Origin of the sequence: Pseudosulfitobacter pseudonitzschiae (genome assembly GCF_002222635.1) — a bacterium.
Lineage (GTDB): Bacteria > Pseudomonadota > Alphaproteobacteria > Rhodobacterales > Rhodobacteraceae > Pseudosulfitobacter > Pseudosulfitobacter pseudonitzschiae_A.
In genome coordinates this window covers 113,644-209,222 of sequence record NZ_CP022419.1, presented here as the reverse complement: position 1 = coordinate 209,222, position 95,579 = coordinate 113,644, and the positions used below count along the sequence as shown (strand labels likewise).

The following is a 95,579-nucleotide window of genomic DNA, read 5'->3' as shown; positions in this document are numbered from 1 at the left end:
CGCCGCAATAGAATGGAGCGCGGGCCGGACCAGAAAAGCACTCTCAACAGAATTCGGCTCAATCTAAAATCCGTGCGCACCTGTGCAACTCTGGCATCTGGAAGGCCAATTCCGAATCTGCTTTCCCCACTGATCACGCTTTTCTGCGCCGACCACTCCGATTGTGAGAAGGCATCTACACGGACCGAGCGATTGCTTCCGGACCCAACGGCTCCTCATCCGAGCCGGTTTCACCCCAAACGCGAACAGGTCTCTGATGATTCCGCTACCGCAAGAGATTGGATCAGACTCTTCAGTCAAGGATACTGGCACATCAGCGCTTAGGCGCTGACCAGGCTCTTGGCTGCGCCCGAAGCCGCAAAATCAGCGTCTCCGCCCATTCGGGATACGATCCTTTGCGCTACCTAAAGGAACTCACAATTAGAAAGATGATCCATCAACGGAGCAATTTGGACCATCACCTCTTCACTCTCGCGGACCACCGGCATGCGAAGCAGCCCCCCTGCCCTATTCCGATACGACCATCTAAATCATACGAGTTACTTACCCCAGCTTCGCGAGCCGGGGACAACAGCAACCCAAATCAACGATAAATTCGTCCGCGGAAAAGTGGAGAAACCAGCCAAATACGCTCAAAGTTTACAGCTGTAAACTGATCCACTACGCTGCACCATATAGCGGATGACGGCACATTAGACACTAAATAGGCAAAAAAGCATTGACTTAAGGCTGTGAATCGCAGCTTTTATCCCCAAGTGGCGCGAAAAAAGCCATATTGAGCAATTTGGGGCAACCACATGATTCCCGTGACACCAATCGTTACCAACCGACCGTCGGAGCTGGCAACCGATATTTCAGAGCGCCTCACCACGGCGATCCGCGAACATTTGTTGTCGGCCTTCGCGCCCGACAACACGAAATCCCTACGCCTATTCAGCGCGCCTGAGGCCGCCGAACTCTTGGGTGTATCGGGTCAATTCATGCGCAAAGTACACGGTGAAGGCACCCTGCCCGAGCCTCAAGAGATCCGCGCTGGACGTCGCTACTATACCGCACGCGACATCTGGAATGCCCGCCAGATCCTCGAACAAACCTCTCGCAAAAAGGGTCGTTATCTTCCCGGCCGGAGGGATGGAGATAAGCTACAAGTCTGGCAGTTGATGAACTTCAAGGGCGGCTCGAGTAAGAGTACCACGACAATCCATTTGGCCCATTTTCTCGCACTGCAAGGCTATAAGGTCTTGGCTGTTGATCTAGACCCCCAAGGCTCACTGACATCCATGTGCGGAATCAGCCCAGAGATCGAATTTGACGGACTAACTGTCTATGATGCCATTAGGTACGACGATCCCGTGCCCTTTGCCGACACAATCGTCGAAACCTATTTTCCAGGGCTGTCTCTCGCCCCTTCCCGCCTGCTCCTGTCAGAGTTTGAAACGGAATCAGCAGTAAACTCGAGCCCTGATCAGCCGTTTTTCACACGAATAAGAAGTGCGCTCGCTCAAGTCGAAGACCAGTATGATGTCGTCTTAATGGACAGCCCGCCTCAGCTTGGCTTCCTGACGATTTCCGGCATGGCGGCAGCGACCTCTTTGATTGTACCCCTCACGCCATCCATGCTCGACGTCTCCTCAACCGCACAGTTCTTGGAACTGGCGGGTGCTTATATGGGCGTCATCGAAGAAGCAGGCGCGGAATTGCAATACGATCACTTTAAGTTCCTGATCACACGCGATGAGCCGACAGACGTCCCATCACAACAGCTCACGTCCTTTATGCGCGCGCTCTTTCAAGATCGCGTCATGGGCGCGACCGCCCTCAAAAGCACTGCGATCAGCGACGCTACCATGCTCAAACAATCGATCTACGAGGTCGTGAAATCAGAAATGACGCGCGCAACCTATGATCGCGCGAAAAACTCAATGGATGCTGTCGGCAAAGAGGTTGAAGCAATGATCCACCAATCATGGGGGCGTAACTAATGGCCCGTAAATCCCTTCAAGGTCTCTCCGGCATCGCCAAGACGATTGCAGATTCTGGTCCACGCACCTCTGAGCGCAAACCAAATACCAGCGCTCCGGCACTTGGTGCTCTCCAAGGCTCTCTATCCGCCATCCGCGAGATTGATCCAAAGCTGATTGATGAATGGGGTCCGAAAGACCGTCTTGACGGGTTTACAGCTGTAAACTCGGATGAAGAGGGGGACGGGTTCGAAGCCCTCAAGACCAGCATCGAAGAGGGAGGCCAACAGGTGCCCATCCTTGTGCGCCGCTCGAGTAGCGACGGACGATATGAGATCATTTATGGCCGCCGCCGCCTCAAGGCTTGTCGTGAATTGGGACTGAAGGTTCGCGCCAATGTCGAAGACCTTGATGACGCTTCAGCCTTACTTGCCAAGGGCCTCGAGAATGCTGCACGCCGCAATCTGTCGTTTTATGAAAAAGCGCGCTTCGCAGCCGTTATTCAGGTTGCGGGGCATAACACCAAGACGGTGCGGCAAGTCTTGAGCCTTTCAGCCCCTGGGCTATCCCACCTCACCAAAGTCACCGAGAATGTTCCAGACGATGTCGGCGACGCCATTGGCGCTGCCCAAAAGTCAGGCCGTCCGAAGTGGACGGCGCTTGCAGACGCCTTCATCGCGAAGAAGGTTACCGCAAGCGCCGCATTTTCAATTCTCTCGAAACTGGATTCTGATCTCTCATCAGATGATCGCCTGGAGCGGCTCTTGGCAGAGATCGCCCGACGCGGTGCACGCCCAAAAGAGGGCAGGGCGGTCACGCCCGCACCAGGCGTTACGATCAAATCTAGCAATTCTTCCGTCACCCTTGCCGTTAAAAAGACTGGCAAGGATGCCGCCTTCGGGGCATGGCTCGACCGCCATCTCGAAGACATCATCACCAAATCCTATAAGGAGTTTACAGCTGTAAACTCGCAGGATGACACCCGAGGCCAAAGCAGAAAGGAGGACGGCGAATAGAAAACCCCCGAAGCCGGAGCTTCGAGGGCTGCAGCGCGTAAGCGCCGTTAGACTAGACACCTAAACGGTAGCAGTCCCCGAATCATCGAACAAGAAAAAACGCTTCCGAGCGCATGGGAATTTTTTGTCTGCCGACAAAATCATGAAAACAATGACAGGACTGGCTCCAAATGGAGCCCACTCGCCAGTATATTCAGCGGGGCAGCGAGATATTGCCCCGTCAAAGTGGACACTCTTGCAGGTCATAGAAGACATTCGAGAGCCCTTGGGGCTCAAGGGGACATCGATTTCCCTCCTGCGTGCCATGATCTCCTTCATCAAGGGCGATCATATTTCTGCCGCACAAGATGACGGGCATATCTGCTTTGCATCCAACGTTGCCTTGGCAAGGCGGACACATGTTAGTGTTCAAACCGTAGAACGGCACATCACCAAACTCGTCTCTCTTGGCCTCCTGTCGCGCCGCTCCAGCGCCAACGGTAAAAGATGGGCTCGACGGGACACAAGTGGCCGTATAGTGCTCGCCACAGGACTTTCTTTGATGCCGCTATCAGCGCGATATTCTGAATTTGTTCAAATAAATCAAACGCATAAAGAACGCGATGCTAATCTATCAATCTTACGAGACAAGTGTGCAATCGCGCTGGCAAGCCTCAAGAGGTATCTCCCGGCCCGCCCAGATCTTGAAGCCTTCTTCAACACTGCTCGAAACCTCCTGCGCAGGCGTTCGCCCGAAGAAGCTCTAACGGCCTTGTTGAAGAATATTACCACTCACATTGAAGAAGTTACTCCTGATCAGACAGACAATTTGAGGGACACAGCCCCAAAAAATGAGGGGCACAAAGAACCTCATTTGAATCAGTCAGTTAAAGAAGAAGATTCATTTAGGATTGAAGTTGGTCCAGACGAAATGGAACGCGCCTACCCTAGACTCTGCGCTGAACTGAGAACAGCACGTAGCCAAACAGATTGTGAACGTCGAATGAGCGATATCGCAAACCATCTCGACTTAGGTAACCTTTGGTTCGACATTAAAAAACTTGGTCCAGCAAAAACATTTATGACCCTAGGTTACTTATTAGAGCGCATAGAAAGCATTAAGAAACCTCGTGGCTATGCATTCCACTTACTGCAAGGACTTACCAATGGGACTTTGGCCTGGGACACATTGCTCCAGCCCATGAGAAGAAAAAAGAGTCTGTAGGGGCCGTTAGACACTGTTTTGGTTAGTAGTGCTGCCGAAAAGTGAAAGTTTCCTTCTTGTTTTAGGACCGTCTGATGGACCCTTGTGGGGTGTTCCTGACGGGTCTGGACCGGATTCCGGTCTGTCTGTCCTGACAAGGAACCTCGCATGCAAACAGAAGTATTGCGCATCCTGCGCGCAGAGGCACGGTCGTGGTGGCGACATCGAGAGCTAAGAAGAACTGGTGACCTTGATGCGGCGCATCGGCTGGAACGCCAAACAATCAGCCGCGATATTGGCTGCCTGCGGGCGGCGATCAACAACCCCAATGCCTATGTCAGCTGCGGCGGGGGAGGGACCATCCTTCACCTCGGCCTGACAACAGTCTCGCTTTACGCCCCCGTTGAACGCTTCCCACTCGCCGACTTGGCTGTCCGGCTTGGAACGCCTCTGATCGACTGCCGCACCGTTCGCGACATCATCGCCTTCGCAAACCTGCCAAAAGTCACAATGGATGGCACGGTTGATCCAGAACCTTGGAAGTCCTCCAGCCGGATACCGCTTCTAACATATCTGGATCTTGTCGAACGCCTTGGCGCTCGTATCGTCAATGACCCGCGCATCAATCACGCGACCTAACCTAACTCCCCCAATCAAGTTCAACATCGAAAGGAGGCCAGCCATGGCCCGTTCCCGCACGTCTAAATTCGACGCATCAGAAGCCATCACCAATGAACTCATCCGCATCATAGAACGCGGGGTTCTTCCTTGGCGCAAACCTTGGACCGCTGGCGGCAGTGCGCGTCCGTTGCGCCACAACTCTGAACCCTATCAGGGCGTTAACAACTTCCTGCTCACCATGCGCACGTTGATGGCCGGATATACCTCTCCGTTCTGGATGACTGTGCCGCAGGCGAATACTCTCGGAGCAAAGATCCGGAAAGGCGAACGATCGTCTGTCGTTGTTTATTATGGCCAGAGTCGAACGCAGTCGGACGATGAGCAAGACACCAATGATGGCGATACCGAAGAAGCCCGCGTCTTTCGTTTCCAGAAGTCATATCGCGTGTTCAACGCAGACCAGATTGAAGGCTTGCCGGACGCTTTTTACCCGGATGCCTGTTCGGTCCCCGATCATGCGCCATCTGCGCCATCTGCGCCAATCCCGCATATGCAGGCGTTCTTTGATGCCATCGATATTACGACGGTCTTTGGTGGAACCGAGGCACGCTACAATCCGCCGGTCGACAAGGTGTTCATGCCAAGCATCGAGCGCTTCAAGGACCCGCTGAACTTTTACGGGGTTTGGGCGCACGAGCTTGCTCATGCCACCAAGGCGCCGCATCGCTTGAACCGAGACTACGGTCTCAGCCGATTTGGTAACACAGCCTATTCCCGCGAAGAGATCGTGGCCGAGTTGACGTCCTGCTTTCTGGGGCAGGAGCTTGGGTTCACTGCGCATACGCTAGAGCTGAACGCGTCGTACTTGTATCACTGGCTGCGTGTGCTGCGCTCGGACAAGACCGCTATCTTCAAACATGCGGCCGATGCCCAGAAGGCCTGCGATTATCTGATCGCGAGGTCGGAAGCGGGCAGGGTAGGGGCCACCGATCAGGCCGCTTGAGAAGTTTGGCTCGGTCGCAGGCGGCGGTTCTCAAAGAGTGAAAGCAAGCTTTTGGTTTTGTGTTTTCAATTTCCTCGAAAGGACAGACCCATGACCACATCCCAAGCCTCGACAACAGATCGCCCCGACATCACTGTGATTGCCGCGCACAACGATGCCTTCCGCAAATTCGCGTGTCTTGGAACGCCTCCAAACATCGCCATTCCCGGTCGTATGCATGTCACGCGCTCGTTGATGGAAGCGGAAGACGGGTTCATGGACGAAGCAGTGAAGGCGATCGGTGAGTTTGAGGTCTTTGAGCCCGAGAATGATCCTGACGGATGCCACGACTTCGGGGCCGTGGATATTCGGGGGCAAAAGGTCTTTTGGAAAATCGATCTTTATGAAGCGGATAGCGATTTCCGGTATGGTGCTGAGACTCCTGACAACCCTGCAACCACCATGCGCGTGCTCACCATTATGATGGCATCCGACTGGTAGGGCAGGGGGCCCAACCTCACAAACGATGCACAATCTGAAGGCCCGCTGACCCCTCCAAAGGGAAAGATGCCGTAATGGGGCTTTCGGCGAATCGGACAGGTTTCGCTTGTTTGTCAGTATGATCTGAAGTGCCGTTGCCCTTGATGCGCCTGCAGCGCGTCTACGAGGTCGTATGTTTCCATGCGCCTCAATTCCTAAGAATAGAAGGGCAACGACATGAATGTATTTATCGGATTGGATGTATCTCTGGCAAGCACGGCGATTTGTGTGCTGGGGCCACAGGGGAGAATTGTTGAAGAATTACAGGCGGAGAGCGAGCCTGAGGCATTGGTACGTGCAATAGCGTCATTGTCATATTCGATCGATGCGATCGGGCTCGAAGCCGGACCTTTGTCCCAATGGCTGAGCAAGGGAATGGAAGAAGCTGGCTTTGACGTGGTCATGATGGAAACACGATTAGTGAAGGCAGCCTTGAAAGCCATGCCGATCAAGACCGACAGGCGCGATGCCCAGGGCATTGCGCGCTTGCTTCAAATGGGATGGTACAGGCCCGTGCACCGCAAATCTGTGTCCTCCCAGGAAATCCGCGCGTTGCTGACGGCGCGCAAGTCAGTTCAGCAGGCCATCATCAACCTTGAGCTTTCGATGCGGGGTGTTCTGCGAAACTTCGGTCTGAAGCTCGGGCATGTCACCCGGATCAGGTACGAGGCCCGGGTGAGGGAACTGGTTGAGCAAAATGAAATCCTGTCCGCGTCGACTGAGGCTCTTCTGCGCGCGCGTTCCCAGTTGCGCGCCGAGTTGGCTGACTTGGATGCCAAAATCGCGGGTCTGACAAAACACGACGATGTTTGCCGTTTGATGATGACGATGCCGGGTGTCGGTCCGATCGTCGCCCTGACAGTCAAATCCGCGATCGATGATCCGACCCGCTTTGCGCGGTCGAAGGATGTCGGACCGTGGGCGGGACTTACGCCGAGGCGCACGCAATCCGGAGAGATGGACATCGTTGGACAAATCACGCGAGCTGGTGATCGCGGGCTCCGAACCGCGTTGTATCAGGCAGCGATGATCCTGATGCACCGTGGTGCCCCGAACTGGCTGCAATCTTGGGCACTTAAAGTAGCGCACAGGCGTGGAGCGAAGAGGGCCATGATTGCACTTGCTCGACGCATTGGCGTCGTCTTGCACCGCATGTGGATAGACGGCACGCCGTTCCGCTACACGCAGAACTCCGGCGCGACTGCATGAGCGGGAAGCTTCAAGGACAATTCAGAGCGGAGGGTTGAGCTGCGCCTCATGACAGGTACGTCGAGGTCCCTTGCCGGGACGAGGTTCCTGGAGATGCCGAAGGCCCGCAAGTTATCAGCAGATGCTGAATACGCGGGAAAGATGGGCACCCAGGACCAGATTTGGACCAGGCATAGAGTGGCAGCTATGAGGCTGACTACGGACGGAAGAACGAAGCCCGGGTAGGGGATGTCCCTCAGTCCTGATGTGCGGTTGCAGTGAAAAAGGAAAAGTAAGCTTTTGAATTTGTGTCTTAAACTTGGTGAGGAATGAGAACTTCGCCGGGATTTTTGACTTGCCCGAAACCCTTGACAGAGGCCCGCCCCATTACGGAAGCGGGCCTTTTTTCATGTGATCCTCAAACCAGGGGATTGGTCAGGCCGTTCCGAATGTTGGAGCGGCGCAACATTTCAAAAGGACATCACATGACACATGCTCTCAAATCCATCTCGGTCGCCATTGGTGATCTCACGTCGCATCCTGCCAACGTGCGCAGCAACTCGCCTGAAACTTACGAGACAGAGGCTATCGCTCACCTCACGGCCAGCATCGGCGTCCTGGGCATCATACAGCCGCTGCTTGTGCAAAAGATCGATGGCAAGTTCGGCGTGTTGGCAGGAGGTCGACGTCACGCCGCCTTGAACGAACTGGTCGCTGACAAGACCGCCAAGGGCTTCACCAACAAAACCAAGATCGAATGTCGCTTGGTGCCGGACAACTGCGATGTGACCACGGCCCTATCGTTGGCCGAGAACATCACCCAAGCCCCGATGAACGCCATCGACGAGTTTGAGGCATTTGCGCGTATGATGGAAGTCGATGGGCAGTCACCTGAGACGATTGCCAAGACGTTCGGCACCACAGTCGCCGCTGTCAAAGGTCGCCTACGCTATGGCCTCATACATCCCGACATCCGCGCGGCAGCCCGCGCCAAGGACATCACGCTCGATACCATGAAGGCTTTTGCGGATCATCCCAGCCAGGCCGTGCAGCTTGAGGTGTACGAGGCTCTAACAAGCGATGACAGCTATGTGCAGGCCTATACAGTGCGTCAGGCGCTCAAAACCCGCGGTGTGCAGGTGAGCGACGATATCGGGGCTTTCGTGCGCGAGGACTATGAGGCGCGGGGTGGTCCCATCGCTGCCGATCTCCTCGAGGAGCATTCGGTATTGGAAGATACAGCACTGGTCGAGGCCATCATGGTCGAAAAACTCACCGCCGCCGCCGAAGAGGCACGGGTCCAAATGGGGTTTGCGTGGGCCGAGGCGTTGGTGCGCTACGACTATGGAGCGATGGCAGACTATGGCCGCGTCTATCCCGGTCCGGTCGAGCCTGACGCCGCTGGTCAAAAGCGCGTGGATGAGATCACCGAGGAGCTCGAGAAACTCCAACTCGACATGGAGGACGAGACCCTCGAAACGCATGCCTACAACGCCATCTACGACCGCGTGGATGCGCTCGAAGAAGAGGCGCGGGATCTGCAGGAGGCCTATAGTGCCGAAGACCTTGCGCGTGCTGGCGTCATCGCATCCTGGTCGAACGGCAAGATTACCCTGCATGTCGGTTTGGTGCGGCCAGAGGACAAGCCTGAGGCGACATCACAGGCAGCAAGCGCTGCTGGCCCATCCACCGACGTAGACGGACAGGGCGCAGATGCAATCGTCTACCCAGCATCGCTGACCCAAGACCTCAAGACAGAGCGGGCAATGGCCCTCGGAGCGGCGATGACGCTGCATCCGGAAGCCACGCTTGATCTGACATTGTTTAAGCTGGTCACGGACGTGCTTGGCGGCATGAGCGTAACCCACGCTGTCAAGGTCGAGGCCCGCAAAGAATACCGCAGCCACGCCAAGATGGACGAGATCGATAGCACATCACTGGAACAGGTGGCCGAGGCGCATGACGCACTCGATCTGTCCTGGGCGGATGAGGCGAAGTCTCCGGCAGATCAGTTTGCATCGTTCCGTGCCCTTGAGGCGGGCGAGAAGGCCAAACTGGTCGCCTATGCCACGGCCAGCACCACGCAAACCTGTTTTGCCCGCAGCGCTCAGGGCGACAGCCTAATGCATGACTTCGAGATCGAGGTGATGCCTGACATTCGCGCGCATTGGACGCCAAACGCGGCGCTGTTCAACCGGTTCAAAAAGGCATGGCTGCTTAAAATCCTTGGTGAAGAGCTCGGCCTTGCGCAGGAGGCGGTGACGCTTGCCTCCATGAGCAAGAAGGAGATCGTCGCCTTTTGCGACAAGCTCTTTGCCGAGCCCTTTGCGACCCTCACGGAGGCGCAGCTCCGGGCGGTTGCGGCCTGGTGCCCGCCGATGATGCAAACGACCGGTGGCGTCAGCTCGGCTGTCGATGCGGAAGAAAGCGCCGCTCAAACCGAGACGGTTCAAGCGAAAGCCGCCTGATCCAATGAGGTGACCCGTGCTTGGAAACAATCAGACGCGGGTCATCCGACTCCCCAACAACTCCCAGAAACATGCGGCTCAGACCGCCGTTTATGAAAGACATCCCCATGGCTATTCTCAAATTCTCCGCGTCCGCTGTTGCGGCGCAAATCACGCATGCGCGTTCCTGTTCAACCTTCCTGCCGAATTGGAACGGGCCGGTCGACAAGCCCGCCCTGATCCTCATCGTTGGGAACGGCGTGCACCTTCGCTCCAACGGTATCGATGGTTCTACCACCCGTATTGTCACCACCGAACAGTCTGATCCCAGCTTTGCCTTTGCGAACGGCGTTGATCCGTTTCGGGACAGGGATTGGATGGCACAGCGTCAAATTGCGTTCCGCGATCTGACCGGGCAGTTCTACACAGACATCCTTGACGATGTGCAGACACTAATCGATCGCGGGCAGGGGGCCATTCGACTGGCCACCGATGGGCATTCTATCCGTGTCTTCGTCCGTCGCGCCTCAGACTTCCTGATTGGTGGCACCTATGAGGTTCCGTCAGGCTTGGGTGGCACATTCCGAGTGGTCCTCAAGGACGCCTGCGACACCTTTGCCATCGTTCAGAATTACGGCAACTGCGAGGACTTCGATGCGATGCAGCCCTACCGCGTGCCTCTCGATGCTCTCATTGAGCTCGAAGACCGTAGGGCGGCATAGTGGGCTGGTTGTTTTACACCGACCGGCGGGTTCAGACCTACGCCGATGAGAAAGCAGAGATCACGCGTCTCTGCACCTTCGAGACAGATACGCGCCGCACGACACTGGTCAAAGCCAGTAAGGTTGGCTCGACGTGGTATGCGGCAGCAAAAGTTGAGAGCCTTTATGCGGCGCCTTTGGAGGATCGAACATATGTGATCGACAAAGATGGGTCGTTCACCTTTGGTGCAGTGTTCCTGACGCGCATTGACGACGGGTGTTGGGGCTACAAGGACATGGAGGAAAGCGCTGGCCCCTGTGAATCCCGCGCGCCGCTGAGCATTCTCAATCTGTTGTCCGAGTTGAAAGACCCCGACAGCTATGCCCACGCCTGGCGGCAACGGTGTCGGGACTGGGCTGCGATCCCTGATTACGCTGAGGGCGACAAGATCAAGCTGGTCGCCCCTGTGACACTCAGCGATGGTAGTACCTGCCAGATCGTTACAGCAACTCATTACAGACGTGGAAGTCAGAAACGGCGGTGCTACCGCATCGAGGAAACCGGCAGCCTTGTGCGGCTCTCAAAGGCGTCACTGGCGGGATCGAAGCTCATCAGTCGCGAAATAGCTGAGAGCAGTGCAGTGTTGGCAGAGTTTTTTGCGGGGCAGGGGGCTTAGAGTGAAACTCTCTACCGCCTTGATTTCGTATCTCATTTGAGATACAATAACAACCAAAGGAGATTCATATGCCCGCTCAAACATCCATGATCCATGTCCGTGTTGACGATCAGCTAAAAGCGCAGGCCTCGGATGCGCTCTCGGGTGTCGGCCTGACGCTCTCGGATGCCGTACGCATCCTCTTGACGCGCGTGGCCGCAGAGGGCGGATTGCCAGCGGGACTGACCGCGGATCCAGACGCTTATGACGCATGGTTCCGTTCCAAAGTGCAGGAAGCATTGGACGACCCAAAGCCGACAACACCGCATGCTCAGGTAATGCAAGACGCTCAGGCACTGATTGATAAGAAGCGCCGTGCCTGATCTCGAATGGAAGGCCACGGCCATCGCTGATCTGCTGGCGATTATCGACTACATCTCTGACGACAATCCAGATGCGGCCCAAGCTCTCAAGGACGAAATCGAGGCCAAGACGTCACGATTGCCAGAGCACCCCCAGATGTACCGCGTGGGACGTGTTGACGGCACCCGTGAAATGGTCGTGCGTCCAAATTACATCGTGATTTATGCTGACGACCCAAGTGCCATAATGATCTTGCGGGTGCTGCACGCAGCTCAGCAGTGGCCGTAGGTAGGCCTGTTTCAAAGCCACTCAGATAAGTGAAAGCCCTCTCGGCACTCACAAAGTGCAAAGGGGGCTTTTTGTCCTGTGAACCTCAACCCGGATCACAAAGGACAGACATCATGGCCCATCCCAACCAAAAGCACTCAAATCAAATCCCATCTAACGCTCAGCTTAAATCAGCCCTGTCGCTGATCGCCGTCGAGATCGCGCGCGATGCTCTGCGCAGCTCCGCTCTCTCAAAGATCATGCGCGACACCTTTGGCTGCAGCGATGCCAGCGGTGCATGGAGCTGGCGCATGGCCTACGACATGATGCAGGCTGCTGCAGTGCAAGTGATTTGCACGGACGCGGGCGCATCAGACCCTCTTGGGGCCGCAAAGAACTTTGCAATGCGGCTCTTGACCGAAACCCGCCGTTCCGAGCAACAGATCCGCCTGCAACAGTTCTCGACCCCGCTGCCTTACGCTGCCCTCGCCGTACGCGCGGCGGCGATCCGGACAGGTGAGACTGTGCTGGAACCCTCCGCGGGAACCGGTTCGCTGGCGGGGCTCATGAAGCGGGCAGGGGCTAAGCTCATGCTCAACGAAGTTGATCCGTTTCGCAAGCGGTTGCTCGATGTGGTGTTCAACGCGCAGGCGACGGGACATGACGCCGAACATATCGATGATCTGCTGACGTCAACAACCGCCCCCAGCGTTATCGTGATGAACCCGCCGTTTGCATCCTCGGTCGATCGCTCCCGCGACAAGCACATTGCGGCCAAACATCTTATCGGGGCCGCGAAACGGTTGGCACCCGGTGGACGTCTTGTTGCGATCATGCCGATGGGCTTCACCCCCGAGCGCGACGCAGCACATTGGGCCCGCGCGATGAGTCTTTTAGCTCCGCGGTTGGCCCTGACCATCCCCGGCCATGTCTATCGCAAGCTTGGCACCAGCGTGGATACGCAATTGATGGTCTTTGATAAGGTCGATAATGACGTCGAGTTGATCCGCACCTCCGTTGATGATCTGGATGCAGCGGTCAACATCGTGGACGGGGTCGCCAGGGCGCGCCCGATTGTAGCGCCGGTGACGGCCGCACGCTCATTGCATGTCGGGCGCCCTCTGACGCGATCTGCGCCTGACAAGGCGCGCAAGCCTATCGCATCAAACGCCAAAACACCTAAACACGCAGCAACACCGCTATCGTTCACCACGTTTGTGACACCGCGCGAAAACACCCCCATTTCCGAGATCTACGCCCGCTACCGCCCGCAGCGGATCGACATTGCGGGTGCACAGGAACACCCAACGCCGCTGGTTGAAAGCATTGCCATGGCCTCGGTCGCGCCGCCTTTGCCGTCCTTGCACGCCGCCGAGGGGCTGCGCTTGCCGAACCGCCTGATCGCAGAGGGTCATCTCTCAGAGGCCCAGCTGGAAACCATCATCATGGCCAACGATGCCCATGCGCGGGACTTGCCCGGCAAGTTCACTATCGATGAGGATCAGACCAAGATGCTGCGCAGTGATGAGGATGCGGAGGCACGTGCCTACCGCTTGGGATATTTCCTTGGAGACGGCACTGGCTGCGGCAAGGGCCGCGAGTGCGCTGGCCTTATTCTGGTCAATTGGCTCTCTGGGCGGCGCAAGGCCGTTTGGGTGTCAAAATCCGCAACGCTGATTGAGGACGCCGTGCGCGACTGGACCGATCTCGGCGGTTCGCCCGCAGATATCCAGCCACTCTCGAAATGGAAGCCCGACCAGCCTGTCACCATGGGCGACGGCATCTTGTTCGTGACTTACGCAACGCTGCGCTCCGCCGGCAAATGCGGTACGACACGCCTGAACCAGCTGCTCGATTGGATGGGAGACGACTTCGATGGTGTGCTCGCTTTTGACGAGGCCCACGCGATGCAAAATGCGGCTGGATCGGAGCAGGGCAGGGGGGCAAAGCCGTCCCAACAGGGTCTTGCGGGTCTGCGTTTGCAATTGGCCACTCCGCGCGCTCGCGTCTTCTATGTCTCCGCGACGGGGGCCACATCGGTCCAAAACCTCGCCTATGCCTCCCGGCTCGGGCTTTGGGGCCAGGGGCCAGAATATCCGTTCCCGAGCCGCGAGAGCTTTGTCTCAGCGATGGAAGCGGGTGGTGTTGCGGCTATGGAAGTTGTCGCACGCGATCTCAAAACACTCGGGTTTTATACGGCGCGGGCGCTGAGCTTTGACGGGGTTGAATACGATGTGCTGGAACACGCACTGACGCCTGCCCAAACGGAGATCTATGATGCCTATGCGGGCGCCTTCCGCACCATCCACCATAACTTGGAGGCCGCACTGACCGCGACAGGCGTCAATGATGCCTCGGGAGAGACAAATGCGTCTGCTGCAAAAGCCTCCGCCAAGTCGCGGTTCGAGAGCACAAAGCAGCGCTTCTTCAATCATCTGCTGATGGGCATGAAAGCCCCGTCGATCGTCAGCGCCATTCAGCAGGACCTATCCGATGGCTTTGCCTGCGTTATCCAGGTGGTCTCAACGGGCGAAAGCCTTTTGAAGCGCCGATTGGAGGTGATGGACCCCGATGATGAACTGGTCGGGGGGGCATTGACGGCGCGCGACTACGTGCTCGGCTATCTCGAACAGGCCTTTCCGATCCACACCCAGAAGCTGGTCGAGATTGACGGCAATGTCGTCGCAGAACCGCTGCGGGATGAAACAGGGTCCTTGGTCGTCTCTCGCGAAGCCTTAGCATTGCGGGACGAGGCGATGATGGATTTGATGGCGCTGGCCCCGATCCCCGCGGCATTGGATCAAATCCTCTGGGCGTTCGGGGATGAGGCCGTGGCAGAAGTCACAGGCCGGTCCATCCGCCCGCTCAAATCCAGCGACGGCGCGCTCTTCATCGAAAAGCGCAGCTCCAGCAGCAATTCATCCGAGACGCAGGCGTTTATGGATGGGGAGAAAAACATCCTGATCTTCTCGGATGCGGGTGGCACCGGGCGATCCTATCATGCGGCGCAAACGGCCAAAAACCAGAAGCGGCGTCGCCATTATCTGCTGGAGCCCGGCTGGCGCGCGGATGCAGCCATTCAAGGTCTTGGGCGCACGCATCGCTCGGCGCAGGTCAGCGCGCCGTTCTTCCGTGTCTGCACCTCGGACGTTCATGGCGAAAAACGCTTCACCTCAACAATCAGCAAACGGCTTGACCAACTTGGGGCGCTCACCAAAGGCCAACGTGAGACAGGCTCGCAAGGCATGTTCCGCGAAGAGGACAATCTTGAAAGCCCTATCGCGCGATCCGCGCTGCGCGGATATTACGCCGATCTTGCCGCGGGGCGAGCTGAGGCGATGGGTTATGAGACCTTTACCGATTGGACGGCTTTGAGGCTAATCGACAAGGATGGCGTGCTGCTGGAAGAACTGCCGCCCATCCAGCGGTTCCTCAACCGGGTGCTGGCGTTACCGATCCATATGCAGAACGCACTCTTTGCTGAGTTTATGCAGCGCATCGCGGACCAAACTGAACGTGCAAGGGACGCAGGTACGCTCGATCTCGGGGTGGAAACGCTGCGGGGCGAGACAATCAAACAGGTTTCGGCGGAAGATCTCTGGACCTGCCCGCAATCTGGCGCGGTGACACGTATCATCGGATTGGAGGTGACAGATCCTGTTCACATTGCGCGCGCCGATGATACACTCGGCAACAACTTTGACAAAGTCCCGATGGTCAATCGGGCCTCTGGGCGGGTAGGGCTCATCTCAAAACGCCCGATGCAGATGTATGATGAAGACATCGTCACTCTCATGCGCAAGGTCGTCAGACCATCTGGCAAATCCTACCTGGAGGAGGGCAAGCTCAAAACCTCGGCCTGGGAGGCGGTTGATCAATCAGAGTTCATCCGGCTCTGGGACGATGAGGCCGACAGCTTGCCCAAAACCACCAGGACAAAACTCTACCTGCTCACGGGTCTCCTGCTGCCGATCTGGAAGACCATCCCCACAAGCAACGAGCGTATCTATCGGGTCACGCCCGAGGGCTGTGCGAGCATGATCGGACGCACACTTAGTGAAGAGGGGGCCGCAGCCCTTCGGGCGCGGTTCATGACGGGGACTCCTGAAACACCGGGGGAGATGCTGACAGCTGTTCTTGGCACGACAGCACCAGTCGATCTGGGGCGCGGCTTGACGCTCACGCGCCGCCGCGTTGCTGGCGATGTGCGCCTGGAGATCAATGGGGCGGATAAGGGCACGATTGAGTGTCTCAAAGCTCTCGGATGTTTCACGGAAATCATCGCTTTCCAGCTGCGGGTTTTTGTCCCGCACGGTGAAGGGGTCGATACGGAAACGATCTTGACCCGCATCGTTGGCGATGAGCATGCGCGTATCCGCGACGCAGCCTGACCCAAAGTGTTGACTGTAATCACAATTCTTCAAACGCACCAAAGCAAGCACCGGCCCAAAGAGGCGGGTGCGCGGCAGGCATTACTCAATCTAGATGGAAAGACACATGAACATCGCAGAAATCAAAACAGCTGCGGACGCAGGGAAGTCCGTTCACTGGTCAAACGAGGGATATGTGGTCCGCAAGGATACACTGGGCCAGTATCTCATCGTCTTTGAGCACAACGGCAGTGCCATTGGTCTGACCGACCAAAGCGGTTGCCGGCTGAATGGTCAGGAAGAGGAGTTCTTCCTTTCCGATCGTGATGTCTGAAACATCCCAACAGACCATTGGGCAAAGAATGGGTCGCGCTGGTGTTGTGGCGACGTGCGTCCATTTAGGGCTCTGCACCGTCTGAGGGGCCGGGAGAAAGTTGAAAGCAGGCTTTCTGTTTTGTGACTCCATGAGGGGTCGAAAAGCAATCTCGGATGGTCTGGCAAGATGTCGGGCCCCGATAACCCAAGAAGGATAAGACCCATGTTCGCAGGAACCCTTACCAAAACCGCCGACACCGCAGCCGCAGTCTTCACCGGCACAATCCACAACACCAAGTTCGACATCGCGATCCAGCTGGAGACGCGCCCGAAGATGTCCGAGCGCAGCCCGGACTTCGACGTTACCGCCGTCAACAAATCTGGTCGCAAGGTGCGTATCGGCACGGCTTGGAACGAGACAGGCCATACCAGTGGTAATCCCTACATTTCGATGCAGATCGATGTTGGACTTGGCCCGTTCCGCGTTAATGCGGTGCAAACGCAGGAAGCCCGCAAAGCCAAGAGTGAAGACTTCGAGATCATCCCGTTGGTCTCAAACGGCACGATGAAATCCGGCTCAATCTCCGGCGAACTGACGGCAATGGATGCTGACAACGCATTTGCGGGTTACATCGCCAACATGATGTTCGATCTGGATTTCATGCTGATTGAGAATGACTACAAGACGGAAGAGACGCACCCAGATTACCGCATCGAAGTGAGCTCGCCAAAAGGCAAAGCGATCCGCGTCGGTTCTGCTTGGATGGCGAAAAGCACCCGGACCGGCAACGATTATCTGTCGCTGCTGATCAACACGCCTGATGGTGATCTGCGCGTCAATGCCGTGCAGAACGAAGAGCAACGGGGTGGCCAGACGTTCTCGATCATTCCGTTTGTGCAGAGCGGGGATGAGCAGCCGGACGCAAGCAGTGGATTGTCACTGGTTGCCTGATCAGATCGTGACCATCGACAGACAGTGCAGGGGAGCTGCGGCAACGCGGTTCCCCTTTTTTGTGTGAGTGTGCTTGAAAGACACCCGTGCCTAACCCGGTGCTTTGATTGGCACCCACAACACCATCGCTTGTGATCTCCGGACTTGTCGAAGAACCCCATTATGCTACAAGGATATACTATCGTAGCGTGGTTTTTGAGAGGGCGGATGGCTAGAAAACCGAAAATGGACCGGGTTTGGTTCGAAAACTTTGACCTCGAAGCGGAAATCACTGCGCTGATCACGCGCATTGAGACATGTACCAAGTTTGAGCTACCAGACAAAAAGCGGGATATGGTGTTTTCTTATGCGGCGTCGAAGTTGGGTCAAACGAAAGAGGCCTACGCCGACGCGAAAAATAAGGGCAAACCGGTTTCCACGTCCCGTCGCGACTTCTTAGAAACGATTCAGGATACGATCTTCTTGGCGATTCCGGCAGAGAATGTCGCGTTGATGCCGTTGAGCGAATATGTCCTGAACGATCCATCCTATTATCAGGACGCGATGTGTCGCGCGGCATCCCTCACCGAGGACGAGCTCTTTATGGCCCTCTCTCCCATACTCAAAGATATGACGGTGCAGGATGCCCGCGACTTTGTATCGAAGCTTTGGCATGACGGGATCGACGGCAATGCCAGAAAGTATGCGGAAGCACTGAAGCGTCCGGAGCGTGAGCGCGTTCCATTGCGGCTGGGTCGAATTGTCTAAGCTGCCGACGTTGTCTGGCCAACAGCGGACATTCATTAAATCTGCGGCAAATGACTGCTCGGAGCCCTCTTTACCGATTTTCTGCATTGCCGCGAATGTCCGCAATCGGAAAACTGAAAGTAGCAGTTGCAATTTCCGACTTCGAGTGAACCTAGGTTAAAGGTTATGAAATGTGCCGAATGAACCGAACACCTGAGGAGCGGCTTAAATCTTGATAAGGGAAACAAGGAAATCGTGCCCCGAAATTCCAGCCCAAAGCGGAGCAATAGACTAAATTCTGAGAGCGTTTCTCGATCGGTAGGTAGAGCGGTCAATTAGGTTAACAGAAATACCTTGAATGACTGACACGCTGCCAGAGCAAGGTTTTCAATTGGAATTCATGGAATAGCTACAAAGCTTGAACTGACGAGGTCTGCGATGCGGCCTTTGCATGTATTTGCAAAGGCCGCCTTTCGAAGTATTTAGAAGAAGCCCAACTTATTGGGGCTATAACTCACCAACAAGTTCTTGGTTTGCTGGTAGTGGTCCAGCATCATCTTGTGGTTTTCACGGCCAATGCCCGATTGCTTATAGCCGCCAAACGCTGCGTGGGCTGGATAGGCGTGATAGTTGTTCACCCACACGCGGCCAGCCTCGATGGCACGCCCAAAGCGGTAGCAGGTGTTCATGTCACGCGACCAAACGCCAGCGCCGAGGCCATACATCGTGTCGTTCGCGATTTCCAAAGCTTCGGCTTCATCCTTGAACGTCGTTACCGACACGACGGGCCCAAAAATTTCCTCTTGGAAAACCCGCATCTTGTTGTGACCCTTGAGGATCGTCGGTTGGATGTAGTTCCCGCCTGACAGTTCACCGTTGAACCGCGCTGAACCACCACCAGCCAGCACTTCGGCGCCTTCTTCGCGACCGATCGTGAAATAGCCCATGATCTTGTCGTGTTGGGCCTTGCTGACTTGTGCACCGACCATGGTCTCGGGGTCGCGAGGGTCGCCGTGCTTGATCGCAGCGACGCGTTTGATGCAGCGCGCGATGAACTCTTCGTAGATGTCCTCTTGGATCAGCGCACGTGAAGGGCAGGTGCAGACTTCGCCTTGGTTGAAGGCGAACAGAACGAAGCCTTCGACGGCCTTGTCCAAGAACGCATCATCCTTTGCCATCACGTCAGAAAAGAAGATGTTTGGCGACTTGCCACCCAGTTCAAGCGTGACGGGGATCAGGTTCTTGGTCGCCGCTTCCATGATTTTGCGTCCCGTGACGGTGGACCCAGTGAAGGCGATTTTTGCAATGCGCGAGGAACTGGCAAGTGCTGCGCCGACTTCTCCGCCAAAGCCGTTGACGATATTTAATGTGCCGGCTGGCAACAAATCGTTGATTAGTTCTGCAAAGACCATGATCGCGGCAGGCGTTTGTTCGGCTGGTTTCATTACGACGCAGTTGCCCGCAGCCAAAGCAGGGGCCAGTTTCCATGCCGCCATCAGCAAAGAAAAGTTCCAAGGAATGATCTGGCCGACAACGCCCAAGGGCTCGTGGTAGTGATAGGCGACGGTGTCGTTGTCGATCTCGCTCATGTTGCCTTCTTGCGCGCGCAAAACACCTGCAAAATAGCGGAAGTGGTCGGCGCAAAGTGGCACGTCTGCGTTCATCGTTTCGCGGATCGGCTTGCCGTTGTCCCATGTTTCGGCAGTGGCCAAGAGTTCTAGGTTCTCTTCGATCCGGTCCGCAATTTTAAGCAAAATATTCGCGCGATGCGTGGCAGATGTTTTGCCCCAAGCGTCTTTGGCAGCGTGGGCTGCATCAAGTGCGAGCTCAATATCCGCCGCGTCAGAGCGGGCGCATTCGTTGATCAAGCCACCGGTAATGGGCGTCACGTTTTCGAAGTATTTGCCATTGACGGGTGGCACAAACGCGCCGCCGATATAGTTGTCGTAGCGCAGCTTAAACGGCGACACATATGTGCCTGCCTCGGTGTGGGTCATATCGTTCATTTGAAATCCTCCATTGTTATCCGGCTTCTCCTCCCGGATTACAAAGAGTGTGACTTGCGTCGTGCGCCACGTCTTGTGGCAGGAAGGTGTCGCGGGATTAAAGGTGTCTCACCAATGAGACAGTTTCCCCTAACTATCTTCAAGTCCAAGCCGCTTCATCCGCCGATAAAGCGTCGCACGACCGATCCCAAGCTGGCGCGCGGCCTGCGATACGTTGTTTCCGGCCCGTGCCAACGCACGAATCACAGCGGCCTTTTCGGCCTTCTCAAATCCTGTAGGGCCATCTTCACGTCCCAGTATGTCTGTTGCAGGGCGCGCGACTAAATCACCCGTCCGTTGCAGCCCAAAGACACGGCGGGCCTCGCGGGTGGCCCCTATCACCAAATCACTTTCGTCAATGGCAAGTAGCGTTGAGGCCTCAGCGTCGTCGCTCTCGGCCACAATGATCCGCGCGGATGAAAAGGCGGCCCTGAAATTCGCGGCTTCAATCGCGCGTGCGGTTTGGGCCACTTGGGCCGCGATCAGGCGATTGAAGGCCTCCGTTTGATCTGCACGCGCGGATGATAAATCAAGCGCCGCCACAAGTTGACCGTTGCTGCCGTAGATCGGCGCGTCGATGCAACTCATGCCTGTGTTGCGCGTATAGAAATGCTCGTCTTGATGAATGATTACATGACGTTGCTCGGTCAGACAGGTCCCAATGCCGTTCGTGCCTTCTTTCTCTTCACTCCAGTCGGCACCGGTTGTGAGGCCCCAACCTTCAAATGCCATAGCGTCAGCATCAGAGAGACGTTGATCTAGGATGATGCCATCTGTATCGGTCAGGAAAACCGCGCAACCCGATTGCCCGACCAGAGAGAAAAGCGCGTCCAAACGCGGGCTCGCGACGGTCATGAATTTTTCGAGCGTCTCCATCCTGAATTGCAGACTTTTTTGCTCTATTCGGTCAGGTGCCCGATGCTCATCAGGGTCCAGTCCATGCTTAATGACAGAACGGTGCCAACTCGCAGCAACCCGCGACTTTGCCGCAGCCGATGTCGACTGCGTTGCCTCCATCACAATATCAGCATGCGATGCCTTTGGTGTCATTTTGCTCTCCCTACAGCATCATTAAGACGCGCTGGTCTCGGTTTGTCGACTACTGTCCTAACCTTCACTGCCAGTGGGGCTCATTGCGCCAAGAAATTTTGACGCCCTCCTTTTTCAAATTCTTGGGCTGTTCTGTCGTTGGGATGAAGTCCTGCCGATTGAAATGGTTCCCCGAAGTGGGGACTTTAAATGGACCAAAAGGGAAAGTGACTTTCGACTCGGAGGCCCAGTTCCCACCCGAGGTGCTTTCTCTAAATATGCCCCCATTAAATGCGGCCATTGATCTTCGCGGAGTTAAAGTCAGCTTCGTCCGCGCTGTTGACCTTTAGCGATAGAATTTCAAAGTCCGCTCCGACGTGCTCGCCAATCAACTGAACCCCTGACGCAATACCTAACGGCCTCACCTGCTCGGCTTCGCGTGTCACAGGTGAGAACGGCCCTGCGGTCCGTCGCGCATGCGGCCATGCGGCCTTACCGCGATGTCGCACTGTGGGTCCCGGTTTGCCCGTCTCGCGAGCACGGCGGGTCTCGGCCACGCCTGCGGTCTTCGCTCTGGTCTGTTTTGCCGAGGCAAAACGATCCCGCCGCTGCACCCGCCTGCGTGTCCCACTCCCACCGCTTGCCTGCTCGCGTCGGGCAAACCTTGCGTCAAAACACACACACATGAGTATGGAAGCATATCCTCCGGATGGCCCCCAAATCAGCCCGCCTCAAGGATCGCAAAACTTTTCGGCGAGAGTTGGCTGTGTGGGGGGGTCAGTCGCGCGCGTGAGGGTGCGCTTGTTGTGAGCAGCGGCGCTTGGAAAACTTTTGCGCCCAGCAAGCTGGCGGCTACGCCGTCCCTGACCCGAACAGATTCGGTGAACCAGAAATCGGCCATGCCCCCACACTCACGTGGTGGTCATCAAACTCAAACATTGGAGATGAACCCATGGCCTACGATCAAGCGACAACATACGAGACAATCGAACTCTTCGGCCTGACGGAGAAAGATGCACACCTGCCAATCCCGCAGGACGATATCCTGAAAGACAGCATCATCCGCGAAGCCTTCGAGACCCTGCTCGGGCAATTGCGGAATACCGGACTTGAAGGAGAGATCGAACCTCTCGCGCACGGGTTGGCGACAATCCTGCAGCGCCGCAAGGTTGCCCTCGGTAAGGAAGTCGACCGCACAGCCGATAAGATCGGCGCATTGGCAAAATGCCACGATGGATCAGAGATCGCAGAGACCGCACTGGAAGAGGCGCAAGCGCGCTTCGTGCAATTGCGCGAGATCGTGGATGCCATCGAGACGATGGGGGAGGCCGCTGCAGAGTGCTACGAGGTAGAGACAGGAAATGCCTTCATCCCGGCAGCGGGATCGCGCGCCAGCGTTCGGGCGCAAGAGACGGGAGCCGTCTTCGAGGCCAAGCAGCTTCTGGAGCAGCATGATCGGGAAACTGCCGCCAAGTCGAAAGTCGAAGGTGTGCCGCTGATCGTCTCTGGTGCAACCGATTGGACAGATATCGATGTCATCTTCCAGACACTCGATAAGGTGCGCGACCGCATTAAGCAAAACCGCAATCAAGATATCTTCCTCTGCCACAAAGGCGGCAAGCATGGGGCGGAAATGATCGCGGCCCGGTGGGCACGTGCGCGGGGTATCAATCAAGCGCGCTTTGATCCGCGCTGGTCCGCACACGGACGCGCGGCACCCTTCAAGTGCAACGATGAGATGCTGGACGATAAGTTCGCCGCTACGGGAGTTGTCCTCTTTGGAGGCAACGGGGTCGCACTGAACCTCGGCCAGAAAGCCGAAGCGAAGGGTCTGACGGTGATGCGAGTCGCGGATCCAGCGAAGGAGAAGGCAGAAGCATAAGTCAGAGAGGGTCACCTTCGGGTGGCCCTTCCTTCGTTCTCAAAAGCATGGGTCCAAGTTCAGATTCACGTTGATGGTCTGCAGCAAGGGTTCATTTAGGTCATGACGGTGGATGTGCGATTTTCCCGTTTTGCGATTAGCTTGACCTTATCTCAATGTAATCCCTGTCTATTGTGTCCGCGCCACAAATGACTTTTGTTGGACAGCATATCATGCGCGCAGGTTTTTCAGTCGATGCCCTTTTCTCCAGACCGCACCAAAGAGATTCAATCGCGCATTGATGCGCGTTTGCAGTCTGGGCAGGCGAACGATTGGGAGGTGTCGTTTCTCACGAACATGGCCGCGCGGTTTCAGCAGTACGGAACCGAAACACGTCTGAGTAAGGCCCAATATGCCAGCCTGCATAAAGCCCTGAAGTTGGAACGTGAGCCATCATCGCGGACCTCATCTCAGGCCAACGAACGCCCTCCGCGTCCGGCTCCGAAGCGCAGCACCAAATCTTACCAACCAAAAACCCGACCGATGTCTGTAACCCGTGCAATCACTGCACCGCGGCGGGCGGTCCGTAGGGCTCAGCGACAAATCATGGTGCCGCTCGTTATTGCGGTGGCGTTCTTCGCGCTGATTGGATCTTTGTCCGATACAACATCATCGCGATCCACATCCTACAGCCCACTAGCGACGTCCGCACCGCAAACGACGAGCGGAACTTACGTCTATGTGACGGGGACACGGGTCAATCAACGGGACGGGCCGTCCACGTCTGATCGGGTCATGGGCGTTCTGGTTGAAGGCACACAGGTTCAACTGCTTCGTGACCAAGGACAATGGGCGCAAATTAGGTCTGACTTGGGAACCGGCTGGATGTCCTCCAGCTTCTTGTCTCTCAATGGGCCGGCCGTGGCGCAACCTACAGCACAGGATCGGACCCTCCGTTCAAGCGATGTGCGGATCATCGACGGTGATACCGTCGATATTCGCGGGCTGCCGGCGAACGTACGCCTTGTCGGATTCAATGCTCCTGAGACGTGGCGGCCTTCCTGCGCTGCAGAGCGTCAGGTCGGGGAACGCGCAACGGCGCGTTTGAGCCAACTGGTGCGGAATGCGGTATCGATAGAATTTGAACGCGTGGCATGTTCGTGCAGGCCCGGAACCGAAGGTACTGACCGTTGTAACTTTGGACGCCTATGTGGATCGCTGTTCGTAGACGGTCAGGATGTTGGACGCACTCTAGTTGGGGAAGGACTGGCCGTGCCATACCGGTGCGGCCGGACCAGCTGTCCTCCGCGTCCTCAAGCTTGGTGCGGATAACATCACAACCATCTCAACACCGAGAAATTGATCTTCGCCCGAGGCTGAACAACCGCCCTGCCTTTCGATGCGCGCGACAGACCAAACCTCAACACGTTGCATCAGAGCGCACCCGACTTTCACCTCCATCGAGATCAACGAGAACCGTGGCGACTGCGATGTGGGGGCAAACATTTTGGTCTCTTCTTTTTGCTCATTGATGTGGATCGCATGGGGTCGGACCGGCCGTTCCCTACGCTGCGCTCCGGCAAGCACAAATACGGCTTCCACGCCTGTGGCGCGGACCCTCCGCATTTGCGCTTGCGACCGGTCCTGATGCCCCGTGCTTTTTGATCCTCATCGCAAAAAGGAGAGACTAAAATGACCAACCACTACGTCGCAACAGTTCCCGTCAAATACACCGATGGCGAAGGCCAGGAGCGCACCCGCTTCCAACGCGTCGGCGCCATGTTTCGCAACACCCGCAACGGGGATGGCTCGGAGTTCTTCAGCCTCAAGCTCGACTTCCCCGTCGGCGTCCAAGAGCTGGTGATGTTCCCACCAAGCTCAAAGGAACCCCAAGAGTAAATCCTCCCCGAGGATGGGTCGCCGTTAGGCGGCCCTATCTCTGTTCCAGAGATCGCTGTGCGGTCCGTTGAGACCTCTGCCATAGGCCGCGGTCACGGTTCCGGGTGACAGGACTGCAATGCAGTCCTGATGGTTCCTGTTGTATTTGACCCTGCGCGGTGACAGAGCCGCCAGCCAGCCTCAAGGGGGCCATCCCCAAAAACCGATCGGCGATGCCTTCAGGTTTTTGCGGCAGAGAATTGGCACGCCAATTCTGGCCTCCCTTGACCCTGTCTGTCAGCCCCGTCGCTGGGGGTTTGTCCCGCCCCTTCGTTTCCGTCCGAACATTACATGTTCAGACAGACATCAGGCGCGGACACTGTTGAGAGCGGCCCATGTTAGAGCCTGTGGCTGGTGTTGGTTGGCGCCCTCTCGGGCGCGGCCTCGCACCTGCGGTGCTCGGCGTTAAACGGAATACAAGGCTGCCTGCGCCCTTAATCACCGTAAGTATATTATTGACAGATTAGTATAGTTTCGTATGGTAGGTGCAGCCTTGTATGAAGGTGGCAGGAAATAGGGGGTCTTTCTTCCGCATGTCCCGAACAAAACGCCTGACAGAGATCGAGAAGATGCAGATCGTCCGCGAGGCCGCGGAGGGTGTGTCGACGTCCGAGCTGGCTGAGCGTTTCGAGGTCACATCGCGGGCCGTGCGCTACGTCCTGAAAGCTGATGCCGAGCGCCAGGCCGATGCCGCGATCCCGGTCTCGGCGGTCAGTGTGAAGGTCACGGCTGCGGAGCTGGCGGCGCTCGACGAGGTGTTGGCGAAGGCGGGGATCGAGAGCCGGGCCGAGGGGTTGCGGCGGCTCATTCAGGCGGCGGGTGGCGTGTTTGTCCCGGACGCGCAGATGGCGGCTGAGATGGCGCGCTATCGCGCCTCGCTGCACGAGGTCGGCAATGGGGTCGCGCAGATCGCCAAGCAGATGACGCAGGCCAACCGGCGGGGGCAGGGGGCAGGGGGCGGCACGAGTGCCGAGTTCACCGAATTGCGCCTTGCGCAGATGCGCGGGCTGGCGCGGTTCATCCTGGACTCCGCTGACGAGATCGATCTGCTTCTGCGCCGCCGTCGGGACGCAATGCAGCTGCAGGCCACGGCCGCGCTGAGGGAGTTTGCGCATGCAGCTGAATGATGCCGTCCATGCCGTCACGGGCGAGGTCTTTCGGGATGGCTGGAGCCGCGTCCGGGGCTCAATGCAGGGGCTGCACGTGGCCAAGCAGACCCAGCTTGTGCGCGCGGCAGCAGGGCATCGGCCAGCAGTCTTCAAGGCGATCCGGGGCGGGGGAACGCATACCAAATCGCAGCTCGCAAACCAGCTCGATTACCTCACGACCAAGTCCACCCATATCGTGGACAGTAGCGGGTTCCTGGATGGCAAGGCGAAGCTCGAGGCGGGCGACATCAAGGACCTCACCGAGCGCTTTGCCAAGCGGTGGGATGCGGGCTTCAAGCCCAAGCTGGGCCAGACGACCCATATGCTCATGTCGTTCCCCATCGGCACGCGCGGGGAGGATGTGCGCGACATCGCGACGGATGTGGCCGAGCGGTTCTTCCAGACCGACGCGGGGCATTTCGACTACATCATCGCGGTGCATGAGGACCGCGATCACCCCCATGCGCATCTGGTGCTGAACCGCCGCTCGCAAGAAGGCGAGTTCTTCTTCCTCGGCCGCAATCACCGCTTCAACTATGATGATTTTCGCCTCGCCATGGTCGAGGAGGCCGAGAAGTATGGCGTGCGGCTGGAAGCCACGCGCCGGGTGGATCGCGGGGTTGTGCATTACCCAGCCCCTACCCGCGAGGTCTACGCCGCGAAAGAAGAGGGTCGCGCGCCCCGCGAGCGCGAACGCGTGGGGCAGGACCTGACCCGGACGCTGGCGGAGATCGCCAACACCAGAACCGTCTACCATTCGCTTGCCGCGGAGGCCTCCCGGGAGGCCCGCGAGGATATTGCCGCGGCACTCTTCCGCGCGGGCGAGGTGCTGGCGCGCGGCGGGCAGGTGGACCGAACAGGAGATGTGTATATGGCCGAGGATCAGAGTTTCGAGGATCTCAGAAGCCTCTATGCGGAGAAGCTGGCGCGGGTGCAGGGCATGATCGCCGAGAAGTCCGACACGGAACGTCCCGTGCTGGAAAAACGTCTCATCGAGATCCAGACGCAGGTCCAGCACATGCAGCCTCTCGGTTTGCGATCATCCACGCTTTCAGAGACCCCCTCGGAGGGCGGGATCTATTCCGAAGCCAATATTGACGCCAGCCAGCGCGAGCGACTGGCCGAGCCCGACCTGAGATCGCGCATTGACGCGGCACTACGGGGCACCGGGATCAGCACATCGGAAGTGGTGGCCCGGATCGAGACGGGCGCCTCAAATGCAGCGCTCGAGCATCAATGGATTGCCAATGATCTCGCCAAGGTGGCCGAGGCGCGGGATCTGAACCTTGAACGCCGCGCTGATCTGGAACAGGCGCGCGACGTTCTCAACGATGTGCATGTCGCGCTTGGCACGCTGCTGGAACGGGAGAACGTGCTGCGCCGGGATGGTGTCATGGAAGCGGAAGCGGTCAGCGAGCGGTTCCATTATCATGAGGGCGCGGTGCGGGCGATGGAAGGAACAATCCGTCAGGAGATGCGCGCCGACGGCCTGACCGCGCAGCAGGTGGAGGACCGGGATTGGGAAGTGGTCTCACGGGCGGAGCGCCGGATCGAGACGGAGCAGCGCGCGTATCTCGAGGCACACCCGGATCTGCTCGCACGCCCTGGCGATGTGATTGACCGGTCTGAGCCTTACAGGGAGACCATCACCGATGCGGCCCGCGCCAGCGAGATCACCCGCGAGGTCGACCGGATCATGGAGGGACGCGACGTCCGCACGCCCGTTGCAGATGCTGTCACGGATGAATTCAGGGAGCGCTATCCGGACATGCCGTCCCACCTCGCCCGCGGGCTCGGCGCGACCTATGCGGCTGTCGTCGAGATCCGGGACACGGAGGCCATCAATCAGGTCCGCCGCGAAACCGAGATGCGCGACGGGCTTGGGGTTGGCACGCGCGACGACATCCTCGCAACCCGCGATGGAACGCCGATGCGGTCTGACCGTGCCGACCGCCTTGCAGACGAGATTGCGCGTGTCGTGGACCATGAGCGGGCCGGGGAATTGTCCGCGCCCTTCGAGACCGAGGCGGAGCGGGACGCCTTCCGCGACGAGATCGCGCGGGTGCTTGATAACCGTCAACTTGAGCGGCTCACATCCGGCGATGCCGATGCGCTGGAAAAGGTTCTCGAGGACCGTCTCGACCGGCTCTATGTCGCCAAGGTTTACCTGCAATCGGATGCACCGACGGCCAACACGGAGGCCTTGCGCCAGGTGGTCGATGATCTTGCCGACACCGAATATGAAAAACACCGCGCGACAGACGTGGATGGCGAGACCGAGCGGGGTCAGGTCCATTGAGCGCCTCCATGGGAAAAGCGCGGATCGCAACCGGCGTCTTGCTGGTGACGCTGGTGACCGGGGCCATGGGCTATACCATCGCCTCGGCGGTGCTGACCTACCAGGATCTCGGCTTCGGGGCCGAGATCGATTTTGCCTATATCGCGCAGAACTATCTGGCGATCCTCGATCGCCGCCCGGAGGACGCGCAACTTATTCACCTGATCATCGGCAGCTTCGCCGCCGCCGGCCTGATGCTAAGCCTCGCCCTCTCGGGGTCCGCCCTGACACGGTTTGGCCAGACCCATTGGCAGACCCCGCGCGAGATGAAGGCCAATGGCTTCTTCGGGGCGCCCGGGACCGGGTTCATCCTCGGCAAGCTGGGGCCGCCGGGCTCCCGCGCCAATTACATCTGCTCCAAGGTTTTCCCCCATGCGCTGATCGTGGCGCCCACGGGCCGCGGCAAGACCACGGGCTTCGTCATTCCGAACCTGCTGACCTGGCAAGGCTCCGCCGTGACGCTCGATGTGAAGGGCGAGTGTTTCGAGGCCACGGCCCGGCACCGCGCCGCCCAAGGTGACAAGGTCTATCGTTTTGCCCCCACCGATTGGGAGGGCAAGCGCACGCATCGCTACAACCCGCTCTTGCGCCTCTATCAACTGAAAGATCCCGCGCGCCAGCAGATGGAATTGCAGCTTCTCGCGACGCTCTTCCTGCAGAGCGACAACGACCGGGTGCAGGGCCTCCTCAAGGGCGGGATCGATCTCTTCGTGGCGGCAGGCCTGCTGGCCTTCCAGCGCAAGCGCCCCACCTTGGGCGAGATCTATCGCATCGCGGCCTCGGGCGGGAACAAGCAGAAGGAATACTTCGCGCGCGGCCACGAGGTCGACAACAGGGCCGCCAAGCTTATCTTCACCCGGCTGGCGTCCACCAACAATGACACGCTGACCTCTTATGTTTCGCTCCTGATGACCTCGGGGCTCGACCAATGGCAGAACCCGGCCATCGATGAGGCGACGTCCGTGTCGGACTTTGATTTCCGCACGATCCGCAAGAAACCCTTTTCGGTGTATCTCGTGGTCCAGCCGCTGATGGTGAAGCCGCTCGCGCCGCTGATCCGGCTGTTTTTCTCCGACCTGCTCTCGGCCATGCAGGAAAAGGATCCCGGGCCGGATGAACCCTGGCCAGTGATGATCATGCTCGACGAGTTCAATCGCCTCGGCAAGATGCCCATCGTGGTCGAGAGCATCGAGACCCTGCGTACCTATCGCGGCCATTTGGCCGTGGTCACCCAAACCATCCCCGCCCTCGATGAAATCTACGGCGAGAACACCCGCCGCGCCCTGCAGGGCAACGCGGGCGTGAAACTCTATCTCACGCCTTCGGATGAAAAAACCGTCGAAGAGCTGAGCAAGGCGGTTGGCAAGACCACGAAGACCGTCATCACGCGATCCCAGTCCATCGGCAAGAACCCCTTTGAAGGGCGCAGCCAGTCGACCCGGACCGAAGAAAGCTCCTTGCTCCCTGAAGACGAGGCGCGCCGCCTGCCGCTCGACGAGATCGTCATGGTGATCGATGCGCAGATGCCGGTCCGTGCAAAGCGGATTCAGTATTTTGACGACCGGCTGTTCAAAGCGATCCACGCGGCGCAGACGGGTGAATTGCCGTTTCCAGAGCCGGGGGGAGGGGGATCGCAAGGCACGCTGCCGCTGAGTGTGCGCGCCATGCCGATGACGCCGCCGTCGGATGGGCCAGGGGGAACAGAAGCCGATGTGGAGAGGGCGAGCCAGGCTGGCGATGGTCAACCGTCAGGCCAAGCCGACGCCGCTCCAAAGAAGACCGCGCCTGTCGTTCAAGCCGTCATCGCCGAGGAACAGCGCCAGATGGAGATGGATTTTGGCAGCGGCGTCGTGGATTCTGAAGCTGCGAGCGTAGCTGATGAGGCGCAGATGCGCTCTGCAGTCGATGGCTTGGACGAAATGGAAGCGATGCTGCGAGAGGAGGATGGTGAAAGGCTGGTTGCGCGATAGGGTGGCGGACATCGCCTGTTTGTCGGGGAGGACGGGAAGCTGACATTCGCCGCGCCCTAGACGAACGGCGGCTCAGCGGGACGAAGGGTGAATTCGCTGCAGCTGCTCCAATGTCCGCTTCTCGAAAAATGGCGCAGCCAAAACCAAGTTCGGTAAGATTTATGAGACTTCGGTCCGGCATTAACGGCAAGAGGCGCATTGGAACAAACCAGCACGCTTACACAGACAATTTTTGGCACTTAGTTCAAAAAAGAAGTCACAAAGGGCCTCTAGTATTCTAGAACGTCATGCCGCCTGTTCGGTGTGTCTTGTCCGGTCACAAGCGCACTCAGATAGACGGGTAAAATGCCTGTAGGCGGCATCTGGCACACTTGGTTGATGGCGTAAGATTGAGTTGACAGCCAATCTTATGGGTTTGATTTGTACAAAATTTGGTGCATGCAAGCGACATGGAATTCCTAGACTTTAGCCATAACGCTGCACTTGTCATCGCATCGATCGTAGTTGCCTTTATCGCGGGCTTCACGGGTTTGACGTTGTCCAAGGATCTTTCCAAGCAAAGCGTTTTGCGCCGCAAAGCGTCAATAGCAATGTCAGCTGTCGCTTTGGGCGGTGGTATCTGGTCGATGCATTTCGTGGCAATGCTTGGCATTCAGATGCCCATCCTATTTTACTATGATGCCGCGATAACGCTCGCGTCCGCATTGCTGGCTATCCTTATTGTGGGGACGGCTTTGCTGTTACTGCACTTTCGCGAACGGACACCTTTCACCTTGTCTGCGGCAGGCGCGTTGGTTGGATTTGGAATTCTGGCGATGCATTATGTGGGCATGGCCGGTCTGCAATTGTGCCGCGCGGTCTATACACCTTCGGGTATCCTTGTGGCCGTCGTGTCTGCAGTCGTGCTTTGTATTGCCGCGTTTTGGATTGCTTATGGCCAACGAACCAATCGCAGCATTTTACTTGGAACGTTGTGCTTTGGGGCCGCTGTCAGCGCTGTTCATTTTGCTGCCATGGCTGGGACCAATTTTGTCGCTGTTCCGACTTTGAATGAATTCGGCCCAGTCATGAGTAACGAAACGCTCGCGATGGGCGTTATCTTATCAAGCTTTGTCATCTTTGGCGCATTCCTCTGGATGGGAGTGACGTTCCTTGACCCGGTCACGCCCCAAGCGGCGGAACCTTCTGTGGTTTCGGCGAGTCCCTCCAAGGTACCCACTATGTCAGCACCTGTACAAATAGCTTTACGCATTCCTTGCGAACGCAATGGGGTTACGCAATTGATTGATCCCGCTCAGGTCGCGTTTGTGCGCGCCGAAGGCCATTACACCAACGTCTACACCCTGAAAGAACAGCACTTCTGCGCTTGGCCAATCACCGAGGCGTTTAAGCGGCTGGATAGGGTTGGGTTTATCAAAACCCACCGGAGCTATTTGGTGAACCCAAAGCTGGTCGAGCATTTCGAGCGGCTGAAAGACAACGGTGTGTGCCGCTTTGGCGACGCCAAGCTGCCCTCTGTTCCGGTAAGCCGCTCGAATCTAAAGCTCGTCCACGACGCATTGGGTCTTTAGACTGTCGCAGTTCGTGCAGTCTGAGGCGCATTTCGTGCAAAATCGCGATCACTTCGTTGATAAACGCAAGCGCCTGCATACCGCTGCGTACAGTCTGTCCTTCTGAACTTAATTGCGGAAACGGGAGGCGAAGCAATGATACCAGCGGCGTTCGAGTACTACAGGCCGACAGACATGGCAGGCGTAATCGCCCTGCTTCAAGAACATGGAGATGATGCGCGGGTGATCGCGGGTGGGCACAGCCTGATCCCGATGATGAAGCTGCGGATGGCCGAGGTGCCGCATCTGATCGATTTGCAAGCAATTCAGGGGCTGAACGGGATCGCAATTACAGGCGGCACCATCAAGATCGGCGCGATGGTTACACAGCACGAGATCATCAATTCTGCAGAGATGGAAAAGGCCGCCCCCATCATGAAAGAGGCGGCCCTGCAAATTGCAGACCCACAGGTCCGTTACATGGGCACAGTGGGTGGCAACGTCGCAAACGGGGATCCTGGCAACGACATGCCTGGCCTGATGCAATGCCTGAACGCACAGTTTCACCTCGTTGGCCCTGACGGGGACCGAGTGGTCGATGCGCGCGATTTCTACGAAGCCGCGTATATGACCGAACGCGAAGACGAAGAGGTCCTGACAGCTGTGAGCTTTGCAGTCCCCGTCGGTGGCTTCGCCTATGAAAAGCAAAAGCGCAAGATTGGCGATTATGCGACGGCTGCTGCTGCCGCGCAAATCTCCAAAGAGGGTGGCAAAGTTGCTGCGGCCTCAATCGCGATGACCAACCTCAGCGATACGCCGGTCTGGTCAAAAGGCGCAGGCGCGGCACTCGTTGGCACAGCGTGCGATGAAGCGGCCGTGAAAGCTGCCGTGACCGCCATGCTGGTCGACATCGATCCAACAGAAGACAACCGCGGCCCCGTTGCATTCAAACGCCACGCTGCTGGCATCGTCCTTGGCCGCGCCATCGCGCGCGCTTGGTCACGGGCGTAGAGGAGAAATAAACATGTCAAACAAGATGCACGTCAAACTTAACGTCAACGGCGAAGACCACGAATTCCTCGCTGAGCCACGCGAACTGCTGATCTACGCACTGCGGGAAAAGCTCAACATCACGGGTCCACACGTGGGCTGTGAAACGTCCCATTGTGGGGCCTGCACGGTCACGATGAACGGCAAGTCGGTGAAATCCTGTACAGTTTTTGTGGCTCAAGCCAATGGCGCAGAGGTCACCACCATCGAAGGACTCGGCAACCCAGACGCGCTGCACGTCCTGCAAGAGAACTTCAAAGAGCACCACGGGCTTCAGTGCGGTTTCTGCACACCAGGCATGATCACACGTGCGGCCAAGTTGCTCGAGGAAAATCCCAACCCGACCGAGGAAGATGTGCGCTTCGGCATTGCTGGCAACATCTGCCGCTGCACCGGCTATCAGAACATCGTGAAATCAATTCTCTCAGCGGCGTCTGAGATGAATGCAGCCAAGGAGGCGGCACAATGAAGGATGAAATCACACGCGACGAACGGGTCGCTAACCTTAAAGGCATGGGTTGCTCGCGCAAGCGGGTCGAAGATGCACGTTTTACCCAAGGCAAGGGCAACTACGTCGATGACATCAAACTGCCCGGCATGTTGCACGGCGATTTCGTACGGTCGCCCTATGCGCACGCTCGGGTCAAATCGATCAACATCGACGCCGCAATGGCGCTGCCTGGTGTTGTCGCGGTTCTGACGGCCAAAGACCTTGAACCGTTGAACCTGCACTGGATGCCTACGCTCGCGGGTGACAAGCAAATGGTGTTAGCCGACGGTAAGGTTTTGTTCCAAGGCCAAGAGGTCGCCTTCGTCGTGGCCAACGACCGCTACATCGCGGCCGACGCGGTTGAGCTAGTCGAGGTAGATTACGAAGAACTCGAAGTCATCGTCGATCCATTTAAATCGCTGCAATCGGATGTTGTCCTGCGCGAAGATCTGGTGGCCGAAGATGGATCAATTCCAAACGGTGCGCACGGCCCACGCAAGCACCCCAATCACATCTTCACATGGGAAGCTGGCGAAGAAGAGGCCACCAATCAAGTGATCGACAACGCCGAAGTCGTTGCCACTGAAGAAATGTATTATCACCGCACCCACCCGTGCCCGCTTGAGACCTGCGGTTCTGTTGCGTCGATGGATAAGGTGAACGGCAAACTGACCCTTTGGGGCACTTTCCAAGCCCCGCATGTGGTGCGTACGGTTGCGTCCCTGCTGTCAGGTATTGAAGAGCACAACATCCGTGTCGTTTCCCCCGATATCGGTGGTGGGTTTGGCAACAAAGTTGGCGTCTACCCCGGCTATGTCTGCTCAATCGTCGCATCCATCGTCACGGGCGTTCCTGTGAAATGGGTCGAGGACCGGATGGAAAACCTGATGTCCACTGCCTTCGCCCGCGATTACTGGATGAAGGGCAAGATCAGCGCCACCAAAGAGGGCAAGATCACTGGCCTGCATTGCCACGTCACAGCCGATCACGGCGCGTTTGATGCTTGTGCCGACCCGACCAAGTTCCCAGCGGGTTTCATGAACATCTGTACGGGATCCTATGATATCCCCGTCGCCTATCTTGGCGTTGACGGTGTCTACACCAACAAGGCCCCGGGCGGCGTTTCATACCGCTGTTCATTCCGCGTCACTGAGGCTGTGTATTTCATTGAGCGCATGATCGAAGTCCTCGCGATTGAACTCAACATGGACCCCGCAGAGTTGCGCTCGATCAACTTCATCAAGAAAGAGCAGTTCCCATATACCGCTGCCCTTGGTTGGGAATACGACTCCGGCGATTATCAAACCGCGTGGGACAAAGCGTTGTTGGCCGTGGACTACAAAGGTCTGCGTGCTGAACAAGCAGAACGGGTCGAGGCTTTCAAACGCGGCGAAACGCGCAAGGTCATGGGCATCGGTCTGTCGTTCTTCACCGAGATCGTCGGCGCGGGACCTGTCAAGAACTGCGACATCCTTGGGATGGGCATGTTTGACAGCTGCGAAATCCGCATCCACCCAACAGGATCGGCCGTCGCGCGGCTTGGGACGATCAGCCAAGGCCAAGGCCACGCCACGACCTTCGCGCAAATCCTCGCGACCGAGATTGGCCTGTCCGCTGAAAGCATCACGATTGAGGAAGGCGACACCGATACAGCGCCTTACGGTCTGGGCACCTATGGCTCTCGTTCCACTCCAGTTGCGGGTGCAGCAGCAGCAATGGCAGGTCGCAAAATCCGTGCCAAGGCGCAGATGATTGCGGCCTATCTGCTAGAAGTTCACGACAACGACGTGGAGTTCGACGTGGACCGGTTCGTCGTCAAAGGATCGCCTGAGCAGTTCAAGACAATGAAGGAAATCGCTTACGCTGCCTACAATCAGGCCATCCCAGGGCTTGAGCCAGGTCTTGAGGCGGTCAGCTACTATGATCCGCCAAACATGACCTACCCGTTTGGGGCCTATGTCTGTGTCATGGACATCGACGTCGATACTGGCGTGCCTGAAATCCGCCGTTTCTATGCGCTGGATGATTGTGGCACACGGATCAACCCGATGGTCATCGAAGGGCAAATCCATGGTGGCCTGACCGAAGCACTTGCCGTCGCCTTGGGGCAAGAGATTGCCTATGACGACATGGGCAACGTCAAAACGGCCACGTTGATGGACTTCTTTCTGCCAACAGCATGGGAAGTGCCAAATTACGAGACCGACTTCACTGTCACCCCAAGCCCGCACCACCCGATTGGGGCCAAGGGTGTGGGCGAAAGCCCACATGTCGGTGGCGTGCCTTGCTTCTCAAATGCTGTGCAAGATGCGTTCAGACCATTTGGCAACCGTCATACCAATATGCCCCATGATCATTGGCGCATTTGGCAGACAGCCAACAATCTTGGCATGCACGACTAAGGTATTGATGCGGGCTGCCTTGCGCGGCCCGCATCGTCTGGGAGGACACCGATGACTTGGACAACGTTACAAACGGCTATGGCCGATCAGGGGTATATCGCCTCGGGTGATCTTTCGATGGCGCTGCATTTGTCATTGTCGCTGGGCCGTCCATTGCTGCTCGAAGGGGCCGCCGGTGTAGGTAAGACCGAAGTCGCGCGTGTTTTGGCGGCTGTTCAAGATACGCAACTGATCCGTTTGCAGTGCTATGAAGGACTGGACGCCGCGCAGGCAATTTACGAATGGAATTATCAACGCCAACTACTGGCAATCCGCGCAGCTTCTGAAGATGGCGAGACGGGTAAAACCGTTGAAGCACGGATATTCTCAGACGAGTTTCTGCTTGAACGCCCGTTGCTCAAGGCGATCCGCCAAGACAAAGCACCGGTTCTGCTAATCGACGAAATTGACCGCGCCGATGAGGAGTTCGAGGCATACCTGCTCGAAATTCTGTCAGAATTTCAGGTGACCATTCCCGAAATGGGCACAATCACCGCAACGACGCGGCCGATGGTTATCCTGACCGCCAACGGCACGCGCGATCTAAGCGATGCATTGCGCCGTCGTTGCCTGTATGCCCACGTGCCCTATCCCGATCACGACACCGAGCTTGCGATCCTGATCACGCGCTATCCTGACATCACCGATCGTCTGTGCGCGCAAATCGTTGGGTTCGTTCAGGCATTGCGCAAACAGGAACTGGAAAAGAAACCGGGCATTGCCGAGATGCTTGATTTTACCGCTGCTCTGATGGGTCTTGGCGTGGCCGATCTGACGACCGATCCGGCGATTTTGCAGGCGACGCTGACGACCCTGTTAAAAACGCAAATGGACCACGATGCGATCCCAACAGAAATCGCACAACTTTTGGCAGGCAAAGCCGCATGAGCCTTGTGACCAAATTTGCCGCCCGCGATCCCGGCCCTGCCGCCCGAATGGCCGGATTTGTTGCGCATCTACGTGACAACGGCTTGCGGCTTGGCGTGGGTGAAACGGGCGCGGCACTGGATGCCTTGACCCATATCAACGCGGCAAACCCCCACGATGCACGCCGCGCACTGAAATCTGTGTTTACCGGCTGCGCCGAAGAAGCGGCGCAGTTCGACGGTTTGTTCAACAGCTTTTGGATGAATGGCGGGCGGGTCAAAACCCGTGTGACCGCAACAGCGACCCCAAGTCAAAGTGAAAACGTACAGTCCAGTCGCGAAACCAGCGAAGACGCAAGCAGCGGAACTGGCGACATCGGCGGCCCTGACGGTGGCGATGGCGAAGCCGAAAGCGACGGGGAGGGCAAATTGATTGCAACGGATGTCACCAACCTGTTCAAGAAAGACCTGCGCGACCTTGTCCGCCCCGAGGATATTGCCGAGGCTGAAAAGATCGCCTTGCGTCTTGGGGCAGTGCTGCGGGATCGCCGTTCACGTCGTCGAAAAGCCGCGCGCAAAGGGGATCAAATCCACTTTCGCAAAGTCATGCGGCAAAGCCTTGCGACGGGTGGCGAACCCTTCGCGCTGCCCAAACGCCAGCGGCCTGACCGCACGCTGCGGATCACGGCGATCTGTGATGTGTCGGGATCGATGACCGTCTATTCACGTATTTTCCTTGCGTTCCTTGCAGGCTTAATGCGCGCCGATTCTCGTGCCGATGCATATCTGTTTCACACCCGCCTTGTGCGAATTACCGAAGCCCTTCGCGACAAGGATGCACTGCGCGCGCTGGCCCGATTGTCTTTGCTGGCCGAAGGTTTCGCAGGTGGATCAAAGATCGCGAAGAGCCTTGATACGTTTGCAAACACCTATGGCCGTCGCTTCGTTGATAACCGAACCGTCGTGATGATCCTGTCGGACGGTTATGACACCGCATCACCAGACGGGATTTCCGACGCGCTCGCTCGCTTGAAAAAACGCGGCTGCAAGATCATCTGGCTTAACCCGCTCAAAGGTTGGGACGGTTATGAACCGACTGCCAAAGCGATGGCAGGGGCATTGCCGCATCTGGATCTCTTTCGCGCAGCCAATACTCTGGGCGACTTGGCAGCGCTCGAGACCGAAATGGCGCGGCTATGACACCCAAACAGATCATGGACCACGGATTGAACGAGGGCGAAGACTGTTTCGCCATCGCCACGATTGTGCGCACCGCAGGAACCACCTCAGCCAAACCCGGCGCCAAGGCGTTGTTGCGCGAAGATGGAAAGATCCTTCAAGGATGGCTTGGCGGCGGCTGCGTGCGTGGTGCGATCAAAGAGGCGACCTTGCGGGCCTATGCGACAGGACAGCCCCAATTCATCTCGGTCGCCCCGCAAGAGGAGCTGACGGAAAAGGGCGTGGTTGCAGGCGATGACGTTGATGGCGTCCGTTTTGCACGCAACGGATGCCCCTCCAAAGGCACCATCGACATCTTTATCGAACCTCACCTCCCCACGCCTGATTTGCTGGTCTTTGGAGAATCTCCAGTGGCTGAAAAGCTGACAGAGCTCGCACCGCAGTTTGGTTGGGCCGTCAAAACTGTCAGCGTGGACGCCCCTTTGGCCGCACGCACACCCAATCGCGCACGGTATCTTGTGATTGCGACGCAAGGCCAAGGTGATCTGGCTGCGTTGAAGACAGGGTTGGCTGGTATTGTTGAGTACGTCGCCTTCGTTGGCAGCTCCAAAAAGTTTGCGAGCCTGTCCGAAAAGCTGATCGCGGCAGGTACCGATCCCGCACAAATCGCCACTGTCCGTGCGCCCGCCGGGCTGAACATTGGCGCTGTCACACCTGCCGAGATCGCGCTGTCGATTCTTGCGGAACTGACACAGGTCAAACGTGATCTTTTGGCGAGTGTCGCCCAGAATGGATAGTTTTGGCGCGATCATTTTGGCCGCAGGTCTGTCGCGACGCATGGAAGATCGCAACAAATTACTGTTGCCGATCCACGGCAAACCGATGATCCGGCACGTCGTTGAAACCTACATTGCGGCCTTGGACGGTCGGGTGTGCGTGGTGACAGGATTTGAATCCGATAGGATCGAGGCTGCCCTTGACGGCTTACCGATCCAGTTTATTCACAACGCAGATTTCGACGCGGGGCAACCGTTTTCAGTCCGCGCGGGGCTTCTTAAGGCACGCGGCTCGCAGCAATATCTGATCGGGCTTGGCGACCAACCACACCTTACAACAGACGACCTTCGTGCATTAATTACAGCGCATTTGGCGGGGGACGTTCAGAAAATCTCAATCCCTTTCAAAGACACCGCACGCGGCAATCCTATCGTTGTGCCCGCGGCCATGCGCGCCCGATTGCTTGCAGATCAGGCCAACCCTGGCTGTGGGAAATTCACGCGGGCACATCCTGAACTGACCCAGCATGTCCCAATGACACAAGCCGGATTCTTCAATGACATCGACACCCCCGCCGCGTTTGGGGCCTTCGAACAAATGATGCCGCAAAAGGATCTGACATGAAAAAGTTACGCACCTATCTTCGGGCCTGCCGTCAAAAATGGGCCCTCATTCCTGCGCAGGCCGAAATGCTTGCGTCCATCAAATCCCCTTGCTGTTAGGAAAAACAATCCATGGAACTTAAAGACGAAATCATCATCAATGCGCCCATGGCGCGCGTTTACGCAGCATTGAACGACCCCGAAATCTTGCGTGAATGCATCCCAGGGTGTGAAGAGCTGATCCAACATTCGGACACTGAACTTGAAGCAAAGATCGTGCTCAAAGTCGGGCCGGTGAAGGCGCGCTTTAGCGGAGACGTTCAACTCGACAAAAGTGGTGCACCAGACGCGTTTTCGCTCACGGGACAGGGCAGCGGCGGCGCTGCGGGTCATGCCAAAGGCGGCGCGGATGTCACGCTGGTTGCAGACGGAGACTCCACGATCTTGTCCTATGATGCCAAGGCGCAGATCGGCGGCAAGCTGGCACAACTCGGCAGCCGGCTTATTCAAAGCACTTCGAAGAAGCTCGCGGCCAAGTTCTTCAAGAAATTTGCCGAAGTGCTGGATGAAGAAACGGTTGGTTAATCCCATCGCATATCAAGACCATGCGGTCGACGTTTTGGCGCAGGTCGCGACCTTTGTGCGAACAGGGCAGCGTTTTGTGTTGATTACGTCGGTGGATATCAAGGGCGGCAGCGCACGTGATCTGGGATCACTGGCTGTCGTCAATGATATCGGCGAGATGACGGGCTATATGTCCAACGGCTGCATTGATCAGGATATCTTGCTTCAGGCGTTGGAATGTTTGCAGTCAGGATCAGCCCGCTTGTTGCGTTACGGAGATGGGTCACCCTTCCATGATTTGGCTTTGCCTTGCGGTGGGGCATTGTCGGTGTGGATCGACCCTGCACCCGACAAAGCAGCGCTTGTGGCAGCCTACACTGCTTTGTTGGCACGCGAGCCCGTATCCCTGACGTTCCATCCCAAAGCAACTGAGGCGGCTCTCCTCCCGATCACGATTGCCTATCAGCCCAAGGTGGCCCTGACCCTTGCTGGGCGGGGCGCTGTTTTTCGAGCTACCGCCAAAGTTGCTCATGTCATCGGATTTGATGTGACTGGCTTTTCCCCCGACATCCATGACCTCGCTGCAATCACGGCTTACTGTAAAGACGCCCCAACTCATGTGACGTCTCAGCGAAACATCACCACACTAGATTTGGACAAGACCAGTGGTTTCTTAACTCTGTTTCACGATCACGATTGGGAACCTGCGTTCCTTGTCGCGGCGCTGGCTACCACGGCCGGATTTGTCGGGGCGTTAGGCAGCCAGAGAACCCACACCGCCCGGCTTGCCCAGTTAGCTGACATGGGTGTCTCGGATCGGGACCTGCAGCGCATTAGGGGCCCAATTGGCCTTGTCCCTTCGCTGCGAAATGCCGACCTGATTGCAATCTCTGCGCTGGCCGAAATCGCGCAGGCCTTTGCGTATGACCAACAATTGGTTGTTGACGTTCAGCAGGCCTATCAAACTGCGCAACTTTCCTTTTAGACAGCTGCTCCAAATTTGTTTTCGGTCTCCCAGTTTTCATTTGAAGAAGGAGAGCTGGTAATTAGCTCGCTCCTTTGGGTGGGTTCAGCATTTTCTTTAACCGTTTCTCAATACCAGACATTCGCTGCACCACAAAAAAGAGGTAAAATGGGCTCGTTTTCCTCTTTCGCTGCATCACGCACGAACGGCTGGTTTCACTAATATATGGTCCTGCCCCTACCAGAGAACCCCATATCAGCAACATATTGAGGTAAACGCGTCATCGGAAAGTGTTGTCTAAGCTGCGCTTACTTCGCAGTTCCATGTTGAAACCATTTAGGCGTAGCGCCGCAAACGTAAGACACGGCTACAACCAAAAACAGGGTCGTCGTAATTACGCCCAGCCACGGCGACCAACCCGCAATCCATATGGGAAATGCCACTGTTGGAAGCCCGATGATAAAGCCACCCAGGCGATCTGCTACTCTACTATTGTTCATTCTCAGTCACCTCTTTTAAGGCAAATTTTGCAAGGCGCTCACGTTCCATTTGCTCGCCCCACTGCTTCATTTCGTCTGCATCAGAAAACCCATGCGACATGGCCCATAGGTCGGCCTGCTCCTTAATTACAATTTCCGCGTCTGGGTCGGGCATGCTCATCGTCTCCCCAATCTGCCAAGCCTCGCAAGCTGAGCCAGCATTTGCGATCCAGTTCCGGTCGATGGACTGCTTCCTGTGGGTGTCACATTTGCCATCCCCGGCCGTTGTGGCATTTGTTGTACTCCAAACATCTGACGCGCTCTGAGTGCGGCGTATTCTGCCCCGCTGGCACCTCCAACGAGATAGCGATTGTAAGCCTGTTGATTGCCCATGGCCGCACGGGCAAATCCATAGCTTCCACTCAGGCCACCCGACAGCGCAGGCATCATGATATTCCCCGATATCGCCCGCACGATGAATGGCGTTGCGACGATAAATCCTTTGGCCATGAGAACCATCATAAAAAACGGGATGAGCGCGCCGATGTTCGTCGCTCCTTCAGGATCACCAAGTTCCCCGATCAATGCGGAGGCAACACCTGTGATCGTTGCAAATACACCTGCCACGACAATGGGATAAATGGCAAAAGAGATCAGCGCGGAGAGCCACCGAGCAAAGTAGTCTTTGGTGACGTCAAACAGCGTCAGGAACATCATCACCGGCGCGATGCCAATAAGCAGGGCGATCATCAGACGCGAAGCCACCAAAATGAACGCCGCAAGCCCACCTAAAATCGACAGCATCAGGACCCCGACGATATCGAGCATCGCGCCCGCCATCCAGTTGAGCTCCGACCCCGCCGCATTCAGATACTCCCCGAGCTCGGCAATGAGCCTGTCAAACTCTTCGGCGAAGGTGCCGGAGGGGCCGGGCACGCCGCCACCAACCGAAGCAACAAGCGCGCCAGCGATGCTATCGATGCCAGCTAGTATGGCTGATGACAGTGCATTAAACTGCACCCAATTGGTCGCAAATATTCCAATCAACCCGATCTTCACCGCAAGCCAGAACGCCGTTCGTCCGTCCATCGCTTTGTATTGGTAGATCATGTTCAGGAAGACGAAGATCACGACGACCGTTGTTCCAAGGACGAGCAGCGTACCCACTGTAGCGGCAACAGATCCGAATTGCGTTTCGGCGGCGGTGTCGAGATAGCCTTGGGAGGTTTCAACGAAGTAGGTGACGACGCTCATTTCAGGATGTCCCTACCAATTGCCTGCGGCTTCGCAGATCGTTTTGGCTTGAGGCCGAAGTTCATTTGCGCGGCGGTTGTAGATGTCCGAGGCTTGCAGCATTTCTGAACGGTTCGCTCCGGCATGGTTTTCTCGGAAGGTGCCTTCGGCTGAATCCCAAGTTGGGAAGCGCGCGGCGCAGTCGCAGGATCCCGTCTCAACGACCCGCTCCATGCTCTGTGCTCGATAGATGTCTTGGACCAAGACACGCTGGTAGGCGTCTCGCAGCGCGATGTTCTCCATCCAATTGGGTTCGTTTGGGCGCTCAGAGCAGACATCCGGAATGCTCTCGAGGCTGGGGATTAGATTACGCTCCGCCACCAAGGGCGGTGCAGTCAGCCCCAAAACAATCGTGAGCCAAGTGAGACGGATAGTACGATGCATCATCGGGTACCACCAACATCTGCGCCTTCGAAGGATTCACGTTTCAGGAAAGCTGTGTGCCCGATATTGGCAAACTCGGACGAGCTGATTGAGACAACCTCCCACCCGATCTGGCCCTTCGCATTCAACGCGGCCTGCATTTCAATCAGACTATTTTTGCGATCCATCGGGAACGACAGGATCTCGTATTCATAGGTTTTCATCCGGTTGCTCCAATCTGCTCCATGCCAGGGAGGTAAAATTCGGTGATGCCGCGCGCACCGTTGTGACGCCCGGTTTGGATAATCACGTCGATGGAATTCTCGATGTATCGAACCATGTCCGCATAGGTCATCGGGATTTCTGTTTTGAGGGCGGCGATCGCCAATCGCTGCACCGCCAGTTGCGGGGTTTCGGCATGTAGCGTGGTCATTGATCCGCCGTGACCCGTGTTGATGGCTTCCAGGAAGGTCATGGCCTCTTTACCGCGGACCTCGCCAAGAATGATCCGGTCCGGCCGCATGCGCAGCGTCGCGGTGAGGAGAACGTCTGCGGTTTGGAACGCTGCATCACGGTTTGCGATCAGCGTCACCACGTTTGGTTGAGCGGGCAGAAGCTCGGCAGCCTCCTCGATCGTGATGATCCGCTCCTCAGCGCCGACATACGAAAGTATCTTGCGGGCTGCCACGGTCTTGCCTGTCGAGGTACCACCCGAGACGATCATGTTGAGCCTATTCTCAACGCAAAAGGCCAGCGCATCGTCGATCACGCCGGCTTCCACGACTGCGCGCAATTCTTGGGTTTTCTCTTGCCGCACCTCTTCAAGCTTGCGTTCCTTGCCAAACAGAAACGACAGCTCAATTTTTTCGAGGGAAAGGCTTGAGAAGAACCGCAAGCTGATCGACATGGCCGACATGACGGCGGGCGGCGTGATGACCTGTGCGCGGATCGGGCGATCTTTGTAGGCAATCGAGACCGATACGATGGGCCTGTCCTTACTCATGGTGGTGTTTGCACTGGAGGCAATCTGATTGCCCAGATCTTTGACCTCCGTTTCTGACAGCCGCTGGTCCAGCAACCGCATAAAATGATCGCCCTGAAATTCTCCCCAGCAGGTGCCGTCCGGATTGATACAAATCTCGATGACATCGTTGCGGGATGCGGCGTCCAGCTTATCAAGCGAGGTCTGGAGATAGCTCAGTGACATGGATCAAAAGATCTCTAGATCACGGTCAACCATGACGGTGACACGTGCGCCTTGATCGACATAGATAACGGGGCCGATAGAGAGGTAGTCGCCAATGACGCTGTCTGTGGCATCGGCCAGGTCATCGCCAACATCCTCGAGCACATCTGCGGCGGCTTCATCTTCAACAGAGGCCGCAGCAGCACTCGGGGCTGCAGAGATGAGAGAAATCAGTGCTGCGGAGCCGAAACGTTCATCAAAGCGGGTGTCGACAAAACCCGTAACACCCGAACGGCCCAGCTCATCACCACCAAAGGAACTGATCCGGATGGTTTGATTGTCTGGCAGGATAATCCGGTCCCAGGCGATGGTGACGCGCTGCTGTGCAATATCTAGCCCCGAGCGATAGCGCCCGATCAGCCGCGACCCGCGTGGGATAAGAAGGCGCGATCCGTCAAAGCTGAAGACATCTTCGGAGACGACCGCGCGGGTTTGGCCGGGCAGGGAGCTGTCGAGAGCCGTTTCCATCACGGCTTGGATCATAGTCCCTTGAATGATGGTGTTGGAAGGATTGGCGATGACTTCGGCTTGTGTGACGGTGGTCGGCAACGCGCCGTTCAACACAAAGTCTGTCACTTCGCCGAATGTGCGCTCGGTAAGCGGTGTTTCGTTCGCTCCTGACGTGCCGCCAAATGCAATTGTAGGGGAGGTAACGCGACGATCCTGAAACGCACGTTCTTCTGCCGCGCGGCGCTCCAGATCAGCCATGCGACGTGCCTCCTCTTCGCGGCGCAACCGTTCTGCCTCGCGCGCAAGGAGGTCTTCTTCAGACGGTCCAATAGGAACCGGCGCAGGCACTGGCCGATTGGCCTCAAGTCGGGCCAACTCCAAGTCCATACGGATTTGTTCCAATTCGCGATCACGCGCCGCCAGTTCGTCCTGAAACAGCTGTTGGGCTGCCTGCGATGCGGTTTGCAAGGTCGCGATCTGAGCTGTTAGCCCATCAATGGCGTCTGCGGCGGCCGTATCTTCTTCTACCACCGGTTCCGGCGCATTGCGCAATTCCTCGATCTGGGCCTGAAGGGCAGCCAGTTGACCAAGAAGTTCTGCGTTGGGCTCAGAAGGTGCGGCGGGGGCTACGACAATTTGCGTTTCCGGGGCAGGGGGCGGCGGAATGGCTTCGATCGCACCAAAGCCGTCACCCTCATTTTGAAACACATCAGGTGTGGCTGTTGGCAACGCCGTTTCTTCGTCTGATCCGGAGATCATGTAGAGGACGGCGCCACCTGCACCAACGAGTGCGACGACGATGACGGCCAGAAGGGGCGAGCGTCTGGCTTTAGGTGAATCCCCGCGATTTCCGCCCTGTTCTAGTGCGGCGAGGCGTTTCTCGAGCTCTGCGTCCCCTGTATCGCTCATGATGACGCCCCTGCGGGTGGGGTTGCTTGAATGCAAACCACCTCATCCCCGAGGCGCAACACCCACTGCGTGTTCAGGCCTGAGACGCGGATCACACCGTCCTCGACGGCTTGCGTGTTTACCGTGCGCTCACGGCTACTGGAGTATCGGAAGATGGCTGGCACAGGCGCATTTCGGGGAAACGCGAAATACGTAAACGTCCCGTCATCCCAGACGCGTGTCGGAGTGAACTGGACCTGCGTGCTAGCTCCATAATTATAGTTGGGGGCTTGCTGGGCAATTGTGCGGGCCGATCTCGCGTCATCATCAGGATAGCGAAACTGGACCACATAGAAGGTGGGGCTTTGGACCTCTTGGACGTTGAAGTAGTAGCTGCGCCGGTTGGTATAGACCGTCACATTGGTATGGACGCCGCGCGCAACTGGCTTGATCGCAAAGGCCTGACCGCCCGGCACACCATCGATTTCAAAACCCTCGGTGTCGCCTGCAATGACCGAGCGAATGCTCTCGCCCTCACCGAATTCGACTGTTGTCACATGTGTGAGGGACACACTGAGACGGTAGACCTGCGCTTCTTGATATGTCGCCAACCGAACGCGACTGTCATTGGGTCCGCCACGCGGAATGGCTTCAGCGATGGCCAAACCCGGCATCACGGCAAGCACGAGAATACTGAACAACTTTGTAAGCAAACTAGTTCTCCAATCTGTCGGAGCGGATGGAATATTCCAAGACGGTGAAGCCGAAGGGGTTGGACCAAACCTGATCGATGGAGCGGCTGGTCTCGGGGCGGAACTCGAAGAGCAGGGTTGCTGTGAAGAGACCGGTCTGGACGCCATTGATTGAGTTCAGGCGCTTGCGCAGGCGGACTGTGGCGCGATTGGTGCCGATCCGGTTGATGCTTAAGACTTCGACATCCAAGCGGCCGCTCGTGCCATAGAGCGTGGGCGGATAGTCTGCATTCGCACTGTTCCAGATTTGGCGCAAAGATGCTTCGGCCGCGCCATCAGAGCGGCGCAGTACACTTCGGACCCGAACATCATTGTCGAGTTGGTTGTAGACTTCGCGATCGCTAATGTAGCGGAAGACTTCCGCCTCGATAATGGCTTGGTTTTCTGTGACGGTCGTTGCCCCGACAGAAGCCTCCGGCAGGGCAAAGCCGGTCGCGGGATCATAAGGCACCACGACAGGCGGCGGATCAATATCGAGGATCGAGACAGCCGCAGCACTCAGACACCCCAGAATGCCAAAGATCAGCCCGATCAAGCCAAGCCGCTGCCAAAGACGTTCACGACGCAGCGCACCGTAAACCAGTTCTTCTTCAATAATGTCTTGTTCACTCGCCATGCATCACGCCTCGGTCTTGGCGTTTCGAAATAAACTGAATCGGTTCTTCGCTGCCTCTCGCTTCGCTCGAACGCGAAAACCGATATTTGATATTGCTGGTCAATTTCGAAACGCCTTAATCAGCACTGAGATCGGGCAAGGTGAAATCCATGAACCGCTGCTCTTCGGCAATGGTGGCGGCATCGATCACACCACCGGTGCCGTCGCCGACGGTTTGAATGGCTTCAAGCTGCCACATGGCAACAAGCGCAATCGCAAGTTCTGCCGTCACGCGCGTATTGAGATCGACGCTTTCTTTTAACTCATCCATGTCGTCGATAAGGCCAACGAGCCGGTCCACGCGCTCAAGCGATTGACCTGCATCGCCATAGCTATTTTGGGCGGCTGCCGAGACCAGCGCGCCAGTTGTGGCTTGGGTCGCAATCCGATTGGCACTTGCGTTCCCGCTGCTGGCCATTTCCGATAGTGTATCGTCATCAAACCCAAGATCGGCCAGAACGCGGTCCATCTGGGTTTCGATCTCGCCTGCGCCCGACCCGGACAAACCAGAAAAGTCCCCGTTCTTGATAGCCTCGATGGTCGCGATGATATCGCCGAACTCTTGGTCGAGGAGGCCGTTAAGCTCGTCCTCCATTTGAGTGCGGATTATTTCCGGCAGTTCGGCAAGACGGGTCAGGGCCTCATAGGTGCGTTGCAGCTCTGCGAGTTGGTCCGTGAGTGTGGCAAGCTGTTCGCGCAGCTGCGTCAGCTGCTCGTTTTGCAGGATCTCGTCTTCGATCATCTGCCGAAGCTGTTGGATATTTTGGGCGATATTCTGGGTGTCGACCACAGGAACGCCTTGCGCGAAGACCGAGGTAGGCGACGCCGCGTGGAACCCCATGGCAAGCGTGCCAACCAAAGCAGTCTTCAAAAGCCATTTGGATCTAAGCATTAGTCCAACTCCTCGATTGTAAAGTTCATAAAGTTGCCTTCGGCCATGCGGGCGGAGGCTTGGGCCAATTCAACCGCGCTCAAGGCCCGTGTTCTTGCCGCTTGCAGGCGAATGCGGGCAGCGACGAGGCGCACGAGTTCAGCGCGGGCGTAGGTGTTAAGCGCCATGCTTTCCGACACGTCCTCTGTCTCGGAAATGCGCTCCACGATGTCACGGATCCGCAAGGCGGCCTGTCTGATGGCGGCAGGGGAATTGTTTCCGTAGAAAGCAGCGCCATGCCCTGTGATCGAGAGGTTGGCATTGGCCAGTAGCGCTGGATCGATTGTTCCCAAGGCTTCGATACCGCCGATCCGGCTGAGATAGAGATTGTAGCGTTCGGGGATGACTGTGACGTAGTGTTGTGTTTCGCGGAACGGAGGCACTCCGCTATATTCAAACACGCGGCCCGGCCCTGCATTGTAGGCGGCAAGCGCGTTGATGATGTTGCCGTCAAAGGTGTTGAGTTGCGTGGCCAAGTACCGCGCGCCGCCATGCACCTGTAAATAGGGGCTGTCATAGTAGGCAGGATTGATGCCGAGGTCGCTCGCGGTGCCCGGCATGATTTGGGTCAGGCCAAATGCGCCAACGGGAGAACGCGCACCGATGGTAAAACGACTTTCCTGCCAAATCAGGGCTTGAAGAAGGGCGCGCCATTGGACCGAAGAGAGTCCGGCACGCCCTACGCCCGCAAAGCCGCTGGTCTCTTGAGCGACGCGGATAATGAGTTGTTCGATATTCTGGGCCGCATCGCCAAACATCTGCGTGCCACCGGGATTAGGATCAATCCCGCCTGAGCCATAAACGGCTTCCACCGAGCGCGCAGGATCACCACTGCCAGATTCCAAACCGGACACGATTGCGGGCAGGCCTTGGCCTCCAAAGCTTGATTGGGCATCGAGAATACGCGCCAGCGTCTCCAATTGCTCACGTTCAATCTCGGCAATGAGTTCGCGCACGGACAGCTTGTCGGCTTGGGTTGCGAGATCGACTTCGCGGTCACCGGTTTCCACGATGTCGCGTGCGGTCAGACCGTTATCGACCGTTGGCACACCTTGAGCGAAGGCGAGACCGGGCAGCAAAGACACGCAGAGGATATGAGCGAGCTTAGACAGCAATGTCACCCTCCGACCCGTTCATAGGGGTAAAGATGCAATCTGGTGCGACCGGAGCGACCGGCTCGGCCGGGGCGACAGCAGCGCGGAATGTGAAACAATTCGCCTGTGGTTTTTGGTACTGGGCACAGGAGGCGAGCATGCCGAGTGCGGCGAAAAGGATCAAAATGCGTGTCATGTCAGTCTCCAGAAGTCAGAACGGTCTCGGTAGTCAGCTCCCACAAGCGCCTCGCCCTTTTCCATGCCGCCGAGGATGGTGAGGTTACGACCTAATGCGCTAAGATCGGCATCGACCACGATAGATCCTTGGTCGTCGCGAATAAGGGCCAACCGCGAATTGCTGCCGGTGTTCAAAAGCACATCGAGCTCTTTGTCGAAGAGGTTCAGCATCTGGTAGTCAGACGCATGGGCGCGGATGTTGGGCAGCAGGATTTGTGTCGGGACCGCTTCGACAATGGTCTTACCGGTACGTGTGCGTTCCAGCTGGCTCGCATATTGCGTCATCATCACGGCAACGGTGTTTTGCTTGCGCGCCGTCACAAGCCAGTTCGAAAGCCGTTCTGCGAAATAGGCGTTGTCGAGGGCTTTCCAGGCTTCATCAATCACGATGATCGTGGGACGACGATCTTCGATTTCACGTTCAACGCGGCGGAACAGATAGCTCAAGACGGCCATCCGTTCTTTCTCGGACTCAGAATCCAGAATACCCGTTAGATCAAACCCGACGACGTCACCTTCGAGAGAAAAGGTGTCTTCCAAAGACTGACCGAAGATCCAGCCGTAGCGGCCATCGCTGGTCCACTCGAGCAGTCGCTGGTGCAAATCGCCGCCATCATCGGTGGAAACAAAGAGCGAGGCGAAGTCCTTCCAATTACGCAACGCTGGATCCGTGGCATTGGCGTTTTGACGCACGACCTCTTGGATACGGTTGGTTTGAACGGGCGTCAGTGGCTTGTCTGCGCGGTAGAGCAGGGTGCCCAGCCAGTCTGACAGCCAAGCCGTGCCGCGATTGTCAACTTCCGTCCAAAGCGGATTGAGGCCGGTGGCTTGTCCAGCCTTCAAAGCCGCATAGCTGCCCCCGTTGGCGCGGACCGCCATCTCCATACCAAGTCGGTAATCAAAGACGAAGATTCGCGCGCCTGCTCGACGGGCTTGGGTCATGAGAAATGCGGAAAGGACGGATTTACCAGATCCGGGCCGTCCCATGATTAAGGTATGTCCGCTGGTCGGCTCTTTGTCTGGGCTGCCTTGCTCGTGATAAGAAAACCGATAAGCACTTTGCTCAGGCGTGGGGAGCATGGTGATCACCTTGCCCCAAGGCACGTCACCCGCTTCTTTGCCGAGCTGTGTGCGATGAAACGCTGCGAAATCTGCAAAGTTTCGGTTCGTGATGGCACTCGCGCGCACGCGCTTGGGCTGATTGCCGGGGTGCTGGCTCAGATAATGCGCTTTTGCTGCGACCCGCTCGCCGATCATCTTCACACCTTCAGCAGCGGCGGCATTGACGATCTCGGCGCTCACCGTCTGCAGCTCATCAAGCGTGTCGCAAAAGATCGTCACAACCATGTGGTGTTCACCAAAACTTTGGCGTTTGGCTTCAAGATCATCGGCGGCGATATCGAGGGCTTCCATGAGCGAGAGAGCAGCATCCTGTGACGCCTGCATCTGTCGTTTCTGGCGCTTGATCCGTCCGGCCATGAGGTTGGAATTGATCGGTGTGAACGAATGAGTGACGATCATGTCGACTGGTAGATTGAGCATGTCGAACATCGTGCAAGACGTGGCCTCGGAGTATTCACCGATGGTGAAACTTTTGCCGTAGCGGTGGCCTACGACGCCTTCTGAAAGCTCAAAGTGATCCTCAAGGAATGTCACGCGGGTGTTGGCCACGTTGAACGACAGGAAGCCGTAGATGCTCGCCGGAAACAGCGGCAGTTCTTGGCCCGTATTGAGCGCCCCGAGGAACCCAACCAGCTCGCCTGATTTCGCCGACAGCACGCGCGGTTTGAGATCAGCCAGCCCTGTCGCAAAGACATTCACGGCCTCGTTCAGCCGTCGAAGGCGTTTTTGAGTTTCTTGTTTGAAGCGCTCAGGTGCGCTGCGATTGAGAAATGGAAGAAAACTCTTGGACGGCGGACGGTGCATGACTGTGAGAGTCAGTGTCTTGTCGCGCAGCCCGCTGGTCGCCAGTTTCTCGCGCCACTGGCGATCCACTTCGCCTGCAAAGCTCTCGTCGCGCACTGGTTCAAGCTCCGGCGCGATCGCTTTTGAGACCTTATGTACATAATAGCTGAAATCTGGACCCAGCTGCGCGACGATACGGGCAAACAGGGACGTGACCTTGTCGAGGTAGGCATCATCAGTTGTGTAGCTGTTTACCCCATCCAAGCGGATGCATTGGAACAGTTCGTTCACCCGCGTGCGCACCGTTTGGTCACCGACCAAGCTGACATAGGGCAGCATATGCGCAAGCCGCGTCTCGCGGGCATACCAATCCGGCGTCAAAGTGCGGGGATCGAGGACCTCGTCACGGGGCATAGCTATCCCCGCCATGCACCTGTTTGTTTCGCGTCGGTGGGGTTTCTTGCAACGCCGTCATCATCACGTCGATAAAGCGCGGGTCCCAATCGGCAGCTTTCCACAGCACGGGGTAGAGCACGGCAGCCACGGCTAGGATCACGATGTGCTGGATCCACACAAAGAGCAGCACCGAGCCAAAAAGCCAGACCATCGCATACATGATGGGCAGGCCCAGAAGCTTGGGCGGGCGCACGAGGCCGAGAAAGAGGGGCGAACGCTCAGCCACCTGCAAAGACCGCAGCAACGATTGTGGGCGCGGCGGCGACGCCTGCGATGCCAACCAACACCCAAAGCGCTTGGCGCAGATCGATGATGTTGAAAAACCAGCTCAGGAAGACGCCAAGAACGGCGAGCGTGGCGATGACGACGCCGAGCGGACCCGTCAGCGCATCGACGATGCCCTGTAGCAGACTTTGAATTGGGGAGAGGTCGATGCTTTGCGCAAGGGCAGGCTCTGCCATGAGCACAAAGGCTGCCAAGACGGCGACGAAGAAAGATGGGCTGAATCTCATGGATTTGTTCCTTCCAGACGTGCGGCTACCGCCATGACGCGGGCCACATGATTTTGGGTTTCTCGGTAAGGGGGAATGCCGCCATATTGGCGCACGGCATCGGGGCCGGCGTTGTAGGCGGCCAAGGCGAGCAATGGATCGCCAAATTTCGACAGCATCATCGCGAGGTAACGAGCTGACCCATCAAGGTTCTGCAAGGGGTCGCGAGGATCGATACCGAGGTCGCGAGCTGTCGCTGGCATAAGTTGACCAAGGCCAATGGCACCTGCACTGGAAACGGCACTTTGCCGATAGGCGCTCTCGATTTCGATGTTGGCGCGGAAGAGGACGATCCAGTCCGAGACCGAAAGTCCCGCGCGGCGCAAGCCGGTATGGCTGCCGTAGCGTAGCGCCGTGGCCTCAATCGCCGAAAGAACGTCCGCACGGGGCAGGGGAGTACGCGGCGCGATGGCGGCAATGCGTATTTCTTCGGTTGCTGCGACAACATCAGGTTCGTCAAGTATAGTGAGCGCATCGGCCGCCGAGCTTCGGCCTACGCCGTCGTTGTAGTTCCGAGCAAAGCTGTTTTGGGATTGCGTGGCGGTCAGCGATCCGTCGCTCTCCATGACCAGAACCATTTGGGCTGCCGCAGGTGGTGCAAGCAGCCAAATGAAAAGAAGGCTAGTCGCTGCTGCCTTTGACCGGCGCAATGAGCTTATGCGCGGTCCGCTGGCCCTCTTCGAGCGGGACATCGGCATGTGAGAAGCCGATCCCAACAAGGAACGACACGACGCCAGTGATGGTTTTGAATTCGCGGATTTTGATGTCGTTATGCGTTGTGCGGGTCCGGGCCGTAACCAATAGCTTTTCCACGCCGTCGGCTGAGACGGCACGCAGGATCCAGACCCCGTAATAGCTCGGGCCTTTCTTGTGCGCAGATTCCTGGCACAAGATTTCGGCGCTATAGCCGCTTTCCACGAGTTCGCGGAATCTCGCCTCCGTAACCACATTTGGTGCTTCGACTTCCCAGTTCATGGCCCGGCTCACGCTTTCTCTAAAGACGCAACGCTAGGCATTCCTACTTGAAGCCCAGAGATACGATAGTATATAAATGTCCGCAAGATATATTTATGCGTTGCGGCTGTACTGTGGTCGCGCACCCATTAGGCATGCAGAGTGGATTCTTTCAAGGTTACATGGTCGTTTTGGCGCAGTCGTATGCAGCGAAATCGCTGTGTGCTCGTTATCGTTTATCTCATGTTTCTGGCTGGTGGTGCGTTATCAGAAACCTGCCTTGCGCCCCCACGGCCCTTCGTCCCGAACGACCCGCAAGCTGCTCAAGAATATGCTGATCTAATCCGGAACGACTTTGAGGCTTACATTCAGGACATTCAGAGCTATTTCCGCTGCCTTGACGACGAACGGGCGCGCGCGTTTCAGGAAGCGCGGGAGGTCAGCGAAGAATATGGGCGGTTCTTGGGGTTGGTTGAACGTTAGCCTTGCCCGCCCGGCGGTGGAAATGGCGCGCAATCAAATTCTAGGCTTAAGAAGTTCTTGCGCCTCAATACCCAATGCCTCCGCAATCGCTTCGACCATATCGATCGACGCGGCATGCTTTGCGTTCTCGATCTTGCCAATATAGCCGCGATCAATGTCCGCGCGATGCGCAAGGGTTTCTTGGCTGAACCCTCTGGATCGGCGCGCCTCCTGAATATTTAGACCAAGTTGTACCCGTAGCTTCATGCCTAAGGCAGAGCCCGGATGTAGAGTATTTAACCACGCAATATATTCTACATTCGTATGGTAGACTATTGTCTTCGGCTGATAATTTCCCGAATTGGGGTCCAGCGCCATTATAGGAGAGTATAAAGTGGAAATTGCACGTGAGGGTTGGGCATGAATTTTGACAACATCATTTTATCAAACGAAGGCCGAGGTACCTCTCAGAATTCATGATCAAAAGTATTCAAGCTGAGGCGGTCTCTAGCCCACGAATTTCTCGCGCCGCCGCTCCAAGATAGCCCCTCAACCCCACAAAACCAAGTTGTTTTCTGGCGTCCCGACATCCGGCCAGCAAGTCCAAAGTGAATTAGATAGTGACCCATTTTAACGAAGAAGCATCACCCATTGCTCGGCTGATTGGACCCGATGGCAAGCACACGGTTGGTTGGGTCTATGTTTGGGAGACTTCGGAGTTGTCGATCTTATGGATTAACGAGCCAGATACGGCGGCGTTCATTGACCCCAAAATACGCTCAGAAATGTTAACTAGGGCCAAAGAGGCAACACCTGACGATGTGATTGCTTTTCTCAGGCGGCTTCGAAAACCGTCAAGCAAGAGCGGTTGTTAGTGGGCTAGCTGCTTGAAGGAGACCCAAATTCCCATAAGCGCGCACATGTTAGGTTTGCTGGCGGAGGTCCTCGTAAACAAGCGTGGGTAACCGAGAGAACATTCTCATTTAGAAGGCCAACTGACAGCAGACAGGATTTGACCTGAGAAATTGCCAAGACTGATCCAGAAACCGTTGACCTATCTGGGCCACAACTGCCTGCTCAAACTCATGGGTGACAGAGCCGAACTGGCTTACCGCTGGGCCCGCACGGCGATCTCAATCGGTTCGAGCGATCTAGTTTGCAGATGCTTTAACGGGGACTTTCAACTTGTCTCAAAGGCCAGCAGATCGCGACATTCACCAGATGAATTTAGCCCATCCCAGGCTTGGCCGTGTAGATAGCAAGAAAAGCGCTTGTTGCACTTTTGGCCCTTCCGGAAATCACGGATTTAGAAATGCGTTTTTGAACACCAAATAACCGGTCATTTAAGATACTGGTAAAGGATAGTTGAATAAACTGATCTGCAGCGAAATCGGGATTCGGGATCATCAAATCTCCGCTCTGGCACCGTTCCATCAGGTAACCCGCAAGGATGAGCCTTACCCGCTCTGGTCCGGCTTTGAAGAAGAGTTCCCCGATCTCAGGAAACCTGCCAGCCTCGGCAACGCAAATTCGGTAAAGCCGAATATAGGCATTCGAGAAAACAAGACTGATCAGAGCGTCACTAAACGACTGCAACGTTTCCTCCGTCGGGCCCTGTGCCCGCAACAATGTCTCAAGCTCTTCGGCGAGCATGTCGCATTCCCTCGATACGACTTCGGTGAATAGGGCTGTCTTGGAGGGAAAATGCGCATACATCGTTGCTTTCGAGACGCCTGCCGCATCAGCGATCTGATCCACGCGTGCGCCCGCTAATCCATGTTCGAAAAAAACCGAGCGCGCTCCACGGATGACATCGCTGAGCTTTTCTTCGCGCAACACGTCTCTCCTTAGAACGATCCCGGTGATTTCAGCTTAAGTTGCCAACCGCTCCACGGCAAGCTGCGCACAAATCTTGTGCATGACAAATTTTAAGCGGTTGATGCTTCGCCATACATCTCTTTTGCGTGCCGGGGCGGGCGAATTCGGAAAAGGAGCGCATAGAGCACCGGCACCAGGACGAGGGTCAGGATCGAGGCAAATGCTAATCCGCCCATGATTGTGACGGCCATCGAAGCGAAAAAGGCGTCAGGTAAGAGCGGCAACATGCCGAAGATTGTGGTTCCCGCAGCCAAAACCACTGGCCGCAGCCTGCTGACCGAGCCATCCATTACAGCCTTGTAGTTCTCCACACCGTTGGCGCGCTGAGCGTCAATCTCTTCGACCAGAACAATCGCGTTTTTCATCAACATGCCCGACAAAGACAGAAAGCCAAGCAGCGCTGTGAACGTAAAGGGAAGCCCGGTGAACAGAAGCCCCAGGACCATGCCGGTGACCGACATCGGAACGACAAGCCATAGGATCAGTGGCTGGCGCAATTTGTTAAACATCAGGATTGAAATTGTCAGCATCACGAGGAACCCCAGTGGCAACTGTTTACCGAGTGACGCTTGCGCATCGGACGCGCTTTCAAACTCGCCGCCCCATTCCATAACGTAACCGGGCGGGAGCGAGATGGCTTCGATCATGTCGCGGACGCTTCGGAATGCTTCATCTGCGGTCAAGTCACCCCGCGCACCGCCGAGGGCGGATATCGTCCGCTCTCGGTCACGGCGAAGGATCAGGGCTTCGGAAAGCCGTGTTTCGAATCGTTCGACGAGGCCGGACATCGGCACATATTTTCCGCCGCCCTGCGACCAGACTTCAAGATCGCGAAGCCTTTCGACCCCATCGCGCTCGTTTTCGGGGAGTCTCAAAATCAGCGGGACTTCGGTGTCGCCTTCCCGCAAGGTTCCCACCCTCAGCCCCGAGGTGCCATATTCAATGGTATCAGCTATGGCTTGCCGACTAGCACCTGCGAGACGCATTCGCGCCTCATCAACGACCGGAATGATCGTAAGTTCGCGCTGGCGCCAATCGGTGCGCGGATCGGTGATGGTTCCCGCCTCCCGGAAAATCAACATTGCCTCATCCGCCAGCGCACGAAGAATGATCGGGTTCGGCCCCGAGAACCGCACGGCGACGGCCGCTCCCGATGGCGGACCAAAGACGAGTTCCTCGACCCGCACCAGCGCGTTCGGGAACTGCGACGGCAGAGATTGTCTCAGGCTCTGGGTCAAAGCCGGGATCGCTGCCGCGTCCCCAACCCGGACGATGAGTTGGCCGTATCCCGAATTTGCCTGTTCGGGAGTGTAGGTCAGCATAAAGCGGCTTGCACCGCGACCGACAAGAGATGCAACATCGTTGACACCTTGGGTTTCGCGCAGCACCGACTCCAGTCTTTTCATGTCCTCATCCGTGGTGCGGATGTCGGTCCCCTGCGGCAATTGATACTGGACATAGAACAGTGGTGTGGTCGAGGCCGGGAAAAAAGCCTGCTTGACCTGTCCAAACGCCATCAGCGACGCCACGGTTATACCAACGACCACTAGGGCAACGAGCCAGCGAGACCGAAGTGCGCCCCAGAGAACGCCGCGATAAACCGCATAAAAAGCACCCTTGTAAGGATCTTCCGCGACAGTCTTGGGCGCGCGCAACAAAAGGGCACCGAGATAGGGTGTAATTGTTACGGCGAAAATCCAACTCAGCAGCAAGGAGATGCCGATTACTGCGAAGAGCGAGAAAAGGAACTCGCCGGTTGCGTCCGGCGATAGCCCGATACCGGAAAAGGCCATAATTCCGATTACCGTTGCGCCCAGAAGCGGAATCGAGGTTGCGGATTCCGTTTCGGACGCAGCTGTTTCAGCGGACTTGCCCCGAGCCATGCCGATCACCATGCCTTCGGTGATTACGATTGCGTTATCGACCAGCATCCCCATCGCGATGATCAGGGCACCAAGGCTGATGCGCTCCATCGGAATGCCGAAAACCGACATGAAAAAAATGGTCGCAAGCACTGTCAGGGTGAGAGTCGCGCCCACAACGATCCCCGCGCGCCAGCCCATCGTGAGCATCAGGGCGCCAACAACGATAGCGACTGACTGCCCAAGACCAACCAGAAAGTTCGAAACGGCCGCGTCCACGACCTTGTGTTGTTCATAAATCGGAGCAACTTCTACCCCCTTTGGAAGCTGAGCAATCAAGACGCTCATCCGTTCCTCGACGCCGCTTCCAACTTCCACCACGTTACGGTCTGTCAGGGCGGAGATACCTAACGTAAAGGCGCGTTCACCGTTGTGACGAATAACTTGACCTGGCTGTTCGGTCTCACTTCGTGTGACACGGGCGATGTCGGCAACGGAGATCTGGCCGACCTCGCCGGGTGCCCCAAGCCGGAGCGCCTCGATGCCGGCGACCGTAGCGTAGCCCTGCGGTACCGAAACGCCTAAGCGTGCGGGCCCTTCGGTGATCTCCCCGTTCGCGAATACCCTGTTCTCGTCCGAAATGGCGGCCAGAATCTGGTTTGGTTGTAGCCCGAGGCTGGAAAGGCGGGAGGATGGGATCGCGACCGTTATCTCCTCCTCAATCAACCCTTGAATCTCGACCTTTGCGACCCCGTCGACAGAAACCAAACCGCGCCGCAGAAAACGTGCAATCTCGCGCTGCTCCGACGGGGAATAACCATTGGTGGTCACCGCGTAGAACATTCCGTAGACGTCACCGAAATCATCGTTGATGACTGGTTCGCGCGCACCTTCGGGGAGTTCGCCGCGTATGTCGCGCAACCGGCGCCGCATCTCGTCCCAGACCTGCGGCATCTCGTCAGGTCCAAAGGTATCTTCAATTTCAACAGTAACCTGAGACATGCCCGGCATCGATTTAGACTCGATCCGGTCAAGCTGCTTCATCTGCTGCAACGCCCCCTCAACAACTTCGGAAACCTGCTCCTCGACCTCCTCCGCGGTCGCACCAGGATATGGGATGACGACCAGTGCGGTCTTCAGGGTAAAGCTCGGGTCTTCAAGGCGGCCAACGGTACTAAGCCCCCACAATCCGCCCAAGACGCAAAATATGATGGCCAGCCAGATGGTGACAGGGCGACTGATTGAGCCTGCAGCGAGAGTCATGGCCATGTCGGGATCCTAATGCACGTCTGGACGGATATTCATGCCGTCGGTCAGTTTCCACCAGCCACCTGAGACAACGCGCTGGCCAGCGGCGAGCCCTTCCAGCACCACGATTGCGTTCTCGCGTGGAAGTCCGAGACGCACAGTGCGCGGTCGGACGGTTCCATTTGATTCATCGAATATCCAGACTCTTGGCTCGGGTGCACTCGTCGTATCAATGGCAGAAACCGGTATAACCACGCTGCCTGTGCCTCCCGACCCTTCGAGACGTGCGACGACGTTTGCAGTCATGCCCGGCAACAGGCGGAAATCGAGTTCACCTGCAATTGCGAATTCCACCACATAGGTTTGGGCGACCGGATCCGCTTCAGTCACGAACTCTCGCAGGATCAGCTCGGCCTCGTATCTCGGTGCCGCAGGGAATGTCGCGGTGATGCTGAAATCCTCCGCGCGGGTCCGCGCCAACGCGGCAATTTCCTCGGGCAGCGATATGTAGACGCGCATTTCGCTGACATCCTGTAGCCGAACGATCGGTGCCGCTGGTGTGGTATTGGAGTAGGCTTCCGAAAAGATTCGGCCGACAAGAGCGTCAAACGGTGCTTCGATCCTTGTCTGTGCCAGTCGACGCTCTGCCTCGCGCAAGGCCACTTCAGACTGGGCAAGCTGTGCCTTCGCTGTGTCGAGCCGTGCCTCTGACCCTGCGCCGCGATTGGCGAGTTCCGCAGACCGCTTAAATTCGCTCGTGGCCAGATCGAAAGATGCCTGAGCGCGTGCTAAGGCCAATTCGAAGTCGGTTATGTCAAGACGGGCGATCAGCTCGCCCTTTTTCAGACCCTCCCCAGCCGAAACGGGTAATTCCAGAATTTGCCCTGAGATTTGAAATGCCAGATCGACCACCCGCAGCGGTTCCAACCGCCCGACGAATACGCGTTGCACATCATTGGTCGCAGACACCGCCACCGTCAGGGGAACGGTGATCGTTTTGGACACGGCCGTGTTGGTCGTTGACTGATCCTGCGCTATCGACGCTGTTCCGACGCATCCCAAAAACGCTGCAAGCAGGCCCAAAGAACGGCCAAAACGTATTAAGGCCTTACCGCAAGTCATTGATCATACTCTCGAGCCGGCCTTTTATCGCGTCGCGTGTCTTGGTATCATAGGGGGGCATACACAATAGTTGTTGAAACCGCAGGCCGTCCAGTGCGGCGAGTATGACGTGTGCCCCGATCGGATCCGTGGATTGAGACGTAGCCTTCTGGTGGTCACTCTCAATCATGTTGCGGAGCGGATCTAGAAGTTCGGGGTTTTCCGCAGCCGTCGCAAGTATAGCCATGGAAAGGTTTTCCTTCAGATTGTTTGACGCAGCGAGCGAATGCAGATGCCCCCGCAGGGTTGCGTTCGGTTTGGCCTGATCGATCTCGCTCATGCTCACGAGATGTTCCTCTATCAAGTCTTGTAGAAGCGCCGATAGCAGAGCCTGCTTCGAAGGGAAGTTGTAAAGCACGCCCCCCTTGCTCATGCCGATCTCGCGTGCGACGGAATCGATTGTCAGTTTTCCAGCCCCATGCCGCGCCGTCACTTCGCGTGCAGCGGCAAGGATGTCAGCAGATGCGTTGCGGGACCGTTTCATCATTTCTTCCTGACCAAATGGTCGGTTTATATACCAGTTGGTCGGTTACTCTGTGAGCGTAAAGGTGTCAAGTTACAGAGCCGTGAATGTTTTCACTTTTCACTTTTGCCAAACAAGTCAAGAGGAGTGCCTCGCGTGGATGATCGGCGCGTCATCAGCGGTATCATTCATGTAATCCGGCGCGGCCTGATGTGGCGTGATGCGCCTGAGCGATACGGGCCGCACAAGACGCTCTAAAACCGGTTCATCCGCTGCGGCGTGATCGGCATGTTCGACTGTATCTTCGCGACGCTGGCGGTTGAGAGCACCGCAACAGGCCCCGTCATGATCGACGCCACCCATCTCAAAGCCCACCGCTCCGCCGCCAGCCTGATCAAAAAGGGGCTGTTCCCAGACGTATCGGACGCACCAAGGGCGGCTTGAATTCCAAGTTGCATTCGGTTTGTGACGGCGACGGCAAGCCATTGATATTGTTTCTGACTGAGGGTCAGATCAGCGACTATGAAAGCGCGGACGCTGTGCTGCCCCACCTCCCGCCAGACACCGACGTGCTGATCGCGGACAGAGAATATGATATGATAGTGACTGGTTCCGCGAGGCCCTGACCGATCTCGACATCACACCGTGCATTCCTGGGCGCAAGAACCGTAAGGTGCCGGTCACCTACGACACAAAACTCTACAAGCAGCGCAATCTGGTCGAACGCATGTTCGGCAGGCTCAAGGATTGGCGAAGGGTCGCAACCCGATACGACCGCTGTGCGCATACATTCATGAGCGCGATCTGCATCGCCCCAACCGTCATATTCTGGTTATGAGATGCTGTAACGGGGCCTGCGCCACGCACTGCCCGGAACGATTGCAGTCATTTGGCTGGAAGCTAGACCATTGTCGGAGTGGCTAAATCGCGCCCTTCTGGGGGCGCGTAAGGCAAGGGTTGCACTGGCGAGATGCATTGGTGTTGTTCTTCATCGCATGTGGCGGGACGGCACCGAGTTCAATCACGCATCCCCACCAATCGTTGGAGGCATTTAGACAGTATTAGAACGCTTGGAAGCGAACCACTGAAGGCTGCTTGACTGCGGCCCTTCGAGGTCCCCACCGGGACGTGGTTCCGAAGATGCCGTGGTCAGGACTGTCGCCGAACTTCTGTTCGAGCACGCTTATGAGATGGGCACTTCGGGCTACCACACTGGACCAGCATCATGTTGGCAGCCATCGCGCTGATCACGGACCGAAGCATGCACCCGGAGAAGATCTTGGACGGAAGGGTCGCAAATTGACTGCTATTCGAGAACCCGCTCCCAACCTCGTCAAAAAGGAACGACGACGGACAATGTCAATGTCGTCAAGTTCCGCTCGTCATATTGCCATTGACAAAGACGACCCCATTACCGAAGCCCTGAGCCTAAAGCCTAGTGGAGGACTAAGTGTTTTCACCATTCACGCAAGCAAGTAGATGACTGTAAACTGTTATAACTCCACGAGAAAGGCGGTGATTATCCGACCATTCAACGGTCCTATTTGGTCAAGGTTTTCCCGATCCTACCTGCGCGAGCCCGTCGAAATCTACAAAGACAAGTGTGATTGGTCCGTAAACGCAGGCACCGGCTTTGGCTTCATGTGACTTGCATCTCGCGGCGTTCTTTCGGATCTAGGTGAGTGTAGCGGTTGCCAATCATTTGCTCCCTCGAATAATCAATTTTTAACGCAGAGATGTTAATTTCGATGTTGCCTCACCATCCTGCATTCAACGGGCCAGATAATGGGATCGCGGCACTTCAGTACATCAATATACTGCCATACTCTTCACGTAACTTGTTCTTCAGCACTTTTCCCGTGGCGTTGCGCGGGAGTTCTTCCACGAAGATCAACTTGTCGGGAATTTGCCATTTTGCAATCTTTTCTTCGAAAAAAGCTATGATATTCGCCTCGGTAATTTCGGCATCGGGAGCCTTAACAACCAGAAGAACCGGGCGTTCGTCCCATTTCTCATGCTTGGCGGCAATAGCCGCAGCGTCGGCCACGGCCGGATGCCCGATGGCAATTCCTTCCAATTCGACGGTCGAGATCCATTCTCCACCTGATTTTATAATATCCTTGGAGCGGTCGCGGATTGTCATGAAACCCTCGGCGTTGATTGACGCCACATCGCCCGTGTCGAACCAACCGTCGGCAGTCAGCGCCGAGTCGTTGACCGAGCGGAAATAGTTGTCCACGATCCAATGGCCCCGGATCATCAGGTTGCCTTTTGCGACTCCATTTTCTGCCAGACGATTGCCATCGTCACTGATGATTTTTATCTCAACCCCATAAGGGGGTCTACCCTGACTTTCACGCACCTTCGCCTGATTTTCGATTGACAAGTTGATATGGCATTCTAGCAACGCGTTTGCAGTGCCCAAAGGTGAAGTTTCTGTCATACCCCAAGCATGCACAACTTCGGTGCCATAGTTATCGCGAAATTCTGCGATCATCGAGGGGGGGCAGGCAGAACCGCCAACAATCGTACGCTTCAGGCTTTCGGCGCTGGAGCTTTTCTTTGCCAATGCATTGAGCAAACCCTGCCAGATGGTTGGCACGCCGAGCGCTACGGTTACTGCCTCATCATCAATCAATGCTGCAAGGCTGTCACCATCCAGACCGGGTCCAGGGAGAACTATTTTTGCACCAACCATCGCCGCAGCGTATGGCACACCCCAGGCATTAACATGGAACATCGGTACAACCGGCATAAGCGTGTCGCGCGCCGAAAAATTCAGCGTATCCGGCAAGGCTGCGGCAAGCGTATGCAGGACAGTCGAACGATGCGAATAGAGGACGCCCTTGGGATTGCCTGTGGTGCCCGAAGTATAGCACAGGCTGGATGCGTCGTTTTCATCGACATCCGGCCATGGGTGGTCCGGATCCCCTTGCGCAATCAGATCATCGTAAAATACTAAGCCAGGCACCTGTGCGGCGGCCTCTTCATCATGCGCGCCTAGCAAAACAAAGAATTCCACCGTAGGCAGGTGCCCTCGCAGTTTGGCTATGATCGGTAGAAAAGTCTTGTCAAAGAGCACGACCTTGTCCTCTGCGTGGTTGATCACATAGATTAACTGTTCGGCGAACAGACGCGGGTTGATCGTGTGACACACCATACCGCCGCCGGAAATTCCGAAATAGCATTCCAGATGCCGCGCGTTGTTCCATGCGATTGTGGCGCAGCGGTCGCCATATTGGATGCCCAATTTGGATAGAGCGGACGACAGTTGGCGCGCGCGCTTAGCAACGCTTGACCAAGTATGGCGGGTCTTGGTCATATTCGTTTCAACTGAGATAATTTCAGTATTGCCGTGGTAACGAGCACCATGATCAATCAGTGAACAGATCGTAAGGGGAATTTGCATCATTTGGCCGATCATTGGCTCTTTCCTTTCGCGCATGTTGCGCTGTTTTTGGTGTTGTTTGAAATTGCCGTGTCACCGGTCGCGGAGCGGGTTTCATTCAGCTTGAATGCTTGGCAGCAATTGCCGGAGCAGTTCTTGCAAGGTGAGGATTGTGTTTTTGTGTGTTGGGTTAGGTCAGCCATCTGCACTTACCTTCCCTAAGATTATGTCCGCCGCATTTTCCGCGATCATCATGGTCGGGGCATTTGTGTTGCCTGCAACCAGACGCGGCATAATGGAAGCGTCAATCACTCGCAGGCCCTCGATACCGCGCACTTTCAACGCGGGGTCAACCACCGACTGGGGGTCTGATCCCATCCGGCAGGTGCCCACTGGATGATAAATTGTCTCGGCCCGCTTGCGGATGTCGGCAGCGATCTGCTCATCGCTTTGCACAGCAGAACCGGGAACAACCTCATGCTTACAGTGCGCGGCCATCGCTGGCGCATCGAAAATCCGCCGCCCAATCTTGACCCCTGCGATCATGGTTTGCATGTCTTCGGGATCCTCCAGATACTTGGGATCGATGAGCGGGTCATCCAGTGGATCCGGGCTTTTCAACCCGATCCGGCCACGGCTTTTGGGAAGCAGGTCGCAGATATGCAGGGTGTAACCATACCCAAAGGCGATTTTGCGGCCATGATCCTTGAGAAAGGTGGGCAAGAAGTGGAATTGCAGGTTGGGACGTGCTTGTTCGGGGGTGCTTTTCACAAAGCCTCCAGACTCAGCAACATTGCTGGTCAGAAAGCCCTTGTTGTGAAAGATATATGAGTAGATTCCGCCTATGCCGCGTGGCAGAAAAGAGAGCGCAACGCCAATAGGTTTCCGCGAATTTGCGGCACTCATAATTGTGATGTCCAGGTGATCTTGCAGGTTCTTACCGACTTCCGGCAGATCATGAACAAGCGGAATACCATGCTCTTTCAATTCGTCAGCCGCGCCGATACCCGAGAGCATCAGCAGTTGCGGAGAATTCACGGCGCCGCCGGACAACAGTACCTCACCGTTATCGTTCAGGCGAAGCTGAGTGTATTCCATGCCCCGTTTATACGACACGCCAGTCGCGCGGCGGCCGTCCATTACCACGCGTGTGACCCGCGCATCCGTAATGACGTCCAGGTTGGAACGCTCCAGCGCGCCCTCGAGGAATGCCTTGGCCGAACTCCAGCGCCGGCCGTTTTTTTGCGTGACCTGATAGAGGCCGACACCCTCCTGTAAGGTGCCGTTGAAATCATCATTGTGAGGGATCTGCAATTCGCGACCAGCTTTGACAAATGAGCGGCTAAGAGGGTTAACGGTCTGCAACTCGCTCACGGACAACGCGCCGCCAGAGCCATGATGCTCATTGTTGCCAAAGCGATGATTGTCCTCCATTTTCTTGAAAAGCTGTGAGACTCGCTCCCAGCCCCAGACAGAAGAACTTGCAGCTGTTTCCCAACCATCGTAGTCTGTTTTATGGCCTCGGATATAGACCATTGCGTTGATCGAGGATGATCCGCCCAATGTCTTGCCGCGCGGCCAGAACAGGCTACGGTTTTCCAGCTGATGTTGTGGTTCGGTATCGAACGCCCAGTTCAGTTTTTTGTTGTTGGCCAGCAGCGCGATGCCAACCGGCATATGGATCAGCGGGCTTTTGTCACGCGGTCCGGCCTCCAACAAAGCGACACGCTTGGCGGGGTCGGCAGACAGCCGGTTTGCCAAAACGCAGCCGGCAGATCCGGCACCAACGATGATGTAGTCATACATAGTGGATATCTTTCTGTTCTTCGTTCCAAGGTGCGCTGCTAATCAGCCCAGCACTTTGACGACAATGTTGATGAGCCGCTTCACAAAGCCCGTGTAAGGCGGAAACAGCATGTGTGTGATCGAGTGCTTGTCATGCAAAATTGACTTTTCATGCGAGAACGCTCTAAAGCCGTAAACACCGTGAGCAGCACCGATGCCCGAATTATTCACGCCACCGAATGGCAAGTTGGGATGCAGGAAATGCACAACGGTCAGATTAACCCCCACCGCTCCGGAGCTGGTGCGAGCAATGACCTCGTCAACGAGGGTTTTGCCTTTGTCGAAAATATAAAGCGCCAAAGGCTTGGGATTCGCGTTGATCTGTTGGATCACCTTGTCGATGTCTTCATATTCGATGATTGGCAGGATCGGCCCAAACAGTTCTTCCCGGCTGATCTCCATATCGGCGGTTACATTTGAAATCAGCGTTGGCGCGACATAGTTCTGTGCCGCGTCGACCTGTCCACCTAGTGTGATTTTCCCACCCTTCGATTTGGCATCCTCGATCAGACCGCTGACACGATTGAAATGGCGATCATTTACGATGCGACAATAGTCAGGGGTCAGTTTTTGGGCCTCGGGGGTCTCCCCAAAAACCCGCCCTATTTCCTTCTTCACGGCGTCATTGAACTTTAGCGCAATGTCACGGTGTACAAATACGTGGTCAGGCGCGATGCATGTCTGACCGTTGTTGGCAAACTTTCCCCAAACGATATTGCGGGCTGCCTTTTTTACATTCGCAGTTGGACCGACGATCGTGGGAGACTTCCCGCCCAGTTCCAGCGTGACTGAGGCCAGCGATTTGGCCGCAGCGGTCATCACGATTTTACCGACCTGCGGGCTGCCCGTGAAAAAGATGTGATCGAAAGGAAGGTCCAGAAGCTGTGTCGCAACGGCCACGTCACCTTCGAATACAGCGACCAGATCAGGCGAAAACGTTTCAGCCACGAGGTCAGCAACCAGCGCAGACGTATGCGGTGTCTCCTCGGATGGCTTGATGATGGCGCTGTTGCCAGCGGCGAGCGCCGAAACAAGTGGCCCGAGAGCCAGCTGAAACGGGTAGTTCCACGGAGCAATGATCAGGCAGACTCCTTTTGCTTCCGGTTGGATCCGGGCCGTTGTGCCCAGAACACCCAACGTGGGCATCGCGCGTTTGACCTTCATCCAGCTCTTCAAGTGGCGCTTGGTATGTGAAATTTCCTGCAGTATCGGAAAAATTTCAGTCAGCTTGACCTCGGCCGCCGGTTTCTTGAAATCTGCAAAACAAGCGGCGATGATCTCATCCTCGCGGCGCAAAATTGCAGCTTTTAGCCGGTCCAACTGCGCAATCCGGGCTTTGCGGTCAAAGGTGCCTCTGCGGATCAGACCGGCTTCACATTGCGCTTTGAAGACGTCTTCGATTCTTGAGACGAACGGCAGCGCGTTGGCAGTTTCGTTTTCAGCGTAGATATTCATTGTGTTTCTCCCTGTCCGCTGCTTTCAAAGGCGGATATTCATATTCTCGCATCGGTCATTTTTCTTGGTACAGCACATAGTCTTCTTTGGTTGCCCCACAATCCGGGCAGCACCAATCGTCAGGGATGTCGTCAAAACGTGTTCCCGGCGCAAAGCCCTCGTAATCGTCGCCAAGAGCCTCATCATAAATATGGCCGCAAGTGATGCAGATCCATTTCACGAAAGGTTTGGCACCTTCCGCCGCAGCCTTGGAGGGTGGCTGCGGGGCCGCAGCCTCCACAACCTTAGTCGCGGTCACGGGGCGTTCGGGGGTGGGGGCCGTTGGTGCCGGTGCCGACGCAGCGACAGACACAGCAGAGCCGTCAATCAGTTCAAAGTCTTCCTTGTCGCGAACGGCGCAATCCGGACAGGACCACTCTTCAGGGATTTGCGCCCAGGGCGTCCCTGCCGGAAACCCTTCATGAGGATCTCCGGTAACTTCATCATATGAATATTTGCAGTCGGGGCACATGTATTTTGCCATGTCCAATTTCCTCCCTTGGTCGTTCATTTAGCTTGCTTTGAAAGAGGCGAGCGGGTTCAGGCGGCCAAACAAGAATTTTTGGCAACATCAGAATGCTCTGCTGACAAAGCAACGATCATCTTTATTTTTGGAGACTGTTTTGTGATCGGTCCTGTCAGGGCGCGCCTTTCGGCGGCCCTGACAGGACCGATCAGCAGGTTATTCCGCGGCGGTGGCTGCGGAAATTCCGGGCGATACGCCGATCGACCCAAATTTCTGCTCGTAGTGCTCCTGCTTGCCGTCGTCGATCTGGACTTTGCTCAGATCGCCGTGCGCCCAGTTGACCACTTTGGGGTCCATGACAGCGCGGAACCAACCCGGAACCATCGCCATGAAGAACATGCCAGGGTAGCCTGTGGGCAGCGCTGGCAAATCCTTGAAATCACGCAGCGACTGGTAGGACCGCGTTGGGTGCGCATGGTGGTCGGAGTGGCGCTGGAGGTGGAACAGGATCAGGTTCGACATGATGTGGTTTGAATTCCACGAATGGTGGGGTTTTTGGTGCTCGTAGCGACCGTTGTCCAGTTTTTCACGCAGCAACCCGTAGTGCTCGATATAGTTGGCGCTGGTCAGCTGCCACCAGCCGAATGCCATCTGTATGGGCAGGAATATCAGCATCAGGGGGCCAAAGAAGGCGAGCAGCCCAACATAGAGAGCAAAGGTTATCAGCATAGGCTGCAAAATCTCGTTTTCAAGGCTCCAGGGGCTTTTGCCACGACGCGACAGGCGCTCTTCTTCGAGTTCCCACGCACGGCGGAAGGCACCGGGAATTTCACGGGTTGAAAACTTGTAAATGCTTTCGCCCATCCGCGACGTTGCCGGGTCTTTTGGGGTCGCGACATCGCGATGATGGCCTTTGTTGTGCTCGATAAAGAAATGGCCGTAGCCGACAACCGCAAGCACCAACTTGGCCATCCAGCGATCAAAGGTTTCTTTCTTGTGGCCCAACTCGTGGCCAGTGTTCAAAGCAAGACCGTTCACAATTCCCAGCGACAATGCCAGAGTGACGATTTCAAGCAATGACATGCTTTGCGTACTGACCCACCAAGCTGACGCCAAAAGGGCAGCATAGTGCATAGGCACGGTGAGGTAGGTCAGGACGCGGTAGTACCGGTCTTTTTCCAGAGCCTCGACGGCTTCTTCGGGTGGGTTGTTGAAGTCCTCTCCGAACATGGCATCCAATAGCGGAACCAGCGCGTACCAGACGAAGAGAACAAGACCGTACCAAATGCTCCATCCCGTTTGCGCCACCAGGTAGAGGCCGATGATTGGGGTCGCTGGCCATATTACAGAAAGCATCCATAGATAACGTTTCTTATCGACGTACTCCGCAATGGAGTCGGGTTCTTTTGAGACAGTGGTCATGCGCATTTCCTCCCTGAAACTGCAGTCTCCGCTCCGATTTCTGGTGATTTTGCCACGTAGTGCGACGAATTTTCCAACGAGCGGCGATGTGTCTCGCTAAAATGCTGGTTGTTTTGCCCACCGCAACTACACTAAAGTGTAGTTTGGCTTTCTGCTTTTCCTATTTAGGGTGAATAATATGGAGAGCGCACAGGCTTATGTCCTTGCCTCAGGGAGAAAATGTTTAGCAAGAACACCGATATTTCGGCCTCAACAAGAGAGGCAGGGCGCGCTCGTGTATTGGCGCGGGTCAATGCCATTTCCGGGGACTGTATTGCGCGCGCGCATCTCACCTTTGAGGCGCAGTCTGAATTGCGCACATTGATATACCGTGGTCCACAAGGCTATGGAAAATCAGTATTATTAGCGCAAAACTGCCTTCACTTTGCCAATGATGGCAACCGCTTTGCATACGTGTCTTTGGCGGCGGGCTATGATAGCGAGGCGGATTTGGTCGCGGCGATTTGCGGCCAAATTTATCCGCCTACGCAAGTTGGGGCCCCCGCGGTGCCAAAAGATTTTCGGCAGTTGGCCACGGCGATGTGGCAGATTGATTCGCTGCTTATGTCGCCAGTTCTGATTTGTGTCGATGATTTGGATCAAGGTGGGGACTTTGTCAGTCGCCTTGAGGTGTTCGTAACCGAATCGCCCCGTAACCTTCACTTCGCTTTTGCTGCGGTATCGCGGCGTGGTTTTGCTCAGCTCACGCTTCAAACCGGCGTGTTGGAGATATTGCTCGATGACCTTTCTTTTAGCGAGAAAGAGGTCGAGGCGTTTTCGAACACGGGCAAGTCATATTCTGCTGACGAAATGATGCATGAGACAAGGGGCTGGCCGGCACTTTGCAAGATCATGACCGGCACAGAGTTTCCGGATGACAAGGCAAGTAGATGGCCTGAGACAAAGCGCTTCTTTCTGGAAGAGATTGTGCCATCCCTGACAGAAAAGCATCTCAGGTTTCTTGAAAGAGCAGCCACGATCGCTCCGATTTCGAGCGAAAGCTTCAACTATGTTTTCAAGACAGATGATGCCGCTGCGCTGATGGGTGACATCGCCTTCGATCATAACTTGTTGCTTAGAAGCAAGATCCACGCAGATATCTTTTTGCTTCATCCCGCCTTGCGAGACTACTTTCAGGAGCGTTTTTTAGCCCGTACCCCAGAGCGGGGATCCTATTTCCTGAAACGAGCGGCCTTTTGGCATTGGCGACGCCGTGAATTTCAGCAGGCGATCAATTTGGCGTTGCGTGCGGGGGATCATCGCTGGGCTCTTGGGTTAAGCGAAGATATTATGCTTGATCTAGCTCTGCGTCAGGGTGAGATTGAAGCGCTACGATCCTTGCTGATACAAGTCCCGAAACGGGCTATGCAGAGCAACCCCGCCATCACGCTGGCCTATGCATGGACACTCTATTTCAGTCAGGAGGCGTCGGAAGCGGAAAAGCTGCTAAACGCTATGCCCGAAACTCGCATGAATGAAACATCGCGAATTGACTGGGGTTGGCGGCAGTTGGTTCGAGCTATCGGCTACGCGACACACGATGATCTACAGCTCAGTGAAACGCTTTGTACTAATTGGATTTCCGAATTTGGCAACGTAAACGTTGTAGGGAAAGGAGCGGCCTTAACTTGCTTGACTTTTATCATGTCCAGCCAAAGCCGGTTTTCAGAATTGAGCAAGTTTCTGGTGCTCGCAAATCCAGCCAATACTGCGGGTCGTCAGAGATTTGCATTCGGTTGGTTACATGCCGCTGAAATCCAAGCGGCCTTAAATCGCGGCGATATGTATGGTGCACAGCGCTTGATCGAGGCGGCGCGGATCGATCCGAACGTGCAGGTGGAGCGCACGCCGTTCTCGGCCAAAATGCTTATCTCTTTTGAAGCCGAGGCATCATGTGAGCTGGGAATGTTGGAGTTTTCTGATGATTTAGTAGAAAGCTATCTGGAATTTGCAGGTAAGTATGGAGTCACAGATATTCTTTACCGCGTTTGCCGCGTGGCTGCGGCTTGGCGGCGGAGAACGAACGATCTGCGCGGTGCGCTGGCCTTGCTTGAGAGGGTCCGTGCACTTGCCCAGGAGAAAAAACTGTATCGTTTGGAGACACTCATCCAGATGGAGATTGCCGAACTGTATATAGCCGAGGGAATACAGGGATTCGATAAGGCGATGCCGAAAGAAAGTGATCCGGTGTTCTCTGGACTCCATGCCCGGCCATTGCGCGCTCAATTGTCGATTTTGCGGGCCTTAGCTGCCTTGCGAAATGGTCAATACAGTCTGGCCGTAAAGAATGCGAATGAAGCAGGTCGTACTGCGCGCGCAATTGACGCCGGGCGCTTGGAAGTGCGCGCATTGATGTGCGCCGCAGGTGCACATGCGGCATCAGAGTCAGTGCCGATCGCTCGAAAGGTTGCGACCGAGGCGTATGAGATGGTTTTGCTGCTGGGGTGTTTCCAGACGGCTGGAGATACCCGCGATCTGTTGGCGGGGCTGACGATCACCAGCGATGTTGCATTTACCGATCTGGAATTTGTTGTTCCGGCACAGAAAGTTGAAACAAGCGATCAGCTTGTGGGAGTTCGGAGCTTATTACCAAAAAGCACAAGGCGGGAGGGGACGACGCTTTCGTCAAAACAAATCAGAGTTTTGCGCTACGTGCGCGAAGGTCTGTCCAACAAGCAGATTGCCGACCGGCTTTTAGTGCGTGAAGACACCGTGAAATGGCACATGAGAAAAATATTCGCCGATCTCAATGTGCGCAGTCGCGTACAGGCGGTCACCGAAGCACAGGCGCGTAACCTGATATGACCCAACGCGGAAAGAACTGAAATGCAGGATAACTTGGATAAGATCGTGATAGTAGGGGCCGGAACCGCTGGTGTGAATGCGGCATCAGCGCTGCGTCAGCAGGGCTTTGAGGGGCAGGTCGTGATATTGGGGGCTGAATCCGTTGCCCCCTACCAAAGGCCGCCCCTGTCGAAGGCTTTTCTTGCAAAAGATAAGCCGCCCGCAGCGACGCTATTGAAGCCTGGGGCGTTTTTTCCAACGAACGGTATCACCTTGGAAATGGGTCAAGGAGTGGTAGCGATAGATCGGACTGCCAAGGCCGTCCTGACAAAAGCGGGCGTTCATTATCCCTATGACGAACTTATTCTTGCGACCGGGTCCAGCGCACGGCGCCTGCGCTGTCCCGGTGCAGGTCTGAGCAATGTTTGCTATCTGCGTAATTTGTCTGACGCCACGCGCCTGCACAAATCGCTACGTAGCGCAAAATCGGTGGCTATCCTTGGCGGCGGCGTGATCGGGCTGGAAGTTGCCTCCGCTGCGGTTGCACTAGACAAGCAGGTCACGGTAATCGAATCCGCTGGACGTGTGATGGCGCGGGTCGCCACACCTTCGGCCACCAATGTTATCACAAGGCAGCTTAAGGCCGCTGGCATCCGGTTTGCTCTGAACGCCAGATTGGCCCGGATAGATGGCGTTGACGGGCAGGCGCGGACCTGCATTCTGGAAAGCGGTGAAGCAGTGGCGGCAGATCTGGTCGTCGTCGGCATCGGAGCCTTGCCGAACCAAGGTTTGGCCGTCCACGCTGGGTTGCTTTGCGACAATGGAATCATAGTCGATGAGGCCATGCGCAGTTCGGATCCCGACATCTACGCAATCGGCGACTGTGCCGCAGCCGAAAACTCCTATTATGGCGGTCGGATACGCATTGAGACAATCCACAATGCTATGGTTCAGGCTCAGATCGCAGCAAGCAGCATCTGTGGCGTTCGCATTCCCGACGCTGCGCCACCACGGTTCTGGTCCGATCTATTGGGGATGAAGCTTCAGGGGTTGGGCGGGCTCACGCGTTACGACAAGCTGGTTGCGTTCAATGGGAAAAACGGGGTTGAGACGGAAGTGCATGCCTTTGCGGGGGACCGGCTTGTCGCGACCGAAACAATCAACTTGTCCAAACGGCAAAGTGAACTTTCTAAACTTATCCACCCTGCCGAATAGCTTGCAGTGGTGATTGTCGGCGGAACGACGGCATTCAATCAGATGCTCTAACTACGGTGAAACTAAAGCAGAAGAAATGGAAGATACATGACAGACGTTGTAATTCTTGATGGCGCACGCACCGCCATTGGTACTTTCGGGGGTAGCCTTGCAGGAACCTCGCCAATCGAACTGGGAACAATTGTAGCCAAAGCGGCGCTAGAACGTTCAGGTTTAAAGGCTGATCAAATCGGCCAGGTGGTGTTTGGTCACGTCATTAATACCGAGCCACGGGATATGTACTTGTCGCGCGTGGTCGCAATGCAGGCTGGTGTGCCGGCAAGCGCCCCCGCAATGAATGTCAACAGGTTGTGCGGATCCGGCGCTCAGGCGATTGTTTCGGCCGCGCAGTCGTTGATGTTGGGCGACGCCGATTTCGCCCTTGCAGGCGGCGCTGAATGTATGAGCCGCTCCCCCCATATCATTCCGCAGGCGCGGTGGGGACAGAAAATGGGTGATATCACCGCGGTGGACATGATGTTAGGCGCGCTGACGTGCCCTTTTGGATCCGGGCATATGGGTGTTACGGCCGAAAACGTGGCGACTGAGCTGCAAATTACACGGGCTGACCAAGACGCCTTTGCGCTGACCAGCCAAGCCCGCGCGGCAAGAGCGATTGGTGATGGTAGCTTTAAGCGAGAAATCACGGCAGTTGAATTGAAAACCCGCAAAGGCACTGCTGTGTTTGACACAGATGAACACCCTAAGGCGACGACTGCGGAGGCGCTGGCCGGGCTGAAGCCCGTGTTCCGCAAGGGCGGCAGCGTGACAGCAGGAAATGCCAGCGGGATTAACGATGGTGCTGCCGCGATGGTTCTAGCACGGGCTGACGCAGCAAAAAAAGCTGGTCTGCAGCCGCGGGCGCGCATTTTGGGTTACTCGATTGCCGGAGTGGACCCCGAAGTTATGGGGATCGGCCCAATTCCGGCCGTACAGGCGCTATGCGCACGCACCGGGCTGAACATCGCTGATTTCGACGTGATAGAATCAAACGAGGCGTTCGCTGCGCAGGCCCTGGCTGTGAATAAAGTGCTTGGTTTGAATCCGGAAAAGGTAAATCCGAACGGCGGAGCAATCGCGCTTGGCCATCCGATTAGCGCCACTGGAGCGATCCTGACTCTGAAAGCCCTCAATGCCCTTGACAGTTTTGGTGGAACGAAGGCTCTGATCACAATGTGTATTGGGGGCGGTCAGGGGATCGCGATTGCAATAGAAAAACTGGGGGATTGAAGTCCTATAGTCTGCCCTGAAATCGCAAGAGTTATGAATTGTTGGGCACCAGTACATAAATGCTGGTGCGCACATCGGTGCTGGCGGAAGGAAAATGGTAGGGTAAAAGGGTTCGGTGGTCCTGAAATGCTTCTGTCTGTGGAGCGCGAAAGATCTTATTTGAGTATTGGGCGGGACCCTTTCGTAGTTTTATTGCGCCTAAATCTTTGGCTCCTCTGTTTTGATTGTTTTCGCGACTACGGGGCAGCGGGAACAGCCTGCGACCGTCAGAACTGCGTCTATCGGCGGGCACCCGGCGCGTGACTTGTGATCCGCATCCGGTTTGCGGCTGACCCGGTCTAGAGTTGAGCGAAACTCCTCCCACGGCCCCAACGCGTCAATTTCGACCAGCGGGTCTTTATTCACGTGCCGCTTTGCATAACAGTCAGAAAGATCAGCAGGTCCCGTCTGTGCCATCAATGCATCTCCCACTGCCTGGTCACTGTCCCATCATATCGGAGCGCCAAGGCCGGGGCAATTTTTGGAGGTGCCCTTTTGAGGGTCCGTTGGGGTCAGACCAACAGAAAGTGGAATAGGCCCTTTGCGACTGGCTTTCCCTCATCTTCCAGCCAGGCAATGGTTTCGACGCTTGCCATTCGCCGACCTTTACGCGAGACCGTGGCGCGTGTGTTCAACGTTCCCGGCAGCCCGGGTCGAAGATAGTCAACGGTCAGATTGATCGGTTTTGGTGGGGGTGATTCTAGATCGTCCAACACGGTCAATGAGGCAATTATTTCCATAAAACTGGCAATTATCCCGCCATGATATGTATCAAGTACGGGGTTGCCTATGTGTCGCTGTTCGAATGGCATACGTGCCACAAAATGCGTGTCGTTGGCTTCAGTTACTGAAAAACCCAAGTGACGGAAGAACGGCACACGATCACATCGCGCCTGTATGTCGCTGAGCTTCATCCGCCTGGGCCTCCTGTATTCATTTTATCCAACAAACTGCCCTTTCCGCGTGTCAGGGCAAAGGTCGCCGATCCTCGGGCGACCTCTTCGCAATCAGCGGTGTCAAACCAAATTTTTCCGGTTCCGAATGCGATGTGTCGGGTCTGCCGGTAGCAATCGGCAAACACAATGACGTCGGCACGCGAACTTGCCGGGCGCAGATAATCGACACGCAGATCGAGGGTTGCCATTGTCTGGACGTCGTCGATCGCCAGAAAGTTGGCTAGCCCAAAGGCGCTGTCGAGCAGGGCCGTCAGGACACCGCCGTGCAACATTGTGCCTTCTTCATCCAAACAGAAATCTGGGTTGAATGGCATCCGTATTTCAACGCCTTGCCGGTCGGCGCGTTCGATCTTTAAGTCCATCTCGGCGATCAGGCCCTTGGCCCTCGAATTCCAGACGCTTGCGATCATCGCAAACCGTTCTGCATCTTTGGTATCACTCATTGCAGCATGCCCTATTTCCCCGAATATGTCGGCTGACGCTTTTCCAGGAAAGCCGACAGTGCTTCGTGATGGTCACCGGTTTGGTGCATGAGTGCCTGATAGGCGGCAGCGGTGTTCAGAAAATCAGGCAGATCCATGCGCTCGGCATTACGCAACAACCTTTTGGCGGTGCGCACCGTGCGCGGCGGCTTGGCGGCAATGACGGCGGCTTTTGCGCGCGCCCTGGCCATCAGATCGTTGTGGGGCACAACCTCTAGCACCATATCAAGGTCCAGCGCTTCGGCCGCGTCTATCATCCGCGCCGAAAACGTCAGTTCGGCTGCCATCTGATAGCCCAGCCGACGGATCAGAAACCAACTGCCCGCATCGCCGGGGATAATCCCCAGGTTGAGGAAGACTTCACCGAACTTTGCCTTCTCCGAGGCGATCCGCATGTCGCACATCATGGTCAGGTCACACCCGGCACCGACCGCCGCGCCGTTCACAGCAGCGATTGTCGGAACATCCAGATTATAAAGCGCGATCGGGATACGCTGAATTCCATTGATATAGCTCTCCGCGACGTCAAGAGGCGGTAGACCAAATTGATCGGTTTTGTTGTGCATGGCCTTAATGTCGCCACCGGCGCAAAAGGCGGACCCCGCCCCGGTCAGGACCATCACGCTGACATCCGGGTTGCGCTGCACCTGATCAAAGACGTCCAGCATAGCCTCGATCATGTTATTGCCGGTGATCGGGTTGCGCCGGTCGGGGTCGTTCAGGGTGACCGTTGCAATACGGTCTTTAATGTCTAGCAGGACGATCGGATCGGTCATCTGCGTTCCTTTTCAGTGTGGGGTGGGGCAGTTATTCTTTGCCGTCGCCGCGTTTTCTTTGTTCAAACAGTTCAGGGTTGATCATATCGCGGGCGTCGTGGCCCAGGTGAAGCGTTTCACCGCCATCGACGTAAACATCCTCGCCAGTGATGAAGCCACCCAACCTGGAGGCAAGATAGATGATCATGCCCGATATATCTTCGGCTGTGCCCATCCTGTTCAGGACCGAGCGGTTCAGCATTTGCCACTGCTCGGACGTAATCGGATAGCGGCCAAGGGCGTCGGTCTTGATTGTGCCGGGAGCGACACAGTTCAGCCGGATGCCATATTCGCCCCATTCGGCTGCCAGCGTTTTCATCATGCCGGTGACACCGGCACGCGCCGCAACGGTGTGGGTAAATCCGGTTAGTGCCGTGCGTGCGGAAATCGCTGTGACGAACACCACCGACCCGCCGCGTTCAAACATGAAATGATCGGCCGCCGCACGCGTCATCTGCCACGAACCGATGAGGTTGTTGCGGATCACCGCCTCGAACCCTTTGTTGGTAATGTCACGTGCTGCGGCGATATATTGGCCGCCCGCATTGTTGACCAGGACGTCCAGCTGTCCGTAGTGGTCCTTGATCTTCAGCATGGCGGCTTCGATGGTGTCCTCGTCGCGGGTGTCGCCGGGCACGACAAAGGCGTCGCCGCCACGCGCGCGGATCATTTCGGCGGTTTCTTCCAATGGTTCCGACCGGCGTGCGAACAGGGCCAATCGCGCCCCGCAACCGGCCATTTCCAGCGCGGTTGCCCGCCCCATGCCAGAGCCCGATCCGGTGACAAGCGCCACCTGACCGGCCATCAGGTCGGGCGCATAACGTGGGTGTGTCTGTGAAATCATGTTGCTAGCCCGTCAGTTTTTCAGAAGTTCGCCAGAGATGATCAGCTTGCGCACTTCCTGCGTGCCTGCACCGACCTCGAGAACGCGGCCAGTGCGGTAGAGCCGGTTCACCTCGGTGTCGCGCATATAGCCCGCGCCACCGTGAATTTGCACCGCCCTGTCCAGCACAAACGATGTCGCCGCAGCGGCTTTAAAAACCGCAGCGGCGGTCAATTTGTGAATCTCGCCGCGCCCACCTGCGCCCTCTTCGAGACCCTCGCACATTGCCGCAGTACGAAAGGACAGCGTCCGGGCGACCTCTATTTCTGTGTACATGTCGGCCAACATCCCCTGAACCATCTGGAAACTGGCGATTGGCTTTCCAAATTGCTGCCGCGTCTTGGCATAGTCGATGGATATCTCCAGAGCGCGACGGGCGATACCCATTGCGTTGAAACAGACGATTGCGCGCTCTAGATCAAGCCCGCTCATGGTGATGGCAACGCCTGTATCGGGCAGGCCCACCATATTTTCCACGGGGACACGGCACTCATCAAAAACCAACTCGCCGGTAGGCGAGCCGCGAAAGCCCATTTTGTTCAGCTTTTGAGCGACTTTGAAGCCGGGTGTCCCCGCTTCAACGATGAACGCAGAAATCCCCTTGGCACCTTTTTCTGGCGAGGTTTTGGCGTAAACAAGAACGATGTCTGCGATCGGACCGTTGGTGATATAGATTTTGGTGCCGTTCAGGACGTAGTCGCCGCCATCCTTGCGGGCGGTGGTGCGCATCGAGCCTAGGGCGTCCGACCCGGCACCCGGTTCGGTCAGCCCCAATGCACCAATCAGTTTGCCTTCACATAGCCCCGGCAAGAATTTGCGCCGCAGTTCATCATTGGCGTTACGATAAATGTTGTTGACGCACAGATTGTCATGCGCGACCTGGCTAAGGCCGATCGCGGCGTTTGCACGAGACAGCTCTTCGGTGATGACACAAGCCGATGTAAAATCGAGCCCGGCACCGCCGTATTCGGGCGAAACATTTAAGCCAAGATACCCCATCTCCCCCAGCTTCGGGAAAACCGATGCGGGCAGGTCGTCAGTGTCATCCATTTCTGCGTTCAGGTGGTGGAATTCAGACTGGAAAAATCGGTAGGCCTGATCAGCAAGGGCCTGTTGGTCGGTGGTGACAAAGTGGCTGGGTGCGTTGTCGCGCAGATGCGTGGTCATGTTCTTGCTCCTATCCGCGCAAAAGTTCTTCGGCGATGATGATCTTACGCACCTCGCTCGTGCCGGCACCGATCTCCAACAGCTTGTTGGCGCGGTACAGGCGGTTGATCTCAGTGTCTTGCATATAGCCGGACCCACCATGGATGTGGCAGGCTGCTGTGACAGACCGGTTGAAGGCTTCGGCGGCATAAAGGCAGGCAGCGGCAGTCAGCTTGTGAATTTCACCGCGCCCGCCCGCGCCTCTTGGCAAGCCAACACAGGCGGCCAGCGCGCGATAGCTCATGGCGCGCGCGCTTTCGACATCGACATAAATTTCGGCCAGTTTGGACTGCATCATCTGGAACTGTGAAATTGGCTTGCCGAACTGCTCACGCAGCTGCGAGTATTCCAGTGCCAGTTCCAATGCCCGTTCGGCCATACCCACGCACATTGACGCAACCATGGCGCGCTCTAGGTCCAGCCCACTCATTACCACTGAAACGCCAGTGTTTTCCGCCCCGATCATATTACCGGCGGGCACGCGGCAATCCTGGAAAACAAGCTCGCCAGTGGGAGAGCCACGAAAGCCCATTTTGTCGAGTTTCTGCGCCACCGTGAAGCCGGGTGTAGCCGTTTCGACAATAAAGGCGGAAATGCCCTTGGCACCTTTGGATTTGTCGGTCTTGGCATAAACGAGGACGATATCTGCGATCGGTCCATTGGTGATATAGATTTTGGTGCCGTTCAGCACATAGTCGTCGCCGTCGCGCACCGCAGTCGTCGCCATAGACCCCAGTGCGTCCGACCCGGCACCCGGCTCTGTCAGCCCAAGCGCTCCGACCAGTGTGCCGTTGCACAGGCCGGGAACGTATTGTTCGATCTGGCCTTGCGACCCGTTGCGCAGAAGGTTGTTCAGACACAGATTGTCATGCGCCCCGTGTGACAGACCCACGGCCGGGTTCCATTTCGACAAGATTTCCGACACCAGGGCCTGAGTGAACTCATCCTGGCCGCTGCCGCCGAGTTCAACCGGTGCCGTAATCCCCAGCAGGCCCAGCTCTCCCATTTTTGAAAATAAATCTTCTGGCCACCATTCCTCGGCATCCATCTTTTCCTGTAACGGATGCAGGATTTCACGCGCCACACGATCGACATGGTCGATGATGGCGCGCTGTTCGTCGTTCAGGGCGTAATTGGCTTTGATCGCGGCGATATCTTCAATCGACGGTCCAGTGTGAGCGTTCATTTTCGTCCTTCCGGAATGGACCCGTTGTCTGGCCATCAAGGAAAATCAAACATATGTTAGAAAAAAGATCAAGGGCCGACGTTACGCCAAGCCGCAACGTCGGCAGAGTATCTTTGCCAATGTTGAAGCTTTCATGAACGATCTACGTTTCCGGTCGGGTTAGCTCTTGCAATTCGATTGCCCCTGGATCGGCGCGTAATGACGATTCCAGAACGTGCCGCTGGATTTTACCGCTGGTTGACCTTGGAAAATCCTCAAAGGCAATAAAGTGAATTTCGCGGGGTAACTTGTAGGTCGCGAGCGAGGCGCGGCAGGCGGCCATTAGCGTGTCCTGGGTTGCAGTGTCGCCAGAGCGTGAGACAAAAGCCACCGGCGCTTCGCCCCAGCGATCGTCAGGCACCCGGACTACGGCTGCGTCGGTGACGTTGGGATCGGCCATCAGCACGCGTTCGATCTCGGCGGGGTAGACGTTCTCGCCGCCGGTCTTGATGAGATATTTCGCCCGGTCAGCGAAACCCAGTGTTCCGTCTGCATTGCGTCGGAACACGTCGCCCAAGTGGAACCAACCATCGCGAAACGCCTCGGTATTGGTGGCGTCGGCATTCCAATAGCCGGAAAACAACGTCGGCCCGCGCATCAACAGCTCTCCGGGGGTGCCGACAGGCACGTCCTGGTCGGTTTCGTCCACCAGACGTATTTCACAAAATGCGCTAATTTGCTTGGACAGGGTTTGAGGCGTTACGCCAATCGGGATTGTAGAGCGCGTGGCGGGTGGCAACCCGGTTTCGGTAGAGCCAAAACTGTTCAGATAAGGCGCATTCAATAACGTGGTAATCTCGGAGATCTGATGCGGCGGAACTAGATCTGCCATGGCACCGCAGACTCGAATACCTATGGGTGTAATTCCTTTTTCTTTAAAATGGGCGATGAATGATTCGATCATGCCGGGGATCAGAACCAGCCAGCCAATGCGATGCGTTTCAATGGACCTGCATATAGCATCCGGATCATAGCCGTCGATCATAAATACGGTGCCACCGCGCAAAAGCGTGGACAGAGCGTGATCGGTCGAGGCCATATGAAACATTGGCGCCCAAGCGACAAATGCGTCCGTTGGGGCAAGGCCTAGTTCGGCGGCAAAGACTGACGCGCGGGCAATCATCGCTCGATGGCTTAGGACTGCCCCCTTGGGCAGGCCAGTGGTGCCGCTGGTATACAGAATGACCAGCCCGTTTTCGGGGTCTTGTGGGACCGGGGTGAAATGGGGGGCCTGCGTCAGGGCGTCCTCGTATTCGCGGCCCAAGGTCAGTGTCGGGATATTCGGGGTCTGGTCGAGCAATTCTTGCAGATCGAGTTCGGTAATAATCAGGCGCGGGGAAACCAGAGTTACGCAATGGCGCAATTCCGCGGCCAGAAGCCGCCAGTTCAGGCAAGCGACGATCAAGCCCGTGGCGGCGGCGGCCAGTTGGACCTCGACATATTCGCGTCGGTTGCGTGACAATACTGCGATTCGCTCTCCGGTGTTCAGGCCGAGTCCCGCTAAGTGCCCGGCCAGCTGGTCGACACGACAAAGCAAAGCGGCATAAGTCGTCCGTTCGTCAGAGTCCTCGATTGCGATGGCATCTGGTAAAGCTGACCCACGATTGCGGAAAAGCTGGTAAACATCCGTCCGTGATGCGCTTTGAGGTGCATGCCCGAGGGATGACGCTACGGTGCCGCTGCTCAACCGGTTCAGAGGGTCCTTGCACATAGCTTTTCTCCACCTATTGCAATTATTCTAACATGTGTTAGATAAATTCCAATACCGTTTCCGTCCTATACGTACGAGAAACTGATTTTGATCAGGGGAGGCTTCAATGTCCACCAAGGCTTATGTAACCGGGGTCGGAATGGTCCCCTTTCAGAAACCCGGCGCGTCGGAAAGCTATGACGTGATGGCGGCAAAGGCCACCCGCAGCGCGCTGCAGGATGCCGGATTGTCCTACGACCTGATCCAGCAGGCCTATGTCGGCTATGTTTATGGTGACAGCACCTGTGGTCAGCGGGCCTTGTATCAAGTGGGCATGACCGGCATTCCCATTCTGAACGTCAACAACAACTGCTCCACAGGGTCATCAGCGCTTTTTCTGGCGCGTCAGGCCGTTGAAAGTGGGGCGGTCGAGTGCGTCCTGGCCTTAGGATTTGAGCAGATGAAGCCTGGCGCGATCGGGTCGGTGTTCGAGGATCGGGTAAGCCCATTCCAATCGTTTGACGACGAAACCGACGATCTGGTTGGCAGTCCTGAGATCCCGCTGGCGCTGCGGTATTTCGGCGGTGCCGGCAAGGCGCATATGGACGAGTTTGGCACCACCCTGGAAACATTCGCCAAGATCCGCGCCAAGTCTAGTCGGCACGCCTCAAAAAACCCGGTCGCCCTGTTTCGCACTGAGGTAACCGCCGAAGAGGTTCTGGCCGCCAAAGTGGTTTGGCCCGGTGTCATGACTCGGTTGATGGCTTGCCCGCCGACCTGCGGCGCGGCGGCGGCAATTATCTGTTCAAAGGCGTTTGCCGACAAACACGGGCTGGATTCCTCTGTCCGGATTGCGGCACAGGCGATGACCACCGACGGGCCGGAAACCTTCAATGCCCACGATATGCGCGAGGTTGTTGGCGCCAGCATGGCTAAAAAGGCCGCCAATCAGGTCTATGAGGCCGCAGGCATCGGCCCCGATGACATCAACGTCGTCGAGCTGCACGACTGTTTTGCCCATAATGAGTTGATCACCTACGAGGCGCTTGGCCTTTGCGGTCGTGGCGAGGCCGGAAAGTTCGTTGATGATGGCGACAATACCTATGGCGGCAAATATGTAACCAATCCGTCGGGCGGACTTTTGTCTAAAGGGCACCCGTTGGGGGCCACGGGTCTCGCGCAATGCACCGAGCTGGTGCAGCAATTGCGCGGCACGGCCGATGCCCGGCAGGTTTCGGGGGCGCGGCTGGCGCTTCAACATAATCTGGGCCTAGGGGGCGCTTGTGTTGTGACGCTGTACGAGGCGGTATGAGGGCGGCGCATTTGCACGGACGCTGTGGTTGGGGAGGACAGACATGACAGCTAGGCTTGACGGGCGCGTCGCGCTGGTATCCGGATCTGGACGCGGCATTGGCCGCGAGATCGCTTTGAAATTGGCCTCCGAAGGTGCGCGGATCGTGGTCAACGATCTGGATGCGGATCCGGCGGCGCAAACCGCTGAAATGATCCGTGACATGGGCGGTGAGGCCGCGATCTGCGCCGGGTCGGTGACCGAAGATGGCTTTGCCCAACGGTTCGTTGATACCGGCGTTAATGCCTTCGGCGGGCTGGACATAATCGTTAACAACGCGGGCTATACTTGGGACAGCGTAGTCCAGAAAATGACGGATGAGCAATGGCATGCCATCATAGATGTTCATCTGACAGCACCCTTTCAGATTCTTAGAGCCGCCGCGCCAGTGTTCCGCGACAAGGCCCGCGCCGAAGCTGAAGCGGGGCAGGAAGTGTTTCGCAAGGTTGTGAATATTTCGTCCATCGCCGGAACCGGCGGCAATGCGGGGCAGATCAACTATTCTGCTGCCAAGGCCGGCATCATCGGACTGACCAGAACGATGGCAAAAGAGTGGGGCCGATACAAGGTCAACGTCAATGCCGTGGCCTTTGGCCCGATCCGCACGCGCCTGACCGAAGGCAGCGCCAAGGGGGACAGCACGATCAAGGTTGAAGGCAAGGACATCCGCGTCGGTGTCAGCCCCGATCTGTTAAGCCAGATGGAAACGTCTATTCCACTGGGCCGTGTCGGCACACCCGAGGAAGCCGCAGGGGCTGTCTATCTGTTTTGTGCGCCGGAATCGAACTTCATTTCCGGGCAATATGTGATCTGCGGCGGGGGTTTTGTAATCTAAATAGCCGCCGCTGTTGAATGACCAAGGAGAGTGTGTGCGTGTCACAAGGACCGTTGAAAAACATTAGTATCATCGAACTTGGTCATGTGATCGCCGGACCGCTGGCGGCGACTTTGTTGGCCGATTTCGGTGCCGAGGTGATCAAGGTTGAAAACCCGCGCGGCGGTGACATGATGCGCGATCTCGGCCCCAAGGCGCAGGATGACGGGCTGGGTGTGTGGTGGAAAACACTGGCGCGCAACAAACGCATTTTGGCGCTTAACTGGAAGACCCCTGAAGGACGCGCAATTCTGCGCCGCATGGTCGAAGTCAGTGATGTTTTAGTTGAGAATTTCCGGCCCGGCGTGCTGGAACGCGCTGATATCGGACCCGACGTGTTGCACAGATGGAACCCGGATCTGATCATCCTGCGTATTTCGGGCTATGGGCAGGAAGGCCCGATGAAAAAGACGCCGGCCTTTGGTCGCGCAGCCGAAGCCATGAGCGGATTGGCACATCTGACGGGATACCCCAACGGGCCGCCGATGCATCCAGGGTTTCCGGCGGCGGATTCGACCACCGGGCTGATGGGCGCACTGGGTGTCATGCTGGCGCTGCACGCGCGTGGCAATGGAACCGCAAAAGGGCAGGTCATCGACCTCGCGGTGTTCGAGGGGCTGTTGCGGCTGATCGACTATCACGTGCCGGCGCTGACAGGCGCGGCCGTGTCGCCGCTGCGCAACGGTCTTCGCCAACCGATGGACTTTGCCCCCGGCGGTATGTTCCGCACCAGCGACGGTGTCTGGGTCACGGTATCCGCAGGCGGGGCAGAAACCGCTCGGCGTCTGTTGCGCACGGCGGCCGGGGATGCATTTGCCGACGATCCGCGCTTTGCCACAATGGCCGGGATCAGCGCCAATATGGCCGAGGTTTTTGACGCGCTTCAGAAGTTCATTGGGGCGCGTGATTTTGACACTGTGCAGGCCGAGTTTACAAAAAACGACGCGGTTGCTGCGAGGGTTTTGAGCGTCGAGGATATTGTGAACCATCCGCAGATCGCCCATCGCGGCGACATCGTGGATGTAGCGGGAGAACAGACACGGGTGGTCGGCGCGGTGCCGCACCTGTCAGACACGCCGGGAAGCGTACGCTGGCTTGGCCGGGCCGAGGCCGCCGACAGCCACGCAGTGTTGCGCGATCTGGGTTTGAACGAACAAGAAATCGCGGCGCTGGCCTCGTCAGGGGTGGTGGGCATGCCGCAAGAATCCGAGGAAAAAGAATGACTTATCGGTATACTGAGGCGCAGCAGGAAATCCGCGACACCGTTTTGCGTATCTGTGCCGATTTCGATGATGAATACTGGCTGGAAAAAGACCGCAATGGGGGCTTCCCCCACGACTTACACAAGGCTTTGGCGGATGGCGGCTGGCTGGGTATCGCAATGCCGGAAGAGGTCGGCGGTGCCGGACTGGGCATAACCGAGGCGGCAATCATGATGCAGGCCATCGCGGAATCGGGCGGTGGTGCCAGCGGTGCGTCGGCCATCCACATGAACATTTTCGGGCTCAATCCAGTGGTAAAATTCGGCACCCCGGAGCAAAAACAGCGGATGCTGGTGCCGCTTCTGAAGGGGCGCGAAAAGGCCTGTTTTGCGGTAACCGAACCGACGACGGGGCTGGATACAACAAAGCTCAAGACACGGGCAATCCGACAGGGCGACCGTTATGTGGTGCATGGCCAGAAGGTCTGGATTTCAACCGCGCAGGTGGCTCACAAGATGCTGTTGTTGGCCCGCACCACGCCGCTGGAAGAGGTGACAAAGCCCACCGAGGGGTTGACCCTGTTTTACACGACGCTGGACCGGACCTTTGTGGACGTGCGCGAGATCGAAAAAATGGGCCGCAAAGCGGTAGATTCCAATGAGGTGTTCATCGACGGGCTGCCTGTTCCAGCCGAGGATATGATCGGCAAAGAAGGCCAAGGGTTCCGCCAGATCCTACACGGTCTGAATCCCGAACGCATACTGGTGGCGGCGGAATGCGTCGGCATTGCGCGAAACGCGATCAAACGGGCGTCGGAATATGCAAAGGAACGCTATGTCTTCGGCCGTCCGATCGGGCAGAATCAGGGCATCCAGCATCCGCTTGCCAAAGCCTGGGCCAGGGTCGAATCCGCTAATCTGATGGTGATGCATGCCGCGGCTCTGTATGATGCGGGCGAGCCATGTGGTGTCGAGGCGAATGCTGCAAAGCTGCTGGCAGCGGAAGCCGCAGTGGAGGCGACGCAGACTGCGCAGATGACGTTTGGCGGTTTTGGATACGCCAAGGAATATCATGTTGAGCGGCTGGTCCGCGAGGCGTTGTTGTTCCACATCGTACCGGTGACGCCGCATATGCTGATGTCGTTCATTGCCGAAAAGGCGCTTGGGCTGCCAAAATCCTACTGAAAGGGGCCACTATGAAAGATGTATTGCGCACCACCGGCTTCTATTTCGATGAAGTCGAGATTGGTGCCCGCTTCGAAACCCGCAGCCGGACAGTGACCGAGGCTGACCTTGTTGGGTTCTGTAACCTGATGTGGATGACGGAATCATTGTTCACCGATACTGAGCATGCCCGCGACGGCGCTGCGGCGCATGGGCGGGTGGTGCCTGGTGTGATGGTTTACGCAATGGCCGAGGGGCTGCTGACGCACACGATGGAGGGCACGGGTCTGGCGTTTCTTCATGCTGATTTCAGTGTGAAGGGGCCTACTTTTGTCGGTGATACAATCCACGTTGAAGTCGAAATTATCGAGGCCCGTCTAACATCTAGGCCGGGACGTGGTCTGGTGCGCAGCCGAAACCGGGTGCTCAAGGCGGATGGCAGCGAATGTATTGTCTACGAGCCGCTTCGCATGCTGCGTCAGCTAAACGCAACTCAGTAAAATACACCTAATTTGAGAGATCACATAAATCTTGCCAAGAAATCTAACGCGTGTTAGGTTTTGCGAAAGGCTGGCGAAATTGCTGGCAGGGGGAGGAAAAATGACTGACTCGCAAGAGCCGGTTTTTGGGTTCACACGAACCGAACTACGGGAGAGGGATACTGTCTACGCGCCGGGCCTCTTTGACGGTCGGACAGTCGTTGTAACTGGTGCGGGCGGCGGACTTGGCTTGGCTATTGCGTCATTGTTTGCGCGCTTGGGTGCGACTTTGGCGATCTGCGGGCGTAACCCTGACAAGCTAGAAAGCGCTGCGGAATTTCTGCGCTCGTTTGGCGGCGATGTGCTGACACGGGAAATGACGATCCGTGATCCTGAACAGGCCGCAGCCTTTGTGGAAGTAGTTCATGAAAGGTTCGGTCGGCTTGATGTTCTGGTCAACAACGCAGGCGGACAGTTTCCGCAGCCGGCCTTGGACTTTTCCATAAAGGGCTGGAACGCGGTGATAGACACCAATCTGAACGGCACATGGTGGATGATGCAGGCGGCTGCGAAAAAATGGGTCGAGACCGGGACCAACGGCAATATTGTCAGCATCGTCGCTGATGTCTGGCGCGGAATGCCTGGCATCGCGCATACCGCCGCGGCACGCGCCGGGGTGATATTCCTGTCCAAATCCGTTGCGGTCGAATGGGCGCCGCATGGCATCCGTGTCAACTGTGTGGCTCCGGGGTGCTGCGAAAGCACCGGGTTTGGCAATTATCCGCCCGAGGGGGCTGCGACGTTCAAGGAATTCAACCCCATGCGCCGGGCGGGCGACGAATGGGATGTTGCCGAAGGAGTTGTTTATATGGCGGCACCGTCGGGCAAATTTATAACCGGAGAGGTTCTAAACATAGATGGCGGTCAGCAGATGTGGGGTGATCCCTGGCCGACGGGACGTCCTGATTACTTCAAGATAGACTGAGAGAGAGAACGGCGGGATGGTGAGTTTTGATTTGCTGGGAGGCGCGCACGGATGAATGGACCTGTAACATCAGGCAGCGGCCAGGTGCCGGTTTTGGAATGCATCGGCGTAGAGCGGCGGTTTGGCGGGCTTGTCGCAGTATCGGGCGTGGATCTGAGGCTTGAGAAAGGCGAAATCTTCGGTCTTGTCGGTCCCAACGGCAGTGGAAAGACGACGCTGACCAACGCGATCACCGGCTTTTACCCGCCACAAAAGGGGAAGATCCTGTTGGGCGGTAGGGATATTACTGGAACCGCGCCGCACAAGGTTGCGGGCATGGGAGTTGCGCGGACATTCCAGAACCTTGCGCTGTTCAACGGAATGAGCGTGCTCGACAATATTTTATTGGGGCGTCACATCCATATGAACCCTGGCGTGATCCGCACGGCGCTATACTGGTGGTTGGCGCGGCCCCAGGAAATTGCCAACCGAGAAGTCGTGGAAGAGGTAATCGACTTTCTTCAACTGGAAAGCATCCGGCACGAGTTGGTCGACGGAATCCCGATCGGGTTGAAGAAACGTGTGGAGTTGGCCCGTGCTTTGGTGGCCGAACCGCATCTTCTGATACTGGATGAACCGATGGCCGGGATGAACCAAGAAGAAAAAGAATACATGGCGCGGTTCATTCTGGATGCTCGCGCCGAGCGCGGCGTCAGTGTCCTGCTGATCGAGCATCATATGGACGTTATCATCGGGATCTGTGACCGAATGTTGGCGCTGAATTATGGCGAAATGATTGCCAGCGGCATCCCAAGAGAAGTCATTAAAAATCCGCGCGTTATCGAGGCCTATATCGGAGGCGCACATGGCGAATAATCCTTCATCCACCGTTCTAAAGGCCGTGCCAAACGCCGGGGACGATACGATTGCGCGCCTTCTGATGCGCAATGCAAGAGAGTATGGCAATGATATTGCGATGCGCGAGAAAGACCGTGGTATCTGGCGGGAAGTGACCTGGTCTGCCTATGCTGAGGAGGTGCTGCGCTGCGCCGCCGGCTTCATGGCCCTGGGCGTGAAGCCCGGTGACGCGGTCATTATTCTGGGTGACAACCGCGTGAGACTTTATGCTGGAATGACCGCGATGTCGATGCTGCGCGCCTATGCCATGCCGGCCTATCCCGGCGCGACGCTTGACGAGTTGAAGCATTTCTTTGGGGAAGCCCACGTTGTAGCCGCTTTGGTCGAAGATCAAGAACAGGTCGACAAGATCCTTGAGCTGCGCGACGCTGGAACGTCGGTGGCATCTATCGTTTACGATGAGGCGCGCGGGTTGAATCTCTATGATGCGCCTGGCCTGCAGTCGTGGGAAAGCCTGGTGGAAGCGGGTGCCAAGAGGCTGTCTGCCGATCCGGATTTGCGTCGGCACCTGATTGAGGAGTCCAAGCCAGAAGATCCGGCGGTGTTCATGCATTCCTCGGGTACGACGGGCAAGCCTAAGGGGATCGTGCTGAGCCAAAAAAATGTGTTGTCGGGTGCGCGCAATGCCCATGCCGGAGGTGCTTTTGAATATGGCGAAGAAATTTTGGCCTATCTGCCAATGGCATGGGTTGGTGACTTTGCTCTGACGGTGGCGTCGGCGATCGCGTTCCGCTTTACCGTCAGCGTGCCGGAGCGTCAGGAAACCGTGCAGCGTGACCTGCGCGAGATTGCACCCAGCCTGTATCTCGCCGCACCGCGCAGTTGGGATCACATGTTGACTGCCATTCAGGTGGGCATGGAGAATTCAACGCCTCTAAAGAAATGGCTCTATCATTTCTTTATGGATCGGGCTGTCGAGGCCGAACGGCGCAAGCTGAACGGTCTCAGTGGCGGACCCTTTGAGCGGCTGGGTCGGCTCGTCGGCGAGAAACTTATTTTTGGCCCGATCAAGGACCAGTTCGGCTTGATCCACCTTAAACGCGCCTTCACCGGTGGTGAAGCTATCGGCGAAGATACTTTCATTTTTTACCGGGCCCTTGGTATCAAATTGCGCCAGCTTTACGGCCAGACCGAAAACAGCGCGTTCAACGCTATCCAGGCCCCTGGCGAGGTGAAGTTGCATACCGTCGGCAAGCCCTTGCCGGGCGTCGAAGTGAAGATTGCCGACGATGGCGAAATCCTCATGAAAGCGGACAGCGTGTTCAAAGGGTACTTCAAAAATGAGGCGGCCTCGGCCGAGGCATTGCAGGATGGATGGTTGCACAGCGGCGACGCCGGTTATCTGGAAGACGACGGCCATCTCGTTGTTCTGGGGCGCGTATCCGAGGTAGTCTTTACTAAAAGCGGCGAACGATATGTTCCCAACTATATCGAAAACCGTCTCAAGTTCAGCCCCTACATCAAAGATGCCGCCGTGGTTGGCGCGGGACGGGACGAATTGACGGCAATGATCTGTATCGATGCTGAGGCGGTCGGGCATTGGGCCGAAGTCAACGGTGTGCCCTACGTATCCTATGCGGATCTTTCCCAAAGACCTGAGGTGGCTGAACTGGTGAAAGAGGCATTTGTTAGGGTGAACAAGGCGGTGACCGAAGGCCTGCAATTGCATCGCTATGTATCATTGCACAAAGAATTTGATCCGGATGACGGCGAGATTACCCGAACCCGTAAACTGCGGCGCAAAGTTGTAGAAGAACGCTACGGTCAGGTGATCGAGGCGCTTTATAACGGTTCAGCCGATATTCACGTCAAAGCGGTCGTAACGTACGAAACAGGCGAAACGGGGGCTGTCGAACGCACCCTGTTGATCAGGGAGATATAAAATGGATTTAGTATTTCTGGCAGAGCTGACAGTGAATGGCGCGCTGACAGGCCTGCTTTACTCGCTTTTTGCAATTGGGCTTGTCCTGATTTACAAATCGTCGTCGGTGCCAAACTTGGCTCAGGGGGCCCTAACCATGTTGGGCGCCTATGTGGTGCTGGCATTTTCGCACAATATGGGGTTGCCGCTTTGGGTGGCTATTCCTTTAGCGGCGGTGATCATGTTCTTTGTAGGCATCGGCATCGAAAAAGTTGCGCTGCGCAGATTGGCGGGGCGCCCGGTCATAATGATCCTGATGATGACAATGGGGATCGACATCTTTCTGCGCGGCACCACCCTGGCGATTTGGGGCGGGTCTTCGCGTTCGGTTGATTTGGGGGTCAGCTATGAACCGCTCTTTGTGGGGGACATGCTTCTTAGCCGTATCCACATTGTCGGTGCCAGTGTTGCGCTCGCCCTGTTTGTTGCCTTTTTTCTGTTCTTCCGCAGTCGGCTTGGTATTCGTTTGCGGGCCATTTCTGACGATTATATGGCATCCTGGTCTGTGGGTATTTCGGTTGAACGGGGTGTTGGCCTGTCCTGGGGACTGGCGTCGATCGTGGCGGTGGCAACCGGTGTGATTTGGGGCGAAATCCAGGGCGTCGATCAGTCGTTGTCGATCCTGCTGCTCAAGGGGCTGACAGTGGCCGTTTTGGGCGGGCTGGACAGTATCATCGGCGCGATTGTCGCCGGTATCATTCTGGGCATTCTGGAAAGTGTCGGTTCATTTTATCTAGATGAAATTGTCGGAGGTGGCAGCCGGGATCTGATTGTCGCTGCCGTGTTGATCCTGACGGTGATGATCCGCCCGCATGGCCTGTTTGGCCGTCATGACATCGAAAGGGTCTAAATTATGTTTTACGGTCTCTCAGGTGTTCGCCACAATAGTTACGTTTCTGATAGCAAGCTCTTCCCGGTTCCGGCTGATCGCAACGCCGTTGTGTTCTTCTTGCTGCTCGGGCTCGCAGCACCCTATCTGGTCAGTTCGCTTTATCTGAACAGTTACATTCTGCCTTGGCTGATCTGGACGGCGGCCGTATTGGGACTGAACCTTGTAACGGGTTGGGCCGGACAACTGCATCTGGGATATGCGGCCGTTATGGCCGTTGGTGCCTATTCGGCTGTTCACGCGGCGAAATTCGGAATTCCATGGGAGTTTGCCTTGCTTATAGGCGGTCTAGCCTCTTCGGTAATCGGAAGTCTGTTTGCTTTTGCGGCGCTGCGGACCAAGGGGCTTTACCTGGCCCTCACAACCCTTGCGATGCAGTTCGTGATGGACTGGGTACTGACCCATTCGCCAACGATCGCAGGGGGATCGCACGCGTCCTTGCAATCGCCCACCTTTGCGTTGTTGGGGCAGGACATTACCTCGGATGCAGGTCTGTATTACGTTGCATTCGGCTGGTGCGTTCTGGTCACGATCTTCATGCTCAACCTGCGACGCACCGGATTGGGCCGGGCCTTGGTTGCCGTGCGGGAAAAGGATTTTGCCGCAGCTATTCTGGGTGTGAACAGTTTTTACTATAAACTTGTCGCGTTTGCCGCATCGTCATTTATCGCAGGTGTCAGCGGCGCGATCCTAGTGTCGACGTTCTACTTTCTTGCGGCCCCAGAACAGTTTGCCGTGAACGTATCCATTCAGGTTCTGGCGATGGTGATTGTGGGCGGGCTCGGCAGCATTCTTGGAAGCTATCTGGGAGCCGCACTCATCCTGCTCATGCCCGGGGTCGTGAACCAGTTGTTCTCATTGGGAGCTAATCTTTTGGGGTTGGATTTAGGCATCGAAACGCTAGCGCACATTCCGAACGCGGCCTACGGCGCACTGATTGTCATCTTCCTGATGGTCGAGCCCTTGGGGCTTGGAAAACTCTACGCCAATGTCAGGGATTACCTGATGGTTTGGCCCTTTGACCAGCTTAAGAAATAGGGGGCGACATGGCACAGCCTAAAACCACAGCGACCGACCAGATACTGTCTCTGAACAGCATTGAAGTTTTGTACGATTCAGTTCTGCTCGCGATTAAAGGGGTCTCGATCGAGGTTCCCCGTGGAGGAATGGTTGCCCTTTTGGGTTCCAACGGAGCAGGCAAAAGCACCACCCTGAAAGCAATCAGTGGATTGCTAAAGGCCGAACGGGGCAAGGTCAGCCGGGGGGAAATTTGCTTTGACGGTAAACTTATCGGCAACATCCTGCCGCAAGACCGCGTTGCGATGGGTATCTGCCACGTCATTGAAGGCCGCCGGGTATTCGAGCATATGACACCGGATGAAAACCTTGAGGCGGCAGCGCCGATGTCGATGTCGCGCCAAAAGGTGAATTCGGAAAAAGCCCGCATATACGAATATTTTCCGCGCCTTGCGGAACGCAAAGCATCACAGTCGGGGTATCTGTCAGGCGGCGAACAACAAATGTTGGCCATCGGGCGTGCGCTAATGACCCAACCGCGCCTGTTGATGTTGGACGAACCCAGCCTCGGGCTTGCTCCGTTTCTGGTGGCCGAAATTTTTGGAATTATCCAGCGTATCAACAAGGAAGATGGCCTGTCGGTTTTACTGGTAGAGCAAAACGCGCTGGCCGCGCTGGAGATCGTTTCGCACGGCTATCTGATCGAAAATGGCCGCGTCGTGATGCACGATTCGGCAGAGGCGCTGAAGGCAAACTCCGACATTCAGGAGTTTTATCTCGGTGGAGGTGAAGGCAAGAATTTTCACGACATCAAGCACTACAGCAGACGGAAGCGCTGGCTGAGCTAGCGTTTGCGTTTGAATATTCACAGAGGAGGAACCAACCAATGAAAACCAAAACTTATGTAAAACGATTGGCTGCGGCAGCCGTGATGGGGCTGACAAGCCTGTCGGCCGCGAATGCAGCCGAGGACACGATCAAGTTCGGTATGTGTTATGATCTGAGCAAGACCTACACATTTGTGACGCCGCAAATCACTCAGGCGGCGCAAGATCTGGCCACCCTGACCAATATGAAGGGCGGCATCGGTGGTCATGAAATTGAAATCATCGTTCAAGATCACGGCAACGAACCGCAGCGTGGTATTGAATGCTACGAAAAGCTCAAGCGTGAAGGCGTGTTTGTGTTCGACATGCTGTCGACGCCGGTTTCCATCGCTGTGCTGCCGCGGATTATGAAAGACAAGAATATTCTGATCCAATCTCTTGTCGGCCGGGGGGACGCCGCTGACGGATCGGTGTTCAGCCAGATCTTCCCGGTTGGTCCCACCTATTGGGGACAAGCCGCCAACGATATTGCCTATATCAAAGAGCAAAGCGGTGGTGACATGAAAGGTGTCAAGGTCGGTTTCGCCTATCTGGACTATCCCTTTGGTCAGGAACCGATCGAAATCCTGAAAACACTGGCCGAAAAAGAAGGCTTTGAGCTTTTGCTTTATCCGGTGCCGCTGCCCGGCAGTGATCAGGCGAGCGTCTGGACCAAAGTGCGTCGCGACAAGCCCGACTATGTGGTTGCCTGGCTTCTCGCAGGTGGGCACGTCGTTGCTGCCAAGGAGATGAAACGCAACGGCTTTCCGATCAGCAATTATATCTCGGTCAACTGGCTGAATGAGGTGGACATCGCCAACATCGGCGCCGAGGCCGCAATCGGGCTCAAGCGGGGGACCAATGTGGCCGGCGGGCAGGATCTTCCGATCATCCAGGAAATCCTTGCCGACGTTTACGGCGAGGGCAAAGGTGCCGGGCCGGTCGAAAAGATCAACGACGTGTATTACAATACCGGTCTGGCGATCTATTCCGCGGCGTTCGAGGCAGCGCGTCTTGCCATGGAGCAAAGTGGCTTCCCTGTTACACCCGATTCCATGAAGGCAGGCTATGAAAGCATCGTGGATTTTGATGCCAACGGTCTGTTCGCCCCCATTACGGTGACGGCGGATGATCACGGCGGCGGCGGTAAGACCCGTATCGAGATGTGGGATGGCAAAACCTGGGTCCCTCAGCAGGACTGGACCGCAGCCTATACCGACGTAATCTGGGACGTGGTCAAAGAAAGCTCAAGCAAGTTCACGGTTGAGTAAGAAAACGTGGCTGGGGGTTCGCCCCCAGCCTTCCACCGGGTTTGAACCAACACGAACCAGCTTTGCTCAAACCCGTATCTCAAGGACATTCCATGACAGATAACCCAATTGAACTCACCGTTGAAAACGGTGTGGCAACAGTTTTTATTAACCGACCAGAGCGAAAGAATGCCTTGTCAGTAGCGGCAGCGAACGGGTTAACGGATGCCTGGGAACAGATCGAGGCTGACGATAGTATCCGCGTCGTCATCCTGACCTCCGCCGATTGTGGTGTGTTCAGCGCCGGGCTCGATCTCAAGGAAGCTGCCGAGATTGCCCGCGACGAAGGTATCGATATCCTGTCCAAAATGCGCGATCCGTTCCATGACCGGATGCGGGCCTGTTCCAAGCCGATTATTTCAGCGATGACCGGATCGCTGATGGCCGGTGGCATGATGCTGACCCTGATGAGCGACCTGCGGGTCGGACTGAAAGGAACGAAGGTTGGCATAACCGAGGTCAAGATTGGCCGAGGATCGCCATGGGCCGCCCCAGGTCTGTCGATGCTACCGCAACCGGTCCTGATGGAGCTTGTCCTAACCGGGGATCTACTGCCGATCGAACGGCTGCACGACTATGGTTTTACTAATTACCTGGAAGAAACACCTGATGCCGTACGGACCCGTGCCCGCGAACTGGCGGACCGCATCGCTTCGGGCGCGCCGTTGTCGGTGATCGCCGCCAAAGCAAGTGTGCGCGCAACGATGGATCTGGGCTGTGCTGCTGGATTAGAAGAGGGCAAGCGGTTGCATGAAGTTGTCTACACCAGCCAGGATGCCATCGAAGGCCCGCGGGCTTTTGCTGAAAAACGCCCCCCGGTTTGGCAGGGTAGATAGGGAACCAGGAGCTTGATATGTCTGACCTTATGCGATTTGACGTCGACAACGGGGTGGGGGTCTTGCGATTCACGCAGCCCGCGCGCCGGAACCCTTATAGCCTGGCATTTGTTGACCAGTTTATTGCGGCTCTTGATGTGGCG

At 56.6% G+C, this 95,579-nt stretch carries 85 protein-coding genes and 3 pseudogenes (1 of these 88 running past the window's edge); 52 read left to right on the top strand and 36 right to left on the bottom strand.

The window, feature by feature from the left end:
* Positions 1 to 797 precede the first annotated feature (797 nt).
* From repA to SULPSESMR1_RS23120, 16 genes are all read left to right on the top strand, one after another.
* Positions 798 to 1,982 (top strand): plasmid partitioning protein RepA, encoded by a 1,185-nt coding sequence (gene repA / locus SULPSESMR1_RS23195; RefSeq protein ID WP_089423428.1) that lies wholly within the window; start codon positions 798 to 800, stop codon positions 1,980 to 1,982.
* Positions 1,982 to 2,977: a plasmid partitioning protein RepB gene (gene repB, locus SULPSESMR1_RS23190; protein WP_089423427.1), complete on the top strand. Its 996-nt coding sequence runs from the start codon at positions 1,982 to 1,984 to the stop codon at positions 2,975 to 2,977. The genes repA and repB overlap by 1 nt, the downstream gene beginning before the upstream one ends.
* 124 nt (positions 2,978 to 3,101) lie before the next feature.
* Positions 3,102 to 4,181: a helix-turn-helix domain-containing protein gene (locus SULPSESMR1_RS23185; protein ID WP_240311210.1), complete on the top strand. Its 1,080-nt coding sequence runs from the start codon at positions 3,102 to 3,104 to the stop codon at positions 4,179 to 4,181.
* A 147-nt stretch (positions 4,182 to 4,328) separates the two neighbouring features.
* Positions 4,329 to 4,799, top strand: coding sequence for a hypothetical protein (locus SULPSESMR1_RS23180; RefSeq protein ID WP_089423426.1), 471 nt, complete (start codon positions 4,329 to 4,331; stop codon positions 4,797 to 4,799).
* 43 nt (positions 4,800 to 4,842) lie between these two features.
* On the top strand, positions 4,843 to 5,784 hold the full coding sequence (locus SULPSESMR1_RS23175) for an ArdC family protein (RefSeq protein WP_089423425.1): 942 nt from the start codon (positions 4,843 to 4,845) through the stop codon (positions 5,782 to 5,784).
* A gap of 90 nt (positions 5,785 to 5,874) precedes the next feature.
* A complete protein-coding gene (locus SULPSESMR1_RS23170) occupies positions 5,875 to 6,264 on the top strand; it encodes a DUF3768 domain-containing protein (protein ID WP_089423424.1) in 390 nt (129 codons plus the stop codon).
* A gap of 216 nt (positions 6,265 to 6,480) precedes the next feature.
* Complete coding sequence (locus SULPSESMR1_RS23165) at positions 6,481 to 7,512, top strand: IS110 family transposase (RefSeq protein WP_047997789.1); 1,032 nt, start codon at positions 6,481 to 6,483, stop codon at positions 7,510 to 7,512.
* 464 nt (positions 7,513 to 7,976) lie between these two features.
* Entirely contained in the window at positions 7,977 to 9,959 is a 1,983-nt protein-coding gene (locus SULPSESMR1_RS23160) for a ParB/RepB/Spo0J family partition protein (protein WP_089423423.1), read from the top strand.
* 107 nt (positions 9,960 to 10,066) lie between these two features.
* A complete protein-coding gene (locus tag SULPSESMR1_RS23155) occupies positions 10,067 to 10,660 on the top strand; it encodes a regulator (RefSeq protein WP_089423422.1) in 594 nt (197 codons plus the stop codon).
* Entirely contained in the window at positions 10,660 to 11,316 is a 657-nt protein-coding gene (locus tag SULPSESMR1_RS23150) for a DUF6927 domain-containing protein (RefSeq protein ID WP_089423421.1), read from the top strand. Before SULPSESMR1_RS23155 ends, SULPSESMR1_RS23150 begins: the two co-directional genes overlap by 1 nt.
* Before the next feature lie 68 nt (positions 11,317 to 11,384).
* Positions 11,385 to 11,678, top strand: coding sequence for a type II toxin-antitoxin system RelB/DinJ family antitoxin (locus SULPSESMR1_RS23145; protein WP_089423420.1), 294 nt, complete (start codon positions 11,385 to 11,387; stop codon positions 11,676 to 11,678).
* Positions 11,671 to 11,946, top strand: coding sequence for a type II toxin-antitoxin system RelE/ParE family toxin (locus SULPSESMR1_RS23140; RefSeq protein ID WP_089423419.1), 276 nt, complete (start codon positions 11,671 to 11,673; stop codon positions 11,944 to 11,946). Before SULPSESMR1_RS23145 ends, SULPSESMR1_RS23140 begins: the two co-directional genes overlap by 8 nt.
* 113 nt (positions 11,947 to 12,059) lie before the next feature.
* Entirely contained in the window at positions 12,060 to 16,316 is a 4,257-nt protein-coding gene (locus SULPSESMR1_RS23135) for a strawberry notch family protein (protein WP_089423418.1), read from the top strand.
* Positions 16,317 to 16,422: 106 nt separating this feature from the next.
* Positions 16,423 to 16,629, top strand: coding sequence for a hypothetical protein (locus tag SULPSESMR1_RS23130; protein WP_198362926.1), 207 nt, complete (start codon positions 16,423 to 16,425; stop codon positions 16,627 to 16,629).
* Between the two features lie 204 nt (positions 16,630 to 16,833).
* Complete coding sequence (locus SULPSESMR1_RS23125; RefSeq protein WP_089423417.1) at positions 16,834 to 17,562, top strand: DUF736 family protein; 729 nt, start codon at positions 16,834 to 16,836, stop codon at positions 17,560 to 17,562.
* 225 nt (positions 17,563 to 17,787) lie between these two features.
* Complete coding sequence (locus tag SULPSESMR1_RS23120) at positions 17,788 to 18,309, top strand: hypothetical protein (RefSeq protein ID WP_250161496.1); 522 nt, start codon at positions 17,788 to 17,790, stop codon at positions 18,307 to 18,309.
* Between the two features lie 461 nt (positions 18,310 to 18,770).
* Here the strand turns inward: SULPSESMR1_RS23120 and adh are convergent, their stop codons facing one another.
* Positions 18,771 to 20,294, bottom strand: coding sequence for an aldehyde dehydrogenase (gene adh, locus SULPSESMR1_RS23115; protein ID WP_054540808.1), 1,524 nt, complete (start codon positions 20,292 to 20,294; stop codon positions 18,771 to 18,773).
* A 129-nt stretch (positions 20,295 to 20,423) separates the two neighbouring features.
* Positions 20,424 to 21,383: a GAF domain-containing protein gene (locus SULPSESMR1_RS23110; RefSeq protein ID WP_089423416.1), complete on the bottom strand. Its 960-nt coding sequence runs from the start codon at positions 21,381 to 21,383 to the stop codon at positions 20,424 to 20,426.
* A gap of 931 nt (positions 21,384 to 22,314) precedes the next feature.
* Between SULPSESMR1_RS23110 and SULPSESMR1_RS23105 the strand changes: the two genes are divergently transcribed.
* The 16 genes from SULPSESMR1_RS23105 to SULPSESMR1_RS23030 all read left to right on the top strand — a co-directional run bounded on the left by SULPSESMR1_RS23105 (position 22,315) and on the right by SULPSESMR1_RS23030 (position 41,121).
* Complete coding sequence (locus tag SULPSESMR1_RS23105) at positions 22,315 to 23,244, top strand: DUF2493 domain-containing protein (RefSeq protein ID WP_089423415.1); 930 nt, start codon at positions 22,315 to 22,317, stop codon at positions 23,242 to 23,244.
* A gap of 234 nt (positions 23,245 to 23,478) precedes the next feature.
* The gene (locus SULPSESMR1_RS25905) at positions 23,479 to 24,555 is read left to right on the top strand and encodes an SH3 domain-containing protein (protein ID WP_089423414.1); all 1,077 of its coding nucleotides are present in this window, start codon (positions 23,479 to 23,481) and stop codon (positions 24,553 to 24,555) included.
* Between the two features lie 360 nt (positions 24,556 to 24,915).
* Positions 24,916 to 25,122: a hypothetical protein gene (locus SULPSESMR1_RS23095; RefSeq protein ID WP_089423413.1), complete on the top strand. Its 207-nt coding sequence runs from the start codon at positions 24,916 to 24,918 to the stop codon at positions 25,120 to 25,122.
* Positions 25,123 to 25,694: 572 nt separating this feature from the next.
* Complete coding sequence (locus SULPSESMR1_RS23090) at positions 25,695 to 26,288, top strand: transposase (protein WP_089423412.1); 594 nt, start codon at positions 25,695 to 25,697, stop codon at positions 26,286 to 26,288.
* A complete protein-coding gene (locus SULPSESMR1_RS23085) occupies positions 26,275 to 28,608 on the top strand; it encodes a relaxase/mobilization nuclease domain-containing protein (protein ID WP_089423411.1) in 2,334 nt (777 codons plus the stop codon). Before SULPSESMR1_RS23090 ends, SULPSESMR1_RS23085 begins: the two co-directional genes overlap by 14 nt.
* A gap of 8 nt (positions 28,609 to 28,616) precedes the next feature.
* Positions 28,617 to 30,617: a type IV secretory system conjugative DNA transfer family protein gene (locus SULPSESMR1_RS23080; protein WP_089423410.1), complete on the top strand. Its 2,001-nt coding sequence runs from the start codon at positions 28,617 to 28,619 to the stop codon at positions 30,615 to 30,617.
* Positions 30,618 to 31,066: 449 nt separating this feature from the next.
* The gene (locus SULPSESMR1_RS23075) at positions 31,067 to 32,188 is read left to right on the top strand and encodes an MHYT domain-containing protein (protein ID WP_089423409.1); all 1,122 of its coding nucleotides are present in this window, start codon (positions 31,067 to 31,069) and stop codon (positions 32,186 to 32,188) included.
* 135 nt (positions 32,189 to 32,323) lie between these two features.
* Positions 32,324 to 33,178, top strand: a complete 855-nt coding sequence (locus SULPSESMR1_RS23070; protein ID WP_089423408.1) for an FAD binding domain-containing protein — start codon at positions 32,324 to 32,326, stop codon at positions 33,176 to 33,178.
* Positions 33,179 to 33,191: 13 nt separating this feature from the next.
* Entirely contained in the window at positions 33,192 to 33,686 is a 495-nt protein-coding gene (locus SULPSESMR1_RS23065) for a (2Fe-2S)-binding protein (RefSeq protein WP_089423407.1), read from the top strand.
* Positions 33,683 to 36,109 (top strand): aerobic carbon-monoxide dehydrogenase large subunit, encoded by a 2,427-nt coding sequence (locus SULPSESMR1_RS23060; protein ID WP_089423406.1) that lies wholly within the window; start codon positions 33,683 to 33,685, stop codon positions 36,107 to 36,109. Before SULPSESMR1_RS23065 ends, SULPSESMR1_RS23060 begins: the two co-directional genes overlap by 4 nt.
* A gap of 51 nt (positions 36,110 to 36,160) precedes the next feature.
* Positions 36,161 to 37,036 carry an AAA family ATPase gene (locus SULPSESMR1_RS23055; protein ID WP_089423405.1) on the top strand — a complete coding sequence of 292 codons (876 nt, stop codon included), beginning with the start codon at positions 36,161 to 36,163 and terminating at the stop codon, positions 37,034 to 37,036.
* On the top strand, positions 37,033 to 38,214 hold the full coding sequence (locus SULPSESMR1_RS23050) for a vWA domain-containing protein (RefSeq protein ID WP_089423404.1): 1,182 nt from the start codon (positions 37,033 to 37,035) through the stop codon (positions 38,212 to 38,214). The genes SULPSESMR1_RS23055 and SULPSESMR1_RS23050 overlap by 4 nt, the downstream gene beginning before the upstream one ends.
* Positions 38,211 to 38,990 carry an XdhC family protein gene (locus SULPSESMR1_RS23045; protein WP_089423403.1) on the top strand — a complete coding sequence of 260 codons (780 nt, stop codon included), beginning with the start codon at positions 38,211 to 38,213 and terminating at the stop codon, positions 38,988 to 38,990. The genes SULPSESMR1_RS23050 and SULPSESMR1_RS23045 overlap by 4 nt, the downstream gene beginning before the upstream one ends.
* Positions 38,983 to 39,594, top strand: coding sequence for a nucleotidyltransferase family protein (locus tag SULPSESMR1_RS23040; RefSeq protein WP_089423402.1), 612 nt, complete (start codon positions 38,983 to 38,985; stop codon positions 39,592 to 39,594). Before SULPSESMR1_RS23045 ends, SULPSESMR1_RS23040 begins: the two co-directional genes overlap by 8 nt.
* A 110-nt stretch (positions 39,595 to 39,704) precedes the next feature.
* The gene (locus tag SULPSESMR1_RS23035) at positions 39,705 to 40,157 is read left to right on the top strand and encodes a CoxG family protein (RefSeq protein WP_089423401.1); all 453 of its coding nucleotides are present in this window, start codon (positions 39,705 to 39,707) and stop codon (positions 40,155 to 40,157) included.
* Positions 40,138 to 41,121 (top strand): XdhC family protein, encoded by a 984-nt coding sequence (locus SULPSESMR1_RS23030; RefSeq protein ID WP_089423400.1) that lies wholly within the window; start codon positions 40,138 to 40,140, stop codon positions 41,119 to 41,121. Before SULPSESMR1_RS23035 ends, SULPSESMR1_RS23030 begins: the two co-directional genes overlap by 20 nt.
* Before the next feature lie 468 nt (positions 41,122 to 41,589).
* On the opposite strand, the gene SULPSESMR1_RS25135 is transcribed toward SULPSESMR1_RS23030, so the two are convergent.
* The 16 genes from SULPSESMR1_RS25135 to SULPSESMR1_RS22955 form a co-directional block, all read right to left on the bottom strand.
* Complete coding sequence (locus SULPSESMR1_RS25135; protein WP_157729107.1) at positions 41,590 to 41,754, bottom strand: hypothetical protein; 165 nt, start codon at positions 41,752 to 41,754, stop codon at positions 41,590 to 41,592.
* A gap of 2 nt (positions 41,755 to 41,756) precedes the next feature.
* The gene (locus SULPSESMR1_RS23025; protein ID WP_089423399.1) at positions 41,757 to 42,833 is read right to left on the bottom strand and encodes a type IV secretion system protein; all 1,077 of its coding nucleotides are present in this window, start codon (positions 42,831 to 42,833) and stop codon (positions 41,757 to 41,759) included.
* 12 nt (positions 42,834 to 42,845) lie between these two features.
* The gene (locus tag SULPSESMR1_RS23020; RefSeq protein WP_051844010.1) at positions 42,846 to 43,259 is read right to left on the bottom strand and encodes a hypothetical protein; all 414 of its coding nucleotides are present in this window, start codon (positions 43,257 to 43,259) and stop codon (positions 42,846 to 42,848) included.
* Positions 43,256 to 43,459, bottom strand: a complete 204-nt coding sequence (locus tag SULPSESMR1_RS23015) for a hypothetical protein (protein ID WP_037945128.1) — start codon at positions 43,457 to 43,459, stop codon at positions 43,256 to 43,258. The genes SULPSESMR1_RS23020 and SULPSESMR1_RS23015 overlap by 4 nt, the downstream gene beginning before the upstream one ends.
* Positions 43,456 to 44,442 (bottom strand): ATPase, T2SS/T4P/T4SS family, encoded by a 987-nt coding sequence (locus SULPSESMR1_RS23010; RefSeq protein WP_089423398.1) that lies wholly within the window; start codon positions 44,440 to 44,442, stop codon positions 43,456 to 43,458. The genes SULPSESMR1_RS23015 and SULPSESMR1_RS23010 overlap by 4 nt, the downstream gene beginning before the upstream one ends.
* A 3-nt stretch (positions 44,443 to 44,445) precedes the next feature.
* Complete coding sequence (locus SULPSESMR1_RS23005; protein WP_089423397.1) at positions 44,446 to 45,840, bottom strand: TrbI/VirB10 family protein; 1,395 nt, start codon at positions 45,838 to 45,840, stop codon at positions 44,446 to 44,448.
* The gene (locus SULPSESMR1_RS23000) at positions 45,837 to 46,493 is read right to left on the bottom strand and encodes a TrbG/VirB9 family P-type conjugative transfer protein (RefSeq protein WP_089423441.1); all 657 of its coding nucleotides are present in this window, start codon (positions 46,491 to 46,493) and stop codon (positions 45,837 to 45,839) included. Before SULPSESMR1_RS23000 ends, SULPSESMR1_RS23005 begins: the two co-directional genes overlap by 4 nt.
* 40 nt (positions 46,494 to 46,533) lie before the next feature.
* A complete protein-coding gene (locus SULPSESMR1_RS22995; RefSeq protein WP_089423396.1) occupies positions 46,534 to 47,187 on the bottom strand; it encodes a virB8 family protein in 654 nt (217 codons plus the stop codon).
* 115 nt (positions 47,188 to 47,302) lie between these two features.
* Positions 47,303 to 48,067, bottom strand: a complete 765-nt coding sequence (locus tag SULPSESMR1_RS22990) for a type IV secretion system protein (RefSeq protein WP_198362929.1) — start codon at positions 48,065 to 48,067, stop codon at positions 47,303 to 47,305.
* A 50-nt stretch (positions 48,068 to 48,117) separates the two neighbouring features.
* On the bottom strand, positions 48,118 to 49,206 hold the full coding sequence (locus SULPSESMR1_RS22985) for a lytic transglycosylase domain-containing protein (RefSeq protein WP_089423440.1): 1,089 nt from the start codon (positions 49,204 to 49,206) through the stop codon (positions 48,118 to 48,120).
* 55 nt (positions 49,207 to 49,261) lie between these two features.
* Complete coding sequence (locus SULPSESMR1_RS22980) at positions 49,262 to 49,447, bottom strand: hypothetical protein (RefSeq protein WP_089423394.1); 186 nt, start codon at positions 49,445 to 49,447, stop codon at positions 49,262 to 49,264.
* Positions 49,444 to 51,807 carry a type IV secretion system DNA-binding domain-containing protein gene (locus tag SULPSESMR1_RS22975; protein ID WP_089423393.1) on the bottom strand — a complete coding sequence of 788 codons (2,364 nt, stop codon included), beginning with the start codon at positions 51,805 to 51,807 and terminating at the stop codon, positions 49,444 to 49,446. The genes SULPSESMR1_RS22980 and SULPSESMR1_RS22975 overlap by 4 nt, the downstream gene beginning before the upstream one ends.
* Positions 51,797 to 52,075 (bottom strand): type IV secretion system protein VirB3, encoded by a 279-nt coding sequence (locus tag SULPSESMR1_RS22970; RefSeq protein WP_089423392.1) that lies wholly within the window; start codon positions 52,073 to 52,075, stop codon positions 51,797 to 51,799. Before SULPSESMR1_RS22970 ends, SULPSESMR1_RS22975 begins: the two co-directional genes overlap by 11 nt.
* Positions 52,068 to 52,361 (bottom strand): TrbC/VirB2 family protein, encoded by a 294-nt coding sequence (locus tag SULPSESMR1_RS22965; RefSeq protein WP_089423391.1) that lies wholly within the window; start codon positions 52,359 to 52,361, stop codon positions 52,068 to 52,070. Before SULPSESMR1_RS22965 ends, SULPSESMR1_RS22970 begins: the two co-directional genes overlap by 8 nt.
* Complete coding sequence (locus SULPSESMR1_RS22960) at positions 52,358 to 52,978, bottom strand: lytic transglycosylase domain-containing protein (RefSeq protein WP_089423390.1); 621 nt, start codon at positions 52,976 to 52,978, stop codon at positions 52,358 to 52,360. Before SULPSESMR1_RS22960 ends, SULPSESMR1_RS22965 begins: the two co-directional genes overlap by 4 nt.
* A 43-nt stretch (positions 52,979 to 53,021) precedes the next feature.
* The gene (locus tag SULPSESMR1_RS22955; RefSeq protein ID WP_089423389.1) at positions 53,022 to 53,375 is read right to left on the bottom strand and encodes a hypothetical protein; all 354 of its coding nucleotides are present in this window, start codon (positions 53,373 to 53,375) and stop codon (positions 53,022 to 53,024) included.
* Between the two features lie 222 nt (positions 53,376 to 53,597).
* On the opposite strand from SULPSESMR1_RS22955, the gene SULPSESMR1_RS25660 reads away from it, so the two are divergent.
* A complete protein-coding gene (locus SULPSESMR1_RS25660; protein ID WP_089423388.1) occupies positions 53,598 to 53,837 on the top strand; it encodes a hypothetical protein in 240 nt (79 codons plus the stop codon).
* Between the two features lie 33 nt (positions 53,838 to 53,870).
* Here SULPSESMR1_RS25660 and SULPSESMR1_RS22945 read toward each other — a convergent pair whose 3' ends face one another.
* The 5 genes from SULPSESMR1_RS22945 to SULPSESMR1_RS22925 form a co-directional block, all read right to left on the bottom strand.
* Positions 53,871 to 54,194: a helix-turn-helix domain-containing protein gene (locus SULPSESMR1_RS22945; RefSeq protein ID WP_240311212.1), complete on the bottom strand. Its 324-nt coding sequence runs from the start codon at positions 54,192 to 54,194 to the stop codon at positions 53,871 to 53,873.
* Between the two features lie 849 nt (positions 54,195 to 55,043).
* Positions 55,044 to 55,652, bottom strand: a complete 609-nt coding sequence (locus tag SULPSESMR1_RS22940) for a TetR/AcrR family transcriptional regulator (RefSeq protein WP_157729106.1) — start codon at positions 55,650 to 55,652, stop codon at positions 55,044 to 55,046.
* Between the two features lie 92 nt (positions 55,653 to 55,744).
* Positions 55,745 to 58,819, bottom strand: coding sequence for an efflux RND transporter permease subunit (locus tag SULPSESMR1_RS22935; RefSeq protein WP_434223027.1), 3,075 nt, complete (start codon positions 58,817 to 58,819; stop codon positions 55,745 to 55,747).
* A gap of 15 nt (positions 58,820 to 58,834) precedes the next feature.
* Entirely contained in the window at positions 58,835 to 59,809 is a 975-nt protein-coding gene (locus SULPSESMR1_RS22930) for an efflux RND transporter periplasmic adaptor subunit (protein ID WP_240311213.1), read from the bottom strand.
* A 103-nt stretch (positions 59,810 to 59,912) separates the two neighbouring features.
* Positions 59,913 to 60,449 carry a TetR/AcrR family transcriptional regulator gene (locus tag SULPSESMR1_RS22925; RefSeq protein WP_157729105.1) on the bottom strand — a complete coding sequence of 179 codons (537 nt, stop codon included), beginning with the start codon at positions 60,447 to 60,449 and terminating at the stop codon, positions 59,913 to 59,915.
* Between the two features lie 105 nt (positions 60,450 to 60,554).
* Here SULPSESMR1_RS22925 and SULPSESMR1_RS22920 point away from each other — a divergent pair.
* Both SULPSESMR1_RS22920 and SULPSESMR1_RS25975 read left to right on the top strand, forming a co-directional pair.
* Positions 60,555 to 61,266: pseudogene (locus tag SULPSESMR1_RS22920) on the top strand (IS5 family transposase).
* Between the two features lie 100 nt (positions 61,267 to 61,366).
* Positions 61,367 to 61,483, top strand: a pseudogene (locus SULPSESMR1_RS25975) (IS110 family transposase); the annotation flags it as partial.
* 746 nt (positions 61,484 to 62,229) lie between these two features.
* Here SULPSESMR1_RS25975 and SULPSESMR1_RS22915 read toward each other — a convergent pair.
* The 5 genes from SULPSESMR1_RS22915 to SULPSESMR1_RS22895 all read right to left on the bottom strand — a co-directional run bounded on the left by SULPSESMR1_RS22915 (position 62,230) and on the right by SULPSESMR1_RS22895 (position 69,043).
* Positions 62,230 to 63,852 (bottom strand): long-chain fatty acid--CoA ligase, encoded by a 1,623-nt coding sequence (locus SULPSESMR1_RS22915; RefSeq protein WP_089423383.1) that lies wholly within the window; start codon positions 63,850 to 63,852, stop codon positions 62,230 to 62,232.
* Between the two features lie 159 nt (positions 63,853 to 64,011).
* Positions 64,012 to 65,622 carry a GMC family oxidoreductase gene (locus SULPSESMR1_RS22910; RefSeq protein ID WP_089423382.1) on the bottom strand — a complete coding sequence of 537 codons (1,611 nt, stop codon included), beginning with the start codon at positions 65,620 to 65,622 and terminating at the stop codon, positions 64,012 to 64,014.
* 42 nt (positions 65,623 to 65,664) lie between these two features.
* The gene (locus SULPSESMR1_RS22905; RefSeq protein ID WP_089423381.1) at positions 65,665 to 67,116 is read right to left on the bottom strand and encodes an aldehyde dehydrogenase family protein; all 1,452 of its coding nucleotides are present in this window, start codon (positions 67,114 to 67,116) and stop codon (positions 65,665 to 65,667) included.
* Positions 67,117 to 67,171: 55 nt separating this feature from the next.
* Positions 67,172 to 67,639, bottom strand: coding sequence for a rubredoxin (locus SULPSESMR1_RS25770; RefSeq protein ID WP_089423380.1), 468 nt, complete (start codon positions 67,637 to 67,639; stop codon positions 67,172 to 67,174).
* 198 nt (positions 67,640 to 67,837) lie between these two features.
* Positions 67,838 to 69,043 (bottom strand): alkane 1-monooxygenase, encoded by a 1,206-nt coding sequence (locus tag SULPSESMR1_RS22895; RefSeq protein ID WP_089423379.1) that lies wholly within the window; start codon positions 69,041 to 69,043, stop codon positions 67,838 to 67,840.
* 219 nt (positions 69,044 to 69,262) lie between these two features.
* Here SULPSESMR1_RS22895 and SULPSESMR1_RS22890 point away from each other — a divergent pair, with 219 nt between their 5' ends.
* The 3 genes from SULPSESMR1_RS22890 to SULPSESMR1_RS22880 all read left to right on the top strand — a co-directional run bounded on the left by SULPSESMR1_RS22890 (position 69,263) and on the right by SULPSESMR1_RS22880 (position 74,350).
* Positions 69,263 to 71,887 (top strand): helix-turn-helix transcriptional regulator, encoded by a 2,625-nt coding sequence (locus SULPSESMR1_RS22890; RefSeq protein ID WP_089423378.1) that lies wholly within the window; start codon positions 69,263 to 69,265, stop codon positions 71,885 to 71,887.
* Between the two features lie 21 nt (positions 71,888 to 71,908).
* On the top strand, positions 71,909 to 73,081 hold the full coding sequence (locus SULPSESMR1_RS22885; protein ID WP_089423377.1) for an NAD(P)/FAD-dependent oxidoreductase: 1,173 nt from the start codon (positions 71,909 to 71,911) through the stop codon (positions 73,079 to 73,081).
* 87 nt (positions 73,082 to 73,168) lie between these two features.
* On the top strand, positions 73,169 to 74,350 hold the full coding sequence (locus tag SULPSESMR1_RS22880) for an acetyl-CoA C-acyltransferase family protein (RefSeq protein WP_089423376.1): 1,182 nt from the start codon (positions 73,169 to 73,171) through the stop codon (positions 74,348 to 74,350).
* Positions 74,351 to 74,617: 267 nt separating this feature from the next.
* Here the strand turns inward: SULPSESMR1_RS22880 and SULPSESMR1_RS25645 are convergent.
* The 8 genes and pseudogenes from SULPSESMR1_RS25645 to SULPSESMR1_RS22845 form a co-directional block, all read right to left on the bottom strand.
* A pseudogene (locus SULPSESMR1_RS25645) lies at positions 74,618 to 74,806 on the bottom strand (IS5/IS1182 family transposase); the annotation flags it as partial.
* Between the two features lie 95 nt (positions 74,807 to 74,901).
* A complete protein-coding gene (locus SULPSESMR1_RS22875; RefSeq protein ID WP_089423375.1) occupies positions 74,902 to 75,303 on the bottom strand; it encodes a PaaI family thioesterase in 402 nt (133 codons plus the stop codon).
* The gene (locus tag SULPSESMR1_RS22870) at positions 75,300 to 75,755 is read right to left on the bottom strand and encodes a PaaI family thioesterase (protein ID WP_240311214.1); all 456 of its coding nucleotides are present in this window, start codon (positions 75,753 to 75,755) and stop codon (positions 75,300 to 75,302) included. The genes SULPSESMR1_RS22875 and SULPSESMR1_RS22870 overlap by 4 nt, the downstream gene beginning before the upstream one ends.
* A gap of 44 nt (positions 75,756 to 75,799) precedes the next feature.
* Positions 75,800 to 76,603, bottom strand: a complete 804-nt coding sequence (locus SULPSESMR1_RS22865; protein ID WP_089423373.1) for an enoyl-CoA hydratase-related protein — start codon at positions 76,601 to 76,603, stop codon at positions 75,800 to 75,802.
* 31 nt (positions 76,604 to 76,634) lie between these two features.
* Entirely contained in the window at positions 76,635 to 77,486 is an 852-nt protein-coding gene (locus SULPSESMR1_RS22860) for an SDR family NAD(P)-dependent oxidoreductase (RefSeq protein WP_089423372.1), read from the bottom strand.
* 12 nt (positions 77,487 to 77,498) lie between these two features.
* Positions 77,499 to 78,692, bottom strand: coding sequence for an acyl-CoA dehydrogenase family protein (locus SULPSESMR1_RS22855; RefSeq protein WP_089423371.1), 1,194 nt, complete (start codon positions 78,690 to 78,692; stop codon positions 77,499 to 77,501).
* 10 nt (positions 78,693 to 78,702) lie between these two features.
* The gene (locus tag SULPSESMR1_RS22850) at positions 78,703 to 79,917 is read right to left on the bottom strand and encodes an acyl-CoA dehydrogenase family protein (protein WP_089423370.1); all 1,215 of its coding nucleotides are present in this window, start codon (positions 79,915 to 79,917) and stop codon (positions 78,703 to 78,705) included.
* 142 nt (positions 79,918 to 80,059) lie between these two features.
* The gene (locus SULPSESMR1_RS22845; protein WP_089423369.1) at positions 80,060 to 81,667 is read right to left on the bottom strand and encodes a class I adenylate-forming enzyme family protein; all 1,608 of its coding nucleotides are present in this window, start codon (positions 81,665 to 81,667) and stop codon (positions 80,060 to 80,062) included.
* Between the two features lie 106 nt (positions 81,668 to 81,773).
* Between SULPSESMR1_RS22845 and SULPSESMR1_RS22840 the strand changes: the two genes are divergently transcribed.
* The 14 genes from SULPSESMR1_RS22840 to SULPSESMR1_RS22775 all read left to right on the top strand — a co-directional run.
* Complete coding sequence (locus SULPSESMR1_RS22840) at positions 81,774 to 82,958, top strand: lipid-transfer protein (protein WP_089423368.1); 1,185 nt, start codon at positions 81,774 to 81,776, stop codon at positions 82,956 to 82,958.
* A gap of 43 nt (positions 82,959 to 83,001) precedes the next feature.
* Positions 83,002 to 83,832 carry an SDR family NAD(P)-dependent oxidoreductase gene (locus SULPSESMR1_RS22835; protein ID WP_089423367.1) on the top strand — a complete coding sequence of 277 codons (831 nt, stop codon included), beginning with the start codon at positions 83,002 to 83,004 and terminating at the stop codon, positions 83,830 to 83,832.
* Positions 83,833 to 83,870: 38 nt separating this feature from the next.
* Positions 83,871 to 85,094, top strand: coding sequence for a CaiB/BaiF CoA transferase family protein (locus SULPSESMR1_RS22830; RefSeq protein ID WP_240311215.1), 1,224 nt, complete (start codon positions 83,871 to 83,873; stop codon positions 85,092 to 85,094).
* Positions 85,091 to 86,257 carry an acyl-CoA dehydrogenase family protein gene (locus SULPSESMR1_RS22825; RefSeq protein ID WP_089423365.1) on the top strand — a complete coding sequence of 389 codons (1,167 nt, stop codon included), beginning with the start codon at positions 85,091 to 85,093 and terminating at the stop codon, positions 86,255 to 86,257. The genes SULPSESMR1_RS22830 and SULPSESMR1_RS22825 overlap by 4 nt, the downstream gene beginning before the upstream one ends.
* Before the next feature lie 11 nt (positions 86,258 to 86,268).
* On the top strand, positions 86,269 to 86,736 hold the full coding sequence (locus SULPSESMR1_RS22820; RefSeq protein WP_089423364.1) for a MaoC family dehydratase: 468 nt from the start codon (positions 86,269 to 86,271) through the stop codon (positions 86,734 to 86,736).
* 100 nt (positions 86,737 to 86,836) lie between these two features.
* On the top strand, positions 86,837 to 87,700 hold the full coding sequence (locus SULPSESMR1_RS22815) for an SDR family oxidoreductase (RefSeq protein WP_089423363.1): 864 nt from the start codon (positions 86,837 to 86,839) through the stop codon (positions 87,698 to 87,700).
* 51 nt (positions 87,701 to 87,751) lie between these two features.
* A complete protein-coding gene (locus SULPSESMR1_RS22810) occupies positions 87,752 to 88,555 on the top strand; it encodes an ABC transporter ATP-binding protein (RefSeq protein ID WP_089423362.1) in 804 nt (267 codons plus the stop codon).
* Positions 88,545 to 90,479, top strand: a complete 1,935-nt coding sequence (locus SULPSESMR1_RS22805; RefSeq protein ID WP_089423361.1) for an AMP-dependent synthetase/ligase — start codon at positions 88,545 to 88,547, stop codon at positions 90,477 to 90,479. Before SULPSESMR1_RS22810 ends, SULPSESMR1_RS22805 begins: the two co-directional genes overlap by 11 nt.
* 1 nt (position 90,480) lies before the next feature.
* The gene (locus SULPSESMR1_RS22800) at positions 90,481 to 91,368 is read left to right on the top strand and encodes a branched-chain amino acid ABC transporter permease (RefSeq protein WP_089423360.1); all 888 of its coding nucleotides are present in this window, start codon (positions 90,481 to 90,483) and stop codon (positions 91,366 to 91,368) included.
* A 3-nt stretch (positions 91,369 to 91,371) separates the two neighbouring features.
* Positions 91,372 to 92,445: a branched-chain amino acid ABC transporter permease gene (locus SULPSESMR1_RS22795; RefSeq protein WP_089423359.1), complete on the top strand. Its 1,074-nt coding sequence runs from the start codon at positions 91,372 to 91,374 to the stop codon at positions 92,443 to 92,445.
* A gap of 8 nt (positions 92,446 to 92,453) precedes the next feature.
* On the top strand, positions 92,454 to 93,272 hold the full coding sequence (locus SULPSESMR1_RS22790) for an ABC transporter ATP-binding protein (RefSeq protein ID WP_089423358.1): 819 nt from the start codon (positions 92,454 to 92,456) through the stop codon (positions 93,270 to 93,272).
* A gap of 38 nt (positions 93,273 to 93,310) precedes the next feature.
* On the top strand, positions 93,311 to 94,561 hold the full coding sequence (locus tag SULPSESMR1_RS22785) for an ABC transporter substrate-binding protein (RefSeq protein WP_089423357.1): 1,251 nt from the start codon (positions 93,311 to 93,313) through the stop codon (positions 94,559 to 94,561).
* A 92-nt stretch (positions 94,562 to 94,653) separates the two neighbouring features.
* The gene (locus SULPSESMR1_RS22780; protein ID WP_089423356.1) at positions 94,654 to 95,436 is read left to right on the top strand and encodes an enoyl-CoA hydratase/isomerase family protein; all 783 of its coding nucleotides are present in this window, start codon (positions 94,654 to 94,656) and stop codon (positions 95,434 to 95,436) included.
* Positions 95,437 to 95,453: 17 nt separating this feature from the next.
* On the top strand, positions 95,454 to 95,579 hold the 5' end (the start) of the coding sequence (locus SULPSESMR1_RS22775) for an enoyl-CoA hydratase/isomerase family protein (protein WP_089423355.1). It continues 657 nt past the right edge of the window; 126 of the gene's 783 nt are visible here — the first part of the coding sequence; the start codon lies at positions 95,454 to 95,456; its stop codon lies beyond the right edge, outside the window.

What these genes read in the sequence shown, in the direction of transcription:
- SULPSESMR1_RS23145 (WP_089423420.1), top strand. Translation starts at nt 11,385, where the DNA reads ATGCCCGCTCAAACATCCATGATCCATGTCCGTGTTGACGATCAGCTA.
- SULPSESMR1_RS22880 (WP_089423376.1), top strand. Translation starts at nt 73,169, where the DNA reads ATGACAGACGTTGTAATTCTTGATGGCGCACGCACCGCCATTGGTACT.
- SULPSESMR1_RS23180 (WP_089423426.1), top strand. Translation starts at nt 4,329, where the DNA reads ATGCAAACAGAAGTATTGCGCATCCTGCGCGCAGAGGCACGGTCGTGG.
- SULPSESMR1_RS23085 (WP_089423411.1), top strand. Translation starts at nt 26,275, where the DNA reads ATGCAGCTGAATGATGCCGTCCATGCCGTCACGGGCGAGGTCTTTCGG.
- SULPSESMR1_RS22935 (WP_434223027.1), bottom strand. Translation starts at nt 58,819, where the DNA reads ATGACTCTCGCTGCAGGCTCAATCAGTCGCCCTGTCACCATCTGGCTG.
- SULPSESMR1_RS23055 (WP_089423405.1), top strand. Translation starts at nt 36,161, where the DNA reads ATGACTTGGACAACGTTACAAACGGCTATGGCCGATCAGGGGTATATC.
- SULPSESMR1_RS22870 (WP_240311214.1), bottom strand. Translation starts at nt 75,755, where the DNA reads ATGATCGCAAGCGTCTGGAATTCGAGGGCCAAGGGCCTGATCGCCGAG.
- SULPSESMR1_RS23130 (WP_198362926.1), top strand. Translation starts at nt 16,423, where the DNA reads ATGAACATCGCAGAAATCAAAACAGCTGCGGACGCAGGGAAGTCCGTT.
- SULPSESMR1_RS23135 (WP_089423418.1), top strand. Translation starts at nt 12,060, where the DNA reads ATGGCCCATCCCAACCAAAAGCACTCAAATCAAATCCCATCTAACGCT.
- SULPSESMR1_RS22850 (WP_089423370.1), bottom strand. Translation starts at nt 79,917, where the DNA reads ATGAACGCTCACACTGGACCGTCGATTGAAGATATCGCCGCGATCAAA.
- SULPSESMR1_RS22955 (WP_089423389.1), bottom strand. Translation starts at nt 53,375, where the DNA reads ATGAACTGGGAAGTCGAAGCACCAAATGTGGTTACGGAGGCGAGATTC.
- SULPSESMR1_RS22905 (WP_089423381.1), bottom strand. Translation starts at nt 67,116, where the DNA reads ATGAATATCTACGCTGAAAACGAAACTGCCAACGCGCTGCCGTTCGTC.
- SULPSESMR1_RS22990 (WP_198362929.1), bottom strand. Translation starts at nt 48,067, where the DNA reads ATGGGGTTCCACGCGGCGTCGCCTACCTCGGTCTTCGCGCAAGGCGTT.
- SULPSESMR1_RS23040 (WP_089423402.1), top strand. Translation starts at nt 38,983, where the DNA reads ATGGATAGTTTTGGCGCGATCATTTTGGCCGCAGGTCTGTCGCGACGC.
- SULPSESMR1_RS23015 (WP_037945128.1), bottom strand. Translation starts at nt 43,459, where the DNA reads ATGAAAACCTATGAATACGAGATCCTGTCGTTCCCGATGGATCGCAAA.
- SULPSESMR1_RS23075 (WP_089423409.1), top strand. Translation starts at nt 31,067, where the DNA reads ATGGAATTCCTAGACTTTAGCCATAACGCTGCACTTGTCATCGCATCG.
- SULPSESMR1_RS23065 (WP_089423407.1), top strand. Translation starts at nt 33,192, where the DNA reads ATGTCAAACAAGATGCACGTCAAACTTAACGTCAACGGCGAAGACCAC.
- repB (WP_089423427.1), top strand. Translation starts at nt 1,982, where the DNA reads ATGGCCCGTAAATCCCTTCAAGGTCTCTCCGGCATCGCCAAGACGATT.
- SULPSESMR1_RS23080 (WP_089423410.1), top strand. Translation starts at nt 28,617, where the DNA reads ATGGGAAAAGCGCGGATCGCAACCGGCGTCTTGCTGGTGACGCTGGTG.
- SULPSESMR1_RS22805 (WP_089423361.1), top strand. Translation starts at nt 88,545, where the DNA reads ATGGCGAATAATCCTTCATCCACCGTTCTAAAGGCCGTGCCAAACGCC.
- SULPSESMR1_RS23025 (WP_089423399.1), bottom strand. Translation starts at nt 42,833, where the DNA reads ATGAGCGTCGTCACCTACTTCGTTGAAACCTCCCAAGGCTATCTCGAC.
- SULPSESMR1_RS22785 (WP_089423357.1), top strand. Translation starts at nt 93,311, where the DNA reads ATGAAAACCAAAACTTATGTAAAACGATTGGCTGCGGCAGCCGTGATG.
- SULPSESMR1_RS22840 (WP_089423368.1), top strand. Translation starts at nt 81,774, where the DNA reads ATGTCCACCAAGGCTTATGTAACCGGGGTCGGAATGGTCCCCTTTCAG.
- SULPSESMR1_RS23155 (WP_089423422.1), top strand. Translation starts at nt 10,067, where the DNA reads ATGGCTATTCTCAAATTCTCCGCGTCCGCTGTTGCGGCGCAAATCACG.
- SULPSESMR1_RS22965 (WP_089423391.1), bottom strand. Translation starts at nt 52,361, where the DNA reads ATGAGATTCAGCCCATCTTTCTTCGTCGCCGTCTTGGCAGCCTTTGTG.
- SULPSESMR1_RS23125 (WP_089423417.1), top strand. Translation starts at nt 16,834, where the DNA reads ATGTTCGCAGGAACCCTTACCAAAACCGCCGACACCGCAGCCGCAGTC.
- SULPSESMR1_RS23165 (WP_047997789.1), top strand. Translation starts at nt 6,481, where the DNA reads ATGAATGTATTTATCGGATTGGATGTATCTCTGGCAAGCACGGCGATT.
- SULPSESMR1_RS22810 (WP_089423362.1), top strand. Translation starts at nt 87,752, where the DNA reads ATGAATGGACCTGTAACATCAGGCAGCGGCCAGGTGCCGGTTTTGGAA.
- repA (WP_089423428.1), top strand. Translation starts at nt 798, where the DNA reads ATGATTCCCGTGACACCAATCGTTACCAACCGACCGTCGGAGCTGGCA.
- SULPSESMR1_RS25660 (WP_089423388.1), top strand. Translation starts at nt 53,598, where the DNA reads ATGTTTCTGGCTGGTGGTGCGTTATCAGAAACCTGCCTTGCGCCCCCA.
- SULPSESMR1_RS22855 (WP_089423371.1), bottom strand. Translation starts at nt 78,692, where the DNA reads ATGACCACGCATCTGCGCGACAACGCACCCAGCCACTTTGTCACCACC.
- SULPSESMR1_RS22865 (WP_089423373.1), bottom strand. Translation starts at nt 76,603, where the DNA reads ATGACCGATCCGATCGTCCTGCTAGACATTAAAGACCGTATTGCAACG.
- SULPSESMR1_RS22825 (WP_089423365.1), top strand. Translation starts at nt 85,091, where the DNA reads ATGACTTATCGGTATACTGAGGCGCAGCAGGAAATCCGCGACACCGTT.
- SULPSESMR1_RS22895 (WP_089423379.1), bottom strand. Translation starts at nt 69,043, where the DNA reads ATGACCACTGTCTCAAAAGAACCCGACTCCATTGCGGAGTACGTCGAT.
- SULPSESMR1_RS22875 (WP_089423375.1), bottom strand. Translation starts at nt 75,303, where the DNA reads ATGAAGCTCAGCGACATACAGGCGCGATGTGATCGTGTGCCGTTCTTC.
- SULPSESMR1_RS22960 (WP_089423390.1), bottom strand. Translation starts at nt 52,978, where the DNA reads ATGGTTCTGGTCATGGAGAGCGACGGATCGCTGACCGCCACGCAATCC.
- SULPSESMR1_RS23010 (WP_089423398.1), bottom strand. Translation starts at nt 44,442, where the DNA reads ATGTCACTGAGCTATCTCCAGACCTCGCTTGATAAGCTGGACGCCGCA.
- SULPSESMR1_RS22790 (WP_089423358.1), top strand. Translation starts at nt 92,454, where the DNA reads ATGGCACAGCCTAAAACCACAGCGACCGACCAGATACTGTCTCTGAAC.
- SULPSESMR1_RS22860 (WP_089423372.1), bottom strand. Translation starts at nt 77,486, where the DNA reads ATGATTTCACAGACACACCCACGTTATGCGCCCGACCTGATGGCCGGT.
- SULPSESMR1_RS22795 (WP_089423359.1), top strand. Translation starts at nt 91,372, where the DNA reads ATGTTTTACGGTCTCTCAGGTGTTCGCCACAATAGTTACGTTTCTGAT.
- SULPSESMR1_RS23020 (WP_051844010.1), bottom strand. Translation starts at nt 43,259, where the DNA reads ATGATGCATCGTACTATCCGTCTCACTTGGCTCACGATTGTTTTGGGG.
- SULPSESMR1_RS23050 (WP_089423404.1), top strand. Translation starts at nt 37,033, where the DNA reads ATGAGCCTTGTGACCAAATTTGCCGCCCGCGATCCCGGCCCTGCCGCC.
- SULPSESMR1_RS22780 (WP_089423356.1), top strand. Translation starts at nt 94,654, where the DNA reads ATGACAGATAACCCAATTGAACTCACCGTTGAAAACGGTGTGGCAACA.
- SULPSESMR1_RS22980 (WP_089423394.1), bottom strand. Translation starts at nt 49,447, where the DNA reads ATGACACGCATTTTGATCCTTTTCGCCGCACTCGGCATGCTCGCCTCC.
- SULPSESMR1_RS25905 (WP_089423414.1), top strand. Translation starts at nt 23,479, where the DNA reads ATGCCCTTTTCTCCAGACCGCACCAAAGAGATTCAATCGCGCATTGAT.
- SULPSESMR1_RS22915 (WP_089423383.1), bottom strand. Translation starts at nt 63,852, where the DNA reads ATGATCGGCCAAATGATGCAAATTCCCCTTACGATCTGTTCACTGATT.
- SULPSESMR1_RS22975 (WP_089423393.1), bottom strand. Translation starts at nt 51,807, where the DNA reads ATGCCCCGTGACGAGGTCCTCGATCCCCGCACTTTGACGCCGGATTGG.
- SULPSESMR1_RS23070 (WP_089423408.1), top strand. Translation starts at nt 32,324, where the DNA reads ATGATACCAGCGGCGTTCGAGTACTACAGGCCGACAGACATGGCAGGC.
- SULPSESMR1_RS22815 (WP_089423363.1), top strand. Translation starts at nt 86,837, where the DNA reads ATGACTGACTCGCAAGAGCCGGTTTTTGGGTTCACACGAACCGAACTA.
- SULPSESMR1_RS22995 (WP_089423396.1), bottom strand. Translation starts at nt 47,187, where the DNA reads ATGGCGAGTGAACAAGACATTATTGAAGAAGAACTGGTTTACGGTGCG.
- SULPSESMR1_RS23105 (WP_089423415.1), top strand. Translation starts at nt 22,315, where the DNA reads ATGGCCTACGATCAAGCGACAACATACGAGACAATCGAACTCTTCGGC.
- SULPSESMR1_RS22910 (WP_089423382.1), bottom strand. Translation starts at nt 65,622, where the DNA reads ATGTATGACTACATCATCGTTGGTGCCGGATCTGCCGGCTGCGTTTTG.
- SULPSESMR1_RS23005 (WP_089423397.1), bottom strand. Translation starts at nt 45,840, where the DNA reads ATGAGCGATACAGGGGACGCAGAGCTCGAGAAACGCCTCGCCGCACTA.
- SULPSESMR1_RS23090 (WP_089423412.1), top strand. Translation starts at nt 25,695, where the DNA reads ATGTCCCGAACAAAACGCCTGACAGAGATCGAGAAGATGCAGATCGTC.
- SULPSESMR1_RS22845 (WP_089423369.1), bottom strand. Translation starts at nt 81,667, where the DNA reads ATGTGCAAGGACCCTCTGAACCGGTTGAGCAGCGGCACCGTAGCGTCA.
- SULPSESMR1_RS22925 (WP_157729105.1), bottom strand. Translation starts at nt 60,449, where the DNA reads ATGAAACGGTCCCGCAACGCATCTGCTGACATCCTTGCCGCTGCACGC.
- SULPSESMR1_RS23095 (WP_089423413.1), top strand. Translation starts at nt 24,916, where the DNA reads ATGACCAACCACTACGTCGCAACAGTTCCCGTCAAATACACCGATGGC.
- SULPSESMR1_RS22820 (WP_089423364.1), top strand. Translation starts at nt 86,269, where the DNA reads ATGAAAGATGTATTGCGCACCACCGGCTTCTATTTCGATGAAGTCGAG.
- SULPSESMR1_RS23170 (WP_089423424.1), top strand. Translation starts at nt 5,875, where the DNA reads ATGACCACATCCCAAGCCTCGACAACAGATCGCCCCGACATCACTGTG.
- SULPSESMR1_RS23110 (WP_089423416.1), bottom strand. Translation starts at nt 21,383, where the DNA reads ATGACACCAAAGGCATCGCATGCTGATATTGTGATGGAGGCAACGCAG.
- SULPSESMR1_RS22885 (WP_089423377.1), top strand. Translation starts at nt 71,909, where the DNA reads ATGCAGGATAACTTGGATAAGATCGTGATAGTAGGGGCCGGAACCGCT.
- SULPSESMR1_RS23175 (WP_089423425.1), top strand. Translation starts at nt 4,843, where the DNA reads ATGGCCCGTTCCCGCACGTCTAAATTCGACGCATCAGAAGCCATCACC.
- SULPSESMR1_RS25770 (WP_089423380.1), bottom strand. Translation starts at nt 67,639, where the DNA reads ATGGCAAAATACATGTGCCCCGACTGCAAATATTCATATGATGAAGTT.
- SULPSESMR1_RS22945 (WP_240311212.1), bottom strand. Translation starts at nt 54,194, where the DNA reads ATGGCGCTGGACCCCAATTCGGGAAATTATCAGCCGAAGACAATAGTC.
- SULPSESMR1_RS23060 (WP_089423406.1), top strand. Translation starts at nt 33,683, where the DNA reads ATGAAGGATGAAATCACACGCGACGAACGGGTCGCTAACCTTAAAGGC.
- SULPSESMR1_RS23160 (WP_089423423.1), top strand. Translation starts at nt 7,977, where the DNA reads ATGACACATGCTCTCAAATCCATCTCGGTCGCCATTGGTGATCTCACG.
- SULPSESMR1_RS23045 (WP_089423403.1), top strand. Translation starts at nt 38,211, where the DNA reads ATGACACCCAAACAGATCATGGACCACGGATTGAACGAGGGCGAAGAC.
- SULPSESMR1_RS22800 (WP_089423360.1), top strand. Translation starts at nt 90,481, where the DNA reads ATGGATTTAGTATTTCTGGCAGAGCTGACAGTGAATGGCGCGCTGACA.
- SULPSESMR1_RS23035 (WP_089423401.1), top strand. Translation starts at nt 39,705, where the DNA reads ATGGAACTTAAAGACGAAATCATCATCAATGCGCCCATGGCGCGCGTT.
- adh (WP_054540808.1), bottom strand. Translation starts at nt 20,294, where the DNA reads ATGAACGATATGACCCACACCGAGGCAGGCACATATGTGTCGCCGTTT.
- SULPSESMR1_RS22835 (WP_089423367.1), top strand. Translation starts at nt 83,002, where the DNA reads ATGACAGCTAGGCTTGACGGGCGCGTCGCGCTGGTATCCGGATCTGGA.
- SULPSESMR1_RS23000 (WP_089423441.1), bottom strand. Translation starts at nt 46,493, where the DNA reads ATGCCGGGTTTGGCCATCGCTGAAGCCATTCCGCGTGGCGGACCCAAT.
- SULPSESMR1_RS23120 (WP_250161496.1), top strand. Translation starts at nt 17,788, where the DNA reads ATGGACCGGGTTTGGTTCGAAAACTTTGACCTCGAAGCGGAAATCACT.
- SULPSESMR1_RS23030 (WP_089423400.1), top strand. Translation starts at nt 40,138, where the DNA reads ATGAAGAAACGGTTGGTTAATCCCATCGCATATCAAGACCATGCGGTC.
- SULPSESMR1_RS22890 (WP_089423378.1), top strand. Translation starts at nt 69,263, where the DNA reads ATGTTTAGCAAGAACACCGATATTTCGGCCTCAACAAGAGAGGCAGGG.
- SULPSESMR1_RS25135 (WP_157729107.1), bottom strand. Translation starts at nt 41,754, where the DNA reads ATGCCCGACCCAGACGCGGAAATTGTAATTAAGGAGCAGGCCGACCTA.